Origin of the sequence: Veillonella sp. 3627 (assembly GCF_003992195.1) — a bacterium.
GTDB lineage: Bacteria > Bacillota > Negativicutes > Veillonellales > Veillonellaceae > F0422.
Genome location: NZ_RQVG01000002.1, coordinates 1 through 115,343, shown reverse-complemented (window position 1 = coordinate 115,343; position 115,343 = coordinate 1). Strand labels below are relative to the sequence as shown.

The following is a 115,343-nucleotide window of genomic DNA, read 5'->3' as shown; positions in this document are numbered from 1 at the left end:
AGTATATAACTTAGGTTTCTTTGATGATGTAAATGTACGTTTAACACAAGGCTCCACAGAAGAAATGGTGAACATTGAAGTGGACGTACTAGAACATAAAACAGGTACGATTACATTAGGTGCAGGTTATTCTGATGCTGATGGCTTTGTAGGTATTGTAGAAGTGGGTGAAGAAAACTTACGCGGTACTGGTGATAAAGTGAAAGTTCACTGGGAGTTTGGAGGCACAGCAGGTTATAAAAACTACTCTGTTTCCTACTTGCGTCCATGGATTGATAGAAAAGGCACATCTTTAGGGGTAACCTACTACAATCAATTAAACGAATATACAGATTACAACGAAAAAGGTCAATCTGTGGCTACCTATGATAGAAAATCTAATGGCTTTAATATTTCCTTAGGTCGCCAAACTGCTGAGTTTACTCGTGATTATGTCACATTAGAGCATCGTAAAGATACTTATGTTTGGGATAATAAAGATTCCAGTGGTTTCCGTTATGATACAAACCAATCTCAAGGACCTCGTTGGAATAACCATGGATATCCATTCTTAGCATCTGGATATTTGAAAAACAACTTTGGCACAACAAACAGCATTAGCTGGCAAAAAGTATTTGACTCCCGTGATAATGTATACGAACCAACACGTGGTAAACGTTTATCCAGTACATTACAATGGGGTGGTCATGGCTTAGGTGGTGACTTTAACTTCTATAAATTCACTGGTGAAGCTAGAACATATAAAAAAGTAGGTAATAAACAAGTTCTTGCCTTCCGTGCAAGATTAGGTTGGGCAATGGGCGATTTACCATATAGCCAATTATATACAATCGGTGGTTCTGATTCTCTTCGTGCCTATGAGGATGATCAATACCGTGGTAAAAAAATGTACAACTTTACGGCAGAATATCGCTTCCCAATTTGGAATAAAGTAAGCGGTGCATTATTTACAGATTTAGGTGATGCATGGGATGCACCAAATGTACCTTGGTTCAAACATTCTAAAACATTTAATGTTTCTGTAGGTGCCGGCGTGCGTGTGACAACACCAATTGGTCCAGTACGTATCGACTATGGTATTAGTAAAGATCAAAAGAAATTCCACTTTAGCTTTGGTGGACAATTCTAATTGATGACTATACAACAATGGATAGGAGGGGCTTTCCTAATGGTTACATTAGGGATTCCCTCCGTCTATGGAGCGCCTGTTCAGACTGTAGATGTGGACCTACACAGTACAACAGGAACGATTCCAGCAGCCTTAAAAACACGTATGGTAGCTAGTATTCAAGGTGCAGCTTCCTATATATACAAAGGTAAAGAGGATTCTTATATCAAGGAATCTATGCAGGCCTATGAAAAGGCTACAATAGATGTAGTGGATCGCATTCTATATGGATATACGGTAAAATCTATATCTATGGATATTGGTGAATCTATGTATATGCGCCTTACATTAGAACCCTATGGAAATGTGGTACAATCTATAGAAACTAAGTTTAACTATGGGAATATATCTCCTTATGGACAATCTCTCATACATAGAGATATAGGAAATGTAAAGCCCCGGTTAGAGCAAATTCTTTTGGGAGCATCCCTGGAGTCCTTAGGTTGGATTACACCATTAGCACAAAAATCAATTCGAAGTGAATTAGAAGGAACTCTTCCTGAATTTACACCACAAATTGATATTGTAGGTGGAGAATTAGCAAAGGCTACCGTATATTTAGTACCTCATGGTAATAGCGTACATCGTACAGATGTGGCTATTCACTCTAATACTTTACCGAGTGCTCTTTTTTATAATATGCGTCAATACTATGAAAAAAAGTTACAACAATTAGAGGGACTACCTGTGTCGTTTGTGCGACGTCATCAGTTGATGATAGAAGCGGAGATACAAGAAGAACTTAATACAAGTCGGGGTGTTACGCAATTTGGTGTGACCATGACTCCAGAACTTCAGGTAGGTACGGATACAAGATTAGACATTCACGTGGATTCCTCTAAGTATATTCTTCGAGGCGAAGGGTATTTGGATATGGGGCGTGGTGTGGATTCTGTAGGATTACGAGTGTATACGGGGGTTCATCGAGGTCCCCATGATTGGTATTTAGAAACAGAGTTTTTACCCAATCGTTTGAAATGGTCTTTTGCGCCATCGTATGGGTATCAATTCAGTAAAGATACAAAGGTAGGTTATCAATACAGCCTGCCGAATCATCACCATCATGGTTTTGTATACCAAAATATTGGTACACGTTGGAATGCAAGATATGAAAGAGATATAACTGCGAAAGCTAATGAATTTGCTCTTTCCTATGATGTACATGAATATTTACGATTAGAATATGTCTGGGGTGACCAGGATCGTTGGTTACGCCTAATAGGACGAATATAAGGAAAGAAGGTAGATACACTATGATGCGTTTATTGAATAATAAAAAGAATGTAAAAACAGTGTCTATCATTGTAGGCATTCTTTTTGTCATCAGTGTGGGGGCTTTGGCCTATACACAGATGGCGGGACATGGTGGTTCCAATGCAGTGAGCAATATCGGTGTTATTGATATGCAGCGAATTGTAGAAAGCAATCCAAACTTAGTGCAAGATGCACAACAAGAATATGCTGCCTATAATGAAGAACTACAAAAAGAATTTAATGAAAAATCTGCTAATTTAGATGAAGAAGGTAAGGCTAAATTATCTAATGAACTTCGTCAAAAGATGCAAGAAAAACAACAAACAATTCAAGAAAATCTTAAAAAACGTGTAGATGAAGCTTCTAAAACAGTAGCTGATGGCAAAGGCCTTAGCGTGGTATTGAGCCGTGAATCTGTATTGTTTGGTGGTACTGATATTACGGATCAAGTGAGCAAGAAGCTAGCAGAAACTAAATAAGGTAACATCCAAATGGGAAAAGGACCTATCTTCGCTTTATTAGGTATACTTGTATGTGCTGCTAGTATTGGTAGTTATTATGTACATCATCAGCCTGTGGCTTTGCAAGGACCACGGATTGGGGTTGTACGTTTGCAAGAGGTAGTAGAAAAGCATCCAAACTTTCATAGTTATGATGAACAAAAGAAAGAATTGTTACGACTGGAGGCTCAACGGGACAGAGAGGATGAACTTCTCAAATCTAAATTGGGTACTGAAGTGGGAAAATCTGAAGAACATCTAAAACAGTTAGAATCAAATTTAACTGAAAGTTTGAATCAGGAGCTACAAACAAAAATTGCATTACGTGAAGCTGAGTTAAATCAAGAGTTAGCGGCTAAGCAACGTGAATTGATTGAACAATATCGTAAAAATTACAAAGTAGAACCTAGTGAAGCAGATATAGAAATTGTAAATTTACAATTGTGGTTAACAACTGAAATGAAAGTAAAGCCAATTGATGAAGAGCAACGAAAACGTTGGGACACTCTAAAAGCTGAGAAGGAACAACGATTATCTGATTTGTTAGCACAACGGAGTCATCGTATCAACGGATCTCAACAATGGAAAGATCTAGAAGCCAAAGTGGCTGAGGCGATGGTACCTGCCCAGACAGAAGCACAGCAGAAGTTAAGTGCCTATGCTACTGAGCAGGCAAAAGCCTTAGGGGCACAGCGAGATCAATCTATGAAAGGTCTGGTGGATTCGCAACAAGAAGTGTTGGCTAAGGTTCACCGTGAGGGCACCACTTTGTGGGATGCAGAATGGGAACAACGATTGGCACAAAAACGGGATGAAGTACAAGCCCTACATGATGCCATTTTAGAAGATATTCGAGTTCGTGCAGGAGTGTTGGCTAGAGCTAAACAGTTAGATTTAGTGCTGGTAGATCATATTACAGATCGTACGGGTATGGATTTAACAGAAGAAATCATTCAATCGTATGGACAATAAAGGAGTAAAGTGATGAAATCAATGTGGAAACGTATGGCTACAGGTGCCATGATGGTATGTGCATTAGGATTAGTAGCTGGTTGTGGATCAAGTGAAAAAGTAGGTGTGGTAAACACTGAAAAGTTAGTGCAAGAAAGCCAAAAAGCTAAGGATATTAATAAAGAAATGGAAGCTAAACAAAAGGAAGTTACAGACCGTTTAGCTCAAGTGCAAGGTACACAAACTGAAGAGCAATTCCAACAAACACAATTAAATGCACAACAGGAATTGCAAATTTATGGACAAGCAAAAGGTAAAGAGTTTAAAGCCTATGTGGAATCCAATATCCAAGCTGTAGCAAAAGAAAAAGAATTGACTGTAGTAGCAAATGATCAAGCCATTGTAAGTGGTGGAATTGATATTACAGAAGATGTGCTTAAAAAAATGAATGAAAGTGCTTCCTCCGGAGAAACTAGTAAATAATAAGAGAGTAAAAAGTAAGGAGGCTTCATAGTGAAGTTTTCAGTAGAAGACCTAGCCAAATTGGTTGAGGGCACTGTATATGGCGATGGTTCCATTAATATTGAAGAAGCCCGTAGTTTAGATCAAGGTGCAGCTCATGCTATCAGTTTTGCTATCGGTGATTATAGAGAGTTTGCCAAAGATAGTAAAGCAGGAGCTTTGTTAGTAGATACTAAAATTGAAGGGTGTGAAACTCCTCAAATTGTGGTGTCTAATGCTAAAGCAGCTTTTGCCAAATTGCTAGAAGTATTTCACCCTCCGGTGGTATTCCCAGAGGGGATTCATGAAACAGCAATTATTGGTAAGAATGTAACAATCGGAAACAATGTAAAAATTGGACCTTATTGTGTAGTTTATGATAATGCTATTATTGGAGATAATGTTACATTACACGCCTATGTATATATTGGACATAATGTGCGTATTGGTGAAGGTACAACGATTTATGCAAGTTCCATTGTGCATGAGAACTGTATTTTAGGAAAACGAGTTGTCTTACGTGCGAATGCTGTTGTAGGTGGAGAAGGGTTTGGCTTTGCCACGGAAAATGGTAAACACACACATATTCCACAAGTAGGTAATGTTATCTTAGAAGATGATGTGGAAGTAGGATCTTGTTCTTGTATAGACAATGCTACTATGGGATCTACCTTAGTTCGTCGTGGCACTAAAATAGATAATTTAGTTCACCTAGGCCATAATGTAGAAATTGGAGAAGATTGTTTCTTAATTGCCCAAGTCGGTATCGCAGGTAGTACAAAATGTGGTAACCATGTTATCTTTGCTGGACAAACTGGTTGTACAGGACATATTACAATTGGTGATAATGTTACTTTTGCAGGAAAAACAGGCATTACAGGTAATGTGCCATCGAATGGACTTTATGCAGGGTTCCCAATGCGACCACATAAAGAATGGTTAAAATTAGCTGCCTATGAAAGCCGTTTACCAGATATGGTAAAACAGTTAAAAGCATTAGAAAAAGAAGTAGCTGCATTACAAGCTAAATTAGAAGATAAATAGGTGTAGATATGTTATATACCTGTATGAAAGTGTTAAGTGCTATCCTATGTGCTTTGCCGTATCGAATGCAATATGCTATTGGGTATCTATTAGGGCAATTAGGATGGATTTTTACACCAAGCAATCGAAAACGATTGGCCATTGGACAAATATTATTTTGTCGTATTACAGATGATCCTGTAGAGGCAAAACGAATTGCCAAAGCCAGTGTGACAAGATTTGGTCGCATGATTGTGGATGTGCTTCGTTATCCTGAAATTAAAGATGGTAAATACAAAGAGATGTTCACCATGGAAGGTAGAGAATATCTAGAAGATGCCAAAGAAGATGGAAAAGGTGCTATTATTATTGCTCTCCATAGTGGAAACTGGGAATTACTAGGAGGTATTTTAGCATCTGAAGGATATCCTTTGATTTCAGTAGCGATGCAGCAACAAGGTGATGCGGACAAATTTATCAATGAATATCGTGCGCTTATGAAACAACACGTCACTTATAAAACAGGTGTCCGTGAAATGGTAAAAGAATTACAACAAGGTTCCTTCATTGGTCTTATTATGGACCAAGATCCAGGAGATAAAGGTCAGTTGGTTCCGTTTTTTGGCTATGAAACATTGACTCCCGTAGGACCTGCGGCAATGGCTCGTATGCAGGATGTGCCGATTATTCCTATAACAATACGTTTTAATGAATATACTGAGAAATACGAAATTACTGTACATCCACCTGTATACGCTGAAAAAACAGAAGAGCGGAAACGTGATATTGCGGTTACATTGACGATGCTCAATGAATGGGTGGAAGATTATATTCGAAGATATCCAGAAGATTGGTTCTGGCTTCATAATAGATGGAAATGGACACGTCGCTTTTATGGTGATACCATAGAAGTACCACCAGATGTGATGAACCAAAAACTGTAGAAAGGAGGCCCTTATGAAACAACAAACAATTAGTAAAGCAATAAGCTATGAAGGGGCTGGATTACACAGCGGTTTACCTGTGCAAATGCGTATCCTTCCTAGTGAGCCCAATACAGGGATTACCTTTGTACGTACAGATTTGCCGGGCACTCCTTCTGTGAAAGCGGACATTCGTAATGTAACAAATACGATGCGTGCTACCACATTAGAAGAGGGTGAGGCAAAAGTATTTACAGTTGAACATATTTTAGCAGCTTTTTATGGTATGGCTATTGATAACTGTATTATTGAATTGAATTCACCGGAACCTCCTATAGCTGATGGTGGATCAGCCACATTTGTGCAGCTTATCAAAGAGGCAGGAATTATCGAACAAGAGGCAGACCGTCAAGTTTATGTGGTGAAAAAATCTCATGGTATCTATGAAGAAGATAAATTTATCATTATTCGTCCTTATGATGGATTCCGTGTCACTTTTACAAGTATTAATAGTCATCCTATGCTAGGTACGCAACATGCAGATTATGAGATTAATCCTGATGTATTTGCTACAGAAATTGCGCCAGCAAGAACGATTGGTTTTACAAAAGAAATCGAACAATTGCAAGCGATGGGATTAGCTAAAGGCGGATCCACGGAAAACGTGATTGTCTATGATGATACAACTTGTTTATCGGAACTTAATTTTCCAGATGAATTAGTACGTCATAAAATTTTAGATATATTAGGCGATTTATTCTTGGTGGGCCATCTAAAAGGCCATATTATTGCTGTGAAATCGAGTCATAATTTAAACTCGCGATTAAGTCGAGAAATTTTAAAAGAAATGCAAGAGGAGGCATAACATGATTCTTACAATTGAAGAAATTATGGAAATTCTACCACACCGTTATCCATTCTTATTGGTAGATCGTATTATTGAAATGGAAGCAATGAAACGTGCGGTAGGTCTTAAAAATTGTACTTTCAATGAACCACATTTCATGGGTCACTTTCCAGGTAACCCTGTGATGCCAGGTGTATTGATTACAGAAGCAATTGCTCAAGTAGGTGGTATTGCACTCTTGTATCCTGAAGAAAATCGTGGCTTAACACCAATGTTTACAGGTATAGATAAAGTACGTTTCCGTCATCCAGTTAAACCTGGTGATCAAGTACGCATCGAGGCTGATGTAGTAAAAATCAAAGGTCGTATGGGTAAAGTAGAAGGTCGTGCGTATGTAGGTGATAAATTGGTGGCAAGTGGTGAGTACATGTTCGCCTTAGTGAAGCCAGAATAACTTTCAAAATGTAAGGAGTGACACAGATGATCGTAGTTGGCATGGAAAATGCAACATCTGAAATTCATAGTACTGCAGTCATACATCCAGATGCAAAAATTGGTAAAAATGTTATTATTGGTCCTGGTGCAGTCATTGGAGAACATGTTGAAATCGGAGATGGTACTAAAATTGGCGCTAATGTAGTTATTGGTGGCTGGACAACGATTGGTAAAAATAATGAATTTTTTCCGGGTTGTGCTATCGGTTTGGAACCACAAGATTTAAAATTTAAAGGTGAAAAAAGTTATTGCATTATTGGCGATAATACAGTAGTTCGTGAATTCGTAACTATCAGTCGTGCTACTGGTGAAGGGGAAGAGACACGAGTTGGTAACAATTGTTTGTTCCAAGCGTGCACACATGTGGCGCATAACTGTATCGTAGGCAATAATGTTATCATGAGTAACTGTGCAGGCCTTGCTGGTCACGTAATTGTAGAAGATCGCGTGGTTATTGGAGGTATTGCAGGGGTCCATCAGTTTGTAAAAATTGGTCGTAATGCTATGGTTGGTGGTATGGCGAAAGTCGTACAAGACATCCCTCCCTATGTCATTGCGGATGGACAGCCAGCGCATGTAATTGGGTTGAACTCTGTAGGGTTAGCTCGCGCTGGAGTATCTGAAGAAGTGCGTCGTGAGTTGAAGAAGGCATTTCGTATTCTATATCGCAGTGGCTATAGTCTGTCTAAAGCAATTGAAGAAATGGAATTGAATTTAATATCTTCTGTTGAGATTGAACACATGCTACGTTTCTTACGCAATGCAGATCGTGGTATCATGCGCGTACGCAGAGATTAATAATGGAATTATAATACATGGAAGAGCATACAATGTATGCTTTTCCATGTATTTTTTATTGTGAACTTTCATGCCATTTATGCCCTATATATGGTATAATATAGATTAGAATTTTTATAATTAAAAGTTAGTGGGAGGCGTTATGGCGAAAGTAGGATTGATTGCAGGAATTGGTAATCTGCCAGTTGAATTTATGCGAGCTGCTCAACATGAAGGCTATGAAGTTGTGGTCATTTCTGTTGTAACAGAGGGAGCTCCTGAATTACAAGCAGAGGCCGATGCATACTACCAAATCAGCGTCTTTAAATCAGATACAGTGATTAAAACGTTCCTTAAAGAGGGCGTCACAGATGTGACTATGTTAGGAAAAGTAACAAAAGAACATCTGTATAAAAAGATAACAACCATACCAGATATGCGTACGATCAAATTGTTGAATCGTTTGCGCAATCGTAAAGATGATACGATCATGCTAGCTATCGTAGAGGAATTAGAAAAAGAAGGACTAGCGGTAGCGGATCAAACAAAATATATGAGATCTCTTATGCCACCAGTAGGTGTCATGACAATGAGAAAACCAACAGAGGTGGAGCAATTAGATATTGAGTTTGGTTTTACCTTAGCGAAACAAATGGGTGCACTTGACATTGGACAAACCGTAGTAGTGAAAGAACAAGCGGCGATGGCCATAGAAGCCATTGAAGGAACCGATGAGTGTATCAAGCGAGGCGGTGCCTTGGGTCGTGAAGGGGCTGTGGTGGTAAAAACTGCAAAACCTAATCAGGACGTACGTTTTGATGTTCCAGCGGTAGGTATGAAGACGTTAGAATCTATGATTACCGGTAACTGCAAGGTCCTAGCTATGGAGGCGAAACGGACGATTTTTGTTGAGCAAGAAGCAGTTTTGCAAAAAGCAAACGAATTAGGTATCGTAATCTGTGCCGTAGAAGGGCCGGATGAGGAGTAAGCATGAAGATTATGTTTTCTGCTGGTGAAGCATCAGGAGATACGCATGGTGCCAGTGTGGCAAAGGCTTTATTGGAGGCATATCCAAAAGCACAACTATTTGGCATGGGCGGAGACTTGATGAAGGAAGCGGGTGTGAATATTATATACGATATTCAGCAACTAGGGTTCATCGGTATTGTTGAAATAATAAAACATTTGCCCACATTTTTTAAACTTCGCAGCTTCTTAAAAGAAGCTATGCTACGAGAAAAGCCAGATGTGTTGGTGTGTATTGACTATCCAGGTTTTAATATGAAGTTAGCGAAGGTGGCAAAAGAATTACATATACCTGTGGTGTATTACATTGCCCCTACCATTTGGGCTTGGAATAAAGGACGAGGCAAGGATATCGCTAAAACGGTGACAAAAGTAGCTTCTATTTTTCCTTTTGAAGCAGAGGCATACCGTGAATTTGGTGTAGATGTGGAATTTGTAGGGAATCCTTTGGTAGATATTGTACATCCTACCATGTCCGTCGAAGCAGCGCTTGCTCATTTTGGTGCAGATACAAGGAGTCGTAATATTCTTTTGATGCCAGGTAGTCGTAAACAAGAAGTAGAAGGGTTATTACCAACAATGCTGGCAGCAGCAGAACGGTTATATAAAAATCATACAGATTTGAAGTTCTTCTTACCACGGGCACATACAATACCTAGAGAAGATATTGACAGAATTTTACAAAGTTATTCTGTACCAGTCACTGTTACAGAAGGTCATAACTATGATTTAATGCAGATTTGTACCGCATGTATTGCGGCTTCAGGGACAGCTACCTTAGAAACAGCCTTGATGGATGTACCTACTGTATTAATTTATAAAGTGGCACCTGTTACGTATGGAATTGGTAAATTACTGGTAAAAATAGATCATATTGGATTGCCTAATATTATGGCGAAGCGTCGCATTATTCCTGAGTTATTACAGGGGGATGTAACGCCAGAAAATGTAGAACGAGAACTAGCTAATATCTTAGATCATGAGGCGGTATATACGCAGATGAAAGCTGATTTAGCGCAAGTGAAAGTAGAATTAGGGGCACCGGGAGCGGTGCAACGTGTAGCTGATGTCATTGCATCAGTCGCAATGAAGGAGGCGTAAATGAATCGTTATAAACAACTATTGGCATTTATTGTGCCATATAGGATGCGACTCATATTAGGGATATTTTGTATGATTGCAGCTGCCATGGGGTATTTAGTGGTACCATGGTTAATCCGAAATGTAGTGGATGGCGTATTGCAAGATAAAGATTTAGGCTTATTAACATTAATTGTGATTGCTATTTTAGTAATTTTCTTGCTTCGTGGATTTGCTACCTATGGGCAAAACTATATGATGGCTTATGTAGGACAGCGCGTGGTTATCGATATTCGTGAAACCTTATTTAAGCATTTACAAAAGTTAGACCAAGCTTATTTTGACCGCCGTAAAACAGGGGTTATCATGAGTAATGTGACTAGTGATGTAGGGGCGTTACAACAAGCTATTGTAGATAACCTTATATCGTTTATGACAGAAGGAGTTACCTTGGTAGGGTCCTTAGTCTTCATGTTTTACTTGGATTGGAAACTATCCCTTTTAACATTGATTATTGTGCCTGTTGTATTAGGATTAACGAATATATTTGGTAAAAAATTGCGCTCTGCAGGTCATGAGGTACAAGGTAGAACAGCGGATATTACGGCGTTTTTACAAGAAGTTATTTCAGGGGTGCGCGTGATTCGTTCTTTTGCTCGTGAAACATATGAATTTAAGCGATTTGAACAAGAGAACCAAAATAACTTTGATGCAGCTATGAAAGCTACAAAATTAACAGCTGTCATGGGGCCTATGGTGGAATTTGCAGCTGCTATTGCAGTGGTGATTATTTTATGGTATGGCGGATATTCTGTAGTGCAAGGTTATATTACAGCAGGTTCCTTGATTGCATTCTTAATTTATGCTATTAACTTATCTAACCCTGTGAAACGCTTAACTCAAGTCTATGGTAACTTGCAAAAAGCAATGGCAGCAGGAGATCGTGTCATTGATATTTTAGAAACAGAACCTCATGTGAAAGAATCACCAACGGCAAAAGCGTTAACAGATGTACAAGGAACTGTAGAATTCGACAATGTACAATTTGCTTATGATGAAGATAATTTAGCTTTAAAAGGCGTCAACTTAACGGTGAAACAAGGGCAAACCGTGGCGATTGTTGGTCCTTCTGGAGCTGGTAAATCAACGATAGCGAACTTGTTACCACGTTTTTATGATGTAACAGGTGGCGCTATTCGCATTGATGGTGTAGATGTGCGAGATGTCACATTTACATCCTTACGAGAAAATATTGGTTTAGTGCCACAAGATACGATGTTATTCAATGCATCAGTACGTGAAAATATTTTATATGGTCGCTTAGATGCTACTGAACAAGAAATCATTGAGGCGGCTAAAGCAGCGAATGCCTATGAGTTTATTGAAAAATTACCGAATGGATTTGATACGATTGTGGGAGAGCGAGGTAACTCTTTATCGGGTGGTCAGCGTCAACGTATTGCTATTGCACGAGCTATCTTGAAAAATCCGAGCATTTTAATTCTTGATGAGGCTACCTCAGCCTTAGATACTGAAAGTGAAAAGATTGTACAGGAAGCGTTAGAACGACTAATGAAAAATAGAACGGCTCTAGTCATTGCTCATAGATTGAGTACTATTAAACATGCCGATCATATTGTGGTCTTACAGCAAGGTTGTGTTGTAGAAGAAGGCACACATGATGAATTATTAGCGTTGAATGGCTTATATAGCCATTTATATTCTGTTCAATTTGCCAGAAAAGGATAAACTATGTATTGGATATACAATATACTTCTCATTATCTATTGGATTGGCTTGATACCGGTGATTCTCTACCGTTTGGCCTTTGAAGACGGATTCTACGAGCGGATCAAACAAAGTGCAGGATTCATGCCTAGCACATTGATGAAAAAAATTGAAGGTAAACGGGCTATTTGGTTGCATGCGGCTTCTGTAGGCGAAATTGTAGCTACCAGCCCATTGGTGAAAGACATCAAAAAAAGCTTTCCTGATGCAGTTGTAGTTGTATCTGTGGTAACTGCTACTGGACATGCCATGGCACGCCGCATCATTCCAGAAGCAGAAGGGATTATTTTCTTCCCCTTAGACTTACCATTTTTGACACGAAGAATTTTGACAACGATTAAGCCCATTGCAATTTTATTGGTTGAAACTGAAATTTGGCCAAACTTTCTTCGTATTGCCAAAGCTGAACAGATTCCAGTTATGATGGTCAATGGTCGTATCAGTGATCGTTCTATGTCACGGTATATGCATATTAAATCTTTTATGCATGATATGTTGGGGTCCATCGATCGATTCTGTATGCAATCTAAATTAGATGCGGAATATATCACTGTATTAGGGGCAAATGTACAAGAGGTAACCGTTACAGGGAATACGAAATATGATCAAACCTATGCAACGGTAACAGATGAAGAAAAAGAACAATTGCAACATGAGTTTGGATTTGGACACAATCATCCTATTATCGTGGCAGGTAGTACCCATAAAGGGGAAGAGGATAAGTTGTTTCAAGCGTTTAAAGAAATTTTACAATCTTATCCCAATGCGCGATTACTGATTGCACCTCGCGAAATTATGCGTGGCCATGATGTAAAAGCATTATCTCAAAAATATGGGTTGAAAGCGATTTGTCGTAGTGCTATGACAGAACCTGTACATGAAGAAATTCCAGTAGTGATTTTAGATACCATCGGTGAATTAGGTCGTCTATATAGTTTGGGGGATATTATTTTTGTAGGTGGATCTTTAGTAAAAACTGGAGGTCATAATATATTGGAACCAGCTGCTCATGGTAAGCCAATTATTGTAGGACCACATATGTTTAACTTTAAGGAGATCTATAGTTTGTTGAGCTCCCGTGGTGCTTGTACAATGGTACATGATGAAAGAGAATTATTAAGAGTATTGCAAACTTTGTGTGCTAACCATACTATGCGAGAAGAGATGAGTCGTCATTGCTTGGAAGTAGTCAGTGAAAATCGGGGAGCTACACAACGCAATACAGAGGAGTTACGCCGTCTTTTTGAACGCTTTCACATAGTACCATAATCGATTCATATTAGTTTTAATATCCTAAGTTATACTAAGGGGATACGGAGGAGGTTTACTCATGAAAGGAGAACAACTCTTTAAGCATATCATTAGTGGACAGATGGAAGGCTCCTTAGGAGATGCTCTGCGCAATGGTTTAGAAAAGGCTAGTAAAGTCTATGAAAGAGTCGTAGAATATCGCAATGAACGCTATAACCACCCACACCGAGTATTGCGAATGCCAGTGCCGGTCATTAGTATAGGAAATATTACAGTTGGAGGCACGGGCAAAACACCCATGGTACGTTATGTATGTGAAACATTAGATACAGCCCAACATACAGTGAGCGTCTTAAGCCGTGGTTACAAAGCAGATAATAATAAAAAGCCTATTGTCGTATCTAGACGAGGGGCTGTGGATGTATCCTCTTTTATTAGTGGTGATGAAGCTTGGTTATTGGCAAAAACATTACCTAATGCGAATGTTATTATTGGTTCAAAACGAGTAGAGTCTGCAAAAATTGCCGTTGAAGATATGCAATCCGATGTGCTTGTTTTGGATGATGGATTTCAGCATCGTGCCTTAGGCCGTGATGCAGATATTGTGTTGATTGATGCAAGTCACCCATTTGGTTATGGTGCGGTATTGCCAAGAGGACTTCTACGAGAACCATTGGAAAACTTGAAGAGAGCTACCTATATTGTGTTAACGAAAACGAATCAAGTGGATTCGGAACAACTAGAAGAACTACGTGCAGAGATTCATTCCTTGGCACCTCTTGTTCCTGTAGCAGAAACCATTCATCAAACAGTGGGCTTTCAAACCTTGGAAGAATGGAGCCATAATGGCCCGATTCATGATATTAGTGACTATGATGGCACTCCATTGCTAGCGATTAGTGGCATTGGACAACCTAGTTCGTTCATTGCTAATTTAGAAAGCTATGGATTTACGGTGCAGGATATGATGAGCTTTGGTGACCATCATGATTATTCCGAAGATGATGTTGTAAAGCTATGGCAACATTGCTTTAAAACGGGGATTCAAGGCATCATTACAACGGAAAAAGATGCAGTTAAGTTATCACAAGTACGGGCTATACGAGATTTAAAAATCCCTGTTTATGTATTAGTGATAGGTATTGAATTTACCAAAGGTGAAGAAGATTTTAAATCTTATGTCTTGCAAATAGCAAAGGGGAAGTAATATGCGTATAGCTTGTATTATTCCAGCTCGTTATGGATCTACTCGATTACCGGGAAAACCGCTGGCGATGATTGGTAATAAGCCAATGATTCAACGAGTGTATGAACAAGTTTCAAAAGCCACTGAAATTCATGAGGTCATTGTGGCCACTGATGATGAACGGGTATATGAGGCGGTCATCCAATTTGGTGGGCAAGTTATGATGACAAGAGCTGATCATTTGACGGGTACTGACCGTTTAGCAGAAGTAGCATCTACAAGAACTGATATTGATGTGATTATCAATGTTCAAGGTGATGAGCCGTTGATTGATGCTTCAGTTATCGATGCATTGGCACGTCAATTTAAAAAAGATGTAACCTTACAAATGGGGACGGTAGGCTGTCCTTTGTTAGAATCAGAATATAATGAGCCTAGTGCTGTCAAGGTAATTGTAAATCGCCTAGGGAATGCCATGTATTTTTCCCGTTCTTTAATTCCTCATCCTAGACATGCATTTGTGGTTCCTCCACTCAAGCATGTAGGCATGTATGGATATAATCGTCAGTTTCTATTAACATATGCTAAGATGGAACCGACACCAGCAGAATTAACTGAATCTTTAGAGCAGTTACGAGCCTTAGAAAATGGATATACCATTCGGGTCATTACTACGGACCAACGCTTTGTGGGCGTAGATACACCAGAAGATTTAGAACGAGTGAATGAAATATTTCACCAATTGGAAGCATAAACAATTTCGTTTAGAAAGGAGATACTATGAAAACAGTACAAGTAGGCAACCTTACACTTGGTGGAGGTAAAGGCTTATTTTTATTAGCAGGCCCATGCGTAATTGAGGGCTATGAACGTACATTGGAGATTGGTCGTCGTGCGAAAGCAATTTGTGATAAAGTGGGTATTCCTTACGTATTCAAAGCTTCCTTTGATAAAGCCAATCGCTCTAGCTATTCTTCCTTCCGTGGCCCAGGCCTCGTAGAAGGTTTAGAAATTTTGAAAGCTATTAAAGAAGAGTTGCAGGTACCAGTGGTAAGTGATATTCATGATATTACTCAAATTGAACCAGCTGCTGAAGTGTTGGATATCCTTCAAATTCCAGCATTCTTGTGCCGTCAAACTGATTTGGTATACGGAGCTGCGGCTACTGGAAAATGCGTGAATGTGAAAAAAGGTCAATTTATGGCTCCTAAAGATATGAGCAATGTGTTGAAAAAAATGGAAGAATCCGGCAATCAGAACTTAATGTTGACAGAACGTGGATTTAGCTTTGGCTATAATAATTTAGTGGTAGACATGAGATCCTTCCCGATTATGCGTTCCTTTGAGTATCCAGTTATTTTTGATGCTACGCATTCCGTACAATTACCAGGTGGGGCAGGTACAGCTTCTTCTGGTCAACGTGAATTTGTTGCGAACCTAGCACGCGGTGCTGTAGCAAGTGGTGTAGATGGATTGTTCTTTGAAGTTCATGATAATCCAGAAGAAGCCCTTTCAGATGGGCCAAACATGTTATATTTAGACTCTTTAGAAGAACTATTAACTGATTTAGTGGCTATCGATAAAATCGTAAAAAAATAGTACAGATATAAAGGATGCAGGTGAACTATGAAGATACTTGAACGAGCAGCACAAGTGCTCCAAGAAGAATCAAAAGCAGTGTTAGACTTAATTGAAACATTAGATCATCGTTTTGAAACGGCTGTAGAGTTAATTTTAGCAGCTAAGGGACGCGTGGTCTGTACAGGTATGGGAAAATCTGGACATATTGCACGAAAAATTTCGGCTACATTAGCGAGTACAGGTACACCTGCATTATTTTTACACCCTGGTGAAGGGGTACATGGTGATTTAGGGATGGTAACATCTGATGATGTAGTATTAGCTTTCTCAAATAGTGGGGAAACTAGTGAAGTCATTAGCTTATTGCCTTCCTTGCGCCGTATTGGTGCTAAATTAATTTCTGTAGTGGGAAACCCAAGTTCTACATTGGGAAAAAATTCTGATGTAGTCTTGGTTGTGTGTGTAGATAAAGAAGCCTGTCCGTTAGGGCTAGCTCCCACTAGTAGTACCACCGCAGCATTAGCATTAGGTGATGCATTAGCAGTATGCTTATTAGATCAACATAAATTTACGCCAGAAAACTTTGCTGTATTCCATCCAGGTGGTTCCCTAGGTCGTAAATTATTGCTCACAGTAGAAAATATTATGCATAGCGGAGATAACAATCCTATTATTCATAAGGGTGCTACTGTGCAAGATGCATTATTTGTCATGACCAACAAAGGACTTGGAGCAGCTAACGTAGTAGATGAAGAAGGTAAATTAATCGGATTAGTAACGGATGGAGATATTCGACGTGGTCTAGATTCTGGATGCAATTTCCTAGTATGGTCTGTGGAAGATATGATGACAAAATCACCGCGTACCATTACTAAAGATAAACTAGCGGCAGAAGCGCTACATATGATGGAGAAAAATCAGCCTCGTCCGATTACTGTATTACCAGTTGTTGGACAGGATGGAATGAGCCTTGGTTTAGTACATATTACAGATTTATTGCGGAGAGGTATTGTGTAATGGCAATACGTTGTTTAGCCTTAGATGTAGATGGAGTACTTACAAAAGGTGAGATTATTTATACATCTAGTGGAGAAGAAGTGAAAGCTTTTCACGCAAAAGATGGTTTAGGATTAGCTTTGGCGAAGCGCATGGGATTGCAAACAGCCATTATTACTGGGCGTACATCTTTCATGGTAGAAAGACGAGCAAAAGAGTTAAACATTTCTCATATTCAAATGGGAAGTCATAATAAGAGTGCTGCCTTACAGGAACTCTTACATACATTACAATTAGAGGCTCATGAAGTAGCTTATATGGGCGATGATCTCAATGATTTAGGCATTATGTCTAAAGTAGGATTAGCTATGACACCACAGGATGGTGTATCAGAAGTGCAAGCAGTAGCTCACTATATCTGTCAAGCAAAAGGCGGAGAAGGAGCTGTGCGAGAAGCAGTGGAGTATATTTTAAAGCAAGAAGGACTTTGGGAGGATGCTGTGCGTACATATCGTGAGGAATCCTATCAAGTAGGTCAATAGAAAGGAGGCTTTCATGGCAGGAGAATGGCAATATACAGCCTTAAAAACACTAAGTAAGTTAGTTTGTACATTACCTTATTCTACAATCTTATCCATTGGAGCATCTCTAGGACCTTTATATAGATTAGTAGGGAAAAAACAGGTCAAACGAGGATTACATAACCTCATGATTGGCCTTTCTATAGATGAAAAAGAAGCGAATGCTATATTAGGTCGACTCTTTCAAAACTTAGGTCGCTCCGTTATGGAAATGTTGTACATGCCGAACTTAACACCTCAGTTCATTAAAGAACATATTGAAATGCGTGGATTAGAGCATTTAGATGCAGCCTTAGCAGAAGATAAAGGTGTTATTATTTTGACGGCTCATGTAGGCAACTGGGAATGGATGGGAGCAGCCTTAGCGGCCCATGGGTATCCGTCTACAACGATTGTTAAAAAGCAGCCTAATGCTCAATTTACTAGATTGCTGAATGAATACCGTGAAATGGTAGGTTTAGAAGTATTTGCTCGTGGTGGATCCGAAATGAGGGGTGCTGCGCAAGCAATGAAAGCGAAGAAACTATTGGGATTTTTAGCGGATCAAGATGGATGGTATCAAGGATTACCTGTCATGTTCTTGGGACAAGAATCATCAGCAGTGACGGGACCAGCATCATTTGCGAAAAAATTTAAAGCCCCTGTAGTTCCTGTATTTGCTTCTCGTAAAGAGAAAGGGCACATTGTACATATATTACCTCCTTTATATTATGAAGATACAGGTGATGTAGAGAAAGATATGTTCCGCTTAACAGAAGCGACTGTTAAAATTACGGAAGATTTTATTAAGGAACATCCAGACGAATGGTTATGGTTCCAACATCGTTGGAATACTAAAATTCATGAAATTGTAGATATTGAACATAAACTACAAGTACGGGAGGCTGTGCATGAAGAACAATAAAAAACTTCTCCTCACGATTGTGGTAGGCATTTTAATTCTTTTGGGAGTTGGATATTTTTTGTATGGTGGAGTAGAAACCACCACGATGGGACCTTCTGGAAATTCTATTAGTTTTAATGGAACAGAATTGAAAGAAGAAAAAAATGGACAACTTATTTGGTCTGTCAAAGCAGAAAAGATAAGTGTTGATCAGGTCACAAAAGTAGTTACCTTAGAAAATGTAACAGGGGCGTTTCATAAGGATGGAAAAATACTTACAGTGAAAGCACCAAAAGGCGTGGTATCTAAAGACCATGGACAGATTACATTATCTGGTGGCATTGAGGCTATCTCTAGTACGGGTGCAACTCTTCGCACAGAAGGGCTAGAGTATAGAAGTAAAGAACAGTTATTTAAGTCAACTTCTAAATTTATTTACACCGATGTTGACACAACATTAGAAGGTGATGTGTTAGAAGGCGATATGATTTTGCAGCAAGTAACAGCAAAAGGTCATGCTAAATTGATTCGCAAGTAGGAAGGATATTCATGAAAATACAACGTTTAATCATGGCTGCTCTTATGGGTGGTGCTATGATGATTCCCGTATGGGCAGCGCCAACGGATGCAAATCCTGCTGGTAACAGTAATTTAATGATTACAGCCGATCAGTTGACATATGATGGAGTTAGTGGTCGTGCTGAGGTAAAAGGTAGTGTAGTTATTACCAAAGATGATAAGACTATGACTGGTGCTATAGGTTGGTATAATACGAACACACAAGAAGGATTTTTAACTGGTGGAGTGAGTATGATAGGCACTAATATGTCAATGGCAGCATCAGAAGTGCATGTATTACATAATCATCAATTTGATGCTACAGGTAATGTGCATTTACAAAAAGATGATCGTCAACTATACGGTGATCATGTAAACTATAATACGGAAACTGGTTATGGTGAAATTATTGGTAATGGACAGTTAATGGTGGCTGATAACATCTTGACTGGAGAACATATTACAGCATTTACAAACGAAATCTCTGCCACAGCGAAAGGGAATGTAACCGTATCTAGTACAAGTCGTAATATAAATGCCACAGCAGATGAAGCTATATATACGCAGACTCCAAATCAAAATGATGGAGTGGCTTATTTAAAAGGGAATGCAAGAGCTGTACAAAATGGTAATGTCTTAGAAGCGCCAGAATTAAAAATTCAACTTAGTGATAATAGTGCAGAAACGCTTGGTGGGCGCAGTACCTTAATCATTACTCCAAAGTAAGGAGAATTTATGTTTATACAAACCAAGGATTTAGTAAAAACCTATAAATCAAGAAATGTAGTGGATAAAGTGAGTGTTCGTGTGGAGGAAGGCGAAATTGTGGGATTGTTAGGCCCTAATGGAGCAGGCAAGACAACTACTTTTTATATGATTGTAGGTGTAGAAAAACCTAGTTCAGGAAGTATCTGCATCGGTGATGTGGATGTGACCCATATGCCGATGTATAAACGATCTGCCTATGGTATTGGATATTTGCCACAGGAAGCCTCTATTTTTCGTAATCTAACCGTTGAAGATAATATTTTAGCTATGTTAGAAACTACGGATCTTTCTAAAGTAGAACAAAAGGCAACCATGGAGTCTTTATTAGAAGAATTTCATATTACCCACGTACGTGACCGCTTGGGCATTCAGTTGTCCGGTGGTGAGCGACGTCGTGTAGAAATTGCTAGAGCCATTGCTTTAAATCCTAAGTTTATATTACTGGATGAACCTTTTGCAGGGGTTGATCCTATTGCGGTAGCAGATATTCAATCTATTATTCGTCATTTGAAAGATCGAGGGATTGGAGTGCTGATTACAGACCATAATGTACGTGAAACATTAGGGATTGTAGATAAAGCTTACATTTTAAATAGTGGTACGATTTTATTAGAAGGTACAGCCGATGAAGTGGCTACGAGCGATGTGGCTCGTAAGTTTTATTTAGGTGATGATTTCCGAATGTAGGAGTGGGTATGAGAATTTTAGATAAATATATATTGAAAGCTTTCATAGGGCCATTTCTGTTTGGGATTTTTGCCTTTACTAGTATTTTTATTGGTACAGGCACGCTATTTCGTATTGCCCAGTATATTACAGAATATGGGGCTAGTTTATGGTCTGTGACTAGAGCCTTTTTATTGGCATTACCGAATATTGTAATATTAACCTTTCCTATGTCTGTCCTACTAGGATCGCTTATGACATTTGGTCGATTAAGTGGTAGTAGTGAAATTATCGTGATGCGTGCGGGGGGACAAAACTTTTTACGTTTGGCCACACCTGTATATATCATGGCATTTCTTATTTCTCTTTGCTCTATTGCTTTTAATGAATATGTAGTGCCAGCAGCAAACCACGCGTATCAAACGATTATCCGTGAGGAGATTATGAAACGTGCTACCCCACAAACACAGGAACATATTGTATTAAAAACATTAGCGGACAAAAAGATTAACACTTTAATGTATGCAGGTAAATATGATAGCTCTACTAAACTGTTGTCCGATATTACAGTGCAACAATTTACGGATGGACAAGTGACACAAATTGAACGTGCTAAAACTGCGAATTGGAACGGTCAATACTGGATTATGCACGATGGTACTATTTATGATATTAATGCATCTGGTGAGGGTATCGATCGAACTATGAAGTTTGAAGAACAAGTATTGCCAATTACGCAAGATCCAGATAAAATTAGTCGATCTCAACGTAAGCCAGAAGAGATGACCATCAAAGAGATTAGACAGCAAATCAAAGCGATGGAGGCTACTGGTGGTAAAATTACAGAATGGCAAATGGAAATGTATCAACGCTTTACTATTCCTGTAGCAAGCTTTATTTTTGCCTTGGTAGGAGCACCATTAGGTTTACAAAAACAACGGTCTAGCTCTTCTATTGGATTTGGCATTTCTGTGTTAGTTATCTTTATTTATTATGGGGTAATGACATTGTCTGGAGCCCTAGGTAAAGGAGGGGCGTTACCACCAGTATTGGCAGCGTGGATTCCTAATACGTTAGGTGTATTAGCTGGTTTATATTTAAACTGGAGAGTATCTAAATAATAAGATTTAACAAGGGTAGCATTACTAATCTAGTAAGTAATGCTACTCTTTTATATCTTGATTGCAGATGAGTATATGGAGACCTTTTATTGTATAACCATTGTAGTGTACTAGGGATTTTGATATACTAAGTAAAGATATAGGACTAGTATTTTACATTGAGGTATATGACCATGTTAGTAGGACTACGGATTCTCCTTATTATTACCATTATGGGGGGATTAATTGCATTTTTAGGCGATAAAATCGGCACTAAAGTAGGGAAACGGAGGATGAGTTTGTTTGGGTTGCGTCCTAAACATACATCTATTATTGTGACTATTGTAACGGGGATATTCATTTCTGCTGCTACGATAGGCGTGTTGAGTATTGCTTCAAACAATGTACGGACCGCTTTATTTGGTATGGATAAATTGAAAGCTGAAATGGCGCAACTTTCAGCAGATATAGATCAAAAAACGAAGGCATTACAACAAAGTAATGATGAATTGAATCAAAAAAATAAACAATTGCAAAAGGTACAAAGTGATGTACAAGCAACGGAGCAAGAGTTAGAAGAAACTCGCAGCGCTTTATCTAGCATGGGAGACCAATTAGTATCGATTCAAGATGCCTATGCAGAAGCGGAACAAAAACTTGTTAACTCAAATGCAGAAGTAGGACGGTTAGAACAGGTACGTACACAATTGGAAAGCCATGTACAAGATCTACAATTAACTACGAAACAATTAGAAGATGGTATCAATCATGTGCGTGAAGGGAACGTGGTATTCCGTAATGGAGAAGTTTTATCTCAAGCTGTGATTCGACCTGGCTTAGGAGAAGTAGAAAGCATGGCTGCTTTAACAAGCTTCTTGAAAGACACGAATCGTCTTATTTTAAATCGATTCCAAATGGAAGAAGAAAAGACAGTCATTTATGTGAGCCGGGATAACTTAAATGAAGTAGCAAAAGTAGTAGCCTCTACGGATAAACCATTGATGATTCGCGTTACTGCTTCAGCAAATATTATTTATGGAGAACCGGCGCTAGCAGAAATTCATGCATATCCTCATGATATGGTTTTCAAAAAAGATACAGTCCTTTGGTCATCTCTGATAGATGGTGGTAAAAGTGCGCAAGACCAAGTGTTGGCATTTTTAAAAGAAGTCAATGGGGAAGCGAAAAAACACGGTATATTACCAGATCCTATTACAGGTGAAGTCGGTTCTTTACCGGGAAATGAGTTATTTATTACTATTCGTAAAATAGAAAATCAACGTGGCCCCGTACGATTAGAGGCAGTCACAAGAGAAGATACTTTCACTAGTGGACCTGTACAAATTATGTTACGCGTCATTCCAGTGAATCAGTGAGGAGTGGACTATGGTATTGGAACCCTACGTATTGGCAGTTGATCCAGGGCGTGATAAAACAGGCGTTGCCATTCTAACAAAAACAGCTCAATTAGTGATGATGGATATTGTGTCTACTGCATCAGTTCAAAAGGAATTAGAAACTTTGCTGGCTATGTATCCAACAATAACCTATATGGTTTGTGGTAATGGAACGAATCACAAAGTGGTGGGATCCATAGTTAAAACACTAGCAATATCACAAGAAAGAGCATTTGCATTCATGAATGAAAAGCATACCACAGAAGAGGCAAGGCGCCGTTATTTTGAGGTGCATCCACCGACAGGGTGGAAAAAATTAGTGCCTAAAGGCATGTTATATCCTCCAGTTCCGGTCGATGATATTACGGCATGGATTATTGGAGAACGTTGGTTATTAGTTAATGAGGAGTGAGTATCCAAAGGATGAAAGAACATAAAAGCAGAAAACGAAAGATAATGGATATGGTTATGCGATACTTTATGATGATTATTGGAGCGGCCATTTATACCTATGGACTAGATGTATTTTTAGTGCCAAATCACCTTATCGATGGTGGCGTTGTAGGTATTGCCTTGATGGCTAGTAGGTTATCTGGTATATCATTTAGTGTACTCGTTATGTTAATTAACCTACCATTTTTATATGTAGGGTATATGCAAATTGGTAAAAGTTTTACCATATCAACCCTATTTGCTATAGCGTGTATTTCCGTATTTTCTGCTTTCATGCATCAAGTACCTCCTATTGTACATGATCCCTTGTTGGCTTCAGTCTTCGGCGGTATTATTCTGGGGCTTGGAGTAGGTATTATTATACGAAATGGTGGGTCCTTAGATGGCTCTGAAATTGTAGCTATCATTTTTGATAAAAAGAGTTCCTTTTCCGTAGGTGAAATCGTTATGTTCCTGAACTTCTTTATTTTAGGAGCAGCGGGATTTGTATATGATTGGAATAGTGCCATGTATTCCTTGATTGCCTATTTTGTAGCTTACAAAATGATGGACCTAGTTATTACTGGGGTGGAAGAATCTAAAGGAGTTATGGTCATTACTGATAAATCGGAAGAGGTCGCTGATGTAGTGATGCATCGCTTAGGTCGTGGAGTTACTTTATTGTACGGCGAAGGGGCCTATACTAAGACCCCAAAGCGTATTATTTATTGTGTTGTGACGCGATTGGAATTAACAAAATTGAAAGATATTATTTACGAAGTGGATGAGAATGCTTTTATCACCATCAATGATGTACATGATGTATTTGGTGGTCAATTTGGTAAAAAATCAATTCATTAATAGATAATTGTAAGATACGTATCATTGCGTATCCTTAGAATAGGAGGGTCTATGGAAAAAGATACAGCCATAGGAAGTCAAATTTTGAAAGAAGTTCGTGAGTGGTTACAAGCCATTGTTGTAGCTCTTATTGTAGCCATGTTAACGCATATATTTATTGTGCAGCCCACGAGAGTGTCCGGCGAATCCATGGAGGATACTTTACATAATGGGGATTTCCTATTAATTAGTAAATGGTCTCATGTAATGCGAGATGTACCAAACTATGAAGATATCGTTATCATTGATAGTCGCGTGCAACGAGAGCGTTCTTGGAAAGATGATGTGATGGAACCACTTTTGAACTATGCCAGCGTGGTGGTACCATCCTTACAAGGTCATGATGTATGGGTCAAACGTGTCATCGGTCGCCCAGGAGATACGCTGGAGTTCAAAGAAGGTCATGTATGGAGAAATGGCGAAAAATTGAACGAACCATATACAAAGAAAGAGACGATGAAGTTTGAACGATCCTTACCAATTACAGTACCAGAAGGACATGTATTTGTAATGGGAGACAATCGTAATCATTCCTCTGACAGTCGTTTTATCGGATTTGTGCCAGCTGATCATGTACTTGGTAAATTGGCATACCATATACGTAATCCATTTTAATTGTATATACTACTGCGGAATCCTATGCCTTGTCATGGGATTTCCATATACCCAAAGAAAGGGGGAACTGACATGAGTGAAGGTTTAATTTTAGTGAATACTGGGGACGGTAAAGGTAAAACGACAGCAGCCCTTGGCGTGGCGTTACGTTCTGCAGGTTGTGGACGGAAGGTGTTGATTCTTCAATTTATAAAAAGTGGTGCTAACTATGGTGAATTGGCAGGGATTGCATTACTACCAACGGTAGAGATTCGATCGATGGGGAAAGGGTTTATCTTTCATAAACAAGAAGAGTCGGAAGAGAAGATGAAGGAACATCAAGCGGCAGCGAAAGAAGCGTGGGCCATGGTGGAACAAGAAGTGCAGTCGGGTCAATGGGACTTGATTATCCTCGATGAAATCAACTATGCCATTCATTATGGGTTGGTGGACGTAGAGACAGTAGTAGATTTATTGAAACGCAAACCAGAGGGATTAGATATGATTCTGACAGGACGCAATGCACGACCAGAGATTATTGAATTGGCACATACGGTGACGGAAATGAAAGTCATTAAGCATGCGTACCAACAGGGGATTAAGGCAAAGCGTGGCATAGAGTTTTAGCTTAGGTGGTCTAAGTATGTGTTTGACTAATAGATGTTGCAAAAAATAGAAGGCTTATGCAAAAACCACATCGAAAATCTTAAAAATAGTTCTTGCGTAAGTGACGAAAAACAAGTACAATATTAGTGTACTAATTTAGTGCTTTACATGGAAAGGTTTTCATGTTTGGATATGATATTAATTCAAGGGGGTTATACCTATGGCTATCACAAATTATGTAAAAACAGCTGAATTCGCAACAGAAAAACACGTTCCAGTTATCACAGCACCTGACACTGTAAAAGCTGGCGAACGCGTAGTGATCGAATTAGAAGTAGGCAAAGAAATTGCACATCCTAACACTGTAGAACATCATATTTCTTGGATCAAATTGTACTATGTAGAAGAAGGTACAAAACTTCCTTACGAAGTAGCTCGTCTTGAGTTCAACGTACACGGCGAAGCTCCTACAGGTGCTAATGAAGGTCCTGTACACGCTGAAGCAGCTGGTGTTGTTACAGCATCTTTCAAAAAATCTGGTCGCTTGATTGCAACTTCTTACTGCAACATCCACGGCTTGTGGGAATCTGAAAAAGATATAGTTGTAGAAGGCTAATTTTGGATTAGACATCTAACTGAATTGATTATGATAAGGACTGTTACCCCTAGTAAGGGATGACAGTCCTTTATTATTACGTATAGAATTTGTATAGGCATAGACTGTTGTATAATATAGTAAAAATATATATAGAAATATCTACCTTAAAAAGACAAATGTATGATAAAAATAGTAAAATATTACAAAAATCCTTTACTTTAGTAGCGTAGTATGGTAGATTAATATAGATATTATTTTATACTTTGTATCTTATAAATGAGGGATTGCAGTGGCATTAATTGTGAAAAAATTTGGTGGTAGCTCTGTAGCGACACCTGAAAAAATATTTAACATTGTAAATCGCGTGTTGCGCGACAAACAACCAGATGATCGTGTTGTGGTTGTTGTTTCAGCTATGGGCGATACAACAGATGACTTGGTGAGCTTGGCGAAAGAAGTCACATCTATGCCGTATGGTCGTGAAATGGACCGTCTTTTGTCCACTGGTGAGCAAGTGACGATTGCATTGATGGCATTAGCATTCCAAGCAAAAGGTCATGCAGCGGTGTCTATGACAGGTGAGCAAGCTGGGATTGCGACTAGCGATACCTTTGGGAAAGCACGTATTTTAGATATTGAACCGAAACGTGTGCTAGATGCTTTAGAAGCCGGTAACATTGTGGTTGTGGCGGGTTTCCAAGGCATGACGGAAGCAGGAGATATTACTACATTGGGTCGTGGCGGTTCTGATACAACAGCCGTAGCATTAGCAGGTGCTATGAAAGCCGATGTATGTGAAATCTTTACAGATGTAGATGGGGTATACTCCACAGATCCACGAGTGGCACCAGGAGCTGTGAAATTGAAAGAAATCACCTATGGTGAAATGCTAGAAATGGCCCGCTTAGGAGCAGGGGTTATGCAACCAAGAGCGGTCGAAATGGGACATCGGTATGGGGTGCCAATTCATGTACGATCTACTTTCAGTGATGAAGAAGGCACGATAATTCGAGAGGAGTATACAATGAAAGCAAATCAATACGCTATTACAGGCGTTGCAGATGATACAAATGTAGCAAAAGTAAGTCTTGTAGGTGTAGAAAATGTACCGGGTGTGGCGCATCAAGTATTCCAAGCGTTGGCAAATAAGAGCATTGATGTAGACATGATCGTACAAAGTATTCGCACTACAGATGACAAGCGCACGGATATCGTGTTTACCATTACACGTGATGATGTGAATTTAGCGAAACAAGTACTTGAAGAACTTGGTCAATCCATGTCTATCGAAGAATGTGTCATTAATGAAAATATGGCAAAAGTTTCCATCATCGGTGCTGGTATGTTGGGACAACCAGGTGTAGCAGCAAAAATGTTTGGTATTTTATCTGATGAAGGTGTGAATATCGAGATTATCAGTACATCTGAAATCAGTATTTCCTGCCTTATCGGAGAGGAACATATTAAAACAGCTGTACGAGCTATTCACGATAAATTAATTTTAGACGGCAGAGGTTAAGTAACAATTAGAAAAGAAGGTATAGGAATGAATGATAAGAAAAAGGAACGGTATATACAACTAGGGTTGTTAAGCGGATTAGTAGCACTGGGTCTTCTAGTGTACGTCCTTGTTCCAGGTTTCTATGATGATATGTGGGAATTAATCCTTTCTGGTGATGTACAACGCATGGCAGAGGTATTACAATCCTATGGGCCATGGGCCATGGTGATAAGCTTTGCTCTGGATGTGCTCATCAATGCATTGGGATTTTTACCATCCATCTTCTTTTCTACAGCCAATGGCTTGTTATTTGGTGTGGTGCCGGGGATTATTATTTCTTGGTTAGCAGAGACTGTAGGTGTGGTGCTTAGTTTTATGATTATGCGCTACATTTTGCGAGATACGGCACATAAGGTCATTGAAAAGAGCGAGTTTTTACTGAAAGTAGATGACTTTAGTGGTAAAAATGGTTTAGTTATGATGCTTTTTGCTAGATCTATTCCATATTTTCCAAGTGGAATCATCACAGCCTTAGGAGCCATTAGTCAAATCTCCTTACGGGATTACATCATTGCGAACTTGATTGGTAAGTTTCCATCTACCGCACTAGAAGTGATTGTGGGTCATGATACGGTGCTGTTACAAGATAATCTAGGACGATTGGCAGTAGTGGTGCTCGTTGCTACGGTTATCTATTTCCTGTTGTGGAAAGGATACCAACGGTGGGCTAAACAGCGGTAATATAAAATGATGCCTCCTACTATTTGTAGGATTGGTGTATCTCACTGTTTGAGACAGTGAGGTATTTACTAGGACAATCTATGATCTTAATATACGAGTAAATATATAAAAAGGAACGTTGATAATGTTTGATCAACGTTCCTTTTTTCGGTCTTATGATACTTTGTTTAGTCGTTAGTATAACGTAATATGATTTATGTATGGTATCGTGCTTTAAAAGAAGGATAATAAAAAACTCAATTCTTAATGAATTGAGTTAAGTACCCACAGCGGGTGCCCCAAGGGCGATGAAAATAAATTCGTATTTGAACTAGTAGTGTGATTCTGTAAATGTCTCAAACCCTTGAGACACCTTTATTGTATACAGAAAAAGATATGGAGTCAAGGGTTTTTTAGTAGTATAATACAATTAAATAACAAGCGGTAATATTCATCTTGAATTATTGTAAGGGATTATTTCATGGTAGTTGATCAAAAGGAGAAGAACGATGAGTAATTTTGACAATCATAAGGATTCAATTTGTAAACACAAAGGTCTAAAGAAGGGGAATTACTATATAGGGTTAGATATTGGGACGAATTCAGTAGGCTGGGCAGCTACAAATGAGCAATATGAGTTGTTGAAATTTAAATCTCATAAAATGTGGGGATCTAGACTGTTTGCAGAGGCACAAACAGCTGTTGATACACGTATGAAGCGGTCTGCTCGTCGTCGTCTGCAACGTCGTAAATTTCGCCTGTTACTATTAGAAGAATTATTTGCTAAGGCTATCAATGCTGCGGATGATACTTTTTTTCTTCGACTTCATGAATCGAAATATCATGTAGAAGATAAAACAAATCCAGTGAAATATACACTGTTCATGGACAAAGATTACACAGATGTGGATTACTACAAGGAATTTCCTACTATCTATCATTTGCGTCATCATTTGATGACAGAAGGCACGAAAGATATTCGTTTGTTATTTTTGGCGATTCATCATATCTTAAAATATCGGGGAAACTTTTTGTATGGGAAAAAAGAATTTTCTGTAGATGGAGAGATGTATTCAGTTCTTAGATCTACTTTAGAAGAACTAGGTTTTGGAAGCTATGTGGAGGATGAAAGTGTGCTCCAGTCTATAGCCAATTTAGTGCTAGATAGAGGTATTGTACGAAGTGAAAAGGTAAAGCAGATAGAGCCGTTGATTGCACAAGGAAAAAAATTATCCAGTGTAGAAAAAAACAGGTTAAAAGCTTGGGCTTATCTCATCATGGGCTTGAAAGCTAATTTGGTCAATCTATTTACAGATGAGGATGTAGAAGTAGTACTTCCAGAAGAAAAAGAATTTAAGACTATTAATTTACATGAAGGTATCTATGAGGATGTACGGGATGCTTATGAAGATGCCTGGGGAGACCGATTTGTAATTGTTGATCAATGTAAGGTTTTACACGATATCATTGTGATTAGCTCTATTATAAAGCCTGGACAATCTTTGTCAGAGGCAAAAATAGAATCCTATGATCAACATAAAGATGATCTAGGGCTCTTAAAATCTGTGCTGAAAGAGGATAAAAAATTATATGATGACATGTTTGTTGTAGATATAGATAAAGGTACAAATTACGTTAAATATATTAAGCAAGGTGTGAATGGTAATACCTCTACAACACAAGAAGCGTTTTATAAGTATGTTAGAAAAGTACTCTCCGTATTACCAGAAACAGAACATACAAAATGTATAGTGCAGAAAATAGAAGAAGGTCTTTTTTTACCATTGCAACGAATCAGTAAAAATGGAGTAGTACCTTATCAACTGCATAAAGAAGAATTAGCACGCATTCTAGAAAAAGCAAAGCTAAACTTCCCATTTTTAAATGAAGTAGAAGATGGATTGACGGTAGCGGATAAAATTATATCTATCTTAGAATTTAAAATCCCGTATTATGTGGGGCCATTGAATCCAACACACTCCATTGAAAATGGTGGTTTTGCTTGGGTTGTCCGTAAAGAAGCAGGACAAGTATTGCCATGGAACTTTGAACAAAAAGTTGACGTCCAAGCATCGGCGGTTAAATTCATTGAAAACTTAACTAACAAATGTACCTATTTAATCGACCAAGATGTGTTACCTAAATATTCCTTGCTCTATGCGGAGTTTTCGTTGCTGAATGAATTGAACAATATTCGTGTCAACGATAAACCATTACCTGTAGATGTGAAACAAGCATTTATCCGAGACCATTTTATATCCTTGCAAGATAGTAAAACAGCTACGAAAAAAGTGGTGGCAAAATATTTAGTAGGTAATAACTATGTGTCACAACCGCCTATCATCACAGGCATGGACCAACAGATTGCTACGAAGTTAACATCCCACAGAGACATGACTCGTATCCTAGGGGAACATTTTGACTATGCCATGGCAGAAGATATCATTCGATATATCACTATCTTTGGTGAAAGTAAAGATATGTTGCGACAAGTGTTGAAAAACTATTATGGAGATCGTCTTACTACAGAACAAATTAAAAAATTAGGGAAACTTACCTATACAGGTTGGGGTAGATTGTCTAAAAAATTCTTGTCCGATATTTGGGGTATGAAAAAGAATGATGACGATGCAGAAGCAGGTACTATCATTGAGCATATGCGTGAGGGGCAGGAAAATTTGATGCAACTATTGAGCTCTTCTTATTCTTTCATTGATGTGGTCCAAGAATATGTGACAAACGTATTGGGAGCCAAAGAAAAGACAGCATTTGAAATGTTAGAAGATTTATCCTTATCGCCGATGGTAAAACGTAGCGTATGGCAAACATTGCGCATCCTTGATGAGATCGTATCTATACGTAAAGAACTACCAAAGAAAATATTTGTAGAAGTAGCTCGCACAAATAAAGCGGATAAAAAACGTACTCAGTCTAGAAAAGCACTGTTGGAAGAGTTATATGAACAAATTAAAGATGAAGATGTACATGTTTTGCAACAAGAATTGGAATCTAAAGAAGATTCTGCTCTGAATAGTAAAAAGCTATACTTATACTTTATACAAATGGGGCATTGTATGTATTCTGGCCGTAGAATCGATATTCATGAATTGTTTACAGATAAGTATGATATCGACCATATATATCCGCGTAGCTTAACAAAGGATGACAGTTGGCATAATATTGTGTTAGTGGAAAAACAATTAAATGCAGAGAAAACAGACCGGTTTCCAATTTTATCGGCTATTCAATCTAAGCAAAAAGGATTTTGGAAATTATTATGGGATAGGGGATTTATTTCCGAAAAGAAATATGATCGTTTAGTTCGTACAACAGACTTAACCGATGAGGAACTCAATCAGTTTATCAATCGTCAGATGGTATCTACGAATCAGTCTGTTAAGGCGGTTACTACTTTATTACATCAACTGTATCCAGAGACAGAAGTAGTATTTTCTAAAGCAGAAAATGTATCTGATTTTAGGCACGATTATGACTTTGTAAAAGTGCGCTCTATTAATCATCATCATCATGCAAAAGATGCGTACCTAAATATCGTAGTAGGCAATGTGTATCATGAAAAGTTTACGAAAAACTTTTTATCCTTTGCTAAACAAAAAGGGACACATCGTACCTATAATTTAACAAAAATGTTTGAATATGAAATTAAATTAACAGAAGAATCTAAGAAGGTGATCTGGGATCCTAATATTCATATGGACATAGTGAAAAAGATGATGAAAAGTAATGATGTACGTGTTACACAACGGGCGGTACCTCAAAAAGGTGGTCTATCTGATGAAACTATATACAAAAAAGGAATCGCTAAACGTGGTGTATATCTGCCATTGAAATTATCTGATGAACGTGTAAGAGATGTGGAAAAATATGGTGGAAGAACATCGATTACCATTTCTGAATACATCATTTTGAATATTAGAGATACTTCGGACAAAGAACGAATTGAATTATTTTCTCTACCACTTTATGTAGCGGGTAAAAAAGATATTCATAAGGCAATAGAAGAGGTGTATTTATCTACTTGTAAAAAACCTACGTCAGTGGTAGACATCCAAATACTATATCGAGGACTATATATTGGTAGTAAAGTAAATATTAATGGTTTTACTTATTATATGGGTGGTAAAACAGGCTCTAATGTTTCTATCGATAGTGCAGTTGATGTGGTAATGGATATAACATCGAGTGTATATATTAAATTGCTAGAAAAAGTAGCTATTAAAAAGATAGAAAACCCAAAAACATTCCGTATTGAGAATATAAAAACATCTTATAATCATAAAGAGGTTAGAGTTAGTAAAGAACAAAATATTGCCTTATATCAAGAGTTGTTAAAAAAACTTGATACTCCTCTATTTTCTAAGATGAAAGGAAATAAATTAGAAGAGTTTCGAACAGTTGGCTTTGGTACATTCATAGCATTATCTATAGAGGACCAAGCTAGTGTGCTATTGGAAGTGTTGAATGTGTTAACGAACTTTAAAACAAAACGAGATATTACAAAAATTGGCATGACTAGTTCTCGTTCTACACTGGGGATTAATATATCTAATACGGAACAATTTAGCGTTATTACAACATCTATCACAGGCTTATATGAACAAGAAATTAAAATAAAATAGGAGATACTATGAGTTGGCGCACGGTAGTTATCACTAAGCAATCAAAACTTGATTTTAAGATGAATTATATGATTGTTCGGCAGGGATTCGATGTAAAGAAAGTGTTTATTGATGAGATTTACATGGTGATTATTGAATCTACGGCAGTTAGTTTAACTGCCGTGCTTCTCAATGCATTAGTAAAAGCTAAAGTTAAAATAGTTTTTTGCGATGAAAAGAGGAATCCTAGTAGTGAAGTAATGCCATTATATGGTTGTCATAATACAAGTAAACGATGCCGCGAACAAGCTAACTGGGATGATGAAATTAAGGGGCATATTTGGAGTCGTATCGTAGCTGAGAAGATTCATAATCAAGCTCGTGTGCTTGAAAAGAATGGGCATACTAATGAAACCAATATGCTATATGGCTATATTGATAGTATATGCTTTAATGACATAACTCAGAGAGAAGGACATGCAGCGAAAGTATATTTTAATAGCTTGTTTGGCAGTACTTTTACGAGAGAGCAAGAAAACCCTATTAATGCTGGATTGGATTATGGGTACAGTATATTTTTATCTGCTGTTAATCGTGAGATTGTTAGAAATGGATATATAACACAATTGGGAATTAATCATCGAAATCAATTTAATTCTTACAATTTAGGGTCAGACCTAGTAGAGGTATTACGAGTATTTGTGGATAACAAAATAGTCGACTTAGCCCCTAAGGAGTTTGGAAAGGAAGAAAAACTTAGTCTAGTGAGTTTACTAGCTTTAGATGTAAAAGTAGAAGGTACTAGCTTTATTTTAAAAGATGCCATAGGAATCTATTGCAAAAGTGTATTGGATGCACTGACATATAAGGATCCAGATTTAATTAGGTTTATTACATATGAGCTATAGATTTATGAGAGTATTCGTAATGTTTGATTTACCGACAGAAACATCGGTTCATAGGAAAGCCTATCGTGATTTTAGGAAATATTTACTAGTAAATGGATTTATTATGCTACAAGAATCGGTGTATGTGAAGTTGGTATTAAATACAACAAGTGTTAAATTGCTGGAAAAACAACTTCGAGAACATAAACCAGCAGATGGAAATATTTGTTTATTAACCGTAACTGAAAAGCAATATTCTAAAATGGAAATATTGATAGGAGAAACACAGTCTGAAGTGTTAGATACAACAGAAAGAGTGATAGTCCTATGAAGCTATTTTATCAGGATTCAACCATTGAGATAGACTTGAATAGTACAAAAGTTAACTATTTATGTATTGAAAAGCATAGTGTTTTTCGACATATGATTCTAGAACTATATGAGCAATATAATGGGGGAGAAGGACCTTGGATATATAATGTGAATGCTGAAAGGATAGCGATTGATAAGTCTTTTCATATTATCATGAACCCCATTCAAGTAGATGTAAATAGTAAAACAATCTTAACAAAGTTGAATGCTAATTTAGTGAAAGAAAGTAATTTGATGATGGAAGATTTGCACGATGTAGTATGTAAGCTGCATCAGTTCTTCTATAAATTAGAGTTTGGAGCCAACATTGCACTTGAACATAAAGAAGAAATTGTAGCAGCGGATCTTATTAAGTTAGGAGGATTTAAAATACATGAAAGTGATACAGATACAGTGGCTCGTTTAATAGACTACATTGATATTGTTCATGAATTATTAGATCCAGATTTATTTGTAATTATGAATATAGATTTGTATTTAGACCTAGAGGAATTAGATCAATTTTTTAATACTATATTAGCTAAACATCTATGTTTTCTATGTATATCTTCAGGTTCATATGGGCTACAAAATATTGATAAATCTTTAATTTTTTGTTACACTTTAGATTATTACTTTTTCTTGTTTTATGTTTGAGTTAAGGTTTAATCTTTTTTTTTACAATACATGTTATTGTTAATTGAATTTTTATTTTTTGTTTGAGAGTAGTGTGATTCTGTAAATGTCTCAAACTATAAGAAAAAAGATATTGTCGATGTTTTAGTTTGAGAGTAGTGTGATTCTGTAAATGTCTCAAACTATTATAAAGTCTTTAATGCAGAAGTATTTGTTTGAGAGTAGTGTGATTCTGTAAATGTCTCAAACGGAAGAAGATTTAAATAATCCAGAGTTATTGTTTGAGAGTAGTGTGATTCTGTAAATGTCTCAAACCACTACTTACATCTCAGAACCAGCTGAATAGTTTGAGAGTAGTGTGATTCTGTAAATGTCTCAAACTAAAATTTCTAGGGTATAGCCATATTCTTTACTTATAAGTAATTAAATGTTAATAATAACTATCGAATGTTTTTCAAAATATGATATACTATCAGTAGCTGATATATATTTCCAAAAGGTATCAACTAAATACATATAAAGTTTACGTGTTTTGCGATATAGCAAGCTTCTAAACTTTAGCTGAAAGTGTGGTTTGAGAGTAGTGTGATTCTGTAAATGTCTCAAACTCTTAATTATGTGGGTAACCACATGTAACTTGTGCATGTATAAAGGTTAAATTAATAGTATGTTTATAATAGGAAGAACGCCAAACATGCATTTTATGAAAATGGTACGTTTGAATATATTAGAGGCTAGATTAGACTGAGATTACATAGTCTAATCTTTTTTTTATAAACTTTCACGAACCATTATCAGTAAATTGTATTTCCCTCTCCACTCGTGTATAATAACAACTATAAAGATTTTTAAGGATAAAGAATTAAACAGGAGGCATGGAATGAATCGATTCCAAATGGAACTTGCTGGTCGCACGTTATCAATCGAAACTGGCGAGTTAGCAAAACAAGCAAGTGGTTCTGCATTAGTACAATATGGTGATACGGTTGTATTGGTTACAGCAACGGCATCTAAAGAGGCAAAAGATATTGACTTTTTCCCATTAACAGTAGATTACGAAGAAAAAATGTATGCTGTTGGTAGATTCCCAGGTGGTTTTATTAAACGTGAAGCACGTCCACCAGAGTCTGCTATTTTGAATAGCCGTTTGATTGACCGTCCAATTCGTCCTTTATTCGATAAAGGTAGCCGTAATGAAGTACATGTAGTAGCTACTGTATTATCTGTTGATCATGACCATGCACCTGAAATCTGTGCGTTGATTGGTGCTTCTGCGGCATTATCTATTTCTGATATTCCATGGGCAGGTCCTATCGCTGGCGTGCGCATGGGCCTTGTAGAGGGCAATATTGTGGTGAACCCAACCAAAGCACAATTAGAAGCAACTACATTAAATATGGTAGTAGCTGGTACAAAAGACGCGATCTTGATGGTAGAAGGGGAAGCGAATGAAATTCCTGAAGATGTCATCTTAGAAGTGATCATGACGGCTCACGAAGAAATCAAAAACATCGTAGCTTTCCAAGAAACTATGGTAGCTGAAATTGGTCATGCAAAACGCGCGTTCCCAATTAAAGAAGTAGACCCAGTGGTAGCAGAAGCAGTTCGTGCCTATGCACATGACAAATTAGATGCAGCTGTACGCTGTGCAGATAAAGTGCAACGGGAAGAGCAACAACAAGCTGTGTTCGAAGAAGTATTGGCTCATTTTGCGGAACAATTCCCAGAGCAAGCAGGCGATATTTACGCTACATTAGAGAAAATGGTGAAAGAAATTGTGCGCCATATGATTACGGTAGAAAAAATCCGTCCAGATGGCCGTCAATTAGATGAAGTTCGCCCTATTTCTTGTCGCGTTAGCGCCTTGCCACGTACGCATGGTTCTGGCTTGTTCACACGTGGTCAAACACAAGTATTAAACATTTGTACCTTGGCTCCATTATCTGAAAAACAAACTATCGATGGCATTGGTCTAGATACAGAAAAACGCTACATTCACCATTATAATTTCCCATCTTTCTCTGTAGGGGAAACTCGTTCCTCTCGTGGTCCTGGACGTCGTGAAATTGGTCATGGTGCGTTGGCTGAAAGAGCATTATTAGCAGTTCTTCCAACAGAAGCAGAATTCCCATATGCTATGCGTTTAGTATCTGAAGTATTAGAATCCAATGGTTCTAGCTCCATGGCCAGCGTATGTGGTTCTACTTTATCCTTGATGGATGCAGGGGTACCGATTACAGCGCCAGTAGCAGGGGTGGCAATGGGTCTTGTAACGCAGGATGAACATTACACAATCTTAACAGATATCCAAGGTATGGAAGATGCTTTAGGTGATATGGACTTTAAAGTAGCAGGCACTACAAAAGGTGTGACTGCCATCCAAATGGATATTAAAATTTCTGGTTTATCTCGTGAAATCTTAGAAGAAGCATTAGCGCAAGCTCACAAAGGTCGTATGCACATCATGGGTAAAATGATGGAAGCGATCCAAGCACCACGTGAAGAAATGTCTAAATGGGCTCCTCGCATCGTAACGATGAAAATTGATCCAGATAAAATCCGTGACGTTATCGGTACAGGTGGCAAAGTTATCCGTGGCATTATTGAAGAAACTGGTGCTAAAATTGACATCGAAGATGATGGCACTATCTCCATTGCTGCCGTAGAAGCGGAAGCGGCTGAAAAAGCAATCCAAATCATTACGAACTTGACAAAAGAAGTAGAAGCAGGCGAAGTGTACATGGGTAAAGTCACTCGTTTGATGAATTTTGGTGCTTTTGTAGAAGTATTGCCAGGTAAAGAAGGCTTAGTTCATATTTCTCAATTAGCAAGAGAACGTGTAGAAAAAGTAGAAGATGTAGTCAATGTAGGCGATGAAATTATGGTTAAAGTTATCGAAATCGATGACAAAGGTCGTATCAATTTGTCCCGCAAAGAGCTATTAAAATAATTGAGGTGCACTATGGATATTCGTGGATTTGAAGTAGTTTCTGCCTTTGAAGGACAAGGTATCAATTTACCGAAGCGTAAGACTTCTGAAAGTGCAGGCTATGATATTGAATGTGCAGAATCTGTTGTAGTAGGCCCTAAGGAAACAGTATTGATTCCTACAGGATTGAAAGCGTTCATGCATTATGATGAATATTTAGCGATCCACGTTCGCTCAAGCATGGCTATCAAACGAGGTTTGATGCTTACCAATAGTACAGGGATTATTGACTCTGATTACTATAACAATGAAGATAACGAAGGTCATATTATGATTGCTGTGTATAACATTACAGACGCTCCCGTTGCCTTAGAAAAAGGAGAACGAGTAGCACAAGGTATCTTCTCCAAATACTTACTCACAAATGATGACGATGCGCGCGGTATTCGTACTGGTGGTATTGGTAGCACAGGCAGTAAATAACAACATATACTAAGGAATGTAACCACATTTCTTTCACTAGAGAGTTTTAAGGCTTAGTCTTAGAACTCTCTAGTTTTTTGCATATCATTGAATTTCATTGTTGAAATGGAGTATAATATAGTTTGATATAGTCTATCCTAAGGAGGATGTACCGTGTTTACATATGCAAAGCAACAATGGGAATTAGGTAAAAGAATATATGGATACCATAGCTGGCGTGAAAAACGACGTATTTTTTTATTCACTGCCCGTTCCTATAAAAATAAATCTCAGTTGAAACAATTGGAAGCCTATTTTGAACACTATCATAGCTATCCAAATTTGTTACAAGATCAAGAGGGTATTTGGGAGATTATTAATCGTGTATTCTTCTACAAAGAATCTACAGCCCAAGAACGATTAACCTGTATTACACAACATTTTGATATGCTACCGAAATATGTGACAGACGATGCGATTCGATCCTTGTACAGTCCCTCTGAAAGCGGCATTCGATTATGGCATTCTGAAGAATTAGCTTTAGAGGCGACCTTACGTTTTATGACTGGTCAACGGAAAGAAGGCTTACTTAGTTTGCTCTTAACCTACGAAGGGGATGGAATCTATCATATCAACTTCCGATTAGGTGTGGATCCATCGGGACAACCATGTATTTGGGTTGGTACTATACAAGGATATAAAGAGGGCTTAGATAAGGCGAAGAAGCTAACGAAAACAATGCATGGCTATCGTCCTAAAAATTTTATGTTTTTTCTATTACGCCAATTAGCCACTTGCTTAGGTATTGAGACCTTGTATGCAGTGTCCGATGAAGGGTTCTATACGAATACGCATTTGATTCGTTTCAATCGTCATAAATTAGTGAAATTTGATGACTTTTGGGAAGAATTAGGGGGACATGTATGGGAACAAGACTCTCGATTCTTTGTGATTCCTTTAGAAGAGGAACGGAAAACCTATGAAACAGCGAAAACACATAAACGAAATATGTATCGCAAACGCTATGAAATGTTAGATACTTTTATAGAAGAAATTCAACAGCAAGGAAAGACTTTCTTGCGCAACCAATAGGAGGATACGGTATGAAATGTCCTTATTGTCATCATGATGAAATTAAAGTGACAGATTCACGGTCTACTGACGATAATAATATTCGTCGCCGTCGAGAATGTATGAGTTGCGGAAAACGCTTTACGACCTATGAAGTCATTGAAGATTTACCAATCATGGTGATTAAACGAGATCAGAAAAAAGAATTATTTGATCGATCTAAATTGATGAATGGCTTGTGGAGATCTTGTAGTAAACGAGGCATTTCCACAGATCAATTGGAATCGATTGTAAATGAAACAGAAAAACAAATTCGCATGGAAGTAGAGCAAGAAGTGACTACGGAGCGAATTGGTGAAATTGTATTGTCCTTGTTGAAAGATGTAGACCAAGTTGCCTATGTGCGATTTGCCTCTGTCTACCGACAATTTAATAATGTAGAAAGTTTTTTAAAAGAATTACACGAATTATTGGACAATCATGGAAAGGATACAACACATGAGTGAGTTACATCCAATTGTTAGTGCCCGTTTTTCAGATCATGTAGATACATTGAGTGCTACTTATGAAGTAATGGGTGTTATCGAAGCCATGGCGGAGCGTTGTAAGGCAGCGCTAGCAGCAGGCAATAAAATTTTATTTTGCGGTAATGGTGGTTCCGCTGCAGATTCTCAGCACTTAGCAGCAGAATTAGTGGGACGGTTTCAAAAAGAACGCCGTTCTTTGGCTTCTATTGCATTGACTACAGATACGTCTATTTTGACAGCTGTAGGCAATGATTATGGGTATGATGAAGTATTTGCCCGACAAGTAGATGGCTTAGGCCGGTCTGGAGATATTTTGATTGGTATTTCTACATCTGGAAATAGTAGAAATGTGGTAAAAGCCGTAGAATCTGCTCGTAATATTGGTATGCATACCTTTGCTTTTACTGGTGAAGGTGGCGGAAAGATGGCAGAGTTATGCGATTTAACTTTTGCAGTGCCATCTAAAGTGACAGCCCGTATTCAAGAAATGCATATTTTAGCTGGTCATATTTTATGTGAATTGGTGGAAGAAGACTATGCCTAATCGTACATTACAATCGTTTTTGCTTCGTGATTTACCACAATTACAAGTAGGGGTTATTGGTGACTGCATGTTAGATCGCTATATTTTTGGCGATGTAAGTCGTATCTCTCCAGAATCTCCAGTGCCTGTGAATTTAGTGCAACGTGAAACGGAAGTGTTAGGCGGTGCTGCCAATGTAGCAAATAATTTAGCTCAATTAGATTGCCAAGTGCATATGGCATCTCGTATTGGCGATGATGCACATGGTAAGATTGTACGCCAATTATTAGAAGATAATGGTATCCAAAGTACTGGCGTCTTTACTGAAGATTCTATTCCGACTACCACGAAAACACGCATCTTAGGTGGACAACAGCAAATGATTCGCTTAGATTATGAAGTGAATCAGCCTGTGTCCAGTGCCAGTGAAACAGCTATCCTTACTTGGCTAGATGAGTTGTTGCACAAAGGATTGCAAGGCCTTGTGATTTCTGACTATGGTAAAGGTATTTGCCAACCATCCTTGTTAAGTCAAGTATTCAGTAAAACTCGTGCTGCTGGCATTATGACTATTGTGGATCCGAAAGGTTCTGACTGGTCAAAATATAACGGTGCTACTTGTATTACTCCTAATGTGAAGGAACTCAGTGAAGCTGTAGGCTATGAAGTGCCCAACACAGATGAAGCGGTTGTGAAAGCAGCACGTCATATTTTGGATAACATGGAGCTAGACTTTATCATTGTTACGCGTTCTGCTAAAGGGATTACCTTAGTTCGTAAAGATGGCAATGTGTGGCACAATGCAGAAACGAAACAGCAAGATGTATTCGATGTGAGCGGTGCCGGCGATACGGTAGTGGCCATGATGCTCACTACATTAATTGCGGGCTTATCTATCCGAGCCGCTTTAGTAGCAGCCAATGCAGCAGCAGGTGTGGTGGTATCCAAAGTAGGTACCTATCCAATTCACCGTCAGGAATTATTAGATTTATTGTCTTCTATGAAAGCAAAAAAAGAAGATAAAGAAAGCATCTATTCTGTAGATGCATTAGCCCAAAAGATACGGTTGTGGCAAGATCGTGGTGAAGTGGTTGTCTTTACGAATGGTTGTTTTGATATTTTACATCGTGGTCATTTGACCTATTTAAAAGAGGCAGCAACACTGGGTGATCATTTGGTGGTGGCCCTCAATTCAGATAGCTCTGTGCGTCGTTTAAAAGGGGATAGTCGTCCTATCAATCATGAACTAGATAGAGCCTTATTGATGAGCTCTTTAGGCTTTGTAGATGGTGTGGTTCTATTTGAAGAAGATACGCCAGCAGAGGTGCTTTCACAGTTGCGACCAAATATATTGGTTAAAGGTGGAGATTATAAGCCAGAAGACGTCATTGGCAAGGAGTTTGTAGAGGAAGTACAAATCTTGCCGTTCCAAGAGGGATATTCCACAACAGGAATCATTGAACGTATTCAAGGATTAATAGAGGAAGGAAAACTATGATTATTGTTACTGGTGGTGCTGGCTTTATCGGCTCCAATATTGTAAAACAGTTGAATAATAAAGGTCGCAATGATATTTTGATTGTTGATGATTTAACGGATGGTCGTAAAATCCGCAACATTGAAATGTTGGATTTTGCAGATTATATCGATTATGAAGATTTTGATACTGCGGTAGAACAAAATACCTTTGATTGTGGACCTATCGAAGTGGTATTCCACGAAGGTGCTTGTGCAGACACTATGAATTATGATGGTAGATATATGATGAAAAATAACTATGAAGGATCTAAAAATCTCTTTCATTATTGCCAAGAACGTCGAGTTCCTTTCATCTATGCATCTTCTGCATCCACCTATGGACATGGGACTAATGGATTCCGCGAAGACCCATCTTGCGAACAAGCTTTAAATCCATATGCGTATTCTAAACTACTATTTGACCGCTATGTAGCAAAATTTAGAAACCAATTACAATCTCAATGTGTGGGCTTACGCTATTTCAATGTCTTTGGACCGAATGAAACACATAAAGATAAGATGGCATCTTTGGTGCGTCAAATGTATTATAAATTGATGGAAACTGGTGAAATTACACTCTTTAAAGGCATCGATGGATATGGTGACGGTGAGCAAACCCGTGATTTTATCTATGTAAACGATGTGGTAAATGTGAATTTCTATTTCTGGGAACACCCTGAAATTAGTGGTGTATTCAACTGTGGTACAGGTCATGCTCATACATTTAATGAGTTTATGAAAGCAGTTATTTCCTATGCGGGAAAAGGCTCTATTCGCTATATTGACTTCCCAGAGGTGTTGAAAGGTAAATACCAAAGCTACACCCAAGCTGATACAACGAAGTTGTTGGCAACTGGCTATGACAAAGGATTTACACCATTAAAACAAGCAGTTCATGAATATTGTGAGTTATTAGCGACTAATGAAGGATATGTAAAATAATGGAAACTAGACAGGTATTATTTTTAGATCGTGATGGAGTTATTAATGTAGATGTAGGATATTTAAGTGATCCTGCGAAATTGGAATTTATTCCAGGTGCTATTGAGGCTATGCAAGAGGCACAACGCCGTGGGTATGACATCATTGTAGTGACAAACCAAAGCGGAGTGGCTCGCGGATACTACACAGAAGACGATGTGCATCAGTTACACGAAGAAATGTCTCGCCGATTAGAGGCAGAAGGTGTGAAAGTATTGGCCTACTATTACTGCCCACATCATCCAGAAGGATCTGTGGCAGAGTACACGAAAGACTGTGATTGCCGCAAACCAAATCCTGGTATGTTGACGAAAGCAATTCAGGACTGGAATGTAGATGTGGATGGTAGCTTCCTAGTCGGTGATAAACCATCTGATGCGCAGGCTGCTGAGTCCATTGGCATGCGTGCGTACCCATTTGAAGAAGACAACTTAATGACATTCTTAGAGCCTATTTTTGCCTGGGAAGAAGGCAGAAAGCTATTGGGGCTGTAATGGTAGAACGAACACTTGTATGAGGCACCTCATAAGGTGTTCGTTTTCTTGTAGTGTAAGAAAAGTTACATTTTATGATTGACGGAATAGCTGATTTGTACTACTCTATACGAGGAACTAACTGTATAGTCTGTATCAAGAAGAACAGAACTGAGTTCCATTTTTTTATTAGTGGTTCGACTTATATCCTAAGGGAATAAGAACGGAGGAAAACATGGAAAAAGAAACAGCGTTGCAAACACAACCATCGCAAAAATTTACGGTACGTCAATTAACGATTATTGGCTTATTGGCAGGGATTACGATTGTACTTGGCATGACAGGATGGGGCTTTGTGCCAATCCCACCAATTAGTGGGACCATCTTGCATATTCCAACCCTTTTAGGTGGTATCGTAGAAGGTCCTAAAGTGGGGATGTCAGTAGGGTTCTTATTTGGTGCTTACAGTATGGTACGAGCGTATATGTCACCGAATGTTTTATCTTTCGTGTTTATGAATCCAATCATTTCTATATTACCAAGAATGTTGATTGGTTTAGTAGCAGCGTTGGTATATATGTACTTGCCAGTTAAGGTAAGAGCTATCCGTATTGGTGTAGCCGCTTTCTTAGGAAAAGTCACAAGTACTATCCTTGTATTGACTGGTATTTATACAATCTATGGTGTAGAATTTGCAAAGGCAACACACATTTCACAAGAAGCTGTATTTGATGTGGTGATGGGTATTGCATGGTCTCATGGTATTCCAGAAGCACTATTAGGAGTAGCCGTTGTAACACCTGTGGCACTAGCTGTCATCAAAAAATTTAAATGATAATGAAATTGAGTGTATAGACTGCTCATGCATTCAAGTACGGATTTTTTAAATCGGATATAATCAAGAAGTGAATTAGCAAAGACTGATCACTTCTTGTTTTTTTATGTGTTAGGAGGAGTATACTCATGAATTGGAAAAACGATTAATCTACTTTGTGGGTGATAAACCTTCTGATGTACAGGCTGCTGAAGCGATTGGAATGCGTGCCTATCCATTTGAAGAAGAAAATTTAATGACATTCCTAACACCTATCTTCGCTTGGGAAGAAGGCAGAAAATTGTTAGGGCTGTAATGGTAGAACGAACACTTGTATGAGGCACCTCATAAGGTGTTCGTTTTCTTGTAGTGTAAGAAAAGTTACATTTTTTGATTGACAGATGAGCTATTTTGTACTACTCTATACGAGGAACTAACTGTATAGTCTGTATCAAGAAGAGCAGAACTGAGTTCCATTTTTTTATTAGTGGTTCGACTTATATCCTAAGGGAATAAGAACGGAGGAAAACATGGAAAAAGAAACAGCGTTGCAAACACAGTCATCGCAAAAATTTACGGTACGTCAATTAACGATTATTGGTTTATTGGCAGGGATTACCATTGTACTTGGTATGACAGGTTGGGGCTTTGTGCCAATTCCACCAATTAGTGCTACTATCTTGCACATCCCAACTATCTTAGGTGGTGTTGTGGAAGGGCCTAAAGTAGGTATGTCAGTAGGTTTCTTATTCGGTGCGTACAGTATGGTACAAGCTTACATGGCGCCTAATATTTTATCCTTTGCATTTATGAATCCTATTATTTCTGTATTGCCAAGAATGTTGATCGGTTTAGTGGCAGCGTTGGTATATATGTATGTACCAATTAAGGTGAAAGCCATTCGTATCGGCTTAGCTGCATTCTTGGGAACAGCTACTAATACAATCCTTGTTATGACTGGTATTTACACAATTTATGGTGTAGAATTTGCAAAAGCTACACATATTTCACAAGAGGCAGTATTTAATGTTGTGATGGGTATCGTATGGTCTCATGGTATTCCAGAAGCCTTGTTAGCAGTAGCTGTTGTAACACCAGTGGCAATTGCGGTGATTAAGAAGTTTAAATGATAATGATATTGAGTGTATAGACTGCTCATGCATTCAAGCACGGATTTTTTAAATCGGATATAATCAAGAAGTGAATTAGCAAAGACTAATCACTTCTTGTTTTTTATGTGTTAGGAGGAGTATACTCATGAATTGGAAAAAACGATTAACCTATTTTGTATTAGGAGCTACTATGGTGGCTACTGCAGTAGGTATTGCTGGGTGTGGCAGTGATACAAAACAAGCAGCACCAGCTGAAAAAATGAAGGTCGTTACTACCGTGTTCCCTGTATATGATGTAGCGAAACAAGTAGGGGGAGACAAAGTTGATGTGACTTTATTAGTGCCTCCAGGAGCAGAACCACATGATTGGGATCCAACTGCAAAAGATTTAAAAGAAATTGGTACTGCTAAAGTGTTCTTATATAGCGGTGCAGGTTTGGAACCAACAGAAAAGATTTTAGAAAAAGATGTGCTACAAAAAGCGCAACCTGTAGAATTGTCTAAATCTGTTACTTTGTTGCCAGCTCCAGATGAAGATGAAGACGAACATGATCATGACCATGACAAAGATCATAAAGACGACAAAGATAACCATAATAAAGCTCAAAAAGAAGATAAACATGAGCACGAACATGAACATGGCGAGTTTGATCCACATGTATGGTTAGATCCAATGAATGTTGCTAAAGAAGTAGATGCCGTTGTAGAAGCCTTCTCTAAAGCAGACCCTACGAATGCAAAATACTATGAAGCTAACGGCAAAGCATACAAAGAAAAATTACAAGCTTTGCATGCTAAATATGAAGAATTTGGTAAAACACAACACGACAAACATTTAGTGGTTAGCCATATGGCATTTGGTTACTTAGCAAATGCATACGGTTTTGAACAATTGGGTATTATGGGCGTATCTCCAGATGCTGAACCAACACCAGAACGAATGGCTGATATTGTGGCGTTCATCAAAGAACATAATGTAAAAGCAATCTTCAGTGAAGAATTGGTAAGCCCTAAATTGGCTAATGCTATCGCTGCTGAAACTGGCGTAAAAGTGTATGTATTAAACCCTGCAGAAGGTTTAACAGAAGAACAAGCACAAAAAAATGTGACATACCTTGACATCATGGAAGAAAACCTTAAAACATTGAAAGAAGCGTTAGCTCACTAATTCCTATGCCTTTTGCTTGCTTGAAACGGTATTAGATGATAATATAATAGAGTAAGTTTGTGCTTAGGAGGAATGAAGATGTCTAAACGTATTCGTACAATTAACACTGAATCCCTACAAAAAACTGCTAAAACAGGCGGCTGCGGCGAATGTCAAACATCTTGCCAATCTGCTTGCAAAACTAGCTGTACAGTAGGTAACCAAGTGTGCAAACAAAAATAATCATTCGATTAGCAATAAGCTGTTCACCATATGGTGGGCAGCTTATTTGCTTTATATTACTTCTAGGATTATACTAAAAGTGTTACTATAAAACATACAAAAATCCCCCTAGATGTACCAGAACTAGGGGGATTCTGTATGCTAACCCTTTATATCTTTAGCTTATCTAAATTATAATATAGGTCCTTCAAAAGTACAATTTTTTGCATACTATAATTTTAGAAAAAGTATACTCTATATTGATAGCTTTCTATACGTCATGGGTATAAAGTGATATAATACAAATTAGACTTTAGTAAGTTAATGGAGGTATGAATGTTAGAATTACAACCGATGATTCATAAATTTAAAATGAAAGATAAGTTCTTTCTATTGGATGTAAATAGTGGAATTATTCATGTGATTGATGAGCTTATCGATCGTGTATTAGATATCTATAATGGCACAAACCGTGATGCTGTACATAGTGCGTTAGATGCTACAGAGGATGCAGCGGAATTAGATGAAATTATGGATGAGTTAGATGAACTCATCAAAGAGGAAATGCTCTTTGCTCCTATGTCAGCAGAGTTCAAACTAGTGGTAGATGAAAAGCCAATTGTAAAAGCTCTTTGCTTAAACATTGCTCATGATTGCAACTTAGCTTGTAAGTATTGTTTCGCTAGTCAAGGTGATTACGGCGGAGTAAAACGAGAATTAATGAGTTTTGATGTGGCGAAACGTGCTGTAGATTTCTTGATTTCCATGAGTGGTCCACGCCAGCATTGTGAAATCGATTTCTTTGGTGGTGAGCCATTGTTGAACTGGGATGTAGTGAAACAAACCGTAGAATATATTGAATCCATTCAAGAAAAACACGGAAAAATCTTTAAATTGACATTGACCACTAACGGCATGTTGTTGACACAAGATAAAATTGACTATGTAAATGAACATGACATGAGTTTGGTGCTGTCCCTAGATGGTCGTGAAGATGTGCATAATAGCATGCGCCCAAGTTCTGGTGGCAAAGACACTTACAATACAGTAGCGAAGAACTTAGTGAATGCTGTTAAACAACGTGATGGCCGTGAATACTATGTGCGTGGTACTTATACGCATAATAACTTGGACTTCTGTAAAGACGTAGAAGCTATGTCAGATTTAGGGTTTGAGCATTTGTCTATGGAACCAGTGGTTGGCGAAGACGGAGCCTATGTATTACGTCCTGAGGATATGCCGATTATCGAAAAAGAATATGAAAAATTGGCGGACTTATATTTAGAACGTCAACTAGCAGGTTGGGGTGAGAAATTTAACTTCTTCCACTTCCGTATGGACTTATACCGTGGACCATGTATGGCAAAACGTTTGCGTGGTTGCGGAGCTGGTCATGAATATATGGCTGTTGTACCAAATGGAGATATTTACCCATGTCACCAATACGTAGGTAAGGATGGCTATGTGATTGGTACGGTCTTTGATGGTTTGAAAATTTATGACATACCGACACAATTTAGAAATACTCACGTATTTACGAAAGAAACATGTGCCAACTGTTGGGCAAAATTCTTCTGCTCCGGCGGTTGCCATGCGAACAATGAAACATTAGGTGGAGACCTTAGCACACCATACGAAATGGGATGTAAATTACAGAAAAAACGTATCGAATGTGCTATTATGATCCAAGCTGAACTGGATGCAGCGGGGATCCGACAAGAAAATCACTAAAATTTTATAACTGAAGGGAGGCGGGTTCTATGAAAGCATACACCATACATGTAACAGGCATTGTACAGGGCATAGGATTCCGCCCCTTTGTGTCTAAACTAGCCCATGAAATAAGACTAGTGGGGACAGTGAGAAATGACACGAGCGGTGTGGAGATACATATACAAGGTGTAGAGGCAGATTGTCGACTGTTTATAGAGCGATTGCAATCTGACTTGCCTATGCATGGACGCATTGATACTTTGCGTGTAGAACCAAGCACAGTACAATCATTGCACTCGTTTACGATAATCTTTTCCCAAGGTGCTCAGGGCAATGCCTTTATTGGCGCCGATATGGCACCTTGCGAGGCATGCTTGCAGGACATACAAGACCCTGAGAATCGACGCTTTCAATATGGGTTTACAAATTGTACAAATTGCGGCCCTCGGTATACGATTATTGAAAGTACTCCTTACGACCGTAATACAACGTCTATGAAGGCATTTCCTATGTGTGAAGACTGTCAGAAGGAATATGAGGATTTCGAAGGTCGACGATACCATGCGGAGCCTAATGCTTGCGAGCAGTGTGGACCGATGTTTACATTACAAGGTACAGATGGGATGGTGTTGGCTACTGGACAGGATGCCATAGAGCAAGCCAAAGAGTACATACAACAAGGTGCCATTGTGGCATTAAAAGGTGTAGGCGGCTATCATTTGGTCTGTGATGCGTTACAAGAAAATGCAGTACAAACCTTGCGTCAGCGTAAAGGACGGCCTAGAAAACCCTTAGCGGTCATGGCAGGGTCTTTGGAAACGGCAAAACAGTATGTGCATATATCGCACACAGAAGAAGAACTATTGTTGAGTCCTGCAAGGCCTATTGTGTTGTTGCGAAAGGTAGCAGAGCATAATACTGTGGCACCTAGTGTAGCTCCTGGTATGGAAACCTTAGGCATTTTGCTGCCCTATGCTCCATATCACTACAGTTTAGTACCGTCTAATGCTCTATGGGTTATGACTAGTGCGAACCGAAGTGGTGATCCTGTATTATATAATGATGCCCAGGCATTGGAAGAATTACAGGGGATAGCAGACTATATATTGACTCACAATCGGGAGATTATCTCTCCTGTAGACGATTCTGTGGTACAAGTGGTGCATGATACATCAATCATGATTCGCCGTAGCCGAGGATACGTACCTGTATCCATTCCTGTAGTAGCATTAGAGAAGAGGTCAACTATGCTAGCTATGGGTGCAGATATGAAGGCAGCATTTGCGATGAATCGAGGTTCTCATGCTATCCTTAGCCCCTATATGGGAGATATGGAGCATCAGCGAGTACAGGATTTGTTATGGTCCACAACAAAGCGCTATGAAGACTTATTTCAATTACAACCAACAGAGGTCATCGTGGATGCCCACCCGAATTACTACACATCACAGTGTGGTAGAAACTATGCAGAGAAACATCAATTACCTGTCATAGAAGTGCAGCATCATCATGCCCATGTGGCAGCGGTACTGGCAGAGTATAATATTCAGGAACCAGTGTTAGGTATTTGCTTTGATGGGACAGGATATGGCACAGATGGCACTCTATGGGGCGGTGAGTTTTTATATTGTCATCAAGAGCATATGGAACGTATGGCACATTTGAGTTATGCCCCCTTGCCAGGTGGTGAAGTGGCAGTACGAGAACCATGGCGTCAAGCATTGTGGTATGTGAATCAGATCTATCCATCAGGGGTACCCACAGTCATAGAAGAGTGGAAGAAAACACTACCTAAGGGAGGGGAACTATTAGAGAAAATGATGCCTCATATGCAGATGATACAGTCTTCTAGCGGTGGTCGTTTATTTGATACGGTAGCGTCTTTGTTAGGGGTAGGCCATGAGCATCTCTATGATGCGCAACTTGCTATCGAGTTAGAACAACTGGCGCTTTCAGAGAGGGGCACTATCCTAGACATGAAGCTGGACGGAACGGTATTAGATACAATGAGTTTAGTACGATCTGTGATAGAACAATTAGAATGTGGTGAAAGTGTAGCAAAAATCTCAGCAAACTTTCACAGAACTTTGATATATTATTTAGGACAGATGGCGAAACAATGTTGTAAGGAGCGACAAATTTCGCATATTGTCTTGTGTGGAGGAGTATTCCAAAATCGCATTCTCCTAGAAGGAGTGATACGGGAATTAGAAGAGTACCATATCCACATTCCTAACCAAAGCCCTTTGAATGATGGTGGTATCGCTTTAGGACAATTATGGTTGGGAAATTATATGAATAGATAGGAGATACTATGTGTTTAGCAGTACCTGCACAGTTGGTGCATATTAATGAATCCATCGGTACCGTAGAATTAACAGGAGTGCAACGGGAGTGTAGCCTGTTATTGGTGCCGGAAGCAAAAATTGGAGATTGGCTATTAGTCCATGCGGGCTGTGCCGTACAAATTGTAGATGAGGAGGAAGCTCGTTTGACCCTTGAGGCATTCCGCGAGTTAGAAGAACTTGAACAAGATTACTTTAACAGAAAAATCGAAGGTCGCTGCTAGTCTACTAGAGCGCATTCGTGAATTACATAATCCGGAAGAAAGGGTGCGGTTTATGGAAGTCTGCGGGACCCATACCGTGGCTATCTTCCGTGAAGGCATCCGTCAAATGCTACCAAAAGGCATCGAGCTGATTAGTGGTCCTGGATGTCCTGTGTGTGTGACAGATCAACAATACATGGACCAAGCTTTGGCGTATGCAGCTCAAGATGACGTAGTGATTGCCACCTTTGGAGATATGCTAAAAGTACCTGGTACGACAGGTAATTTATGGCAATCTAAAGAAGAGGGTGCCCACATTGAGATTATCTATAGCCCAATGGAAGTGCTTTCCTTAAGTGAACAATATCCAGATAAGAAGATTATCTTTTTAGGCATTGGCTTTGAAACAACTATAGCTGTCATAGCAGCTACAATACAGGCGGTTCATGCAAAGGGACTCAAGAATGTATTTTTCCTGATTTCTCATAAATTGGTGCCTCCTGCATTACGCGCTTTATTAAGTAATCCAGATCATCAAATTGATGGATTCTTATTGCCAGGTCATGTAAGCGTTATCATTGGAGAACAGCCGTATCAATTCTTAGCTGATGAATATCATATGCCAAGTTGTATTGCTGGCTTTGATGGTGTGGAAATTTTAGCAGCCATTGTAAATCTCTTAGAACAACGTAAAGAAAAGAAATTTTATGTAGGAAATACATATCGGTCTGTGGTGGCAAAAACGGGAAATCCAGTAGCACAACAATTAATGGATACCTTGTATGAGCCGTCTGATGATGGTTGGCGTGGTATTGGTACCTTACCTGCATCAGGATTAAAGTTGCGAGGTGAATGGTCTGCTTATGATGCATTAGTACAATTACCATTGCCTCCGTTTACCACTAGTGATGGACCGAAAGGTTGCCAATGTGGGTCTGTTATCCAAGGGATGATTCATCCTGATGCATGCCCTTTATTTGGCAAACTTTGTACGCCAGAGCATCCAGTAGGAGCTTGTATGGTATCCGTAGAAGGTAGTTGTTCAGCTTGGTATAAATACGGTTTTTCCAGCGGTGGAATGACCTGGGAGGAATAAATGGAACGGATTCGGTTAGTCCATGGTAATGGTGGTAAATTTAGCCACGAACTAGTGGACAAATATATTGTGAAATATTTTTCTAATCCAATATTAAATGAATTACATGATGGGGCTGTATTTCCCGTTACTAATGGGCGTATGGCTATGAGCACAGATTCCTATGTAGTGACGCCGCATATATTTCCTGGTGGTAACATTGGTAAGTTAGCTGTATGTGGTACAGTGAATGACTTAGCCATGATGGGTGCTATTCCTCAGTATTTGTCTTGTGGACTCATTTTAGAGGAAGGTTTGCCTATCCCTACGTTAGAAGTGGTGCTACAAACCATGTCTGATATGGCACAACAAGCAGGTGTTTCTATCATTACAGGAGACACGAAGGTGGTAGAAAAGGGTTCTGTTGACGGAATCTACATCAATACAGCCGGTGTAGGTATTGTACCGGACTATGTACAGTTAGGCACTCCCTATATTGAAAGTGGTATGAAAGTTATTGTATCCGGCACCTTGGGTGACCATGCCATTGCTGTTATGGGAACTCGGTATGGATTAGATTTGCCAGACACAATTCAGACAGATTGTGCTCCCTTACATACTATGTCCCATGCCTTATTGGAAACATTTGGAAAAAATATTGCTTTTTTTAGAGATCCTACTCGCGGTGGATTGGCTACCACATTACAAGAAATTGCAAATTCTGCTCAAAAAGGGATTCGATTGCAAGAGTCTGCCATTCCTGTCCGTGAGGAAGTGCAAGCCGTATGCCAAGTATTAGGGTATGACCCATTGTATTTAGCCAATGAAGGTAAAATGATTGCCATTGTACGTGCTGATGTGGCAGATGATGTAGTGCAGATGATGCGGACTTTTACAGAAGGTTGTGATGCTGTCATCATTGGTGATATAGTGAATGGTAATGCTGGTAAAGTAGGTTTACAAACGGCAGTAGGCGGAATTCGTTTGTTAGATATGCTCGGAGAAGACCAAGTTCCACGGATTTGCTAAAAAATATAAGATTTCATGAAAAAATCATGGATATCTCATATACTTTGTATAGAATAAAAATTTATTTTTTGATACAATGGAAAGGAAAAGGAGGATATTACGATGAAAAAACAAATCGTAGCTGCTATGGTAGCATTCTCAGTAGCCACTGTGGGTGTTGTTGGAGTGCAACAAGCTCAGGCGTTCAATTTAGGAAGTTTATTAGGAGGCGCCTTGAAAGTGGGAGGCGTGGGCTTTCTAGTAGATAAATATGGAGACTCCATTAATAATTTTTTGAACAATTTATTAAAGCAAAATAATTTGAGTACTACCTATTCAACAAAAGTAGTTCCTATTGTTAGTCTTGGTAAAGGCGGACATATTGGTGCAGCACAGATAACAGGACCTAGTAGTGAAGTGGAACGTGTGGAAGCGGTAGCACAAATTGAGGCTAGTTTTAATTCCGTAGCTCGCGTAAAAGGACTAGTACCGATTGACAGTACGAACCCAACGACTGCAAACCGCATTCAAGGGGTTGGCGTATCCGCAATTATAGATTTGAAGATTTAATGGATTAGCACGGGCTTGCCCGTGCTATCTATGTGTTAGTAGAGATGAGGAGATACTATGAAACGTTCTGCTGTATTAGGAGCTGTATTTGCTCTTTTAGCAACAAGTGTATGGGCTGCACCAGACACAGTATTAGAAAAAACAGAAGCTTTGGAAAGTACTGTGTATGGTAAAGTACAAGTAGGTGCATTAACAGATCGAGTACATCAATTACAAGATACTATTTATGGTACAAAACAACAAGGTAGTATTACAGGGCAAGTGGAATCTTTGTATACATCTGTGGAAGGTCAAGGAACAAAGGTAACATTGCATCAAGAAGTCAATGCTTTGGAATGGATGTATTATGATGAAGTTCATAGTGGCTCTCTCGTAGAACGCATTGGCGAAATGGAACGCAGTGTGAATGGACTAGAAGCAAAAGGTTCTTTACAAAGTCGTGTACAAAAATTAAAGCAATCTATTTTTGGAACACAAGTAGCATTGCGAACAAAACTAGGAACTATTGGGGCTGATCAAGTATTTACTCTAGAATTAACAGAACCAGTAACATCTCAAAAAAATGTGAAAGATGATGTAGTTCATGTCAAAGTAGCAGAAGATGTAATGGATGGGGAAACTCTGTTGATTCCTAAAGGAACAGTAGGTACTGGCCATATTACGGAAATTACAAAAGCAAGATCTTTTGGACGTAATGCAAAATTAAACATTGTATTTGATAAATTACAAGGTATTGATGGTACAGTTTTCACAGCCATCCAAGGTGAAGAAGCTAAGTCTAAAACAAAGGGAGAACTAAAAGCGGCTGGTGCGTCTGTAGCAGGGGCTGTTTTATTAGGACCTGTAGGCCTTGTAGGGGGCTTCTTTGTAAAAGGTAAATCTATTGATTTACCAGTAGGAACTCTTGTGTATGTACAGCCTGAATCCTCTGTTACTATTTCTGGGGTGGAAGTGCATGGTGTAGATACGGGAGCTGTGCAAAAAGCTCCTGTGGAGCCAGTGGTAGCACCAAAAGCAGCAGCAGAACCAGTAGCAGCATCAAAAGTAGTAGCTGAATCAACGCCAGCTCCGGCTGTAAAAGCAAAAGAAGAACCTGTACAAGTGGTACCAGATGATTCTTTAACTGAAAAACCTGTCATCATTGTAAAACGTGAGAAAGACTAGGAGATGAGCATGAAAAGATATTCTGTAACAGCCGCTGCTATTTTGACGGCATTGGCATGTACACAAGGCCATGCCCAAACAGTAGATGCTACGACCCCAGTATTCGAAGCCGCTCCAAAGGTTGCCGAAACTCAGTATGTGCAAATGCCTAAGACTTCCACAGTATCTACAGATACACAGTATGCGCCAAATTTGCAGGTTAAAGCAATTGAAAAAAAAGGCAAACAAGTGGTAGAAAAACCGGCTGTACCAGTTCGTATTGATGCAGATAAAATGTATTATAACGATACTACTGGTCGTGTATGGGCCAATGGCGCTGTAGAAGTAGAACGGGGCAATCAACAACTATTGTCAGAAAGACTAGAAGGTAATACGAAGACCCAGCAATATGAAAGTGTATCGGACTATCACTTTTTAGAAGATAAAGGGGATACAAAGGACTTAAAAGGTTCTCATATTACCTACAATGCTACTACTGGAGCAGCTCACACAAAAAATGTATTTGGCTATGCTGATCCCTATTGGGTAAAAGCAGAAGTAGGTGACTTTGATGGTAAAACAGGGCGCATTGAAAAAGGTTGGTTAACGACAAAACATGCCATTGCTTTTAAAGGGGCACCTGATTATCGTGTGGAAGGGGACTATATAGAGGTATTCCCTGGAGATAAAGCAGTCATTCATAATGCAAGCTTTTATATTAAAAATAAACGGATTATTTCTGTAAATAAATATACGGTGTCTTTGCGTCAAGATAAACAAGGACAAGTGAGCGTATTTTCCTTTGTACCAAGACCGAAATATAATTCTTCTGATGGATTGAGTTTAAATGGTAAAATTGACTATCCAGTATCTAAACATGGGGAACTTTTCTTACATTATACTTGGGGAACTCATATTGGGTTTAAACCATCCTTTGGGTATGTTCATTTCTTGCCTTGGGGGGAAGCAAAAATAGCGTATAGTCGCGAGTCAGCTACATTAAATGCGAAAAAAGTATGGGTCGAGAAGAAGCCTGAATTATCGGTAGATACGCATGCGTATCATCTTGGTAGCACTCCTGTGACTATTCGTGGTGGTGTTAGCTATGGTAAATGGTATGAAGGTCATATCAAGGGAACTCATGCTAAGATGTATGGTGAAGTATCTCATGACCCAGTTCATATAGGGCCTAATACAGAGGTTACCTTCTATGGTGGTTACCAACGTGACTACTACGGATATAATTCGTCGGTTCGTTCTATGCCATATTGGGGTGTAGCTGCTAACACCAACCTAGGACCTCGTGTGAAAGCTTGGGCGGGATATCGTCAAAGTAATGTATCTGTCTCAGCCGACTCTCCATATCCATTTGATCAAATTGATGTGAAGTATAATTTATACTATGGGCTAAGTGTACAAGCTACTCGATTAGATCGCTTTAGTGTACAGATACAACGAGATATGCAGACTCATGAGTTACGGTATGTAGATCTTACATGGCATCGTGATTTACATTCCTTTGAAGGATCCTTGACATATCGTACAAAACAAAAGAAATGGGAATATACATTGGTAGCGAAAGATTTTTAATCTAAGGGGAAACCATGAAAAAAGTTAGAAAAGCAGTGATTCCAGCGGCAGGCTTTGGTACACGCTTTTTACCAGCCACTAAGGCACAGCCGAAAGAGATGTTGCCTATTGTGGATACACCAACAATACAATATATTGTGCAAGAGGCTATCGATTCAGGTATTGAAGATATTCTAATTATTACGGGACGCAATAAGCGTGCGATTGAAGATCATTTTGATACTAGTGTGGAGTTAGAGCAATTATTGCAACAACAAGGTAAGCAACAACATCTTGATATGGTGAGAAATTTGGCGAATATTAAAGTTCATTACATTCGTCAGAAAACAGCCCGTGGATTGGGTGATGCTATCTATTGTGCGAAGTCTTTTATAGGGGATGAGCCATTTGCTGTTCTCTTAGGGGATGATGTGGTCTATAACCCACAAAGACCATGCTTGAAGCAATTAATCGATTGTCATTATGCCCATGATGGCGTAACAATTTTAGGAACTCAATTTGTAGCTCCAGAAAAAGTTAGCTCCTATGGTATTGTGTCAGGTAGTGAAATCGAACCGAATGTGTATGAAGTAGCAGGTTTGGTAGAGAAGCCACCACTTGAGTATGCTCCATCGAACTTGGCGGTATTAGGTCGTTATATTCTGACGCCAGATATATTTGATGAATTAGAAAAAACTCCCCAAGGGGCGGGCAATGAAATTCAATTGACCGACGCGATTGCTAGACTTTCCTCAAGAATTTTAGCTTACTCTTATGAAGGAGTGCGCTATGATATAGGCGATCGATTAGGATATTTAAAAGCGACTGTAGAATACGGTTTACGAAATCCACAGTTGGCTGAGGCATTTAAATTGTATTTGCAAGACTTAGATATTGATTGTATTATGAATCATAGATCTTAGTTGTATAGAATCAACGGATATTGTGAGGTGAATGCCTTGTGATATCCGTTTTTTCATAACTATTCATCGCATAGTAAAAATACATTGTGATACATATCACAGAGGCCTGTATTTGCTAGACTGATGCAGTAATATATGATTGGTCTCATATTGTGAAATACTTAATTAAATGTTAGAATATAAGAATATGCATAAGTATAGTAAGTTAGAATTAATGAGGAACATATGGCAACAAGATTAAAATGGAAACATTCCGAAATTAAAGAGAATCCGCTCTTTTCCAAATTAAGAAGTACCATAGAAACTGCTTTTTATGGAAATAATGTAACACCGGTGAAGTCTATTGCACAGGCTTATGAGTTAGCCACGAAAGAACCTGGGGTCGTTGTATTAGATATGCCCGTATACCGTGCGGAAGAGCAAGGTTTACCGCAAGATGCCAAAGTATTAGTCACAAATAATGGTAAAACAACAGGTCGTTATGCAAAAGCTCGCCGTATTATTGGCGATGAAGGTATTAATGAAGTAGAATTATGTGATATTGCACGAGATGCAGTATATGATAGCCGTCATAAAGAATGGATTTCAGCGCAAGCTATCGTAGGCTTGGATGAAGCTTTTACTGCTCGTGCGCACTTGATGATTCCAAAAGAGCATGCATCGATCCTATACTCTTGGGCTATTAATTTCCAATTTTTCAATGAGGAAGTGAAAGCCTTCTATAGAGGTAGTAAAGAGATTCCAGAAGGGGATATTTTTATTTACTCTGACCCAGATTATGTGGTAGAAGGTCATCCAGGTGGACTGGCTATTTTTGACCCTGCTCATAACTGTGCTATGATTTTAGGTATGCGTTATTTTGGGGAGCATAAAAAAGGTACTCTTACATTAGGATGGTCCTTGGCAAATCGTTATGGTTATGTGGCATGCCATGGTGGCATGAAACGATACAATTTAAAAGATGGTTCTTCTTATACGATTGGCGTATTTGGGTTATCAGGGTCTGGTAAATCTACATTGACTCATGAACAGCATGGTGGACGATATGATATTTCTGTATTACATGATGATGCCTATATCATTCATACAGAAGATTTGTCTTCCATTGCCTTAGAACCAACATATTTTGATAAAATGCAAGACTATCCAGTGGAACATCCTGCTAATAAATACCTATTAACATTGCAAAATGTGGGTGTTACTTTAGATGAAGATGGTAACAAAGTTGTGTTAGCAGAAGATGTGCGCAATAACAATGGTCGTGCTATTAAATCACAATTCTGGACAGATAATCGTGTGAACTTTGTAAAAGATCCAGTGAATGCTATCGTGTGGTTGATGAAAGATAAAACATTGCCACCAATTTTAAAAGTGGATGATCCAATTTTAGCGGCTACTATGGGTGCTACTTTGGCAACACGTCGTTCTACAGCAGAGAAATTGGATGCTCACGTAGATCCTAATGCATTGGTGATCGAACCTTATGCTAATCCATTCCGTACCTATTCTTTACGTACCGATTATGAAAGTTACAAAAAACTATTCACTCAATCTGGTGTAGATTGCTACATTATGAATACGGGCTTCTTCTTGGACAAAAAAATTCCAAAAGAAGTAACATTAGGCTTGTTAGAAGGTTTGGTTGAGGGTAGCCTTAACTTTGAACCGTTCTATAAATATGAAAACTTAGAATATGTAAAAGTTGAAGGTTTTGAACCAGACTTTACAGTTCGTGAGTACCATCATATTTTGCACAAAGCATTTGAGTTCCGCTACGATTACATTGAAAAATTAAAAGGAACAAAAGATGAGTTGCCAAATGAAGTACTAGATGTATTAAAAATCATTATGTAAGGGGGAATAGTGATGAATCAAACATTATCTTGGGGTTCTGTAGCCTTTATTGGAACTATGTTATTCGGGATGTTCTTCGGAGCAGGAAACTTAATTTTCCCTGTTCACTTAGGACAAGAAGCAGGTCAAGCGTTGTGGCCAGCTATTTTAGGCTTTTTAGCGACAGCTATTGGACTACCATTCTTGGGTATTGTCGCTATGGGTGTGTCTCGTAGTAATGGCTTACAAGACTTAGTAAGTCGTGTACACCCGACCTATGGTAAAATTTTCACCTTGTTATTGTACATCACGATTGGGCCAGCATTTGCTATCCCAAGAACGAGTACAGTATCCTATACAATCGGATTTGAACCATTCCTTGGCAGTGTCAATCCTGATCTTGCCTTAGGTGTATTTTCTGCAGTGTTCTTTATCATTGCCATCTTGTTCTCCTTGAATCCAGGAAAATTGATGACATACATTGGTAAAGTGTTAACGCCATTATTCTTAGTATTCCTAAGCATTTTATTAATCACTGTAGTGATTATGCCAATGGGAGATTACACATCAGTAGCGCCACAAGGGGAATATGCTACCCATGCGTTCTTCAAAGGTTTTACAGAAGGATATAATACACTTGACGTATTGGCATCGTTAGCCTTTGGTATCATCGTTATCCGTGCCTTACAAGGTGTGGGGGTCACAGAACCTAAGGACATTGCTATGGGACTTGTGAAAGCAGGCTTTGTGGCATGCTCTATTATGGCTGTTATCTACGGTTTCCTAGCCTACAGTGGTGCTACAAGTGTCACAACATTAGGCCTTGCTAAAAATGGTGGTATTACCATGGCGCAAATGAATGCATTTTACTTCGGCAATGTAGGGGCTATCTTGTTGGCCATCATTGTTACACTAGCATGTTTAAAAACTTGCGTAGGTTTGATTGGTGCTTGTGGTGAAACTTTTGATGAAATGTTCCCAAACACATTGGGTTACCGTGGTTATGCATACTTAACAACAGCAGTGGGTTTCTTAATTGCTAACGTAGGCTTAACAAAAATCATCGAATTAGCCATCCCTGTATTGATGTTCTTGTATCCATTGTCTATTACAATCATCTTGTTATCCTTTGCAGCACCTATTTTCAAAGGCAGACAAGCTGTGTATGCGTGGACAACAGCCTTTGCCTTATTTGCGGCATTAGGTGATGCTATGGCAACAGCACCAGCATTTATCAATCAATCTGGATTTGTACAATGGGCGTTGCCATATTATGGAATGCTTCCATTTGCTTCTATCGGTATGGGCTGGATTGTGCCGTCCATTATCGGTTTCCTTATCGGTATGGTGCATATCGCATTAGTACGTAAATAGTAGAATTAAAGATAAACGACTAGATTGTAATAATCTAGTCGTTTTGTTTATCTGTGAGGATAATGTCTCGTGACGACATTAGATTCTATAGAAATTTTAATTTATATATTTTCTATTACTTTCACATGTGGTATAATCTCTATATCTTTCCCATAGAAAGACTGTAGGCGGTGGCGCGTGGCTACCATGTAGTATAGTAGAAAGGAGATTTTTATGTGGAAAAAAGGACTGGCCCTGTTGGTGGTCTGTCTGGTGGGATTCTTACTATGGCATGAATCTTCACTAGAAGCACCAGGAGGAGGCAAGATGTACCGAGTGGGTATCTTGCAATTAGCGGAGCATCCCGCACTAGATGCAGCAAATAAAGGTTTCGTAGATGGATTACGGGAAGAGGGATTTGTAGATAATGTGATTCTTGACCACCAAAATGCTCAAGGAGACCAATCCAATCTAAACACCATTGCCCAACGATTTGTGGCGCGTAATTCCGATTTAGTAGTGGCCATTGCAACTCCAGCGGTACAGGCTATGGCGAATGCTACGAAGGACATTCCTGTATTAGGCACTGCGGTTACGAGCTTTACCACAGCACGACTTGTGGATAGTGATGAACATCCGGGTGGTAATGTGTCGGGTACCACAGATATGGTGCCTATGGAAAAACGAGTGGAATTAGTGCATCAATTATTACCGAATGCGAAGAAAATCGGTACTATTTATTCATCCAGTGAAGTGAATTCACAATTACAAGCAGAGAGTTTTCGAAAAGAAGCACAAAAATACGGTATGGAATTAGTAGAAATAACCGTCTCCAACGTGAATGATGTGCCGCAGGCGGCGAATCAATTAGCTATTATGGGTATTGATGCAGTATACTTTCCAACAGATAATATCATTGCTTCATCCTATGCAAACATCGTCACTATATTTAGTAGCGCTAACGTACCAGTGTTTCCCTCTGATGAGACATGGTTAAAAACAGGTGGACTAGCAGCCTACTCTGTAGACTTTTATAGATTAGGGGTACAAACTGGACATATGGCGGCTCGTGTACTTCGTGGTGAAAGTACACCGGACAGTATGCCAATCGAAATGCAAGAGCCTATTAAATTTGTATTCAACCAAGACGAAGCGGATCGGTTACATATCAAAATTCCAGAGACATTGCGACAACAGTAGTATAGTAGTGGGGGCAACCCCAAGTAGGAGGATATATGACAAACTTAATTATTAGCACCATTGCACAAGGCCTATTGTGGGCATTGTTGGCATTGGGTGTATTCATTACTTTCAGAATTTTAGACGTGGCTGATTTAACAGTAGAAGGTAGTTTCCCTATGGGAGCTGCAATTTCTGCAGTATTGATTACCATGGGTGTGAACCCTTGGATCACAGTGATAGTTGCAGGTATTGGTGGTATGATTGCCGGAGCTGTAACAGGGTGGATACATACGAAATTAAAAATTCCTGCATTGCTAGCTGGTATCTTAACCATGATTGCCTTGTATTCTGTGAACTTACATATTATGGGGAAAGCAAATATCTCCTTATTGCGCATGGATACAGTGTACTCCGCCATTCATAGCATGGGTATTTCCAATGCGGTAGCATTGACTATCATTGGTGTAGTGGTAACTGTGGTAGTGGGATTATTCTTATTCTGGTTCTTTGGTACTGAACTAGGCACATCTATCCGCGCTACTGGGGTAAATCCACAAATGATTCGTGCCCAAGGGGTAAACACAGATTCCATGATTGTTCTTGGATTACTATTATCCAATGGTTTTGTAGCTGTATCTGGGGCGTTAATTGCTCAATCCCAAGGTTTTGCAGATATCGGTATGGGCGTAGGAACCATCGTTATCGGCCTCGCATCTGTTATCATCGGGGAGGTACTATTTGCTTCTTCTTCGGTAGTGCGCAAACTATTTGGTAATTCTTCCTTCGTGTTGAGCTTAGTAGCCGTTGTATTCGGTTCCATTATTTACCGTATCGTTATTGCTACTGTACTATACCTAGGTATGCCTCCAAATGATTTAAAATTATTTACTGCTATATTGGTAGCCTTAGCTCTATCCTTACCAACGTGGCAAGGTAAATTTCGTCGTGGTTAAAAGGAGGGTATACACATGTTGGAATTAAAAGGAATTGTGAAAGCCTTCCATAAAGGCACTGTGAATGAAAAAATAGCTCTTCGTGGTATTGACTTACGATTAGAAGATGGAGATTTTGTGACTGTTATCGGTGGTAATGGAGCTGGTAAAAGTACGTTGTTGAACTCCATCGCTGGGGTATTCTCCGTCGATGAAGGTACATTGCATATTAATGATGTAGACGTCACTCATATGGCGGAATACAAACGGGCCAAATACATTGGTCGTGTCTTCCAAGATCCTATGTTGGGCACAGCAGGAAATATGCAAATTGAGGAGAACATGCTTCTTGCCTTGCGTCGCGGAAAACAAATGGGATTGTCTTGGGCATTCAAAGAAAATGAAAGAGAATTATTTAAACAGCAATTAGCTCGTTTGGATTTGGGCTTAGAAAATCGTTTGTCATCCAGTATGGGGTTATTAAGTGGTGGTCAACGTCAATCTATTACTTTGTTGATGGCCACTATGTTGAAGCCAGAAGTACTGTTACTAGATGAACATACGGCAGCTTTAGATCCTAAAACGGCAGAAAAAGTATTGCAGCTTACAGATGAATTGGTAAAGGAACATCATTTGACTACCTTGATGATTACCCATAATATGCGTGATGCCTTGCGATTCGGCAATCGTTTGATCATGATGGATAATGGTAAAGTTATCTATGATGTACGAGGAGAAGAGAAGGCTAGCTTAACGGTACAAGACTTATTAGAGCGCTTTGAAGTAGCTAGCGAAAATACCCTCAGTGACCGCATGATGTTAGGGTAAATACTTTACATTTATAAGAAAGTATAGTATTATAGATACCGATGTATTAACCTAGGCGAGGTAATTGAGTCTCCGCCCATTACTTTGGCCTATGGAATTGTAATTTTTAGGAGGACATGAAATATGTTAACTACAGAAGCTAAAGCAGCTATTATTAAAGAATTTGCTGTTCACGAAGGTGACACTGGATCCCCAGAAGTACAAATCGCGATTTTAACTAACCGCATTGTATACTTAACTGAGCATTTAAAAGAGCACAAAAAAGATCATCATTCCCGTCGTGGTCTTTTAAAATTAGTTGGTCAACGTCGTAACATGCTTGACTACCTTCGTCGTAAAGACATCGAACGTTACCGTGCGATCTTAGAAAAATTAGGCTTACGTAAATAATTTTACGTATTTACAAAAAGCGGCTTCGGCCGCTTTTTTGTTATATATGAAGATATTTTCACAAAATGATTTGCAATATTGAAAATGAATGGTATACTAATAGGAAACTTGATGTTTGTTTTATAGTAAGAAGGGAAGTACGAATGAAACGAGTGAAACGAAATGCAACGCGGTTACTATTATTATCTATGGTTACGGTAGCGTTGGGCAGTTATACAGGGTATGCTCATGATGCACAAGCGGTAGAAGAAACGGTGACCTTGCCAGATGTAACGGTAACGGCAACGAGAACCTTACAAGATATTTCAAAAACGCCTAGTTCTGTGTCTGTGGTGACAGCGAAGGATATTGAAAATCGCAAGGTGGATACGGTTGCAGATGCGATACAATTATTACCAGGGGTGTATAAAAGTCAAGCTTCGGCAGGTGAAATACAAATCCGTGGATTCGATTCTAAAAATATATCGGTACTCGTTGATGGCGTGCCGATGAATAATTCTTTCAATAATAAGGTGGACTGGGAAGTGATTCCCGTGCATTCCATCGATCGAATTGAATTGGTGCGTGGTGCTAGTTCCTCCTTGTATGGTGGCAAAGGGGTAGCAGGTGTATTAAGTATTACAACGAAACAAGTGGCACCGAAGGCAAATCGTCAAGGGATTCGTTGGCATGGTAAGGTCAATGGCGGGACTTATGGCACTTGGAACAATGAGCTAGGTTTTGATGCTCGCGTGTCGGATAAGGTAGCCATTGGTGTATCTGCAGAAGAACGTCGCACAAATGGATTCCCAGGATTTTTTGTGACGGAAAAAAGCAAGGCTATCAAAGGAGATGTAAAAGCTGTATCTCCTGACACGCCATTAAAACAGTTGACAAGTGGTAAATATGTGGTAGGGAATCGTGGGGATAAATCTTTACATAATAAGAATTTGTCTGCTTATATTACGATGAACCTAGGCGACAAAGAAACGCTAACCTATCGCTATGTATATGCGAACCATAAGTACTCTTACCACAACCCAATGAGTGCGGTTACAGTAAATGGAAAGACCGTTTTTACAGGGGATATCAAGGTTAGTAATAAAAAATATGTATCTCTTAATGGCAATAGTTTCTTAGGTCATGATGCAGAGCGAGAATATCATTCTCATAGTTTGCAATATAAAAATGAAGCGAATAAATTACAGATTTCTTTGGGCTATTTAGATAAAAAGAAAGATGGCTATTCTGTGCCAACAAAAGCAACTTCAGGAGATTATGAAGGGCCAGGTTCTCACTCCTTCTATCCAGGCAAAGCGTACAATCTAGATGTGCAAAAAGCATGGAAACCTGAAGGAAAACATCAAATTGTAGGGGGATTGAATTGGAAACAAGAGCGGTTTGATCAAGAAAAGATTTCTTTGCAATATTGGCGTGATAAAAACTCTAAAGATACTAAGGTATTCCCTAACGGTGTGAGTGAAACGAATACAGGGGCATCTCGCACGATGGCAGTTTTTTTACAAGATACGTATCGCCCTAACGATGATTGGGCTATTTATGCCGGGCTTCGTTTAGATCATTTTAAAAAGTACGATGGGTCCCACGGGGAGTACAATAAGAAAACAAAGTCCTACGATGTCGTACATCATAATGATGGATCTTACACGGAGTTGAGTCCTAAGTTGTCCGTAGAAAGATACCTTGATGATTCTACCAACGTCTATGCATCCTATGGTCACTCCTTTGCACCGCCAACCTTGTACCAAGTGTACCGCTTCGGTCAAACATCTAAAACTCCTATTCATGCAAATCCAGAGTTAGATCCAGAACATTCCGATACCTTTGAACTTGGTTTGAAAAAATCTTGGAATGAAAGTACAAAATTAAACGTAGCAGCCTTTTATGTGAATACAAAGGATAAAATTCAATATGTTACATTTAAAAAGACAGATGGTACTGAGGATTACAAAAAGTATATCAATATAGGATCAGAAACACGTCGTGGTGTAGAATTAGAACTTCGTCACAAGTTGTCTAACAAATGGTCTGTCTTTGGAAACTATACATGGCAAATGGGATATATAGAAAGTAAAGCTTTGGTCAATACAGATCAAAGTGATGGAAAAGAACAAAACTTTGAAATTCCAAGGCACCTATTCCATGGTGGTTTGGAATACAATAGTGGCAAGTGGAATGTGTTGTGGGATATGCAATACGTAAGCTCCCGCAACAGCAAAGATACCGCCGGTGGCGAGCCAGAGTCAGAAGATGCGTACTTCTTGACTAATGCGTCCGTAAATTATAAAGTATCCAAAGAAGCGACATTGCAATTCGGAGTACAAAACCTATTCGATCGTGAATATTACGCTAGAGAAGCAACAGGTGGTCGTACGTATAATGTAGGCATGAAATTCAAATTCTAATACAATATAATATTAATAATATGAGACGTTCCGACGAGGGGCGTCTCATTTTGTTACCTACTAGATGTTGTATGACCAATTGGAATAGCACTACCATAGGCAATGGCTCTTACCAATGGTATACTAAAGAGGATATAAAGATATTCATAGTAGAGGTCCAAGTGATTCGTAAGGGGAGTATGTATGAATTATAAGCGAAATGTACTAGCAGGACTTGTTATGGCATGTTTGAGCACTGTACCATTTGTGTATGGAGCGTCGGCAGAGGTAGGCTTTCAACAGGTTGTGACGCAACCAGAGCTCATTGAGGTAAGCACAGCGGGGCGAGCTGTGGCGATGCGCAAATACCATGAGGTACTCAACTATCCAGAGGGACTGCATATTAAGGTAAATGGTGTAGGGTATGACACGGTGCAGCAGAAGCACCATAATGTAACTGGTATTTATGTATTGGATGGTACTAAGTTAACTGTCCACAAGGGCTTGCAAGTAGATCTAAGTAATGCTCACCCTTATGACCAAGCCGATGAAATGGCACATTATTACATGAGCGGTATCTATGCCGGCTTTGGTCGAAAACATGTTGATGACCCGAAATATGATACAAAGGTGGTCGTTCATGGGCCCACTGTGATTCAAGCCGTTGGCAATGGGGTACAAGCTAATAAAGATAGTTATATTACCTTAGACGGTCCTGTGAAAATTGAAACTGTGCCATTTGAGCAGGCAGATGTGTATGCTGCTATTGTCGAAGAAGGTAGCATTGGTATTGGCACTAGTCGGTTGGCTGATACCTATACGGGTACAGCCCCTGTATCTACTCCGAAACCATCCCAGTATGCAAGGGTACAAGTGACAGGCAATGTAGGGGTATTGAATAAAAACTATGGATTGAATCCTAATCCTGGACGTCATGGTTCGTATATTGTGATGAATTTAGGGACGAAGGACTCCGTGTGGACTGGGGCGGCATTAAATGAATTTGCTGAAAGTGGAAATAACCCTCATCAGTCTGGTGTTACACTTGAATTGAAAAATCAGGCAACGTGGCATAATCGATGGATAGGAGCTAAGCGACATCGCAGTGGACATGAAGAATTACTGCTAGCAACCGGCAAAGGATATACTTTTACAGGTAGTCATATTCAAACATTAATCGGCGGTGATACGCCAGAAACGGCAGGTATTATTTACCAAGAAGATACAGAACCTATTGTAGTAGATGTATTGCAGGGGTATGTAAAAATAGTAGATCGTAGGCCTAATGCAACAGATACAACTGCGCCCATTCGAGTGATAAGCAATAGAGGACAACTTACCATTCTCAAATAAGTATGCATATTTTGCATAGGAATCAAGAAAAGCTTGCATACTATTATCATTTTAGAGTATAATTGTATGGAAGTATTATTACTTGGTCATAAAAGGTGGTTATATGAGTCGTATAAAGAAGGAAGAACGACAACAGTTATTGCGCGAAAAACTGAATATAAGTCCCTTCACGACGGATGAGGAATTGGCCACATATTTTGGAGTTAGTGTTCCGACCATTCGATTGGATCGTTTGGCATTAGGCATTCCTGAGTTACGTGAACGGATTAAGGCAATGGCACAGGAGCATTCTGATGACAGACAGCATATTGATCGGGCAGATGTAGTAGGAGATGTCATTGATTTAGCAGTAGGACAATATGGCATCAGTGTTCTTCGCACTACGAAAGAGATGCTAGATCGATCAGGCTATGTGGAGGCACAATATTTATACGCCCAGGCTAACTCGTTGGCAAGAGCTATTGTAGGGGTTCCTACAATGATTGCTGGAGTTGGAAATATTAAATATAAGAGTCTCGTTAAAAGCGATGTTAATTTAGCAGCAAAAGCTGAATTAGTGCGACAACGAGGAGAAAAATTCTTTATAAAAGTAACAATCAAAGATACCATAAAAGAAGTGTTTCGCGCTAAATTTATTATGGAATCTGTGATAGAATAAGGGTGAATTATGAAGATTGCAGTAGATGCTATGGGTGGCGATTTTGCCCCCCTCGAAATAGTCTTAGGCTCTATTGCCGCTGTGCACGAATACGATACTATGGATATCGTGCTTGTCGGTGATGAAAGTAAAATAAAAGAAATTTTGGAAGCAGAAGGTGAACTGGAGAATCCAAGAATCTCTATTCATCATGCTAGTGAAGTCATAGAAATGCATGAGCATCCCAGTATTGCCTTGCGCAAGAAGAAAGATGCGTCCATTGCAGTGGCTACACGTTTAGTTCGTGAAAAGGTATGTGATGCGGTGATTGCACCAGGTAGTACTGGAGCAGCTGTAGCATCGGCTCTATTAGGTTTGGGAAGAATCAAAGGGATTGAGCGCCCTTGTATTGCTACACCATTACCAACAGCGAATGGCGTGACAATTATGCTAGATTCTGGTGCTAATGCGAATAGTAAGCCAAAACATCTAGTGCAAGGGGCTATCATGGGATATAACTATGCGCAGTTATTACTTGGTAAACCTAATCCAACTGTGGGCTTGTTAAATATTGGTGAAGAATCCACTAAAGGAAATGAAGTTGTCTTAGAAACCTATCCGTTACTACAAAAACTGAAAACAATCCCTTTTAAAGGAAATGTGGAAGGCCGTGATATTCCAAAAGGAACGGTAGATGTAGTAGTATGTGATGGATTTGTAGGTAATGTGGTGCTTAAATTTGCAGAAGGTCTTGTATCTGTGGTACAAGATATTCTAAAAGAAGGCATCAAACAAAGTAGCATTATCTCTAAACTAGGAGCCTTATTGATTGTTCCTGTGTTTAAGAAAATAAAAAAACGATTAGATCACACAGAAAATGGCGGAGCACCTCTATTAGGGGTAAATGGTGTATTTATTATTTGCCATGGTAGCTCCAAATCTAAGGAAATTATGACAGCAATTAAAATTGCTGGAGATCTAGTAGAACGGAAATTGATTGAACATATTTCCTCAAGTATTGAAGAAGAAGGGACCCTAACATATGACAATGCTGAATAAGCCAGTCGGAATTATTGGTACCGGTAGCTATGTGCCAGAAAAAGTTCTTACAAATGCAGACTTAGAAAAAATGGTAGATACTAGCGATGCTTGGATTCAAGAAAGAACAGGCATTAAAGAACGTAGAATTGCACCAGAAGGTGTAAATGCTTCAGATATGGCTACAGAAGCGGCAAAAAAAGCCTTAGAAGCTGCTAAGTTAACAGCAGACGATATCGATTGTATCATTGTTGCCACATTAACAGGCGATATGGCAATTCCATCTACAGCATGCTTAGTCCAAGCTAATTTAGGGGCTACAAAAGCAGCAGCCTTTGATTTATCTGCAGCTTGCTCAGGATATGTATACTCTTTGATTACAGCTAGTTCCTATATCAATGCAGGATTGTTTAAAAATGTGCTTGTAGTAGGTGTTGAAGTATTATCTCGTGTAGTAAACTGGGAAGATCGCAATACATGTGTTCTTTTCGGTGACGGTGCTGGAGCCGCTGTAGTATCTTCAGTAGAAGAAGGCTATGGTATGCTCGGTATGGATATGGGGGCTGACGGAAGTGGCGGAATGCATCTATGTATTCCATCTGGAGGTACGGCATTGCCACCAACCACAGAGCGTCGTGAAGAGGGGCTTACCTTCATTCATATGAATGGACAAGAAGTATATAAATTTGCTGTAAAAACGATGGGTAAAACTGTATTGAAAGCTCTAGAAATGGCAAATATGGAACTGGAAGAATTAGATTTCTTCATTCCACATCAAGCGAATACTCGCATTATCAAATCTGCAGCAGATCGTTTGCATCTGACAGAAGATAAAGTATTTATTAATTTACCTAAGTATGGAAACACATCAGCAGCATCCATTGCGATTGCTTTAGATGAAGCAGTGCGTGCAGGAAAATTGCAAAAAGGTGATAATCTTGCCGTTGCTGGATTTGGTGCAGGATTAACTTGGGCAAGTCTAGTAATGAAATGGTGCTAAGGAGGAAAAGATGATTAAGACTGATATTTGTGATTTGTTAGGGATAGAGTATCCCGTTCTTCAAGGTGGTATGGCTTGGTTAGGTACAGCTGAATTAGCAGCTGCTGTATCTGAAGCAGGTGGTTTGGGAATTATTGGTGCAGGACATATGCCTCCTGATGTATTCCGTGCAGAAATTCATAAATTAAAAGAACGCACAAGCAAGCCATATGGTTGTAACATTATGTTAATGTCTCCATTTGTGAATGAAGTTATGGAAGTTGCTTTAGAAGAACGCGTACCAGTCATCACAACTGGGGCAGGTAATCCATCCGCATGGGTACCAGCTTTCAAAGAAATCGGTACAAAAGTAATTCCTGTAGTAGCTTCTGTATTATTAGCGAAACGTTTACTTCGTGGCGGTATCGATGCAGTCATTGCAGAAGGTACTGAGTCTGGCGGTCACGTAGGAGATATTACAACTATGTGCTTAATCCCTCAAATCGTAGATGCTGTGGACGTACCTGTTATTGCAGCTGGTGGTATTGCAGATGGTCGCGGTATGGCAGCAGCCTTAGCATTGGGCGCTAGTGCAGTTCAAATGGGTTCTCGTTTCGTAGTATCTGAAGAATGTATTGCCCATGAAAACTATAAAGAAGCTGTATTGAAAGCAAAAGATCGTTCCACAGTGATGACAGGTTTGACAACAGGTCATCCAGTTCGTATCATTGAGAATTTATTAGCTCGTAAATATCAATCCCTTGAGTTCAGTGGAGCACCAAAAGAAGCTCTTGAAAATCTAGGTGCTGGTACACTTAGAAAAGCTGCTATTGAAGGGGAAACTAAAAACGGTTCCGTTATGATTGGACAAATTGCAGGTATGTTGACTGACATTAAACCTTGTGCAACAATCATTCAAGATATTGTTCGTGAAGCAGAAGAAGTAATGTTGAACTTAAAATCTGTTATCCGATAAGTAGGAGGAAACCTTATGAAAACAGCATTTGTATTCCCTGGTCAAGGGTCTCAAAAAGTGGGTATGTTGAAAGATTTGTACGAAGCGTATCCTATCGTAAGAGAGCGTTTTGCACAAGCAGATGAAGCATTGGGATATTCTATTTCACAATTATGTTTTGAAGGTCCAGATACGGAATTAGTAAAAACAGCAAACACACAACCTGCGATTTTAACAGCTAGTGTGGCGTGCTATGAAATTTTAAAAGAAAAAGGCTTTACACCTGATATCGTAGGTGGTCATAGCCTTGGTGAATATAGTGCCTTAGTAGCAGCAGGTGTTCTTGATTTTAAAGATGCTGTATACGTAGTGCATAAACGTGGAGAATATATGCAAGAAGCTGTACCATTGGGTGAAGGCGCAATGGCTGCGATCTTAGCATTACCTCGTGAAGACGTAGTTCGCATCTGTGGAGAAGTAAACGATACTGTAGGCTCTGTGCAAGCGGTTAACTTCAACTGTCCAGGACAAATCGTGATTGCTGGTGCTACAAAAGCCGTAGAAGTGGCAGCTGAAAAAATGAAAGAAGCTGGTGCTAAACGTGCGGTTATGTTGCCAGTCAGTGCTCCTTTCCACAGTCGTTTAATGGAACCAGCAGCAAAACGTTTACAAGAAGAATTAGACAATATCGAAGTGAAAGATGCTCAAATTCCAGTTGTAGCGAATATTACTGGGGAAATCTTAAAAGATGGAGCTGCTATTAAAGCGGCCTTAGTAAAACAAGCAGCAGCACCAGTACTTTGGGAAGATTGTGTAGCTACAATGGTAGACTTTGGTGCTACAAGATTTGTAGAAGTAGGTCCTGGTAAAGTGTTAACAGGATTCACTAAAAAAATTAACAAAGCAATGGAATTAGCCAATGTTGAAGATGAAGCATCCTTAGCAGCAGCGATTGCATTCTTACAAGGAGAATAAAATGAATTTAACAGGTAAAGTAGCTTTAGTTACAGGTGCTTCCCGTGGTATCGGACAAGCCACTGCTATTGAATTAGCAAAAGCTGGAGCAGATGTAGTTGTAAACTTTATTGGTAATGAAGCAGTAGCACAAGAAACTGTTGAAAAAATTGAAGCATTGGGCCGTAAGGCTATCAAAATTAAAGCTAATGTAGGCGATGCAGACGATGTACAAGCCATGGTAGATGAAGCAATTGCGACATTTGCTCATATCGATATTCTTGTAAATAATGCAGGCATCACTCGTGACGGATTATTGATTCGCATGAAAGATTCCGATTGGGATGAAGTATTAAACATTAACTTAAAAGGTGTATACCTTGTGACTAAAGCAGTTGCTAAGCTTATGGTAAAACAACGTGCTGGTCGCATTATCAATATGACATCTGTATCTGGTGTGACTGGTAATGTGGGTCAGGCCAATTATGCCGCTGCTAAAGCAGGGGTAATTGGCTTTACCAAAACTTGTGCCAAAGAATTAGCAGCTCGTGGTATTACTGTAAATGCAGTAGCACCAGGATTTATTGAAACAGCAATGACAGATGTGTTACCTGAAAAAATTAAAGAAGGTATTGCAGCTACTGTGCCGTTTGGTCGCATGGGTCAACCGGAAGAAATTGCTAGTGTAGTAACGTTTTTAGCGTCTGACTTTGCAAGTTATATTACTGGCCAAGTTCTCAATGTAGACGGCGGAATGGTGATGTAAACGCAAGATTCTATACATAGACTACATGAAAGGAGGTGTACGTAATGAGCACATTTGACAAAGTAAAAGCTATTGTTGTTGAACAATTGGGCGTTGACGAATCTGAAGTGGCTATCGATTCCACTTTCATCGATGATTTGGGCGCTGACTCTCTTGACATCGTTGAATTGATCATGGCATTTGAAGAGGAATTCAATATTGAAATCCCTGATGATGTTGCTGAAAAAATCAAAACTGTAAAAGATACAGTTGATTACATCGATTCTACAAAATAAGTCTAAGCACTTATGCACCACAAAGGGGGCCTCGGCTCCCTGAGTGGATTTGCACATAGGAGGAATAATAGTGAAACTCCCTGAACTTAAAATAGGGAAATTGGTAGCCAAAGTACCGGTAATTCAAGGTGGAATGGCAATCCGATTGTCTACAGCTCGGTTGGCTGCAGCAGTTGCAAATGAAGGTGGTATCGGCCTGATTGCAGCATCTGGCATGCCTTTTGATGAATTACGATACGAAATACAATTAGCAAGAAAATTATCGCCTACGGGCATTATCGGTATAAATGCAATGGTAGCCGCTACAGAATTTTTAGGTCTTGTAAAAACGGCCATTGATGAGGGTATTGACCTCGTAGTAGCTGGCGCTGGATTTTCCAGAGATATGTTTGCCTTAGGTCGTGAATCTGGTACACCTATTGTACCAATCGTATCCACTCCTAAATTAGCTCGTATTTCTGAAGGATTAGGAGCCTCCGCTGTGATCGTGGAAGGTTGTGAAGCAGGTGGTCACTTAGGTACAGATCGCTCCTCTCGTGAATTAGTACCTGAAGTAGTGGCAGCTGTGAAAAATATTCCAGTCATCGGTGCTGGTGGGGTTCTTGATGGAGCAGATATTGTGGAGATGATTAAGCTCGGTGCTAGTGGAGTGCAAATGGGAAGCCGTTTTGCTGCTAGTGTGGAGTGTAATGCCTCTGATGAATTGAAAAAAATGTACGTTCGTGCAGATGCTCCAGATGATATTGTCTTGATCCAAAGTCCAGTAGGACTTCCAGGACAAGCGTTGCGTAATAAGTTTGCAGAAACAGTATTAGACGGTACAGTACCGCCACCTACAGAGTGTCATCGATGCTTAAAGCATTGTTCTCACAAATTCTGTATTATTAAAGCCCTTTCACGTGCTCAACAAGGTGACGTGGAAACGGGATTAGTGTTCTCGGGTAATAATATGCGTAAAGTAGACTCCATATTACCTGTGAAAGAGATTTTTGCTCGCCTAGTTTCAGAGGCAGCAGCCATTGATTAAATGAGATTATAAAGAGGTGGAATAATGGAAAGACGTGTTGTTATTACTGGTTTAGGTGCTGTGACACCAGTGGGAATCGGTAAAGATGACTTTTACAATGCATTGCTACGTGGCGAATCTGGTATCGGTCCAATTACTCGATTTGATGCAAGTGATTATGCAACTCGTATTGCAGGTGAAATTAAAGATTTCGATCCAACACAATTTGGAATTGATAAAAAAGAAGCGCGCCGTATGGACCGCTCTGCAGCATTTGCCATTGCAGCGGCAGTGCTTGCGCAAAAAGATGCTGATTTAGATTTAGACAAAGAAGAAGCAGATCGTTGTGGTACTGTAGTTGGTACTGGTATTGGTGGTATTGATTCTATCCATGATGTATATGTGACTTTATTTGAAAAAGGTCCAGGTCGTGTAAGTCCATTTGCAGTACCTATGATGATTGCAAACATGGTATCTGGTCGTGTATCTATTCAATTAGGCTTAAAAGGACCAGTAGAAACTGTTGTTACAGCGTGCACTTCTGGTACAAATGCGATTGGTGAAGCATTCCGCATGATTGCACATGGTCAAGCAGACGTAATGTTTGCTGGTGGTACAGAGGCGGCAGTTTCTCCAGCAGCAGTAGCTGGTTTCGCATCTATGAAAGCTATGTCTACACGTAATGATGAACCTACAAAAGCATCTCGTCCATTTGCAGCTGATCGCGATGGATTCGTAATGGGCGAAGGTTCTGGTATCGTTGTATTAGAAGAATTAGAACATGCAAAAGCACGTGGTGCTCATATCTACGCAGAAGTAGTGGGATATGGTACAAATGGTGATGCATATCATATTTCTTCTCCAGCACCAGGTGGTACACAAGCTCGTAAATGCATGGAATTAGCATTGAATGATGCAGGGATCAAACCTGAAGAAGTTGATTATATTAATGCCCATGGTACATCTACATCCATCAATGATGCAAATGAAACATTGGCAATCAAACAATTATTTGGAGATCATGCTAGTAAATTAGCAGTAAACTCCACAAAATCTATGACAGGTCACTTATTAGGTGCTGCTGGTGCTATTGAAGCAATTGTTATGGCAATGGCTATTGAGACTGGCAAAGTGCATCCAACAATTAACCTTGATAATCCAGATCCAGAATTGGATTTAGATTATGTATCTGACGGAGCTCGTGACATGAAAGTTGATGTAGCTCTTTCCAACTCCTTCGGTTTTGGTGGACACAACGGTACTATCGTTGTTCGTCGTTACGAGGCGTAATTGTGAATGCTCCTAAAAGTAGCAAAGTAACTAGCAAGGCTCGTGAAGCATTACTTCACGAGCTTATTGCGAATTTACATTTGCCTTTACGCAATATAAGTACATTAAATCGTGCTTTGACACATTCTTCCTATGCGAATGAACATAAATTATCCCATGAATATCATAATGAACGATTAGAGTTTTTAGGGGATGCAGTGTTAGATCTTATTATAGGAGAATATTTATTTACTACATATCCAGAAATGACTGAGGGTGAACTGACCCGTTTAAAAGCATGCACCGTCTGTGAAGGTTCTTTAGCAGAATGTAGTCGTACTCTAGACTTAGGAAAATATTTACGCTTAGGTAGAGGCGAGCGGCATTGTGGTGGAGCCAATAGAAACTCCATTTTGGCAGATACTTTTGAGGCTGTCTTAGGGGCTATCTACCTAGAGTGTGGTTATGATGTGGGAAAACAGTTTGTTTTGAGTCATTTGCATGGATATATGAATATGGCACTTTCCGGGAAAGTAGGAAAGGATTTTAAAACATTGCTCCAAGAGTTAGTACAACAAAAAGGGGAATGTGTGATACGGTATCATGTTATCGATGAAGAGGGACCGGATCATGATAAATTCTTTACTATGGAAGTAGTCATCGATGGAGTCCCATCAGGTGTAGGTTCTGGGCGAAATAAAAAAGTGGCAGCCCAAGCAGCAGCTAAAGAGGCTTATGAAAAGCTTATACAATAGTAAGGATTGAGGGGTGGGGAACCACTCCTTTTTCTATATGATACATAGGAGGCAGTTATGAGGAACAGCAAAAAAGAGAAAACTAGATTACTTCCATTTTTTATTCCTCATATTGGCTGCCCATATATTTGTGTATTTTGTAATCAGCCACGTATATCAGGACAACAAGAGATGGTCAGTCCAGAAATCATTCGTTCTTCCATACAAAGAGCCGTATCAGAACAAGGATATAGTGGACAATGGGAAGTAGCTTACTTTGGTGGTAGCTTTACGGCGATACCACAAGAAATGCAAGATACATTATTGGAACCAGCTAAAGAAGCATTTCAACAAGGAATAGTTCAAGGAATTCGTTTGTCTACTCGTCCTGATGCTATCAGAGAAGATCGATTGAAAGAGCTCTTTACTAGTGGTGTAAGAACCATTGAATTAGGAGTACAAACATTAGAGGAATCCATGCTAGTAGAAGCTAAACGAGGGCATACGGTAGAAGATGTGGAACAGGCGTGTAAAATGATACGTGAAGAAGGAATAACTTTAGGTATACAATTACTCCCTGGGTTACCTGGCGAAACCTGGACTACTTTAGTAAAAACGGCGGTGAAAGCCGGTCAATTGCAGGCTGACTTATGTCGCATTTATCCTGTGATTGTCATTGAAGATACAGAACTGGCTGATCGTGTTCATGAAGGTAGTTATGTACCATTAACAATAGAACAAGCGGTAGCCTACAGTGCTTTTTTAAAATCCTATTTAGAAGGCAAAGGTACACAGATCATACGTGTAGGATTACAAAGTACAGAAGATTTTGATGCTGGTCGTGGTATTGTAGGAGGACCCTATGCTCCTGCCTTTGGAGAATTGGTAGTCAATTATGAATGGCTTCAAGCTATCCAGCAAACCATAGAAGAACACCTAGAAGTATTTGGTGTGATTCATAAGGTCATTGTAGAATATCCAAGACCTTTCACATCAAAGATACGTGGATTGAAGAACAGAAATATAGAGTATTTTGGACAGGAATATAAGCAGATAGAATGGACTTGGCAAGAAAAACAGGAAAATAATAATACTGGAGTATTGCATGTCATGATAGATCATATACTATATAGCTTGCCTCTTTAAATAGTGGGTTATGGTTATACAACAATGGATTAACTAATATTCTGTAGAGAGAGTATGTGATGAGAGGTTGGAAATAGGTGTCAGGTTAGGATATAGTATGAACAATATATTATATTGTGTAAATTTGAAACATACCTATGTATACATAGAAAGGAAGCAGTCATGCAATTATTGCGACTAGAAATGAAAGGATTCAAGTCCTTTGCTGATAAAACGGTAGTGTCTTTTTCTCCAGGCATGACTGGGATTGTAGGCCCTAATGGTAGTGGTAAAAGTAATATTACTGATGCGATTCGCTGGGTTTTAGGGGAATCGAATGTACGCCATTTGCGTGGACAAAAAGCAGAAGATATTATTTTTTCTGGCACAGAAGCTCGTCGCCCTCACAATACGGCAGAGGTAAACTTAATTTTTGATAACAGTGATGGCACTTTGGGCAAAGAATTAGCAGAAGTTGTTATCACACGCCGTATGTATCGCAATGGTGAAAGTGAATTCCAAATCAATAAGAGAAATTGCCGGTTAAAAGATATTCATCTATTATTGGCTGATACAGGCTTAGGTAAAGATTCTATGGCCATCATCGGGCAGAATCGTATCGATGCTATCTTGAATAGTAAACCAGAAGAACGTCGCTTAATATTTGAAGATGTGGCGGGTATCTCTCGCTTTAAAATGAATAAAGAAGATGCTATTCGGCGTATCAATAGTACAGATCGTAATATGGAACGATTAGATGATGTGATGAGTACGCTAGGAGATCAATTAGTAGAATTAGAGGCGAAAGCTAATGTAACACGTGAGTACAATACATTATCACAGGATAAGCGTAGCTATGATGGAGCTATTGCTTTTCATGAATATAAAACGGCGGATCGTTTATTTACACGCCAAGAAAATGAAAACTTATCCTACCTTCGTGAGCAAGAAGAATTAGAAACTAGCTTAGATACAATTCAAGAGACTTATAAAACCACACAAAATGAGCTTCAATCATTTCGTGAAACCAACCAAAGTATGGAAGATGAATATGCCACTTTACAAGGTAAATTAGGGGAACTGACTGGACAAATTGAAGTAGCTCGCTTAAAAGAAGCCAATATGGTAGAAGAGTTAAAAGGTGGAGAAGAACAGTTAAGAACTTGGAAGGAAGAACTGAAAGTTAAAGCACAACAATATGATTGTGACTTGACATCTTTGAAAGACCAAGAAAGTAACTTAACATCCATTGGACAAGATGTAAAACAAGCGGAATCTAATTTGCAAAGCACTCGAGACTCTCTTAGTCAAGTGAAGGCTAATTTAGATGGTATGCGCATAGCGGAGCAACATGCTCATGAGCGTCATATTCGTGTTGTTCGTGAGTTGGAAGAAGCTCGCCATCAATTAGCAAGAGCGGAAGAGTTAGAAACACAAAAGAAAGATGATGCGCAACGTTTGAAGGCTACTTTACAAGATATAAAACAATCTGTAGAAGAAACACAAGGGCAATTAGAGGCGCAACAACAGGTTGTTAGTAAAGTAGAGGAAGCGTTGGAGATAGCACGTCAATCATTACAACAGCTAGAGGATACACGCCGACAAAAAAATCAGGAATTAGTAGAAGTACAAAGAACACTGCAAGCTAAAGAAGGTCGTTTAGAACTGTTACATAGTTGGGAAGAGCTGCATGAAGGTTATTTGGAAGGCACAAAACATGTATTACAAGCGAAAGAAACTTGGTCTTCTCATATTCGTGGAGCTATTGGTGATGTATTCACTGTAGAAGAAAAATTCTTAGTGGCCATTGAAACTGCTTTAGGTGGTGCTATTCATCAAGTTATCACAGAGACTGCAAAGATTGCTTCTGAAGCAGTACAATACTTAAAACGCACACAAGGTGGTCGAGTTACGTTTTTACCGATGGATATGGTACGAGGAAAACGACTCGATCATAAAGCCTTAACATCGCCTTATGTATTGGGATTAGGTGTAGACTGCATTCAATTTGATACACAATATACAGGCGTATTTAATCAGCTATTAGGGCGTACTCTTATTGTAGATACCTTGGACCATGGATTAGCATTGCAAAAAGAATATCATCAACAATTGCGGATTGTTACCTTAACAGGAGAGCAATTGCAACCAGGTGGTGCTCTAACAGGTGGTGCTACAAAACGAAAAAAAGTGTCTATCTTGTCCCGTAAAGAAGAGCAAGACACATTACAGCAAGATATTCATGTATTACGAGATACAGCACAGGTGTTACAACAGACTTTACAAGGACTAGACAAAGAAATAGAAGCTTTAACACAGTCTGGTAAGGGATTACGTCAAACCTATGAACAAGAAGAATTGCAGTTACGTAGCTTGCAGCAAGAGCAGCAACGCTCCCAAGGAGAGCAAATTAACTTAAGTGGAATGGTGCAGACCTATCATGAGGAAGTACAAAAGGTTCAAGATAAGCAAATAACTTTAGGGGAGAACATTAAAAGGCTAGCAGATGAACTTTTACAGTTAGAGAATCGAGAAGGACATCAAGAGCAAGTCACTAGCTTAGTTGCTCAAGAGCAAACTTTACAAGACCGAGAACGTGAGCAAAATGAAGAATTGCAAGGAGTACGCTTACGATGGGAACAATCTAGATTGTTGTTAGAACAAAGCAAAAAAGAATTAGCTCAATTAGAACAATATATCAAAGATAAGGAAATAAATATTGCAAGCTTAGATAGACGGTTAAGCCAATTAGGTGAGGATGTCATACGCTTAGGTTGTGAACCAGCTTTAGCATTAGAATCAGAAAAACAAGCAATAGAAAAACGGGTAGCAGCCATTGGAGAAGCTCGTAAAGGTGGACAAGAAAAAGTACGCACTTGGGAATTGCAATTAAGTCAATTGCAAGAAGAACGAAATCAACAAGAACAGCGTCAACGAATTGTGCAGAAAAAACTAGTGGACCTACAAGAAGGGTTAACAAAATATCAACTACAAGGCGAACAAGCATTGGAACAATTGGGCGCTTTAGGGTATACTAAACAAGAGGCACAGAATATACAGTTAGGTGGCTCCGTACATGAGTGGAAACAACAACAGGCGAACTTAGCAAAACAGATTGAAAGCTTAGGAGCTATCAATCCTAATGCCATTGTGGAATATGAAGAAGCGAAAGAAAAGCTAGCATTCTATCATGCACAAAAAGAGGATTTAGTGATAGCTAAAGAACAACTTGAAGGCGTTATTGCTGAAATTGATGGGGCGATGTCTGAGCAACTACAAGGAGTTCTTACAGAGATTCGTGAGAAATTTCAGCATGTATTCTCTCAATTGTTTGGAGGCGGTACAGCGCAGATTGTAGCGTCGAATCCAGAATTAATTTTAGAAAGTGGCATTGACTTTTATATTCAACCGCCAGGAAAGAAGCGCCAACAATTGAGCTTATTATCTGGTGGGGAGCGAGCGTTGACGGTCATTGCCTTATTGTTTGCATTGCTGGATTATCGACCAGCTCCATTCTGTGTACTTGACGAAGTAGATGCCGCTTTAGATGATGCCAATGTGGAACGATTTAGCCAATATTTGCATAACTTGGGGAATGCCACACAATTTATCGTGGTAACCCATCGTAAGCGGACCATGGAATCAGCCCATGTCTTACAAGGGGTGACTATGGTGGAACGAGGTGTGTCTCGCTTATTAACTGTAGCCTTTGATGAAGTAAAGGAGAATGACGATTATGGCATTTAGTTTTTTTGACCGTGTGAAAGCAGGTTTAGAAAAGACAAAAAATAATTTTGTAAAAAAAGTAGAAACTATTGTTATTGGTTATGCTGAAATCGATGATGATTTTTTAGATGATTTAGAAGCTACTATGCTAGTAGGTGATTTAGGACCTAAAACAACGGCCTATTTAATGAAAGAAATCCGCCGTGGTGTTACGGAAGGGATTATCAATAATACTGGTGAAGTCATGCCTTTCATGGAAGAGCGCATTACAGAAATGCTAGGAGCTCAAGAGGAAGTGTTGGAGCTTCACAAACCAGAAGTCATCTTGGTAGTGGGTGTGAATGGTGTTGGTAAAACGACAACCATCGCTAAATTGGCTCATTACTATGCAGAGCAAGGTAAAAAAGTAATCATTGCAGCAGGAGATACATTCCGGGCAGCTGCCTCTGAACAATTATCTATTTGGGCAGACCGTGTAGGCGTATCCATTGTAAAACATAAGGAAGGTGCGGATCCAGCAGCAGTGGTATTCGATGCCTGTGCCTCAGCAGTTGCTAAAGAAGCAGACTTAGTCATTGTAGATACAGCAGGGCGCTTGCACACCAAAGTGAACCTTATGGAAGAATTGAAAAAAATCGGCCGTGTAGCAGACAAACAAATTCCAGGTGCACCGCATCAAACCTTATTAGTATTAGATGGCACTACAGGTCAAAATGCGGTGAGTCAAGCAAAACTATTCGGTGAAGCAGTACCTGTCACAGGGATTGTGGTGACCAAATTAGATGGTACCGCAAAAGGTGGTGTAGTTATCTCTATCAAAGAAGAGTTGGGCGTTCCTGTGCGTTGGATTGGCGTGGGTGAGCAAATGGATGACTTGCGTCCTTTCAATGCAAAAGAATTTGCTAATGCTCTTTTTGACAAAGGAGAATAGTGGACCATGACTAGAAATAAATTATATGAATACGTTGTGGACCAAAATGAGATGAATGGTTATGGTATCGATAGAGACAGTATTGAATGTGCTGTAGATATTATGGAATTTGTAGGCGGTGATTTGTACAGACCTCTCACCCGCTTACTCTTAAGTAATTGGAAAGAAATTGCTAGCCGTATTGAAAGTTATACGGATGAGCAATGGAATTTTGTCCATCGTATTGCTGAGAATATGAAGGACTCCCTAGAACATGATCATGGCGATGAAACTCATCATTTGTCTGACAGAGGGATTGCCATCTTCATTGAAATGTTAGAAGGAGATGACACAGCGACACAAACTTTGCAAGGGGATACACCTATCACAGAAGAAGAACTGCGTCGAATTCGTGGCAAAGGATAGTCTTACAGAGTGCGCATGAGTATTACTGTAACATTTATGGGGTATCTATTACCTTGTGATAGTGGCATGAATAAACCGCTATAAGACTGAAATGCACAAAATGAATGGTATATTGTAATGTCTGTTTAGGAGTGTAGAACTTCTTAGGTAGGACAGTATAACAGATAAGTAAAAAGTTGAATCTTGTATTCAGCTTTTTTCTTTTTATCTACTGTTACTGGTTATATCTTATCCTTATATAATCATCTATTTATATTCAAGTGTATTGTATTATTTGATGAGAAATCAATATAATGTCACAAAATCCTGCAGGGGTGGGAAAATTCTATGTGATTCTAGTATGCTATTGTATCGAACATACGATATAATATTTTCTGTATTCGTGATATAATATAGAAGTTACTAGATATAGATACAAGTGAATATTACTTGTTTACAGATAGAGAATATAAGGAGTGACTATGAGCGGATTGCATCATTTTCCTGAGGAAGGGATTCCTTTTCAAGTAGAGGCCCCCTATTCACCGATGGGTGACCAACCAAAGGCCATCCAGTCCTTGGCAGAGGGAATTGAACGAGGGGAATGGGCACAGGTATTACTAGGTGCTACAGGTACAGGAAAAACATATACCATGGCTAAACTCATCGAAGCCGTACAAAAGCCGACTTTGATCATTGCTCACAATAAGACATTAGCAGCCCAATTGGCCAGTGAGTTCAAAAGCTTTTTCCCTAAGAATGCAGTGGAATATTTCGTGTCTTATTACGATTATTACCAACCAGAGGCGTACATTGCCTCTACAGATACATACATTGAAAAAGATGCGTCCATCAATGAAGAAATCGATAAGCTGCGCCACTCGGCGACAATGAACTTATTTGAGCGGAAAGATGTAATCATCGTCGCATCTGTTAGTTGCATCTACGGCTTAGGGGATCCAGAGGACTATAGTACGCTCTGTGTATCCTTACGACAAGGTCAGGAATATAGCCGTGATGATATACTTCGTAAATTGGTATCTATCCAATACACTCGAAATGACATGAATTTCGTGAGGGGTACTTTCCGAGTACAAGGGGATACGTTGGAAATTTTTCCAGCTGGCACGAGTGAAAGAGCCATTCGTGTAGAAATGTTTGGCGATGAAATCGATCGTTTAGTGGAAATTGATGTGCTTACAGGGGATGTTATCGTAGAGCGGAAACACGTGGCCATTTATCCAGCCTCTCACTATGTAACGACGAAGGAAAAGTTAGACCTTGCCATCGGGCGTATCGAGACAGAATTGGCTGAACGTTTGACATACTTTAATGAAAATGGTCGTCTCTTAGAAGCACAACGATTGGAACAACGAACACGATATGACATTGAAATGATGCAGGAAATGGGCTATTGCTCAGGCATTGAAAACTACTCCCGGCTGTTGTCCAACCGCCAACCGGGGGAAGCGCCCATGACCCTCATCGACTATTTTACAGATGATTTCCTTATCATTATTGACGAATCCCATGTGACCTTGCCACAAATTCGTGCTATGTATAATGGTGATCAAGCGCGGAAACATAATTTGATCGACTACGGATTCCGCTTGCCATCGGCGGCGGATAATCGACCGTTAAAATTTGAAGAGTTTGTAGAGAGAATCAATCAAATTGTCTATGTATCTGCTACACCAGGGCCTTATGAGATGGAAGTACAGACCAATGTAGCAGAACAAATTATTCGTCCAACAGGTTTGCTAGATCCTATCATCGAAATCCGACCTATCAAAGGGCAGATGGACGATTTACTAGGAGAAATCAAAGACCGTGCAAAATCCGATGAACGGGTATTGGTCACTACATTGACGAAAAAAATGGCAGAAGACTTAACGAATTACCTAAAAGAAATGGGCATTCGAGTACGCTATTTACACTCCGACATTGCCACCATTGAGCGTGCCGATATCATTCGTGATTTACGGGCCGGTGTCTTTGATGTCCTCGTAGGGATTAACTTATTGCGAGAAGGCTTAGATATGCCAGAAGTGTCTTTAGTGGCTATCTTAGATGCCGATAAGGAAGGTTTCTTGCGCAGTGATACGTCCTTAATTCAGACCATAGGTCGTGCGGCTCGTAATGAAAAAGGGAAAGTTATTATGTATGCGGACCGCATTACGGGATCTATGCAACGAGCGATGGATGAAACAGAACGTCGTCGGGCTCTACAAGAGGCCTACAACACAGAGCATGGTATTACACCACGCACAGTGCGTAAGGAAGTGAAAGACTTAATTGAGTTGACCAAAGTAGAAGGCGAAGTGGCTGCTCCTAAAAAAGGTCGCAAGCCTAAAGCAGATAGTCCTGTGGTGTATGACAGTACAGCGCCGATAGAAGTGGTGGCAGAAAGAGGGCAACCACTTTCACAGAAACCGCAGTACGAAACGAAAGAAAATGTGTACAATGCCATTGAAGAGACTACACGCCTCATGAAAGCAGCGGCAAAACAATTAGAATTTGAACGAGCTGCAGAGTTGCGTGATGAATTGGGCAGATTGCGCCAAATTTGGTCAGACATGAATGAAGAATAGGAGTTATTTTGAAAGATCAATTAATTATTAAAGGAGCCCGTCAACATAATTTGAAGAATATTGACGTGGCTCTACCAAGAAATCAATTCATCGTATTAACAGGATTAAGTGGATCTGGTAAATCATCCCTAGCCTTTGATACGATTTATGCAGAAGGCCAACGGAGATATGTAGAGTCCTTATCTGCTTATGCTCGCCAGTTCTTAGGGCAAATGGATAAACCTGATGTAGATTACATTGAGGGGCTTTCACCGGCTATATCCATCGACCAAAAAACGACGAGCCGTAATCCTCGATCTACGGTGGGAACGGTGACAGAAATTTATGACTATTTGCGATTATTATTTGCTCGCATTGGTCGAGCTTACTGCCCTACTTGTGGAGAAGAGATTGCCCAACAGACTATTGAGCAAATAACAGACTTAGTCATGAAATTGCCGGAACGTACTAAGATTATGGTGATGGCACCAGTGGTGCGAGGTAAAAAAGGTCGCCATGAAAAAGTGTTGGAACAAATTCGTAAAAATGGATTTGCTCGCGTTCGCATCAATGGAGAGATTCATACCTTTGAGGACGAAATTAATTTAGATAAAAATAAGAAACACAATATTGAAATTGTTGTGGACCGTCTTGTTATTAAGGAAGGCTTAGAAAGCCGCTTAACGGATTCTTTGGAAACGGCCATTCATCATGGGGAAGGCTTTGTTATCATTCAAGAGGTAGACGGCCCAGCCCACCAATTCAGTGTTCATTTCACCTGTCCTAATGGTCACATTTCATTGCCAGAAATTGAACCTCGTATGTTTTCTTTCAACAGTCCTTTTGGTGCCTGTCCATCCTGTTTGGGATTAGGCAGTACCATGGAGGTAGATGAAGATCGTGTCATTCCAGATCCAACGGTTCCTTTTATAGATGGGGGAGTAGCCCCATTGAGTTCGAATCCTAATGCGTGGTTCATGCGTCAATTAGAGGGCTTGTTGAAAGCGCATGGATATACACTAGAAGCAAGTTTTTCAGAACTACCTACAGCCTTACAAAAAGAAATCATGTATGGTAGTACTGAGAAAGTGACTTTCGACTACGAAAATATGCGTGGAGAGGTAAAAACATTCCATACCGAATATGAAGGTATTTTGCCAATGGTGAAACGCCGTCATGCAGAGGCTACTACGGATAGCATGCGGGAAGAGTTCGAATCCTATATGTCTATTAAACCATGTACAGCTTGTAAGGGTGCTCGTTTGAAACCAGAATCCCTTGCCATCCGTGTAGGGGATAAAAATATAGATGAAGTGACACAGCTAACCATTAGTGAAGCGGTGGACTATTTTGGCAATCTACAGTTAACGGAACGAGAAGCTTTTATCGGGGCTCAAATTTTGAAAGAAATCAATGCTCGCTTAGGATTCCTGAACAATGTGGGCTTAGATTATTTGACGATGAACCGCAGTGCCGGCACCTTATCTGGTGGGGAAGCACAGCGCATTCGGCTAGCTACACAAATTGGTTCTGGCCTCGTTGGGGTCTTATACATTCTAGATGAACCGTCTATTGGATTGCATCAACGAGATAATGACCGCTTAATCGAAACACTGAAAGGCTTGCGTGACTTAGGAAATACCTTACTCGTAGTAGAACACGATGAAGATACGATGCTAGCAGCAGACTATTTGGTAGATATTGGACCTGCGGCAGGTGAACATGGTGGTCAAATCGTGGCGCAAGGTACAGTACCAGAGGTAATGGCTGTGAAAGAATCCATTACTGGTCAATATTTAAGTGGTCAAAAGTATATTCCATTACCAAAAGAACGGAGAAAACCAACAAAATCTTGTTTAGAGATTCGTGGAGCTAAAGAGAACAACCTACAACAAGTGAATGTGAAATTCCCTATCGGTTTATTTACTGTTGTAACCGGTGTGAGTGGATCTGGTAAATCTACATTAATCAACGAAATTTTATATAAAGGTGTAGCCAATGCACTGTACAGAAGTCATCATAAGGTAGGAGCCCATAAGGAGATTCGTGGTTTAGAGTATGTGGATAAAATCATCAATATTGACCAAAGTCCAATCGGTCGAACACCACGTTCTAATCCTGCTACCTATACAGGGGTCTTCGATGCGATCCGTGAGTTATATAGTCAAACTAATGAAGCGAAGATTCGGGGATACAAAGCAGGACGATTTAGCTTTAACGTCAAAGGCGGTCGCTGTGAAGCGTGTCGTGGCGATGGTATCATCAAAATTGAAATGCATTTCTTGCCAGATGTGTATGTACCGTGTGAGGTATGTAAAGGAGCTCGATATAATCGAGAAACGATGGAAGTGAAGTACAAAGGTAAAGGTATTGCCGATGTATTGGACATGGTTGTCGATGAAGCGGTAGACTTCTTTAGCGCTATTCCAAAAATTCACCGTAAATTGGTGACCTTACAAGAAGTGGGGTTAGGATATATTCGGTTAGGACAAGCGGCAACTACCTTGTCTGGTGGGGAAGCACAGCGTGTGAAACTAGCCACTGAACTGGCTCGGCGCAGTACAGGGAAAACTTTATATATCCTGGATGAGCCGACTACAGGCCTTCATGTGGAAGATATTCGTAAATTACTAGAAGTACTGCAAAAACTTACTGATGGTGGGGATACAGTAGTGGTGATTGAGCACAATTTAGATGTTATCAAAACAGCGGACCATATTATTGATTTAGGTCCAGAAGGTGGTTTCCGTGGCGGTACCATCGTGGGTACTGGCACGCCTGAGGAGATTGCTGCTTTACCTGAAAGTTATACGGGTAAATTCTTAGGTCCTGTATTAGAAAAAACAAGACACTATATGGAGCAACATCCTTTGATTGATGAGGAAACACTATGAATCCCATAGATCCACAGTTGCAAGCAGAAGAAGTGAATTTTAATCCCTCTAGTCAGAAAGATATGATGATGGGAGATTTAGAACAGCAAGCGTATATACTGGAAAAGGTCAGTCATCTACCTACCACGCCAGGGGTTTACTTATGGCGTGATAAGTATCAGCGTATCATCTATGTGGGAAAGGCCATCAACTTGCGCAATCGTGTGCGGTCCTATGTGCAACAAGATGTGAATCGCTCTGTGAAAGTAACCGCTATGATGCGTCGTGCGTGGGATGTGGAAACGATCCAAACGAAAACAGAAATGGAAGCTCTTATCCTAGAGGCGACTTTAATTAAGGAGCATCATCCGAAATATAATATTATGCTTCGTGATGACAAGACATATCCCTATGTAAAGATCACTGTGCAAGAGGACTTTCCACGACTCTTTATGACTCGTCGCTTAGAACGCGACGGAGCCAAGTATTTTGGACCTTTCACGGATGTCACAGCGGTACATCATGTACTGCGTATTTTGCGCTCCTATTATCCGCTGCGCACTTGTAAAAGTATGAAAGTAGAACGACCTTGCTTGCAATATCATATGCACTATTGTGAAGGTCCTTGCATGAAGTATGTAACGGTGGAGGCCTATCGTAAATATATCGATGACATTGTAGCCCTTTTTGAAGGAAAACAAGTCCAAGTCATCCAAGAGATTACGTCCAAGATGGAGCAAGCCTCAGAGGATCTGGAGTTTGAGTTAGCGGCAAAATACCGTGATGACTTGTTGAGTATCCAAAAGGTACAAGAAAAGCAACGCATGGTCACACAGCGAGGCGATATGGATGTACTAGGTATGGCCATCGATGGTCCAATGGCTTGTATTCAACTGTTTTTCATTCGCAGTGGTCGTTTATTGGGACGAGAAAATTACTTTGTCCAACATGAAGGGGATAGTCCAGATTTAGTGATGACGGAGTTCATCAAACAGTATTATGGAGGATCTACATTCATTCCTAAAGAACTGCTATTACCTATGGACAGTGTGGACCGTGAATTATTTAGTGAATGGTTCTCCTCTATGAAAGGTCAACAAGTGGACGTATCTGTACCACAGCGGGGTTATAAAAAAGACTTGATCAAGATGGCGGAGGAAAATGCTCAGAACTTCTTGGCAGAACGTCGTCGTCAGTGGCAATACACAATAGATAAGTCCGGTGGGGCTGTGAAAAAATTAGCAGAAGTACTCGACTTGCCAAGATTGCCAGAGCGTATGGAATGTTACGATATTTCTCATATGCAAGGGGCAGAAACGGTGGCATCCATGGTGGTCTTTGAAGGTGGAAAGCCAGCGAAACGAGAGTATCGTCGATTCAAGCTGAAAACAGTACAAGGGAAGCCTGATGATTTTGCGTCCATGGCGGAGATTATGGAACGGCGCTACGGTAATGAAAAAGATTGGCCTATGCCAGATTTAATTATTATTGATGGTGGTAAAGGTCAGTTAAATGCAGCATTACCAGTCATCCGTGCTATGGGTGTTACTGATGTACCTGTTATATCTTTGGCAAAACGAATCGAAGAAGTATTCGTCGAAGGGGAGTCAGAAAGTATTATTCTAGAACACCATACGCCAGAATTACAACTACTACAACAAATTCGTGACGAAGCCCATCGATTTGCTATTACCTACCATCGTAGATTGCGTGGAAAGCGGAACTTAGAATCTGTTCTCGACCATATTGAGGGGATCGGTCCGAAACGAAGAAAAGCGCTGTATAAGCACTTTGGTAATTTAGATGCCATGCGAGTGGCGGAGTTGGAAGAATTGGAAAGCGTTGAGGGAATGAACAAAAAAGCGGCGCTTGCTGTGTATGAGTTCTTTCGGCGTTTGAAATAATGGAAACGAGCAACACATTCCTCCACAAACTGATCCTACGGTAGGTTTGCTCCGGAATATGTTGCTCGTTTCTTGCATAGATTGATTTTGATGCCCTATGGAAAGAACTCATCCACAGGTGGGGCGCCGAGGAGAGAATGGATACTTGTTTCCCTATGAAGTCTGTGGCGTACGGGATTTAAGCTAGCAAAGGGAAGAGCACGGTATACCCCTCACAAACGGTATTTCATAATGTTTGTTCGGGGCACACCGTGCTCTTCTTGTGTTTGTTGTATTTAGGTAATAAAGAAACGCCACAGAGACGCTATCATTGGTAGTGTATCTTAAGGAATTGTTGCTCGTTTCTTACGTGGATTAATTTTGATACCACACGGAATGAACTCATCCACAGGTGGGCGTCACTTGTTTTGTTATGAAATCTTGTGGTGCTTGTTTATATAGCAAAGGAAACGAGCAACATATTCCTCCACAAACTGATACAGTGGTTAGGTTTGCTCCGGAACATGTTGCTCGTTTTTGGTGTTGTTTGATTTAGTCAATAAGGGCGCCGCAGGATCTTCTACGCTAGTGCTGCGTTCCTTATGGATAGATTATCTATTTTCTAAAAAAATATCTTTCAAAAGATAACGTTTTGCATAGTTTATGCTATAATGAAAATACAGAAGGGTCACCGACGTGAGTTGGGCTCATCTCTTCCTAACTATAGGAGGAGGTGGTACTATGACAAAGTTTGAAAAAATCTATTTAATGATTTTAATTTTAGACTTACTAGTACAAATCATTGATTTGTTCAAATAATTAATGATAACGCCTAACGACATAAGGTTTCCTAGACCTTAATACGTTAGGCGTATCTACTTTAGCACTTTTGAGATGAGCCTAACGCCTTCGACACGTTGGTGGCCCTTCTTTTTATTACATATAGTATACCATATTTTTATAGAAATTACAAAAATTGTTATGTATAACTCTCTGTTGCTATGAACGACATATGATATTGTTATAGTATACACATAAATGAATTTGTCAAAGCATAGTACAATCAAAAAGATCACGGTATTCTCCTCACAAATGATAAGTCATAGTATTTGGAGTACATCGTGATCTTTTTTTATGTTTTTGTATTAGTTATTGTTGCTTTCATCGTCATCGCTAGGTGCCAACATGGAGTAGAAGGCCCATAGTAGGATGAACCAGAATGGTGTAAACATGAGGGCGATGCGTGTGTCACTTTGCAATGCTAGTACGACCAAGATGAATAGGAAGAACGCTAGGATCAGGTAATTCATGAATGGGTACAGTGGCATTTTGAAAGTAGATTGCTTCGCCAGTTCTGGTCTTTGCTTACGATATTTGAGATGGCATACGACGATGATGGCCCAAATATAGATGAAGCAGAATGTGGAGATGGACGTAATCATGATGAATACGCTTTCAGGCATGACGTAGTTCAAGACTACGGTAAATAGTAAGGCCGCAGCGGAGAATAGTGTTGCCTGATATGGTACGGCATGGTTCGTCAATCGTTTCATTCGGCTCGGCGCATGTCCACGTTTGGATAATGCGTAGATCATACGGCTCGTGGAGAAGATGCCAGAGTTCGTAGCAGACGCCGCCGATGTTAAAACAACGAAGTTTACGATGCTCGCAGCAGCCAGGATACCCACTGCATTAAACACAGCCACGAAGGGACTAGAATTTGGGTCTACTGCAATCCATGGGTATATACTCATGATGATTGCAAGAGATCCGATATAGAATAGAATAATTCGCAATGGAATATTATTAATGGCCATAGGGATAACTTTTTTTGGATTTTCCGTTTCCCCAGCTGTGAGGCCTACTAGTTCAATGCCTGTGAAAGCAAATACTACCATTTGAAAGGAAAGTATAAAGCCCATGGTCCCATTTGGGAACCAACCGCCGTAATTCCATAGATTTTCAAAGGCAGCTGCACCAGCATTGGTAGTGAATCCTGTGAGGATCATGATAAGACCAATGATGATGAGTGATACGATGGCGATTACTTTTATTAAAGCGAACCAAAACTCCATTTCACCAAAGTGTTTTACCGCTGTCAAATTCATAACTAGTAATATGCCTAGTACGATGAGGGCCGGTATCCATTGTGGCATCCACGGTATCCAGTACTGCATGTACAAGCCGACCGCAGTTAAGTCCGCCATGGCCAGTGAAAGCCAACAGAACCAATAGGTCCAACCTGTAATGAAGGCCGCTCGGTCACCTAAATATTCTTCTACAAAGTCAATGAAAGAATGGTGATTCAAATTGGAAAGCAATAACTCTCCTAAAGCACGCATCATAAAGAAACAGATAATACCTGTAATTAGATACGTGAGGAGGATAGAGGGGCCCGCTAAACTAATAGATCGCCCAGAGCCGAGGAATAAACCTGTACCGATGGCACCGCCCATGGCTAATAATTGAACGTGGCGATTTTTAAGACCACGCTTTAACTCTTGTTGCGAGTCCGTCATAGTAAAACCTCCTTAAACAATATAAACTTTTATATTTGATAATAGTAAACTATTTTCTATAGAATGTCAATTAATGCTAGTGAATTACTATGGTTAGACAGTAAAAAGGCTTTCATGTGTTTCTAAGAAACACCTTTGAAAGCCGATTACGTGTATTTAATATCTTAGCGTATGCTTAAAAATGGATTACATTCTTTTATATAATCTCATAATTTTATATATTTTTTCTAGAGGATGTAGACAATAGCTTGTATATATATTGTAGTAGCATATATCCATCTATAAGAAACCTACCTGATACATGCAACTTTGAATCCCAATAGTGATGAGTAGATATAAGAAAAGAAAGACTGATACAGTATATATCTTAATAGCAAGTTATACTAGATTGCTATGGAAGTCCTCTAGGATGCGTTGAGCCACGCTTTCAGGAGTACCAGTGTTCAGAACTTGTGCTTGACAGAATCGTGTATATAGGGGAGCCCGTACTGTGTACAATTGTTGTAATCGTTCTATGCCACCAGAGGAGAGGATACGTCCTGTTGTATCTAATTCTTCTAAAGGACGATAAATTTCATAGATTCGTCCATTTTGTCTTAAGGGAGCAAAGTTCTCTGGTGTGGTGACAGCACCGCCACCAGTGGAGATGATAAGACCTGTCTGCTTTCCTATGTCACTGATGATATTAGATTCTACTGTGCGAAAGGCAGCTTCACCGTGCGTTAAAATATAATCACTAATGGAACCGACTTCCTCTATTATGCGGCTATCGATATCTACTAGTGGTCTTCCTGTTAGGTTGGCTAAGGCTTTGCCAATGGTACTTTTACCAGACCCAGGCATACCAATTAAAATAATATTTTCTTGATCTTGTCGAAATTGTTTGTATAGGTCTGAAAGGATACTTTCATCATAGGTGCGATGTAAAAATAAAGCACTCGCCGCAATGGCTTGGGACAATAAGAAGATGAGCCCATTCACATGAGGAATGCCGAGAGATTTCGCTTCTAACAAAATACCTGTACGATGGGGATTGTACACCAAGTCGATAACACCTTCTAAGTGAGTAAAAGGGGCTAATTGAATGCTTTGGTCAGGACAATAAGGATACATACCAACTGGAGTACAGTTGATAATTATCTGTGCTCGTTCATAAAATTGTGCAATGTGCCCATATGTAGGAAAGCGATGGCGGCTGATATGGGTAATAGAGGCGGCGCCTAATCTTTCTAATGCCACATGCACTGTATTGGACGAGGCTCCATCACCTAAAATTAAACAATGCTTATTTGTCACTTCTATGCTAGACCAATCCAAGGTGGCTAGGAAGCCATCATAGTCCGTATTGGTCCCATACCAAGAACCATCTGCTTGGCGCACCATAGTGTTGACACAACCAATTGCTTTTGCAATATCACTGATGTGATGACAAGCCTGTAAGGCATTGATTTTATAGGGAATGGTAATATTTAAGCCTTGTAATTCAGAACGATTAAAAAAATCTTGTAGTTGGTCTGGTTCCATTTCAAATATGTCATAGGATGTATTTCCTAAGGCTTGATGAATCATGGGGGAGTAGGTGTGGCCCAAGGTGCGGCCTAATAATCCAAACATTTACACCTCCAACGTACGATGACTGAAATGACGGAATACATGTGGATCATGTTCTAGTACAAAATCTAAGAGGACAAGAGCCGTTAGAGCTTCTACTACAGGAACGGCACGTAGCGCTACGCAAGGGTCATGGCGACCTTGAATTTGTAATACTTCAGCACTATGGTTACTGAGGGATACTGAGTTTTGCTCATGATAAATGGACGGTGTGGGCTTAATCCCTACTTGCATCACAAGGGGCATACCGTTGGTAATACCACCTTGGATGCCACCGCTGTTATTGTTTTTGGTACGAACACCTTCATCAGTGATGATGAAAGGATCGTTTTGCTCACTTCCACGGGATGCACAGCCAGGGAAACCAGACCCAAAGGAAATGCCTTTCACTGCAGGCATGCCGAACAGCGTAGCGCCTAAGCGATTTTCAATACCATCATAATTGGGATTCCCCATGCCAACAGGTAAACCTGTGGCAAATACTTCTACGATGCCACCAGTGGAATCGCCCGATGTTTTTAACTCCAATACAAGTTGCTCTGCTGTATGACGTTGCACAGGGTCTAACATAGGAATCGCTTCAGTGCTGATACTAGCGAGCTTGTCCATAGGTGGGTTAGTATAATCGATAGATGTATCTGGGACAGTGCCAACTTGTGCTAAGTGTGCACGCACATGAATGCCGATGGATTCTAATAGTTGTATAGCAATGCCACCAGCTACGCAAACAGGGGCTGTTATGCGAGCAGAGAAATGACCGCCCCCACGCATATCCACATACTCACCATAGCGCATGCGAGCGGTGTAATCTGCATGAGATGGGCGTGGCACATCTCGTAGGTTATCGTAATCCCCACTTCGTTGTGATGTATTTTTAATTGTGAAAGCCAAAGGAGAACCGCTCAGTCTTCCTTGTACGATGCCTGATTGAAACTCAGGGATATCTGCTTCTTTTCTTTGTGTTTGTAATTGATGTTGCCCTGGAGCTCGTCGTTTTAGAAAGGCTTGCAAGGTTTCTAGATTGACAGGAAATCCACAAGGAAGTCCGTCTACAACTCCGCCAATAGCTTGACCGTGAGAGGCACCGAAGGTGGAGACTTTCACAGTACGACCGAAATAGGATGCCATAATTACTCCTTACTTGTTAAATACATTTATATAGTATGTGTCTGCCCACCTAATCGTTTCCAGTCTTCAAAAAAGTGAGGATACGACTTACTGATGGCTTCACTGTCTTGCAAGATTATAGGGGAGGTAGCGATGAGTGCGTTTAAGGCACCAGCCATGACGAGGCGATGGTCATTCACACAGTCTACAGTGCCACCATCAAGCGTACCTGTTCCTGTAATATACAGGTTATCCCTTTCCATGCGCACGATACCACCAGAATCACGAACAAGTTGTGCCACCGCTGCTAAACGATCTGACTCTTTCAATCGAAGGCGAGCTCCATTGATGAAAGTAGATTCTTCTTCTATGGAGCAAGCTAAGCTAGATAAAATAGGTAACAAATCTGGCATTTGTTCTAAATTTACATGGATTGGCTTATGTGCTTTGCCAGTGATCGTGATAGTAGATCCATTCCACGTACAAGTGACACCAGCGCTTTCTAAAATGGAAAGAATCCGTTTATCTGCTTGTACAGAATCAGGACGTAAACCTGTGACAGAAATAGATTGTCCTGTCATAGCGGCTGCTACTAGCCAAATGGCACCATTAGACCAATCTCCCTCGATTTGATATTGCTCATTGCCGTGGAAGTGTTGCTTCTCCTCGATAGTAAAACTTGGATATCCTTCCTCCGTGGAAACTTCTGTTACGTGTACACCAAAGTCTTTCATCGTTTCTATGGTTAATGTTACATAGTCTTTCGATTGTAAGGAACTGGTGCAATTCACGGTGGTGTGCCCCAGTTGTGGTGCCGCTAGAAGAAGGCCGGAGAAGAATTGAGAACTTACGGTTCCCGTCATGGAGAAGGTACCACTTTGTAATTTCCCTGACATAGTGAAAGGCGGTGCTTCTTGTGAAAAGGACACTCCATGTGCTTTCATTTCGCTCAGTAATGGTTCTAGTGGACGTTCAGGTAAACGCCCTTTGGCGTCTACTTTTACAGTATCACAGATAGTGGCGGACACTGGTAAGAGTAAGCGTAAGGTTGTGCCTGATTCGTGTGGTAATACGTGCCCAATAGAAGGGGGAGGCCCCGGAGTGATATGAGCCACACCCTGTTCATAGGTTATTTTGCTACCAAGGGATCGCAAGGAATCCATGGTAGCATCAATGTCCTTGGAAGAGTGGGAAATTAGAATCGAGCTAGGACTCGTGGCAAGGGCCGCTGAGATAAGTGCCCGATGAGCATGGGCTTTAGCCGGTATGGCTGGGATTGTGCCACATAAGGGCATATTAGAAACATGTTGCATAGGAATCCTTTCTAGTATTCTTACCATAACCACTGGGAAGTGCTATAAGGATACTGATAAAAGGTAAATATAGAATCTGTTTAGTTTACATTTAAATAATATTGTTATACGTAATAGATATACAGAATAGAAATGGTAGTTATATTCTACAGTAGTTAGCCAATTCAGAGAAGGTAACTTTTTTTAGCACCGATGTGCCATACCCTGTAGGAACTACGATGGTAATGGAAGAGCCAGAGGCTTTTTTATCGTGACTAGCTTCTTCTAAGATTACATCTTTTGGTATCGTCGTTGTGGTGGGTAATTCATGGGCTATTAGCAACTGTTCAATACTAGAAACAATGGTGGGATCTAGCTCTTCGTTGGCTACTGCACCTTTTGCCATGATGAGGAGTCCCAAAGCAACGGCATTGCCGTGCGGGATAGCGAAAGCACTACCGTGCTCGATACCATGTCCAAAGGTATGACCTAAGTTCAATGTCGCACGAAGGCCGCTTTCCTTTTCATCTACTTCCACCACATGGGCTTTGATGCGTACACATTGAGTGATGATAGTATCTACATCTTCTGGATGTTGTAAGATCGGTCGTTCTCGAAGTTGATCTAGTAACTCTGGATGGTCTAAGAAACCATATTTGATGATTTCCCCACATCCATTAATCCATTCCTCTTTAGGTAAGGTAGAAAGTGTTTCTGGATCACAGAGAACGAGGATAGGTTGTTTAAAAGCACCCCATAAATTTTTACCACACTCTAGGTTAACAGCTGTTTTACCGCCTACGGAGGAATCGACAGCAGCCAACAGTGACGTAGGTACTTGTACATAATCGATACCCCGTAAGTAGGTGGCAGCAGCAAATCCAGCTAGGTCTCCGACGACGCCACCACCTAAAGCAATAATGAGGTCTTTCCGAGTCAATTTTGCATTTCCTAATGTTTCTACTAGATCTATGAGACGATAGCCGTTCTTTTCACTTTCACCATGAGGAAACGTGTAGGTATGAACGGTGTAACCTGCCTGTTGTAGGGAATCTGAAACAGTAGAAGCATAGAGGGGGCCCACATTGTCATCAGTAACAATCATGACGGAACAAGCAGCTTTGATGGAGTGTAAGTACTTACCAATGTGAGGCAAGCTATTCCGCTCGATAATCACATCGTAAGAAGTGGAGGCTTGAATATGAATTGTATCCATAGGAGTGACCTATTTATGACCTAATGCGTCACGAAGTGTGAACACTTGGTTTGCCAAAGTAGCGAATTGCTCTGGGCGTAAGGATTGAGGACCATCACACAGTGCTTTTTCTGGATTGTTGTGAACTTCAATCATTAAACCATCAGCACCGCCACCAACGGAGGCTAAGGACAAGGAGGGAACCACACGGCTCATACCTGCTGCATGGCTTGGGTCCATAATGATTGGCAAGTGGGATAACTCGTGCATCATTGGAATAGCAGTGACATCCAATGTGTTACGAGTGCGTGTTTCGAATGTACGAATACCACGTTCGCAAAGAACGATTTGTTCGTTACCTTCGCTCATGATGTATTCTGCAGCCATTAACCATTCTTCGTATGTAGCACATAGCCCACGTTTTAATAAAATTGGTTTTCTTAATTTGCCGACTTCTTTTAAAAGGTTGAAGTTTTGCATATTGCGGGCACCGATTTGCAGCATATCTACATTGTCGAAGTATTCTAATTGAGAAATATCCATGACTTCTGACACAATAGGTAGACCAGTTTCTTTTTTAGCTTCTTCTAATAAGGCTAAACCACTTGGTCCCATGCCTTGGAAAGAGTATGGAGAAGTACGAGGTTTGAAAGCGCCACCACGAAGAATGCCAGCACCAGCTGCTTTCACAGCCTTTGCTACTTCGATGACTTGTTCTGGTGTTTCTACAGAACAAGGGCCTGCGATGATAGCAAAGTGACCGCCACCGATTTTTGCATTTCCTACAGTAACCACCGTATCTTGAGGATGGAATTTACGATTTGCTTTTTTGAAAGGCTCTTGGATACGCATAACCTTTTCAACGTATGGAAGGGATTCAATGGTGCGTAAATCGACACGGGATGTATCGCCGATCAAACCGATGATATCTTGTTGTTCTCCATGTACTGGATGTAATGTAACGCCAGTGGCTTCTAACTGTTGACGTAGTTCTGCAATTTGTGCTTCAGTTGCTGTAGTGTGTAATCGAATAATCATAAGGTCCTCCTAAAATCTTAACATCTATAGGTATTTGTGAGTGGTGGTATAGGAAGATATATAAAAAGGGCTACCCGCCTATACCTAGTACGGGTAGCCCTTACCACTATTTAAAGCCACTCAGTGATGATACCTAAATTAGCGTAGCTCAAATAGTTCTTTACCCGTAGTTTGGATAAAGAACCAAAAAAATGTATTTGCATTTGTTGTAGCTAAATTGGCTTGCTTCATCATTGTAGTGACTCCTTTCTTTCAATAATTGCGTTTAGTATACTCCATTCATTTAAGTTTGGCAAGAAAAAATTCAAATTGACTCAAAATTGGGCTCAAATGAAAAAAAGATTCTCAACAGCAATAAGAATTAAATATTCTTATTATTTCAGCATGAAAGATTTATGATAATTTTATCAACTATAACTAATTGTCATAGTAATGCTTTACTATATAAAGTATGCATAATAGAGTATTTATAGGTATATAAGTATGTACGAAGTACAAATAACAATGTATAATGATGGTAGTTTGTTGATATCTATTATTGATATCTATTGTTGATTGTGGAGGTTCTTATGAAGATTACACGTCATGTATCAGTCGTAATGGCTGCATTAGTAGTAACAGGAATGTCTTATTCCGTAATGGCTACAGATATTACTAAGTATAGTGATAAAGCAGAAAACTTAATTGGTTTATCGTTGGGCGATCAAAAGCAAACGGAACCTGGGGTTAAGCATATAGAAGACACGTTAACCGTAAATGTACATGGTAAAAGCTTGATGGACACAGGTAAATCTAAAAATGTAACAGGGATTTATACTGTATTTGGATCGGAATTGACCATAGATAAAGATCTCATTGTACGATTAAAAAATGATGCACCAGCAGATAAAAAAGATTTGGGGCATTATTATATGAGTGCTGTCTATGCTGGTCTCGGTGGTAAGGTGCCACATCATAATCCTAATCCTGACAGAGACTATGGTGATAGCAATATTCATGTGAAAGGCAATGTAGATATTGATGCTGTGGGAGTAGGATTGCAAGCGAATCACCGGGGCCATATTATCGTTGATGGCGGTGGTCGTATTATAACGTATCCTCTTAAAACGTCAGACACCTATTCTGTTGTGGCAGAAGAGGGTGATGTATATGTGAATGCAGGTGTCGATGGTAAACACCCAGGTACGAAGGATTTAGTAGCTGTTGGTAATGTAGGGTTAATTAATAAAGATTATGGTGAGAATCCAAATCTTAATGAAGCGCCAGCAAATATCGGACTAGCTTTTACAACCTCTAACTCGAGTCTTACGGGTGCTGTGTTAAATGAATATGCTGAAAGTAATAAAAATTCACATAATTCTGGTGCCGATATATATTTACAAAATGGTGCTACTTGGAATAATGAATGGATTGGTAAGGAACGACCTACACCAAGAAAACCACGTCCATCAGGAGATGATGCAGCATACTTATATAAAGGAAGTAAAGTTCGTAATCTTGTAGGTGGTACAAATCCAACTGCAGCAGGTATGATTCATCCTATCGATGCTCGTCCTATTACAATTCAAAACTATAGTGGTTTTGTAAATGCTGATTATAAAACAGGTGTGCCAGCCAGCGAAGCTGGCAATGGCCAAATTATTATCCAACATGCTGCTGATAATAGCCACATCATTGTACAAGGTGACAGTGTTAAAAATTTGACTGATGATGCAAGTTATCGTGCAGAAATGAGAGCGTTAGCCAATAAATTACAATATACGGGAAATGATAAGAAACTAGCTGCCGCTGTTCAAGTTAATGAAGGTATTACAAGACCGGCTGCTATGGCTGAACTTGGTACAAATGCATTCGATGCACAAGGTAATCTTGTTGTTGCTGATACCGCGACGGTAACACATGCTAGTGAATCTTCCTTGGTAAGTGGTGCGAAATCTGCTCTCACATCTACAGCGATAGCTTGGCATAATACTACGAACGATTTACAACGTCGTTTAGGGGACCTTCGTTTGACTAATACGAACCAAGGGGTATGGGCTAAATATATCGGCGGCAAATCTAACATGACAAATGGTGCCGATACTCATATGACATATAATGGTGTACAAGTTGGTTATGATCATAAGGTATCCAATGGTTGGACTTTTGGTGGTGCTCTAGATTACAGTACGTCTAGCAACTCCTATGCCGTTGGCAACGGAGACAGCAAAATCGCTGGTATTGGGTTATATGGTACAAAACAACATGATGATGGACGTTACTTAGATATCATCGCTCGTGGAAGCCGCCTGTCCAATACTTACAAACTTCACTCACTAGGGGGACATCAATTGAATGGGGATTATCATACATTTGGTACCTCTTTAAGTGCTGAATATGGTAAACGCATTAAGAAAGAAAATGGTTTCTACATGGATCCTAGTGTAGAATTCATTGTAGGTCGTTTGAATGGCGTATCCTATGATGCTAATATTGTTAATGGTGGCTCTATGCATGTGAAAGCTGACGCTGTTAACTCTGCTGTAGGTCGATTGGGCCTTGGCATTGGTAGAGAAACTGAAACATCCAACATCTTTGCAAAACTCGCATTGGCTCATGAATTCTCTAGTAAGGTCAATACGACATATTCCGCGCCAGGTAATCCAACAGTACATACAGAACTTGATTTGAAAGATACATGGCTTGATGCTGAAATTGGAGGCTCCTGGAGCGTTCGTCCAAGCACATATGTATATGGTACATTTACTAAAAACTTTGGTGCTACTATAGACAATACATGGCGTATTGATGCGGGAGTACGACATAACTTCTAATTACATCTTGTACTAATAGTCCTTATAGCGTATGCTGTAAGGGCTATTAGTATTTAAGGAGGATAGTATGGTAAAAGTCTTATTCATCTGTCATGGTAACATTTGTCGCTCTACGATGGCAGAGTTTTATATGAAGCATATCGTTAACAAGGCGGGTTTAACTGATTCTATTTATATTGAGTCCGCAGCTACATCTCGTGAGGAGATAGGAAATGATACCCATTATGGAACTAAACAAAAATTAGATGAAATGGATATTCCTTATACTCGTCGCAAGGCCCGCCAAGTAACGATGGATGATTACCGTAACTTTGATTACCTCATCATCATGGATGAAAATAATGCAAGAAACTTGCGCCTCATTATTGATGATGACGTTGACCATAAGGTGTATAAGGCTATGATGTTTGTTGGAGAAAGTCGAGATGTAAAAGACCCTTGGTATACGGGAAATTTTGACGAAACCTATGACGATATAAGTCGTAGCTGTGATGCCCTATTAGAGTTGATCAAAGAACAATTATTATAAGTAAAAGTATAATGTAATAAGCCCCCAGTGTTATCTGAAGTAGATATAACATGGGGGTGGTACTTTTTATGAAAACTTAAATTGGGCTCAAAATTGGGCTCAAATGCAAAAAATGGACTCTCAACCAACGGTGAGAATCCAGTTATATCAATGGTGCGCCTAGCAGGAATCGAACCTGCGCACCCGGTTCCGGAGACCGGTGCTCTATCCCCTGAGCTATAGGCGCGTGTATACCGTTAAAGTATACCATGAAATAATGGTCAGTACAATAGGGAACCTCATGGTGAAGGATTGAAACATATAGTGCTCTATCATACTTTGATATACAAACCGATGCCCAGTGTGATATAATATACTAATTCGCATAATACATAACAAGATTTTAAAGGAGGACCCTTTCATATATGCAAATTAAATTTGAAGATTTACAAATTAGCGAACCCATTTTACGAGCTTTAAACGACATGGGATTTGAAGAACCAACACCGATTCAACGTGAAGCCATTCCAGCGGCGAAGTCCGGTCAAGACATGATTGGTCAAGCACAAACTGGTACTGGTAAAACAGCTGCCTTCGGTATCCCAGCGTTAGAGCAAGTGGATCCAACAATCCAAGATCCACAAGTATTGATTCTTTCACCCACACGCGAATTAGCAATTCAAGTGGCGGAAGAGTTAAATAAAATGGCGCAACATACTAACATTCAAGCCTTACCAATCTATGGTGGACAAGATATTGGACGTCAATTCCGTATGTTGAAAAAACATCCACAAGTGATTGTAGCGACACCTGGTCGTTTAATGGATCACATGGAGAGAAAATCTATTTCTTTTGACCATGTAAAAGTTGTCATTTTGGATGAAGCGGATGAAATGTTAAACATGGGCTTCGTAGATGATATCAATAAAATTTTGACAGCTGTTCCAAAAGAGCGTCAAACATTATTGTTCTCTGCTACAATGCCAAAAGCAATCCAAGAGTTGGCAGAAACATACTTAACAGAGCCAACATTAATCCGTATGAAACCAACACAAGTAACAATGGATTTAATCGAACAATATTATATCGAAGTACAAGATCGTCAAAAATTTGATGTATTGTGCCGTTTACTAGATATCCAAGCGCCAGAATTGGCTATCGTGTTCGGTCGTACAAAACGTCGTGTAGACGAAGTAACAGAAGCATTGAAAAAACGTGGTTACATGGCAGAAGGTATTCATGGTGACTTGTCTCAACAAAAACGTGACTCTGTGATTCGTCAATTCCGTGAAGGTACTATCGATATCTTAGTAGCTACAGACGTAGCGGCTCGTGGTTTAGATATTAGTGGCGTTACGCATGTGTATAATTACGATTTGCCACAAGATCCTGAAAGCTATGTACACCGTGTCGGTCGTACAGGTCGTGCTGGTAAAGCGGGCGTGGCAATGACATTCGTTATTCCACGTGAAATTGAGCATTTACATGCCATTGAACGTTTGACAAAACGCAAGATTGCTCGTCGTAAAGCTCCATCTTTGGGAGAAGTATTAGAAGGACAACAAAAAATTGCCGTAGAGAAATTGATTGCTTTAGCAGATAATCGTGAAGAATTAGCAAGCTATCGTTCTAGTGCAGAAGAATTATTGAATGATATCGATTCTGTTACATTATTAGCAGCTGCTTTGAAATTGTTGACAAAAGAGCCAGATACAACTCCTGTTAGCATTACAGAAGAAGCGCCACTTCGCATACGTCGTCGCCGTGACAGTGGACGTCGAGATGGCCGTCGCCGTGATGATCGTCGTAGAGATGGTCGCCGTCGTGATGATCGTCGTGACGGAGATAGAAGACGTTCCTCTCGCGATCGTAGTCAACGTTCCAATAGTGGAGAGCGCCGTTCTCGTGATGGACAAAAACAACAAAAGCATCAAGGTAGCGGTTTCAAGCCGTATTTTAAAGAATAATTTCGTTAAGTAACGATATTTAAAATTAAACAATTCTGATTATTGTTTGGGAATGAACTTTCTGATATAATATAGATAGAGTAATAGTATTTTAATCTCACAGTTAAGCTTCCAAGTGGAAAGGATGTGCTTTATGGATATTGCACAAAAATTGCGAGAAGAAGGTTATAAAGTGACACCACAGCGTATTGCCATTTATAATGTTCTTTACGCAGAAAACAACCATCCCACTGCGGAAATGATCTACCAAAGTTTGCGGGAAGACCATCCAAGTATGAGCTTGGCGACTGTATATAAAACGATGGAGATTTTTGAACGCATTGGTTTAGTTCGCGTCTTAGACTTGGGCGATGATTGTAGCCGTTATGACTGGGATACAAGAAATCATCCGCATGTACGCTGTACAATGTGTAATCGTATTAATGATTTACATGATGTACAAGTAAACTGTCTAAGAGAAGAAGTGGCGCGCCACAGTGAATATGAAATTACAGGACTTCATGTGTCTTTTGAAGGCATTTGTCCAGAATGTTTGCGTAAAAGCTCACATTAATTAGTCATGTAAAAGAAATAGAGGATAATTGCTTATATAAACAATTGTCCTCTATTTTTATGCCTGTAAAGAGATAGTCATAACATGATATACTTACAAGTAAGATAGTGAATCATCAAGAGAAGGAGTTATATATGAGTCAATTAAAAATCGGATGTCATTTATCCATCAGCAAAGGCTATTTACATATGGGAAAGGAAGCATTATCCATTGGTGCCAATACATTTCAATATTTTACGAGAAATCCACGTGGCGGCAAGGCACGTGCCTTTGATGAAGCAGATATGAAAGCCTTAGATGTGTTCCTGAAAGAACATCAATTTGGCAAATTGCTAGGCCATGCACCGTATACATTGAATGCATGTGCAGCGGATCCAGGCTTGCGTGAGTTTGCGAAAAACTCTATGAGAGAAGATTTGGAGCGACTGGAATATTTACCAGGCCATTTATATAACTTTCACCCTGGTAGCCATGTGAAACAAGGCGTAGACCAAGGCATCGAATACATCGTAGATATGTTGAATGAAGTGATTTTTCCAGGTATGAAGACGACAGTTTTATTAGAAGCTATGGCGGGAAAAGGAACAGAAGTAGGTCGTAATTTTGAAGAACTAGCGCGCATCATTGACGGCGTGAAATATAAAGAATATATCGGAGTTTGTGTAGATACGTGCCATATCCACGAAGGTGGTTACGACATCATTGAAAATTTAGATGGCGTTTTGGAGGAGTTTGACCATTTTGTAGGCTTAGACAGAATCCATGCGGTGCATTTGAACGATTCCAAAAATCCTAGGGGAGCCCATAAAGATCGGCATGAAAAAATTGGGGAAGGCCATATTGGCATTGAGGCCATTGCTAATTTCATTACCCATCCAAAATTACGTCATTTACCATTTTATCTAGAAACGCCAAATGAACTAGATGGATATGCGAAAGAAATTTCTATCTTACGGGAGATTTACGCAAACGAGGTGTAAGTATGCGCATACTACATACAGCAGACTGGCATTTAGGACGACTATTTTATAACGAACATTTAACAACGGACCAAGCCTATGTATTGGATCATCAATTTTTCCCTTTACTGAAAGAAGAACAGATTGATCTGGTGGTCCTCAGTGGGGACGTCTTTGATCGCTCAGTGCCACCTATTGAGGCCATTGAATTATGGGATTCCGTGCTCCATCGATTGGCTTTTAGCGAGAATATTCCTTTGGTGGCCATTTCAGGTAATCACGATAGTGGACCACGCTTAGCGATGGGTCACAGTGCTTGGGAAACTCATGGTATCCATTTGTTAGGCCATGCTCACCAAGGGATAAATCCCATCTCTTTCCAAGATGCGTATGGTCAACTCGATGTATGGGCATTGCCCTACGGAGAGGTGCGTGATATGCAAAGTGCTCTGAATCGGCAAGGTGTTGGAAATGAAAAGATAGAAATAACAGAGCATATCGAATCTGTTAAGGCATCTAAAAAACATAGAACGCAATGCGAATCGGCAGATTTATTTGCCTCTTTAAGTAATGAAGATATTGTAAATTTAGACAACTCTTCGTATAAAGGTAATGATGAGATTTCTGTTGTCGGTACTGCGGAATGTGCGTTAGGTGTTGATACAAATAAATATAATTGGACTATCGCAGATGCCTATGAACATTGGTCATATTATGCGAAGCGTTGCTCTAAAGGACACCGCAGTCTTTGTATGGCTCATGCTTTTGTGGCAGGTGGTGCTGAAAGTGAGTCGGAACGGCCTCTGTTAGTAGGAGGTTCTGGGCAAGTTCCAACAACGGTATTCAAAGATTTTACATATACTGCCTTAGGTCACTTGCATAGACCACAACGGATTGGGGTGGACCATATTCGCTACAGTGGATCTTTGTTGACCTATTCCTTTGACGAGGTAGGGTATAGTAAAAGTTTCACTATTGTTGATATAGACGGCAAAGGAGCTACAACAATCAGTGAGATTCCTATTGTAGGACGCCGCCAATTTGTGAGCCTGACGGGATATTTTGACGATTTGCTAGCAGATGAAAGTCTTCATACACGGCATCATAATGATTATGTGGAAGTACGATTGTTAGATACGGCACCTGTAGTGGACGGAATGCGCCGCTTGCGAAAGGTATTTCCATATTGTATGCGATTAGAATTAGTAGGTCGTATGGAAGTGGTGCGAGATACAACAGGTGCTAAACGATTCAAGGAATTAAATGAGAAAGATTTATTTGCCCAATTTGCTAAGGAAGCTCGTAATGAAGAACTTTCACAGAAAGAATTAGAGTATATGGAAGGTTTGTGGCATCGTGTATTAAGGGAGGAAGAAACATGAGACCCTTACGATTAGAAATGACTGCCTTTGGCCCGTATCCTAAGAAAGTAATCCTTGATTTTGCCGTATTGGCAAATCAATCCATGTTTTTGATTACAGGTCCTACAGGGGCAGGAAAAACAAGTATATTAGATGCCATTGTATATGCCCTATATGGTCAAACCAGTGGTGGCCTTCGTGATGGTTCAGATATGCGTAGCGATTATGCAGATGCTACTACACCTACATCAGTGGTGTTTGAGTTTCAAGTAGGTGATCATCGATATAGGATGGAGCGAACTCCAAAACAAGAATTACAGAAAAAACGAGGCACTGGTACAAGAACGGTATTAGCAACTGCTTCTATCAGTGAATGGATTGATGAAGAATGGAAATTACTCGCTACAAAAGCCCAAGAAATTCGTGACTATGTACAACAGATCATTGGATTTCGTGTAGATCAATTTTTGCAAGTTGTCCTATTACCGCAAGGTGATTTTAGAAAATTGTTAGTAGCCCCCACATCAGAACGGGAAGTATTGCTACATACGATTTTTAAAACCTCTGTGTATAAACGCATGCAAGATGTATTGAAGGAAGAATTGACTAAATCTACCGTAGGGATTCAAGATACATTGCAAAAGGTTGAGTTTTTATTGAATACTTACACAGTAGATACGTTACAGGACTTAGTGGCATTGACGGAAGAAGAACGTGCTGTATTAGGGATTCGTGAAAAAGAACGTAAGGAGAAACAGGAGCAGTGCGATGTTTTGCAAACAGCCTATGCTAAGTACGAAACCTATGCCAACCTAGTATCGCGCAAAGATCAATACAGTCAAGCCTTGGCTACTCATCAAGAAGGAGAGTCGGCGCATCTTGCATTAGGGGAGGCTATTAGCCGTTGGGAACGGTTGCAAGAAGTTCGGAGGTCTATGAAAGACTATGAGAAATTGCAAGATATTTTCAGAACGGACAAAGAAAAATTAGAAGCCTTGAAAACATCGTTGCAGTCCGTGGAAGGAAATTTACAAACCTTAGAGTCTAAGTGGAAACAGCTAATAGCTCAAGAGGAAACGTATGCAAAGCAACAAGAGCAATACCACCAATTACAGGCCTTGCAACAAGAGGTGGAGCGGTATGGCGAACTTGTGATAAAAAGGACTGATATAGAGGCTTCGAAAGCACAGCAAGTGGAGCAACAACAGGCTCTACAACAGGAGATAACTACAAGTCAGGCAGAGCTGGAGTTGCATCGTAAAACATTAGAAGGTATACAGATAGAGTTACAAAATTATGCTTCCTTAGGTGAGGAAAAATTATGTACCAGTGAACTGCGGAGTTGGTGGGATTCCTTAAAGGGGGTTGTTAACAAACTCCAAACTGCTTGGGATGCTAGAAATCTTCATAGTCAACAGTTGGAGGAAGAACGACAGGTCTGCAAGACGCGTGAAGGTCTATATCATCATAATGAGCAATTATTACGACAATACCAAGCCTATGAAGTGAGTTTGCAAGTGGAAGTTGATTCGCCGTGTCCTGTTTGTGGTTCCTTAGAACATCCACAACTAGCACAAGCCCCGTCGGAAGACATTGTTAGAGAAACGGTAGATAGATTCCGCAGAGAGTTCCAAGCTAGTCAAACACAGGTGGCAACGATAGAAACCAAGCTAAGCCACAGTGAAGAAGAAGTAGAACGATATAGTAAAGAATGGAATCGTTTATGTGAAAGCTATCCAAATGTAACAGAAGGTGTGCAAAGAAAAGCTATTATTCACTTGGGGAATATGTTGGAATCGGCTATACAAGTCAAGGACATAGATAGGGTAGCTGAACGCCTCCAATGGTGGAAGGCATCTGCAGATATAGAAACCATAGACCAAGCGTTTAAAACGATACAAAATGAGTTAGTTGTTGCTGAAACCACTAAAGTAGAATTGGAAGAAAGATTAGAAACATTACATAAGGCAATACAAGTAGAAGAAGCTAACTTTCATACAAAACAACTGGAATTGACTACTTTAGCTGGTCAGATAGAGACGATTAAACAAGATGTTCACCACATGACAACAGAAATGCATCGTATTGAAAAGAGTATAGCTCCTTTTACGGTGGAAACGTATACGGCTGAGGTGAAAGATCTCGCAGATTCTCTGAAACGGTATGAAGCGGACCGTAAAGAGGTAGAAGCCGCGCGTCAAGCTAGCCAAGAACAAAAGGTGGCGCTCATCACAGAAATAGGGACTATTAAAGAACAACAGGATCGCATGGCGCAGGATATAGAATTCTTGGATAAGGAAATCGAGCAAGTGTTAGCAGCGGAATCTCTTACCATTGATGCATTTAAACAGGAATCTCATGCATTTGATAAATTGCCAGCATGGAAAGAAACCTTTAGTGTCTATAACAACGAAACATTGCGACTAAGCTCTCTGTTAGAAGAAGTGCAAAGTGATTTAGCCCACTATACTACAGTGCCAGAGGAAATAGCCAAGGGTGCTGTGGAAACAATAGAACAGGAATTAAAAGAATTGGGGGAAACTATTGGTACCCTGAAATCTCAAGTTCTAGCTAAAGAAAAGACAATACAAGAAATTACTGGGTTGGAAGAGTCCACTAAAGTATTGTCAGATCGTCGAGCCTTTATCTTCGGCTTAGCCGATTTAGCCAATGGCGGTGATTCAGGTATAAAAGGGGTCAGCTTTGAACGCTATGTACTAGGTGCTATCCTGGAAGAAGTGTTAAGTGCAGGGAACTTACGACTTCATGATATGAGTCGTGGTCGCTATCGATTGGAAAGATCGATAGAAGAAGGAGGTCGCGGCGCACGGGGGTTGGATATTGCTGTCTTTGATGCCTATACAGGGGCAAGCCGCCCTGCCAATACGTTGTCTGGAGGAGAAACCTTTTTAGCGTCCTTAGGTTTAGCTATGGGATTGGCGGATGTCATTCAATCTTATGCGGGAGGTATTCATTTGGATACCATGTTTATTGATGAAGGGTTTGGAACTTTGGATCCAGATACCTTAGATGTGGCAATGGAAACACTAGTAGCATTGCAATCCCAAGGACGATTGGTAGGCATCATATCTCATGTGCCAGAATTACAACAACAAATTGGTGCACACTTGGTGGTGACAAAAACGGATGAGGGAAGCAGGGCCTACTTTCAAGTGCAGTGATTGTATTCCCGTAGTACCTATGTTAGAATAATACTGTTATTTACTAGGAATTAAGGAGGAAGTATGAAATTTAGCTTTGCTCATAATAATATTAACGTGAAAGATTTGGATACAAGTTTATCCTTTTATAAAGACGCATTAGGGTTAGAAGAAGTCGGTCATATCGATGGAGAAGATGGATCTTTTAAAATCGTCTATTTAGGGGATGGTACCAATCCGCATCGATTAGAATTGACATGGCTACGTGATTGGGAGCGTCCTTATAATTTAGGGGATAATGAATTCCATGTGGCATTTTATGTAGATGATTATGCAGGAGCGTTAGCAAAACATAAGGCTATGAACTGCGTTGTCTATGAGAATGAAGCAATGGGCATTTATTTTATTGCTGATCCAGATGGATATTGGACTGAAATTATCCCAGCAGGAGCCTATTAATATGGAACATATGTTAACGCGCTTACAATGGTTGGTAGGGGAAGAAAAAATTAAAACCCTACAAGGTAAAAAAGTCCTTCTTTTTGGATGCGGTGGTGTAGGCTCCTTTGCCCTAGAAGCGTTGGTTCGTTCTGGCGTAGGGCATATAATTATTGTCGATGGTGACAAAGTGACGGTGAGCAATATTAATCGTCAGCTTATTGCTTTGCCTAGCACGGTAGGTCAACGTAAAGTAGAGGTCGCAAAAGAGAGAGCCTTAGCAATCAATCCTAATCTACATATTGAGGCTTATGATATGGTATATACTGGTGAAAGTCATCCTACTTTCATTGCCGATATTAATCCGGATTTTGTCATTGATGCCATTGATATGGTAAGTGCTAAACTATCTATCATCGAAACGTGTTATAATAGAAATATACCTTGTATATCTTCTATGGGAACAGGAAATAAAATGTGGCCTGATCAATTGAAGATTACAGATATTAGTAAGACCCATACATGCCCATTGGCGAAAGTTATGCGTAAAGAATTGCGTCGTCGTGGCATTAAAAAGCAAACCGTATTATTCTCTACAGAACAACCGATGACACCGAACCGTGATGATGACTCTAGAAGTCCAGGTTCCTGTGGATTTGTTCCTTCTGTAGCAGGATTGCATTTAGCGGGTCATGTCATTAGAACTTTTTTGGAGGTACAGTAATGAAAAAAGCAATTATTCATATGGAATACGGTGACATTGTTATCGAATTATTTGAAAACGAAGCTCCTGGTACAGTAGCTAACTTTGAAAAATTAATCAAAGAAGGATTTTACGATACTTTGAAATTCCATCGTGTTATCCCTGGTTTTGTGGCTCAAGGTGGTTGCCCAATGGGTACAGGCGTAGGTGGCCCTGGTTACACAATTCCATGCGAAACTAAAGGTAACCCACATAAACATGTTCGTGGTGCTTTATCCATGGCACATCGTGGACCTAACACAGGGGGCAGCCAATTTTTTATCGTGTACGAACCACAACCTCATTTAGACGGCGTTCACACTGTGTTCGGTCAAGTTATCGAAGGTATGGATGTAGTAGATAAAATCCAACAAGGTGACCGCATGCAAACTGTTGAGGTAGTAGAAGACTAATGGCAGGCATTAAACGCTATCGGTTAGAACATCCTGAATGGTTACAAGTGAAAAAGGATGGGAATTTTTCCTATGGGTATGACCAAGAGTGGTACGAAGATGCGTGGAAACGCTTAGCTGGTTGTGGTCCTACAACGGCGACACAAGTGATTTCCTATGTCCTTTTCCGCGATGGATATTTACCTGTTGAGACTGTTGCAGACGGTGATCAAGCCTTGGAACGCATGAATCAAGTATGGGAATACGTGCGCCCTCGCTATGGTGGTGGACTCTATAAAAGTACTTGGTGGGAACAAGGTGTCAACCAATATATGGCAGATAACAACCTGTCTTATAATGTGAAACGATTGCCGATTTTTCCTCTGAAAGGAAGCGCTTATACGGTGGAAGAAGTAACGGCTTTCATACAACGTGGACTGGAACAAAATTGTCCTGTTGCTTTTTTAAATCGTCATCGTGGACAGGAAGAAGGGCTATCTACATGGCATTGGGTTCCTATCGTATCTATGCAAGTTAATTATGATGACACACGATGTGTTGTCTATGATGAAGGTATGGAACGAATTTTTTCACTACGCCGTTGGTTACGAGATAATTTACTGGGTGGAGCTTTTTTATACATCCAGTCACAATGTGAGGAGTAAGAAATGACACAATGGATTAAAGAATTACAGTCCCCTCATCTTGCATTATGCGCAGAAGTGGATGAAATTTTATATTCTGGAAAATCCGACTTTCAAACCATAGAAGTCGCTCATAGTTTAGAATATGGTAATATGCTTGTGTTGGATGGTGTGTTTCAAACGTCAGAACGAGAAGAATTTGTGTATCATGAAATGATGAGCCACATTCCGTTATTCTTGCACCCAAACCCTAAGCATGTATTGATCATTGGTGGCGGTGATGGTGGCGTGGCTAGAGAATGTGTACGCCATAGCTGTGTAGAAACAGTGACAATGGTAGAAATTGATGGTAAAGTAGTGGAATTGGCAAAACAATATTTGCCATCTATTGCTGACGCTATGATTCGCCAAGATCCAAAATTGACGGTAACCATTGGTGACGGTATTGGTCATGTAGCGGGAAAAGAAAATTTCTATGATGTGATTATCGTAGACTGCTCTGACCCAATCGGACCTGGTGAAGGTTTATTTACAGAAGAATTCTACAAAAATACATATCGTGCCTTGAAGGAAGATGGTTTATTTGTACAACAAACAGAATCTCCAGTAATGCATCAACAACTAGTATCTGATGTATTCTACTATGTAAATAAACATTTCCCTGTGACTCGCCTATATACAGCATTCATTCCGTTATATCCAACAGGTATGCATTGCTTTACTATGGGATCTAAGAAACATGACCCATTAGAATGGGATCCAAATCGTGCCCAAGATTTTACAACTAAATACTATAACTATGGCATCCAAAAATCTGCATTCGTATTGCCAACATTTGTAAAACAATATTTACAAGCTCGAATTGCAGAATAAACTCTTTACCTAGGAGTGCTATAGTGAGTGACGAACTAGCACTTTCCTTGTGAAAGTGCTAGTTTTGCGTATGGGTTATACAACCGAACAGGGCAAGTTCATAAATAATAGGTAAACGCATGATATTTTTATCAGTAAGTAGATATATTAAAATACAGTATCTAAGTGCAGCTAGTTAAAAAACTTGTTGAAACTATGGAGCTGGAAAAATATTTGTGATACATGGTATTGAAATTCCTAGTAAATAGGTATACAATAAAAACAATATTGTATTTACAATGAAACATATAATATATTTTTTATTCATGTGAATTAACAAAAGGGGAGACTATAATGAAACAATATGACTTACTCGTTATCGGCTTTGGTAAAGCAGGTAAAACATTAGCTGCCACATTTGGCAAAGAAGGAAAACAAGTCGCTTTAATTGAACAAGATCCAGCTATGTATGGTGGTACATGTATCAACATCGGATGTATCCCTACAAAAACGATGATTGTTGGTGCGGATAAAGGCAAAAGCTACGAAGCTGCAAAGGCAACTCGTGATACAGTAGTAGGAAAGTTAAATGCAAAGAACTTAAACATGTTAACATCCAATCCGAATGTAACCGTGTATACTGGTCATGGTAAATTTACTTCCAATAAAGAAGTAGAAGTAACAACAGCAGATGGCGTGGAAATATTGACAGCTGAAATTATCATCATCAATACAGGGGCTACTAATGTAGTACTTCCAATTTCAGGTCTATCTACATCTAAATTTGTATATAACAGTACTGAGTTGCAAGCGTTGCCTACATTGCCAAAACGATTAGGTATCATTGGCTGCGGTAACATTGGCATTGAATTCGCTAATTTATACGCACGTTTAGGTGCTGAAGTAACAGCTTTTGAAAGTGGGGACAGAATCTTAAAACGTGAAGATGCAGATGTAGCTGCGTTGGCACAACAATATTTAGAAGAAGATGGCGTTCGATTCCACTTTAACGCTGTCACCAAAGAAATTAAAAACGTAGGTGATACTGTAGTAGTAGTGACTGAGAGTGGAGAAGAGTTCGTTTTCGATGCGTTGTTACATGCTACAGGACGTAAAGCGAATACAGAAGGTCTTGGCTTAGAGAATACGGATATTCAAGTTCGTCCTAATGGCTCCATTGTAACAGACGATACATTAATGACGGCTGTTCCTAATGTATTTGCTGTAGGTGATGTGAACGGTGGACAACAATTTACCTATGTGTCTTTAGATGACTTCCGTATTGTAAATCGTGTGTTACATGGGGATGAAAGTTATAAGTTAGGGAATCGTGCACACGTGCCATATTCTACTTTCATTACACCTGCTTTATCCCATGTAGGTTTACATGAAGAAGAAGCGAAAGCACAATATCCAAGTGCTGTGACAGTGGTATTACCAGTAAATAATATGCCGCGTCATGCAGTAAACCAAGATCCACGCGGTGTATTTAAATTAACGGTTAACAAAGACACTGGTTTAATCCTAGGAGCTACCTTATTTGGTAAAAACTCTGAAGAGTTAATTAACATTATTAAAATGGCCATGGACAACGATATTAAGTATACATACTTACGTGACCAAATCTTTACACATCCTACAATGGCTGAAAACTTAAATGATTTAGCTAAATTAATTTAAGAAGAAAGATAGTACATACACAATAAGGTCAACTGATATGTGATGTAAACTATTAATAGAGATAATGATACCTTAAAAGAATATAGAGAATAGAGAAAGTTAGGAAACCCTTAACTTTCTCTATTTAGTTATAAAATGAAAAAAATGAAAAAAGGGGTTTACATGTAAAAAGTTTTTTGATATACTTTAAAAACATCAGCGATAGAGCAATAATTTTATTACTTTGTATCGAAGATGAGATATGATAGCAGTTAAAAAAGTTTTTTAAAAAGTGGTTGACACAAAAAAAATTAACTGATATACTAAATATCGTTCTAAGGCACGACAGTGCTAAACAGAATAAATATCCTGTGGTGGGTATGGTGAAGCGGTTAACACGGCGGATTGTGGCTCCGTTATGCATGGGTTCGATCCCCATTACTCACCCCACAACACAGGGGTGTAGCCAAGCGGTAAGGCATCGGACTTTGACTCCGACATGCGATGGTTCGATCCCATCCACCCCTGCCATTTTATGACCCACTAGCTCAGTTGGCAGAGCACCTGACTTTTAATCAGGGTGTCCCGCGTTCGAGTCGCGGGTGGGTCACCACTTACAACATGGCCCGTTGGTCAAGCGGTTAAGACACCGCCCTTTCACGGCGGTATCGGGGGTTCGATTCCCCCACGGGTCACCATA

The 115,343-nt window shown here is 39.7% G+C and carries 102 protein-coding genes, 5 tRNA genes and 1 CRISPR repeat array (1 of these 108 running past the window's edge); of the genes, 100 read left to right on the top strand and 7 right to left on the bottom strand.

The genetic code is table 11. The features are described from left to right. From EO114_RS01845 to uvrC, 83 genes are all read left to right on the top strand, one after another. On the top strand, window positions 1-1,129 hold the 3' portion of the coding sequence (locus EO114_RS01845; protein WP_127061194.1) for an outer membrane protein assembly factor. 1,004 nt of this gene lie to the left of the window's left edge; only the last 1,129 of its 2,133 coding nucleotides appear in the window; the start codon falls outside the window, past its left edge; its stop codon occupies window positions 1,127-1,129. 39 nt (window positions 1,130-1,168) lie between these two features. Next, window positions 1,169-2,401 (top strand): hypothetical protein, encoded by a 1,233-nt coding sequence (locus EO114_RS01840; RefSeq protein WP_127061192.1) that lies wholly within the window; start codon window positions 1,169-1,171, stop codon window positions 2,399-2,401. A gap of 20 nt (window positions 2,402-2,421) precedes the next feature. Then, window positions 2,422-2,901, top strand: coding sequence for an OmpH family outer membrane protein (locus EO114_RS01835; protein WP_009353684.1), 480 nt, complete (start codon window positions 2,422-2,424; stop codon window positions 2,899-2,901). Window positions 2,902-2,913: 12 nt separating this feature from the next. Further along, on the top strand, window positions 2,914-3,894 hold the full coding sequence (locus EO114_RS01830) for a hypothetical protein (protein WP_127061190.1): 981 nt from the start codon (window positions 2,914-2,916) through the stop codon (window positions 3,892-3,894). A 12-nt stretch (window positions 3,895-3,906) separates the two neighbouring features. Then, window positions 3,907-4,356, top strand: coding sequence for an OmpH family outer membrane protein (locus EO114_RS01825; RefSeq protein WP_009353717.1), 450 nt, complete (start codon window positions 3,907-3,909; stop codon window positions 4,354-4,356). A gap of 30 nt (window positions 4,357-4,386) precedes the next feature. Next, window positions 4,387-5,418 (top strand): UDP-3-O-(3-hydroxymyristoyl)glucosamine N-acyltransferase, encoded by a 1,032-nt coding sequence (gene lpxD / locus EO114_RS01820; RefSeq protein WP_009353697.1) that lies wholly within the window; start codon window positions 4,387-4,389, stop codon window positions 5,416-5,418. A gap of 8 nt (window positions 5,419-5,426) precedes the next feature. Next, window positions 5,427-6,341, top strand: coding sequence for a lysophospholipid acyltransferase family protein (locus EO114_RS01815; RefSeq protein WP_009353654.1), 915 nt, complete (start codon window positions 5,427-5,429; stop codon window positions 6,339-6,341). A 13-nt stretch (window positions 6,342-6,354) separates the two neighbouring features. After that, a complete protein-coding gene (gene lpxC / locus EO114_RS01810) occupies window positions 6,355-7,185 on the top strand; it encodes a UDP-3-O-acyl-N-acetylglucosamine deacetylase (protein ID WP_062401956.1) in 831 nt (276 codons plus the stop codon). 1 nt (window position 7,186) lies between these two features. Further along, window positions 7,187-7,621, top strand: a complete 435-nt coding sequence (fabZ, locus tag EO114_RS01805) for a 3-hydroxyacyl-ACP dehydratase FabZ (protein ID WP_127061188.1) — start codon at window positions 7,187-7,189, stop codon at window positions 7,619-7,621. 26 nt (window positions 7,622-7,647) lie between these two features. Next, window positions 7,648-8,460 (top strand): acyl-ACP--UDP-N-acetylglucosamine O-acyltransferase, encoded by an 813-nt coding sequence (gene lpxA, locus EO114_RS01800; protein WP_009353663.1) that lies wholly within the window; start codon window positions 7,648-7,650, stop codon window positions 8,458-8,460. 142 nt (window positions 8,461-8,602) lie between these two features. Next, window positions 8,603-9,427: an LpxI family protein gene (locus tag EO114_RS01795; RefSeq protein ID WP_009353707.1), complete on the top strand. Its 825-nt coding sequence runs from the start codon at window positions 8,603-8,605 to the stop codon at window positions 9,425-9,427. Between the two features lie 2 nt (window positions 9,428-9,429). Then, window positions 9,430-10,566, top strand: a complete 1,137-nt coding sequence (lpxB, locus tag EO114_RS07930; RefSeq protein WP_009353711.1) for a lipid-A-disaccharide synthase — start codon at window positions 9,430-9,432, stop codon at window positions 10,564-10,566. Continuing rightward, window positions 10,567-12,294: a lipid A export permease/ATP-binding protein MsbA gene (gene msbA / locus EO114_RS07925; protein WP_127010759.1), complete on the top strand. Its 1,728-nt coding sequence runs from the start codon at window positions 10,567-10,569 to the stop codon at window positions 12,292-12,294. A gap of 3 nt (window positions 12,295-12,297) precedes the next feature. Beyond that, entirely contained in the window at window positions 12,298-13,602 is a 1,305-nt protein-coding gene (locus tag EO114_RS01785; protein ID WP_127061186.1) for a 3-deoxy-D-manno-octulosonic acid transferase, read from the top strand. Between the two features lie 61 nt (window positions 13,603-13,663). After that, the gene (lpxK, locus tag EO114_RS01780) at window positions 13,664-14,791 is read left to right on the top strand and encodes a tetraacyldisaccharide 4'-kinase (RefSeq protein WP_127061184.1); all 1,128 of its coding nucleotides are present in this window, start codon (window positions 13,664-13,666) and stop codon (window positions 14,789-14,791) included. A gap of 1 nt (window position 14,792) precedes the next feature. Further along, window positions 14,793-15,524 carry a 3-deoxy-manno-octulosonate cytidylyltransferase gene (gene kdsB / locus EO114_RS01775; protein ID WP_127061182.1) on the top strand — a complete coding sequence of 244 codons (732 nt, stop codon included), beginning with the start codon at window positions 14,793-14,795 and terminating at the stop codon, window positions 15,522-15,524. A gap of 26 nt (window positions 15,525-15,550) precedes the next feature. Then, window positions 15,551-16,369, top strand: a complete 819-nt coding sequence (kdsA, locus tag EO114_RS01770; protein WP_126940622.1) for a 3-deoxy-8-phosphooctulonate synthase — start codon at window positions 15,551-15,553, stop codon at window positions 16,367-16,369. Between the two features lie 27 nt (window positions 16,370-16,396). Beyond that, the gene (locus EO114_RS01765) at window positions 16,397-17,368 is read left to right on the top strand and encodes an SIS domain-containing protein (protein WP_062401935.1); all 972 of its coding nucleotides are present in this window, start codon (window positions 16,397-16,399) and stop codon (window positions 17,366-17,368) included. Next, complete coding sequence (locus EO114_RS01760; RefSeq protein ID WP_009353671.1) at window positions 17,368-17,889, top strand: HAD family hydrolase; 522 nt, start codon at window positions 17,368-17,370, stop codon at window positions 17,887-17,889. The genes EO114_RS01765 and EO114_RS01760 overlap by 1 nt, the downstream gene beginning before the upstream one ends. 13 nt (window positions 17,890-17,902) lie before the next feature. After that, window positions 17,903-18,832, top strand: a complete 930-nt coding sequence (locus EO114_RS01755) for a lysophospholipid acyltransferase family protein (protein ID WP_062401929.1) — start codon at window positions 17,903-17,905, stop codon at window positions 18,830-18,832. Then, window positions 18,819-19,349 (top strand): LPS export ABC transporter periplasmic protein LptC, encoded by a 531-nt coding sequence (gene lptC / locus EO114_RS01750; protein WP_127061180.1) that lies wholly within the window; start codon window positions 18,819-18,821, stop codon window positions 19,347-19,349. The genes EO114_RS01755 and lptC overlap by 14 nt, the downstream gene beginning before the upstream one ends. A gap of 11 nt (window positions 19,350-19,360) precedes the next feature. After that, window positions 19,361-20,095, top strand: a complete 735-nt coding sequence (locus EO114_RS01745) for an LptA/OstA family protein (protein WP_127061178.1) — start codon at window positions 19,361-19,363, stop codon at window positions 20,093-20,095. 9 nt (window positions 20,096-20,104) lie between these two features. Continuing rightward, window positions 20,105-20,824 (top strand): LPS export ABC transporter ATP-binding protein, encoded by a 720-nt coding sequence (lptB, locus tag EO114_RS01740; protein ID WP_062401918.1) that lies wholly within the window; start codon window positions 20,105-20,107, stop codon window positions 20,822-20,824. 8 nt (window positions 20,825-20,832) lie between these two features. Further along, window positions 20,833-21,924, top strand: a complete 1,092-nt coding sequence (locus EO114_RS01735) for an LptF/LptG family permease (RefSeq protein WP_009353054.1) — start codon at window positions 20,833-20,835, stop codon at window positions 21,922-21,924. Window positions 21,925-22,097: 173 nt separating this feature from the next. Then, the gene (locus EO114_RS01730; RefSeq protein ID WP_009353051.1) at window positions 22,098-23,279 is read left to right on the top strand and encodes a DUF3084 domain-containing protein; all 1,182 of its coding nucleotides are present in this window, start codon (window positions 22,098-22,100) and stop codon (window positions 23,277-23,279) included. 10 nt (window positions 23,280-23,289) lie between these two features. After that, entirely contained in the window at window positions 23,290-23,712 is a 423-nt protein-coding gene (locus EO114_RS01725; RefSeq protein WP_126940607.1) for a hypothetical protein, read from the top strand. Between the two features lie 11 nt (window positions 23,713-23,723). Further along, a complete protein-coding gene (locus EO114_RS01720) occupies window positions 23,724-24,593 on the top strand; it encodes a YitT family protein (RefSeq protein ID WP_127061176.1) in 870 nt (289 codons plus the stop codon). A 51-nt stretch (window positions 24,594-24,644) separates the two neighbouring features. After that, window positions 24,645-25,247 (top strand): signal peptidase I, encoded by a 603-nt coding sequence (gene lepB, locus EO114_RS01715; protein ID WP_127061174.1) that lies wholly within the window; start codon window positions 24,645-24,647, stop codon window positions 25,245-25,247. A gap of 72 nt (window positions 25,248-25,319) precedes the next feature. Continuing rightward, window positions 25,320-25,853, top strand: coding sequence for a cob(I)yrinic acid a,c-diamide adenosyltransferase (gene cobO, locus EO114_RS01710; protein ID WP_127061172.1), 534 nt, complete (start codon window positions 25,320-25,322; stop codon window positions 25,851-25,853). A 199-nt stretch (window positions 25,854-26,052) separates the two neighbouring features. Next, window positions 26,053-26,448 (top strand): class II SORL domain-containing protein, encoded by a 396-nt coding sequence (locus EO114_RS01705; RefSeq protein ID WP_127061170.1) that lies wholly within the window; start codon window positions 26,053-26,055, stop codon window positions 26,446-26,448. Window positions 26,449-26,719: 271 nt separating this feature from the next. Beyond that, window positions 26,720-27,949, top strand: a complete 1,230-nt coding sequence (locus EO114_RS01700) for an aspartate kinase (protein ID WP_126940603.1) — start codon at window positions 26,720-26,722, stop codon at window positions 27,947-27,949. 27 nt (window positions 27,950-27,976) lie between these two features. Beyond that, window positions 27,977-28,672 (top strand): TVP38/TMEM64 family protein, encoded by a 696-nt coding sequence (locus EO114_RS01695; RefSeq protein WP_127061168.1) that lies wholly within the window; start codon window positions 27,977-27,979, stop codon window positions 28,670-28,672. A 488-nt stretch (window positions 28,673-29,160) separates the two neighbouring features. Continuing rightward, window positions 29,161-33,291, top strand: a complete 4,131-nt coding sequence (gene cas9 / locus EO114_RS01690) for a type II CRISPR RNA-guided endonuclease Cas9 (RefSeq protein ID WP_127061166.1) — start codon at window positions 29,161-29,163, stop codon at window positions 33,289-33,291. A gap of 8 nt (window positions 33,292-33,299) precedes the next feature. Further along, complete coding sequence (gene cas1, locus EO114_RS01685; RefSeq protein WP_127061163.1) at window positions 33,300-34,178, top strand: type II CRISPR-associated endonuclease Cas1; 879 nt, start codon at window positions 33,300-33,302, stop codon at window positions 34,176-34,178. 4 nt (window positions 34,179-34,182) lie between these two features. Then, window positions 34,183-34,488, top strand: a complete 306-nt coding sequence (gene cas2, locus EO114_RS01680) for a CRISPR-associated endonuclease Cas2 (protein WP_038144438.1) — start codon at window positions 34,183-34,185, stop codon at window positions 34,486-34,488. After that, window positions 34,485-35,165, top strand: a complete 681-nt coding sequence (csn2, locus tag EO114_RS01675; protein WP_127061161.1) for a type II-A CRISPR-associated protein Csn2 — start codon at window positions 34,485-34,487, stop codon at window positions 35,163-35,165. The genes cas2 and csn2 overlap by 4 nt, the downstream gene beginning before the upstream one ends. 60 nt (window positions 35,166-35,225) lie before the next feature. After that, a CRISPR array of direct repeats spans window positions 35,226-35,525; the repeat unit is 36 nt; unit sequence GTTTGAGAGTAGTGTGATTCTGTAAATGTCTCAAAC. Between the two features lie 499 nt (window positions 35,526-36,024). Continuing rightward, on the top strand, window positions 36,025-38,094 hold the full coding sequence (locus EO114_RS01670; protein ID WP_127061159.1) for a polyribonucleotide nucleotidyltransferase: 2,070 nt from the start codon (window positions 36,025-36,027) through the stop codon (window positions 38,092-38,094). Window positions 38,095-38,106: 12 nt separating this feature from the next. Next, on the top strand, window positions 38,107-38,556 hold the full coding sequence (locus EO114_RS01665) for a deoxyuridine 5'-triphosphate nucleotidohydrolase (RefSeq protein ID WP_009353037.1): 450 nt from the start codon (window positions 38,107-38,109) through the stop codon (window positions 38,554-38,556). 153 nt (window positions 38,557-38,709) lie between these two features. Next, a complete protein-coding gene (locus EO114_RS01660) occupies window positions 38,710-39,627 on the top strand; it encodes a DUF535 family protein (RefSeq protein ID WP_127061157.1) in 918 nt (305 codons plus the stop codon). Window positions 39,628-39,638: 11 nt separating this feature from the next. After that, window positions 39,639-40,112 (top strand): transcriptional regulator NrdR, encoded by a 474-nt coding sequence (nrdR, locus tag EO114_RS01655; RefSeq protein ID WP_062401889.1) that lies wholly within the window; start codon window positions 39,639-39,641, stop codon window positions 40,110-40,112. After that, window positions 40,105-40,677 (top strand): D-sedoheptulose 7-phosphate isomerase, encoded by a 573-nt coding sequence (gene gmhA / locus EO114_RS01650; RefSeq protein WP_127061155.1) that lies wholly within the window; start codon window positions 40,105-40,107, stop codon window positions 40,675-40,677. The genes nrdR and gmhA overlap by 8 nt, the downstream gene beginning before the upstream one ends. Further along, a complete protein-coding gene (locus EO114_RS01645; RefSeq protein ID WP_127061153.1) occupies window positions 40,670-42,154 on the top strand; it encodes a PfkB family carbohydrate kinase in 1,485 nt (494 codons plus the stop codon). The genes gmhA and EO114_RS01645 overlap by 8 nt, the downstream gene beginning before the upstream one ends. Then, window positions 42,151-43,116 (top strand): ADP-glyceromanno-heptose 6-epimerase, encoded by a 966-nt coding sequence (rfaD, locus tag EO114_RS01640; protein ID WP_127061151.1) that lies wholly within the window; start codon window positions 42,151-42,153, stop codon window positions 43,114-43,116. Before EO114_RS01645 ends, rfaD begins: the two co-directional genes overlap by 4 nt. Continuing rightward, window positions 43,116-43,649: a D-glycero-beta-D-manno-heptose 1,7-bisphosphate 7-phosphatase gene (gene gmhB / locus EO114_RS01635; RefSeq protein ID WP_127010772.1), complete on the top strand. Its 534-nt coding sequence runs from the start codon at window positions 43,116-43,118 to the stop codon at window positions 43,647-43,649. The genes rfaD and gmhB overlap by 1 nt, the downstream gene beginning before the upstream one ends. A gap of 214 nt (window positions 43,650-43,863) precedes the next feature. Continuing rightward, window positions 43,864-44,463 carry an ECF transporter S component gene (locus tag EO114_RS01630; RefSeq protein WP_062401874.1) on the top strand — a complete coding sequence of 200 codons (600 nt, stop codon included), beginning with the start codon at window positions 43,864-43,866 and terminating at the stop codon, window positions 44,461-44,463. A 133-nt stretch (window positions 44,464-44,596) separates the two neighbouring features. Beyond that, window positions 44,597-44,758 (top strand): hypothetical protein, encoded by a 162-nt coding sequence (locus EO114_RS01625; RefSeq protein WP_009353045.1) that lies wholly within the window; start codon window positions 44,597-44,599, stop codon window positions 44,756-44,758. Between the two features lie 214 nt (window positions 44,759-44,972). Next, window positions 44,973-45,572, top strand: a complete 600-nt coding sequence (locus EO114_RS01620) for an ECF transporter S component (RefSeq protein WP_126940889.1) — start codon at window positions 44,973-44,975, stop codon at window positions 45,570-45,572. 127 nt (window positions 45,573-45,699) lie between these two features. Continuing rightward, the gene (locus EO114_RS01615) at window positions 45,700-46,722 is read left to right on the top strand and encodes a metal ABC transporter solute-binding protein, Zn/Mn family (RefSeq protein WP_127061149.1); all 1,023 of its coding nucleotides are present in this window, start codon (window positions 45,700-45,702) and stop codon (window positions 46,720-46,722) included. 78 nt (window positions 46,723-46,800) lie between these two features. Beyond that, on the top strand, window positions 46,801-46,944 hold the full coding sequence (scfA, locus tag EO114_RS01610; protein WP_009353042.1) for a six-cysteine ranthipeptide SCIFF: 144 nt from the start codon (window positions 46,801-46,803) through the stop codon (window positions 46,942-46,944). A gap of 315 nt (window positions 46,945-47,259) precedes the next feature. Continuing rightward, on the top strand, window positions 47,260-48,654 hold the full coding sequence (gene scfB / locus EO114_RS01605; protein WP_127061147.1) for a thioether cross-link-forming SCIFF peptide maturase: 1,395 nt from the start codon (window positions 47,260-47,262) through the stop codon (window positions 48,652-48,654). 29 nt (window positions 48,655-48,683) lie between these two features. Next, window positions 48,684-50,942, top strand: a complete 2,259-nt coding sequence (hypF, locus tag EO114_RS01600) for a carbamoyltransferase HypF (RefSeq protein WP_127061145.1) — start codon at window positions 48,684-48,686, stop codon at window positions 50,940-50,942. A gap of 8 nt (window positions 50,943-50,950) precedes the next feature. Further along, the gene (locus tag EO114_RS01595; RefSeq protein ID WP_009353557.1) at window positions 50,951-51,205 is read left to right on the top strand and encodes a HypC/HybG/HupF family hydrogenase formation chaperone; all 255 of its coding nucleotides are present in this window, start codon (window positions 50,951-50,953) and stop codon (window positions 51,203-51,205) included. Continuing rightward, window positions 51,162-52,280, top strand: coding sequence for a hydrogenase formation protein HypD (gene hypD, locus EO114_RS01590; protein ID WP_009353561.1), 1,119 nt, complete (start codon window positions 51,162-51,164; stop codon window positions 52,278-52,280). The genes EO114_RS01595 and hypD overlap by 44 nt, the downstream gene beginning before the upstream one ends. Further along, window positions 52,281-53,288: a hydrogenase expression/formation protein HypE gene (hypE, locus tag EO114_RS01585; protein ID WP_009353578.1), complete on the top strand. Its 1,008-nt coding sequence runs from the start codon at window positions 52,281-52,283 to the stop codon at window positions 53,286-53,288. 102 nt (window positions 53,289-53,390) lie between these two features. Beyond that, a complete protein-coding gene (locus EO114_RS01580) occupies window positions 53,391-53,837 on the top strand; it encodes a hypothetical protein (RefSeq protein ID WP_062401864.1) in 447 nt (148 codons plus the stop codon). Between the two features lie 57 nt (window positions 53,838-53,894). Continuing rightward, window positions 53,895-55,001 (top strand): hypothetical protein, encoded by a 1,107-nt coding sequence (locus tag EO114_RS01575; RefSeq protein WP_127010775.1) that lies wholly within the window; start codon window positions 53,895-53,897, stop codon window positions 54,999-55,001. A 9-nt stretch (window positions 55,002-55,010) separates the two neighbouring features. Then, window positions 55,011-56,570 carry an LptA/OstA family protein gene (locus tag EO114_RS01570; protein WP_062401859.1) on the top strand — a complete coding sequence of 520 codons (1,560 nt, stop codon included), beginning with the start codon at window positions 55,011-55,013 and terminating at the stop codon, window positions 56,568-56,570. Between the two features lie 14 nt (window positions 56,571-56,584). Then, complete coding sequence (gene galU / locus EO114_RS01565) at window positions 56,585-57,472, top strand: UTP--glucose-1-phosphate uridylyltransferase GalU (RefSeq protein WP_127061143.1); 888 nt, start codon at window positions 56,585-56,587, stop codon at window positions 57,470-57,472. Between the two features lie 225 nt (window positions 57,473-57,697). Then, window positions 57,698-59,326, top strand: coding sequence for a phosphoenolpyruvate carboxykinase (ATP) (locus EO114_RS01560; protein WP_062401856.1), 1,629 nt, complete (start codon window positions 57,698-57,700; stop codon window positions 59,324-59,326). A gap of 12 nt (window positions 59,327-59,338) precedes the next feature. After that, entirely contained in the window at window positions 59,339-60,679 is a 1,341-nt protein-coding gene (gene brnQ / locus EO114_RS01555; RefSeq protein ID WP_127061141.1) for a branched-chain amino acid transport system II carrier protein, read from the top strand. A 213-nt stretch (window positions 60,680-60,892) separates the two neighbouring features. Next, entirely contained in the window at window positions 60,893-61,858 is a 966-nt protein-coding gene (locus tag EO114_RS01550) for an ABC transporter substrate-binding protein (RefSeq protein WP_127061139.1), read from the top strand. A gap of 35 nt (window positions 61,859-61,893) precedes the next feature. Next, window positions 61,894-62,793 (top strand): ABC transporter permease, encoded by a 900-nt coding sequence (locus EO114_RS01545; protein ID WP_126940879.1) that lies wholly within the window; start codon window positions 61,894-61,896, stop codon window positions 62,791-62,793. 15 nt (window positions 62,794-62,808) lie between these two features. Then, entirely contained in the window at window positions 62,809-63,600 is a 792-nt protein-coding gene (locus EO114_RS01540) for an ABC transporter ATP-binding protein (RefSeq protein ID WP_126940878.1), read from the top strand. A 123-nt stretch (window positions 63,601-63,723) separates the two neighbouring features. Beyond that, window positions 63,724-63,990, top strand: a complete 267-nt coding sequence (gene rpsO / locus EO114_RS01535) for a 30S ribosomal protein S15 (RefSeq protein WP_009353572.1) — start codon at window positions 63,724-63,726, stop codon at window positions 63,988-63,990. Window positions 63,991-64,133: 143 nt separating this feature from the next. Beyond that, on the top strand, window positions 64,134-66,395 hold the full coding sequence (locus EO114_RS01530; protein WP_127061137.1) for a TonB-dependent receptor: 2,262 nt from the start codon (window positions 64,134-64,136) through the stop codon (window positions 66,393-66,395). Window positions 66,396-66,578: 183 nt separating this feature from the next. Next, the gene (locus tag EO114_RS01525; protein ID WP_127061135.1) at window positions 66,579-67,727 is read left to right on the top strand and encodes a hypothetical protein; all 1,149 of its coding nucleotides are present in this window, start codon (window positions 66,579-66,581) and stop codon (window positions 67,725-67,727) included. Window positions 67,728-67,830: 103 nt separating this feature from the next. Then, window positions 67,831-68,385 carry a transcription factor FapR gene (fapR, locus tag EO114_RS01520; RefSeq protein WP_009353554.1) on the top strand — a complete coding sequence of 185 codons (555 nt, stop codon included), beginning with the start codon at window positions 67,831-67,833 and terminating at the stop codon, window positions 68,383-68,385. Window positions 68,386-68,394: 9 nt separating this feature from the next. Continuing rightward, window positions 68,395-69,423 (top strand): phosphate acyltransferase PlsX, encoded by a 1,029-nt coding sequence (gene plsX, locus EO114_RS01515; RefSeq protein ID WP_009353579.1) that lies wholly within the window; start codon window positions 68,395-68,397, stop codon window positions 69,421-69,423. Then, a complete protein-coding gene (locus EO114_RS01510) occupies window positions 69,407-70,402 on the top strand; it encodes a beta-ketoacyl-ACP synthase III (protein ID WP_127061133.1) in 996 nt (331 codons plus the stop codon). Before plsX ends, EO114_RS01510 begins: the two co-directional genes overlap by 17 nt. A gap of 10 nt (window positions 70,403-70,412) precedes the next feature. After that, window positions 70,413-71,357, top strand: coding sequence for an enoyl-[acyl-carrier-protein] reductase FabK (fabK, locus tag EO114_RS01505; protein WP_009353568.1), 945 nt, complete (start codon window positions 70,413-70,415; stop codon window positions 71,355-71,357). Window positions 71,358-71,372: 15 nt separating this feature from the next. Beyond that, a complete protein-coding gene (fabD, locus tag EO114_RS01500) occupies window positions 71,373-72,311 on the top strand; it encodes an ACP S-malonyltransferase (RefSeq protein ID WP_062401831.1) in 939 nt (312 codons plus the stop codon). Window position 72,312: 1 nt separating this feature from the next. Further along, a complete protein-coding gene (gene fabG / locus EO114_RS01495) occupies window positions 72,313-73,056 on the top strand; it encodes a 3-oxoacyl-[acyl-carrier-protein] reductase (protein ID WP_127061131.1) in 744 nt (247 codons plus the stop codon). Window positions 73,057-73,100: 44 nt separating this feature from the next. Beyond that, window positions 73,101-73,331 carry an acyl carrier protein gene (locus EO114_RS01490; RefSeq protein ID WP_009353552.1) on the top strand — a complete coding sequence of 77 codons (231 nt, stop codon included), beginning with the start codon at window positions 73,101-73,103 and terminating at the stop codon, window positions 73,329-73,331. Window positions 73,332-73,401: 70 nt separating this feature from the next. After that, complete coding sequence (locus EO114_RS01485) at window positions 73,402-74,358, top strand: nitronate monooxygenase family protein (protein ID WP_126940871.1); 957 nt, start codon at window positions 73,402-73,404, stop codon at window positions 74,356-74,358. Window positions 74,359-74,382: 24 nt separating this feature from the next. Continuing rightward, window positions 74,383-75,627, top strand: coding sequence for a beta-ketoacyl-ACP synthase II (gene fabF / locus EO114_RS01480; RefSeq protein WP_009353559.1), 1,245 nt, complete (start codon window positions 74,383-74,385; stop codon window positions 75,625-75,627). A 2-nt stretch (window positions 75,628-75,629) separates the two neighbouring features. Then, a complete protein-coding gene (gene rnc, locus EO114_RS01475) occupies window positions 75,630-76,361 on the top strand; it encodes a ribonuclease III (protein WP_009353573.1) in 732 nt (243 codons plus the stop codon). Window positions 76,362-76,418: 57 nt separating this feature from the next. Then, window positions 76,419-77,486, top strand: coding sequence for an elongator complex protein 3 (locus EO114_RS01470; protein WP_126940869.1), 1,068 nt, complete (start codon window positions 76,419-76,421; stop codon window positions 77,484-77,486). A 162-nt stretch (window positions 77,487-77,648) separates the two neighbouring features. Next, window positions 77,649-81,212 (top strand): chromosome segregation protein SMC, encoded by a 3,564-nt coding sequence (gene smc, locus EO114_RS01465; protein ID WP_127061129.1) that lies wholly within the window; start codon window positions 77,649-77,651, stop codon window positions 81,210-81,212. Continuing rightward, a complete protein-coding gene (ftsY, locus tag EO114_RS01460) occupies window positions 81,202-82,122 on the top strand; it encodes a signal recognition particle-docking protein FtsY (RefSeq protein WP_009353136.1) in 921 nt (306 codons plus the stop codon). Before smc ends, ftsY begins: the two co-directional genes overlap by 11 nt. Window positions 82,123-82,128: 6 nt before the next feature. Next, window positions 82,129-82,527: a hypothetical protein gene (locus EO114_RS01455; protein ID WP_127061127.1), complete on the top strand. Its 399-nt coding sequence runs from the start codon at window positions 82,129-82,131 to the stop codon at window positions 82,525-82,527. 461 nt (window positions 82,528-82,988) lie between these two features. After that, entirely contained in the window at window positions 82,989-85,097 is a 2,109-nt protein-coding gene (gene uvrB, locus EO114_RS01450; protein ID WP_127061125.1) for an excinuclease ABC subunit UvrB, read from the top strand. An 8-nt stretch (window positions 85,098-85,105) separates the two neighbouring features. Continuing rightward, the gene (gene uvrA / locus EO114_RS01445) at window positions 85,106-87,970 is read left to right on the top strand and encodes an excinuclease ABC subunit UvrA (RefSeq protein ID WP_127061123.1); all 2,865 of its coding nucleotides are present in this window, start codon (window positions 85,106-85,108) and stop codon (window positions 87,968-87,970) included. Window positions 87,971-88,038: 68 nt separating this feature from the next. Then, complete coding sequence (gene uvrC / locus EO114_RS01440) at window positions 88,039-89,853, top strand: excinuclease ABC subunit UvrC (protein ID WP_127061267.1); 1,815 nt, start codon at window positions 88,039-88,041, stop codon at window positions 89,851-89,853. A gap of 1,124 nt (window positions 89,854-90,977) precedes the next feature. Here the strand turns inward: uvrC and EO114_RS01435 are convergent. From EO114_RS01435 to aroF, 6 genes are all read right to left on the bottom strand, one after another. After that, window positions 90,978-92,351: an amino acid permease gene (locus EO114_RS01435; protein WP_127061121.1), complete on the bottom strand. Its 1,374-nt coding sequence runs from the start codon at window positions 92,349-92,351 to the stop codon at window positions 90,978-90,980. Window positions 92,352-92,729: 378 nt separating this feature from the next. Next, window positions 92,730-93,965 carry a shikimate kinase gene (locus EO114_RS01430; RefSeq protein ID WP_127061119.1) on the bottom strand — a complete coding sequence of 412 codons (1,236 nt, stop codon included), beginning with the start codon at window positions 93,963-93,965 and terminating at the stop codon, window positions 92,730-92,732. Then, entirely contained in the window at window positions 93,966-95,090 is a 1,125-nt protein-coding gene (aroC, locus tag EO114_RS01425) for a chorismate synthase (RefSeq protein ID WP_127061117.1), read from the bottom strand. 26 nt (window positions 95,091-95,116) lie between these two features. Continuing rightward, complete coding sequence (gene aroA / locus EO114_RS01420) at window positions 95,117-96,382, bottom strand: 3-phosphoshikimate 1-carboxyvinyltransferase (protein WP_127061115.1); 1,266 nt, start codon at window positions 96,380-96,382, stop codon at window positions 95,117-95,119. Between the two features lie 139 nt (window positions 96,383-96,521). Next, window positions 96,522-97,577, bottom strand: coding sequence for a 3-dehydroquinate synthase (gene aroB, locus EO114_RS01415; RefSeq protein WP_127061113.1), 1,056 nt, complete (start codon window positions 97,575-97,577; stop codon window positions 96,522-96,524). Between the two features lie 9 nt (window positions 97,578-97,586). Then, window positions 97,587-98,594, bottom strand: a complete 1,008-nt coding sequence (gene aroF, locus EO114_RS01410; protein WP_127061111.1) for a 3-deoxy-7-phosphoheptulonate synthase — start codon at window positions 98,592-98,594, stop codon at window positions 97,587-97,589. Between the two features lie 569 nt (window positions 98,595-99,163). Here aroF and EO114_RS01405 point away from each other — a divergent pair. Continuing rightward, entirely contained in the window at window positions 99,164-101,407 is a 2,244-nt protein-coding gene (locus tag EO114_RS01405; RefSeq protein WP_127061109.1) for an autotransporter outer membrane beta-barrel domain-containing protein, read from the top strand. Window positions 101,408-101,474: 67 nt separating this feature from the next. Then, window positions 101,475-101,936 carry a low molecular weight protein-tyrosine-phosphatase gene (locus EO114_RS01400; RefSeq protein WP_009353146.1) on the top strand — a complete coding sequence of 154 codons (462 nt, stop codon included), beginning with the start codon at window positions 101,475-101,477 and terminating at the stop codon, window positions 101,934-101,936. Window positions 101,937-102,087: 151 nt separating this feature from the next. On the opposite strand, the gene EO114_RS01395 is transcribed toward EO114_RS01400, so the two are convergent. Next, window positions 102,088-102,162, bottom strand: a tRNA-Arg gene (locus tag EO114_RS01395). Between the two features lie 178 nt (window positions 102,163-102,340). Between EO114_RS01395 and EO114_RS01390 the strand changes: the two genes are divergently transcribed. From EO114_RS01390 to EO114_RS01320, 15 genes are all read left to right on the top strand, one after another. Beyond that, a complete protein-coding gene (locus EO114_RS01390; protein ID WP_062401790.1) occupies window positions 102,341-103,882 on the top strand; it encodes a DEAD/DEAH box helicase in 1,542 nt (513 codons plus the stop codon). 133 nt (window positions 103,883-104,015) lie between these two features. Next, entirely contained in the window at window positions 104,016-104,435 is a 420-nt protein-coding gene (locus EO114_RS01385) for a Fur family transcriptional regulator (RefSeq protein ID WP_009353504.1), read from the top strand. A 134-nt stretch (window positions 104,436-104,569) separates the two neighbouring features. Continuing rightward, a complete protein-coding gene (locus EO114_RS01380) occupies window positions 104,570-105,415 on the top strand; it encodes a deoxyribonuclease IV (RefSeq protein WP_127061107.1) in 846 nt (281 codons plus the stop codon). A gap of 2 nt (window positions 105,416-105,417) precedes the next feature. After that, window positions 105,418-106,776 carry an exonuclease SbcCD subunit D gene (locus EO114_RS01375; RefSeq protein WP_127061105.1) on the top strand — a complete coding sequence of 453 codons (1,359 nt, stop codon included), beginning with the start codon at window positions 105,418-105,420 and terminating at the stop codon, window positions 106,774-106,776. Then, window positions 106,773-109,937: an AAA family ATPase gene (locus EO114_RS01370; RefSeq protein ID WP_127061103.1), complete on the top strand. Its 3,165-nt coding sequence runs from the start codon at window positions 106,773-106,775 to the stop codon at window positions 109,935-109,937. Before EO114_RS01375 ends, EO114_RS01370 begins: the two co-directional genes overlap by 4 nt. 63 nt (window positions 109,938-110,000) lie before the next feature. Further along, window positions 110,001-110,375, top strand: coding sequence for a VOC family protein (locus tag EO114_RS01365; protein WP_009353501.1), 375 nt, complete (start codon window positions 110,001-110,003; stop codon window positions 110,373-110,375). Between the two features lies 1 nt (window position 110,376). After that, on the top strand, window positions 110,377-111,078 hold the full coding sequence (locus tag EO114_RS01360; RefSeq protein WP_127010799.1) for a ThiF family adenylyltransferase: 702 nt from the start codon (window positions 110,377-110,379) through the stop codon (window positions 111,076-111,078). Next, a complete protein-coding gene (locus EO114_RS01355; RefSeq protein WP_009353500.1) occupies window positions 111,078-111,509 on the top strand; it encodes a peptidylprolyl isomerase in 432 nt (143 codons plus the stop codon). The genes EO114_RS01360 and EO114_RS01355 overlap by 1 nt, the downstream gene beginning before the upstream one ends. After that, window positions 111,509-112,153, top strand: coding sequence for a hypothetical protein (locus EO114_RS01350; RefSeq protein WP_127061101.1), 645 nt, complete (start codon window positions 111,509-111,511; stop codon window positions 112,151-112,153). The genes EO114_RS01355 and EO114_RS01350 overlap by 1 nt, the downstream gene beginning before the upstream one ends. Window positions 112,154-112,156: 3 nt before the next feature. Next, a complete protein-coding gene (speE, locus tag EO114_RS01345) occupies window positions 112,157-113,005 on the top strand; it encodes a polyamine aminopropyltransferase (RefSeq protein ID WP_009353503.1) in 849 nt (282 codons plus the stop codon). Between the two features lie 333 nt (window positions 113,006-113,338). Continuing rightward, window positions 113,339-114,664, top strand: a complete 1,326-nt coding sequence (locus EO114_RS01340) for an FAD-containing oxidoreductase (RefSeq protein WP_127061099.1) — start codon at window positions 113,339-113,341, stop codon at window positions 114,662-114,664. 353 nt (window positions 114,665-115,017) lie between these two features. After that, window positions 115,018-115,093: transfer RNA gene (locus EO114_RS01335), tRNA-His, on the top strand. A 6-nt stretch (window positions 115,094-115,099) separates the two neighbouring features. Next, window positions 115,100-115,174 (top strand) — tRNA-Gln (locus EO114_RS01330). A 6-nt stretch (window positions 115,175-115,180) separates the two neighbouring features. Continuing rightward, window positions 115,181-115,256, top strand: a tRNA-Lys gene (locus EO114_RS01325). A 10-nt stretch (window positions 115,257-115,266) separates the two neighbouring features. Further along, window positions 115,267-115,341: transfer RNA gene (locus tag EO114_RS01320), tRNA-Glu, on the top strand. Window positions 115,342-115,343 lie beyond the last annotated feature (2 nt).

Coding starts and splice junctions, on each gene's coding strand:
- EO114_RS01840 (WP_127061192.1), top strand. CDS start 1,169: ATGGTTACATTAGGGATTCCCTCCGTCTATGGAGCGCCTGTTCAGACT.
- EO114_RS01835 (WP_009353684.1), top strand. CDS start 2,422: ATGATGCGTTTATTGAATAATAAAAAGAATGTAAAAACAGTGTCTATC.
- EO114_RS01830 (WP_127061190.1), top strand. CDS start 2,914: ATGGGAAAAGGACCTATCTTCGCTTTATTAGGTATACTTGTATGTGCT.
- EO114_RS01825 (WP_009353717.1), top strand. CDS start 3,907: ATGAAATCAATGTGGAAACGTATGGCTACAGGTGCCATGATGGTATGT.
- EO114_RS01815 (WP_009353654.1), top strand. CDS start 5,427: ATGTTATATACCTGTATGAAAGTGTTAAGTGCTATCCTATGTGCTTTG.
- lpxC (WP_062401956.1), top strand. CDS start 6,355: ATGAAACAACAAACAATTAGTAAAGCAATAAGCTATGAAGGGGCTGGA.
- fabZ (WP_127061188.1), top strand. CDS start 7,187: ATGATTCTTACAATTGAAGAAATTATGGAAATTCTACCACACCGTTAT.
- lpxA (WP_009353663.1), top strand. CDS start 7,648: ATGATCGTAGTTGGCATGGAAAATGCAACATCTGAAATTCATAGTACT.
- EO114_RS01795 (WP_009353707.1), top strand. CDS start 8,603: ATGGCGAAAGTAGGATTGATTGCAGGAATTGGTAATCTGCCAGTTGAA.
- lpxB (WP_009353711.1), top strand. CDS start 9,430: ATGAAGATTATGTTTTCTGCTGGTGAAGCATCAGGAGATACGCATGGT.
- msbA (WP_127010759.1), top strand. CDS start 10,567: ATGAATCGTTATAAACAACTATTGGCATTTATTGTGCCATATAGGATG.
- EO114_RS01785 (WP_127061186.1), top strand. CDS start 12,298: ATGTATTGGATATACAATATACTTCTCATTATCTATTGGATTGGCTTG.
- lpxK (WP_127061184.1), top strand. CDS start 13,664: ATGAAAGGAGAACAACTCTTTAAGCATATCATTAGTGGACAGATGGAA.
- kdsB (WP_127061182.1), top strand. CDS start 14,793: ATGCGTATAGCTTGTATTATTCCAGCTCGTTATGGATCTACTCGATTA.
- kdsA (WP_126940622.1), top strand. CDS start 15,551: ATGAAAACAGTACAAGTAGGCAACCTTACACTTGGTGGAGGTAAAGGC.
- EO114_RS01765 (WP_062401935.1), top strand. CDS start 16,397: ATGAAGATACTTGAACGAGCAGCACAAGTGCTCCAAGAAGAATCAAAA.
- EO114_RS01760 (WP_009353671.1), top strand. CDS start 17,368: ATGGCAATACGTTGTTTAGCCTTAGATGTAGATGGAGTACTTACAAAA.
- EO114_RS01755 (WP_062401929.1), top strand. CDS start 17,903: ATGGCAGGAGAATGGCAATATACAGCCTTAAAAACACTAAGTAAGTTA.
- lptC (WP_127061180.1), top strand. CDS start 18,819: ATGAAGAACAATAAAAAACTTCTCCTCACGATTGTGGTAGGCATTTTA.
- EO114_RS01745 (WP_127061178.1), top strand. CDS start 19,361: ATGAAAATACAACGTTTAATCATGGCTGCTCTTATGGGTGGTGCTATG.
- lptB (WP_062401918.1), top strand. CDS start 20,105: ATGTTTATACAAACCAAGGATTTAGTAAAAACCTATAAATCAAGAAAT.
- EO114_RS01735 (WP_009353054.1), top strand. CDS start 20,833: ATGAGAATTTTAGATAAATATATATTGAAAGCTTTCATAGGGCCATTT.
- EO114_RS01730 (WP_009353051.1), top strand. CDS start 22,098: ATGTTAGTAGGACTACGGATTCTCCTTATTATTACCATTATGGGGGGA.
- EO114_RS01725 (WP_126940607.1), top strand. CDS start 23,290: ATGGTATTGGAACCCTACGTATTGGCAGTTGATCCAGGGCGTGATAAA.
- EO114_RS01720 (WP_127061176.1), top strand. CDS start 23,724: ATGAAAGAACATAAAAGCAGAAAACGAAAGATAATGGATATGGTTATG.
- lepB (WP_127061174.1), top strand. CDS start 24,645: ATGGAAAAAGATACAGCCATAGGAAGTCAAATTTTGAAAGAAGTTCGT.
- cobO (WP_127061172.1), top strand. CDS start 25,320: ATGAGTGAAGGTTTAATTTTAGTGAATACTGGGGACGGTAAAGGTAAA.
- EO114_RS01705 (WP_127061170.1), top strand. CDS start 26,053: ATGGCTATCACAAATTATGTAAAAACAGCTGAATTCGCAACAGAAAAA.
- EO114_RS01695 (WP_127061168.1), top strand. CDS start 27,977: ATGAATGATAAGAAAAAGGAACGGTATATACAACTAGGGTTGTTAAGC.
- cas9 (WP_127061166.1), top strand. CDS start 29,161: ATGAGTAATTTTGACAATCATAAGGATTCAATTTGTAAACACAAAGGT.
- cas1 (WP_127061163.1), top strand. CDS start 33,300: ATGAGTTGGCGCACGGTAGTTATCACTAAGCAATCAAAACTTGATTTT.
- cas2 (WP_038144438.1), top strand. CDS start 34,183: ATGAGAGTATTCGTAATGTTTGATTTACCGACAGAAACATCGGTTCAT.
- csn2 (WP_127061161.1), top strand. CDS start 34,485: ATGAAGCTATTTTATCAGGATTCAACCATTGAGATAGACTTGAATAGT.
- EO114_RS01670 (WP_127061159.1), top strand. CDS start 36,025: ATGAATCGATTCCAAATGGAACTTGCTGGTCGCACGTTATCAATCGAA.
- EO114_RS01665 (WP_009353037.1), top strand. CDS start 38,107: ATGGATATTCGTGGATTTGAAGTAGTTTCTGCCTTTGAAGGACAAGGT.
- nrdR (WP_062401889.1), top strand. CDS start 39,639: ATGAAATGTCCTTATTGTCATCATGATGAAATTAAAGTGACAGATTCA.
- gmhA (WP_127061155.1), top strand. CDS start 40,105: ATGAGTGAGTTACATCCAATTGTTAGTGCCCGTTTTTCAGATCATGTA.
- EO114_RS01645 (WP_127061153.1), top strand. CDS start 40,670: ATGCCTAATCGTACATTACAATCGTTTTTGCTTCGTGATTTACCACAA.
- rfaD (WP_127061151.1), top strand. CDS start 42,151: ATGATTATTGTTACTGGTGGTGCTGGCTTTATCGGCTCCAATATTGTA.
- gmhB (WP_127010772.1), top strand. CDS start 43,116: ATGGAAACTAGACAGGTATTATTTTTAGATCGTGATGGAGTTATTAAT.
- EO114_RS01630 (WP_062401874.1), top strand. CDS start 43,864: ATGGAAAAAGAAACAGCGTTGCAAACACAACCATCGCAAAAATTTACG.
- EO114_RS01620 (WP_126940889.1), top strand. CDS start 44,973: ATGGAAAAAGAAACAGCGTTGCAAACACAGTCATCGCAAAAATTTACG.
- EO114_RS01615 (WP_127061149.1), top strand. CDS start 45,700: ATGAATTGGAAAAAACGATTAACCTATTTTGTATTAGGAGCTACTATG.
- scfA (WP_009353042.1), top strand. CDS start 46,801: ATGTCTAAACGTATTCGTACAATTAACACTGAATCCCTACAAAAAACT.
- scfB (WP_127061147.1), top strand. CDS start 47,260: ATGTTAGAATTACAACCGATGATTCATAAATTTAAAATGAAAGATAAG.
- hypF (WP_127061145.1), top strand. CDS start 48,684: ATGAAAGCATACACCATACATGTAACAGGCATTGTACAGGGCATAGGA.
- EO114_RS01595 (WP_009353557.1), top strand. CDS start 50,951: ATGTGTTTAGCAGTACCTGCACAGTTGGTGCATATTAATGAATCCATC.
- hypE (WP_009353578.1), top strand. CDS start 52,281: ATGGAACGGATTCGGTTAGTCCATGGTAATGGTGGTAAATTTAGCCAC.
- EO114_RS01580 (WP_062401864.1), top strand. CDS start 53,391: ATGAAAAAACAAATCGTAGCTGCTATGGTAGCATTCTCAGTAGCCACT.
- EO114_RS01575 (WP_127010775.1), top strand. CDS start 53,895: ATGAAACGTTCTGCTGTATTAGGAGCTGTATTTGCTCTTTTAGCAACA.
- EO114_RS01570 (WP_062401859.1), top strand. CDS start 55,011: ATGAAAAGATATTCTGTAACAGCCGCTGCTATTTTGACGGCATTGGCA.
- galU (WP_127061143.1), top strand. CDS start 56,585: ATGAAAAAAGTTAGAAAAGCAGTGATTCCAGCGGCAGGCTTTGGTACA.
- EO114_RS01560 (WP_062401856.1), top strand. CDS start 57,698: ATGGCAACAAGATTAAAATGGAAACATTCCGAAATTAAAGAGAATCCG.
- brnQ (WP_127061141.1), top strand. CDS start 59,339: ATGAATCAAACATTATCTTGGGGTTCTGTAGCCTTTATTGGAACTATG.
- EO114_RS01550 (WP_127061139.1), top strand. CDS start 60,893: ATGTGGAAAAAAGGACTGGCCCTGTTGGTGGTCTGTCTGGTGGGATTC.
- EO114_RS01545 (WP_126940879.1), top strand. CDS start 61,894: ATGACAAACTTAATTATTAGCACCATTGCACAAGGCCTATTGTGGGCA.
- EO114_RS01540 (WP_126940878.1), top strand. CDS start 62,809: ATGTTGGAATTAAAAGGAATTGTGAAAGCCTTCCATAAAGGCACTGTG.
- rpsO (WP_009353572.1), top strand. CDS start 63,724: ATGTTAACTACAGAAGCTAAAGCAGCTATTATTAAAGAATTTGCTGTT.
- EO114_RS01530 (WP_127061137.1), top strand. CDS start 64,134: ATGAAACGAGTGAAACGAAATGCAACGCGGTTACTATTATTATCTATG.
- EO114_RS01525 (WP_127061135.1), top strand. CDS start 66,579: ATGAATTATAAGCGAAATGTACTAGCAGGACTTGTTATGGCATGTTTG.
- fapR (WP_009353554.1), top strand. CDS start 67,831: ATGAGTCGTATAAAGAAGGAAGAACGACAACAGTTATTGCGCGAAAAA.
- plsX (WP_009353579.1), top strand. CDS start 68,395: ATGAAGATTGCAGTAGATGCTATGGGTGGCGATTTTGCCCCCCTCGAA.
- EO114_RS01510 (WP_127061133.1), top strand. CDS start 69,407: ATGACAATGCTGAATAAGCCAGTCGGAATTATTGGTACCGGTAGCTAT.
- fabK (WP_009353568.1), top strand. CDS start 70,413: ATGATTAAGACTGATATTTGTGATTTGTTAGGGATAGAGTATCCCGTT.
- fabD (WP_062401831.1), top strand. CDS start 71,373: ATGAAAACAGCATTTGTATTCCCTGGTCAAGGGTCTCAAAAAGTGGGT.
- fabG (WP_127061131.1), top strand. CDS start 72,313: ATGAATTTAACAGGTAAAGTAGCTTTAGTTACAGGTGCTTCCCGTGGT.
- EO114_RS01490 (WP_009353552.1), top strand. CDS start 73,101: ATGAGCACATTTGACAAAGTAAAAGCTATTGTTGTTGAACAATTGGGC.
- fabF (WP_009353559.1), top strand. CDS start 74,383: ATGGAAAGACGTGTTGTTATTACTGGTTTAGGTGCTGTGACACCAGTG.
- EO114_RS01470 (WP_126940869.1), top strand. CDS start 76,419: ATGAGGAACAGCAAAAAAGAGAAAACTAGATTACTTCCATTTTTTATT.
- smc (WP_127061129.1), top strand. CDS start 77,649: ATGCAATTATTGCGACTAGAAATGAAAGGATTCAAGTCCTTTGCTGAT.
- ftsY (WP_009353136.1), top strand. CDS start 81,202: ATGGCATTTAGTTTTTTTGACCGTGTGAAAGCAGGTTTAGAAAAGACA.
- EO114_RS01455 (WP_127061127.1), top strand. CDS start 82,129: ATGACTAGAAATAAATTATATGAATACGTTGTGGACCAAAATGAGATG.
- uvrB (WP_127061125.1), top strand. CDS start 82,989: ATGAGCGGATTGCATCATTTTCCTGAGGAAGGGATTCCTTTTCAAGTA.
- uvrC (WP_127061267.1), top strand. CDS start 88,039: ATGGGAGATTTAGAACAGCAAGCGTATATACTGGAAAAGGTCAGTCAT.
- EO114_RS01435 (WP_127061121.1), bottom strand. CDS start 92,351: ATGACGGACTCGCAACAAGAGTTAAAGCGTGGTCTTAAAAATCGCCAC.
- EO114_RS01430 (WP_127061119.1), bottom strand. CDS start 93,965: ATGTTTGGATTATTAGGCCGCACCTTGGGCCACACCTACTCCCCCATG.
- aroC (WP_127061117.1), bottom strand. CDS start 95,090: ATGGCATCCTATTTCGGTCGTACTGTGAAAGTCTCCACCTTCGGTGCC.
- aroA (WP_127061115.1), bottom strand. CDS start 96,382: ATGCAACATGTTTCTAATATGCCCTTATGTGGCACAATCCCAGCCATA.
- aroB (WP_127061113.1), bottom strand. CDS start 97,577: ATGGATACAATTCATATTCAAGCCTCCACTTCTTACGATGTGATTATC.
- aroF (WP_127061111.1), bottom strand. CDS start 98,594: ATGATTATTCGATTACACACTACAGCAACTGAAGCACAAATTGCAGAA.
- EO114_RS01405 (WP_127061109.1), top strand. CDS start 99,164: ATGAAGATTACACGTCATGTATCAGTCGTAATGGCTGCATTAGTAGTA.
- EO114_RS01400 (WP_009353146.1), top strand. CDS start 101,475: ATGGTAAAAGTCTTATTCATCTGTCATGGTAACATTTGTCGCTCTACG.
- EO114_RS01390 (WP_062401790.1), top strand. CDS start 102,341: ATGCAAATTAAATTTGAAGATTTACAAATTAGCGAACCCATTTTACGA.
- EO114_RS01385 (WP_009353504.1), top strand. CDS start 104,016: ATGGATATTGCACAAAAATTGCGAGAAGAAGGTTATAAAGTGACACCA.
- EO114_RS01380 (WP_127061107.1), top strand. CDS start 104,570: ATGAGTCAATTAAAAATCGGATGTCATTTATCCATCAGCAAAGGCTAT.
- EO114_RS01375 (WP_127061105.1), top strand. CDS start 105,418: ATGCGCATACTACATACAGCAGACTGGCATTTAGGACGACTATTTTAT.
- EO114_RS01370 (WP_127061103.1), top strand. CDS start 106,773: ATGAGACCCTTACGATTAGAAATGACTGCCTTTGGCCCGTATCCTAAG.
- EO114_RS01365 (WP_009353501.1), top strand. CDS start 110,001: ATGAAATTTAGCTTTGCTCATAATAATATTAACGTGAAAGATTTGGAT.
- EO114_RS01360 (WP_127010799.1), top strand. CDS start 110,377: ATGGAACATATGTTAACGCGCTTACAATGGTTGGTAGGGGAAGAAAAA.
- EO114_RS01355 (WP_009353500.1), top strand. CDS start 111,078: ATGAAAAAAGCAATTATTCATATGGAATACGGTGACATTGTTATCGAA.
- EO114_RS01350 (WP_127061101.1), top strand. CDS start 111,509: ATGGCAGGCATTAAACGCTATCGGTTAGAACATCCTGAATGGTTACAA.
- speE (WP_009353503.1), top strand. CDS start 112,157: ATGACACAATGGATTAAAGAATTACAGTCCCCTCATCTTGCATTATGC.
- EO114_RS01340 (WP_127061099.1), top strand. CDS start 113,339: ATGAAACAATATGACTTACTCGTTATCGGCTTTGGTAAAGCAGGTAAA.